This window comes from Hymenobacter mucosus (assembly GCF_900188255.1).
Taxonomy (GTDB): domain Bacteria; phylum Bacteroidota; class Bacteroidia; order Cytophagales; family Hymenobacteraceae; genus Hymenobacter; species Hymenobacter mucosus.
Map to the genome: position 1 here is coordinate 574,165 of NZ_FZNS01000001.1, position 115,343 is coordinate 689,507.

Here is a 115,343-nt window from a genome sequence, read left to right on the forward strand (position 1 = left end):
ATAGCCGCGAAACTACGCCACGATTCAGCAAGCGGCCACCCGAAATTGCGAAAAACAGGCCAAGCAGAACACTAATGGAGTTTCTCCCTACGCGAAGCAGCCGCGGGCAGCGGTGCCCCCAACCTGCTGGTGTGGGGAAGCACTGCCGCCCGCGGCTGCCTTGCATTGTGCCTAGGTACGGGGCCTGGTTACTAGGCCGGAACAGGGACCGAATCGGTGCAGGTTTGCAGAGAATCCAGCATGGCTTGCACTTCTTCTTCGGTATTCAACGTGTTGCATTCCATCAATCGGCCCCGGCAGTAGGTTACGAAGAATGGGGCCACTTTGGTGTCCATGAGCTTGCGAGCTACGGGGTTTTCGTCGGCATCTAAGCGCAGGAAAGCCGTGGTTTGGTACCGCGCATCGGCGGAAAACTTCTCGAAGGGCGGGGCCAGCAACTCGCAAATGGCACAGTTGGCGGAGGTAAACTTGGCGACAACACGGGGGTAATCATGAATCAGGGTGCGCAGTCCCGTGTCGTTGGTATCAATAACTCTCATGTGGTAAGTACTAGGTGGAAAATAGCCGGCTACTCCGCAACCCCGGCTTTCAACTTCTCCGGCAGACAAAAAATCCGCTGCGGAAGATTCCTTCCCACAACGGATTTTTATGTCCTAAAACGGCAAAATACCTTGGTTAGTTATTTTTCAGCATCATCTGCCGAATGTATTTCACGGGTGCACTGCCGTAGCTCAAGAACTGCTCGTGGAAGGTTTTGAGGTCGAATTTGCTGCCCTGTTCCTTCTTCAACTCCTCCCGCAAATCATAGATTTCGGTGGAGCCAGTGAAGTAGCTACTGAGCTGCACTTGGCTGAGCGTGGCGCGGCGCCACTTGTTGCGGGCCTCAGCTTCTTCTTGAAAACCATCACGTTGGAGCATAGCTACTGCCTCCGCCTCCGTAATGGTGCCGGTTTGCACGTCATGGTCGAGGATGGCATTCAGGGTTACGCGCATATTCCACTTATCCCACATCAGCCAGATTTCGTCGGTGTTGCCACCGTAGCCACTTTCCAGCATCATGCGCTCCGTGTACACGGCCCAGCCCTCAATCATCGCGCCGTTGCCAAAAATGGATTTCACCAGTGAAGGGCTCCGGTTGGCGTACACTAACTGAGTGTAGTGGCCAGGAATGGCTTCGTGAATGTTGAGAATCTGTAAGGTATACTGGTTGTACTCCCGCAGGTAGCTTTCCGCCTGAGCCGCCGATTGTCCAGTTAGGGGCTCCACATTATAATAAGTGTTAGCGGCCTTGTCGTACGGGCCGGGAGCCGAAATGCTGGCTCCGGCGCCACTGCCGCGCATGTATAAGGGCGTTTCGCGCACTACCAAGGGCTTGGTAGGGTCCTGCATTAGCAGCTTGTGGTCATCAACCCACCTTACCAGGGTAGGCATTTGGTCTTTTACCGCCTGCACAAAGCCGGCGGGCGTGGCATGCTTTTCCGATAACTTACTGATAACCTGCTTAATCAGGGCTACCGAATCGGCGGGCGGCGTTTGACCAGGAAAATACTTGGGCCAGAGGCGCGCGGCCCGGCGGCCCATGTCGCGGAGCAGTTCCTGCCGGTGCTGCTGTGCTTTGCGGTATACCTCGTCGGCGGAGTAGCTAGACTGAATATCCAAAGCAAATTTGCGGTTGAACAGGGGCTTGCCAATGCGGAAGGAACGGAACTTGCCCGCGGGCAGCACCTCCTGCTGCAGGAAGCGCACGTACCCTTCCATTACCAAGCGAGTAGTGGCAATACGGTCCGTCAGGTCTTTCTTCTCCCGCTCCGTGAGGCCCGATTTTGCCACCGAATCTTGCAGGGCCTTACCAAATACGGCCAGCCCGCCCTGGCTCTGCAGAATAGCCAGGTTGGTATGCTCGCGGGTAGGCTGCGCAATATTCTGCTTGGCGGCCTCATAATAGTCAGCGGCGCGGCTTATTTTGGTGCTAATGGCGCGCAAACGCCGGTCGAGGGGCCAGTAGCGGCCGTTGAGGATTTCTGCTACCGAGGAGCCTAGGTTATAGTTTGCCGGGTTCCACTGCCAGTCGCGCAGGGTATCGGCGTAGAAGTGCGCCGATTCCAGGTAGTTTTGCAGCAGGCGGAAGTCGGTCTGGTTGTTCACCGACAGGTCTTCTACCTTGAAAATTTCCATTTCCTTGCGGCGGCGCGCCAGGGCGGCGGCTTCCGTTTGGCGCCGGCCAGCCGTAGGAATCACCAGCAGCGAATCGTAGCGGTGGTAGCCCTGGGAGGAAGCCCACTCGGGGTTGTAGTACCACAACGAATCGATAAAGCGCTGCTTGTACCGGTCGAAGTCGGCATCTACGGTTTCGGGCGTACCAGAGGTAGGCTTGTTGTTGGAATTGCAGGCGCTAAACGTAGCGAGGCCAACTGCGGCGGCCGCCAGCACCAGCCGAAGCGGGTAGGGATTTGTCATACAGGAATGGATAAATTGCAATTGCCAAGGTAGCGGACAAGGACGCAGTTTGGGACGAAGCGTTGCGGCGCAAGGTACGCTTCCTCAGACCGAGCTCTGCTATTTCGCGGCAGGCTACGGTGGCGCTTGCACGGCTGAACGAGCACCCAGTGCTACGCGGGAGCAAGCCGGCGCTAGGCTCGAAGTATACTGCATGCGGCAACCTTTATAACCCAGTTTGTACGTTCCGTGGCGGGGGTCTGTATTTATATCCTCATTTTTAGGCAACCAATTGTTGCCTGCTTACGCCTTCTTTTCCCCCATTACCCATCCCGCCCCGTGACTCAGCCTACCCTCAGCCGCCGCCATTTCCTCCAAACGCTTAGCATTGGTCTTGCCGGCACTGCCCTACTTGGCTCCTGTGTTCGTACCGGCTTGCCTGCCGATGCCCAGTCATTTTTGGTATATGTGGGCTCGTACGGCCCCGCCGACCAGGATAATATTGTGCTTTATCGCTTAACGCCCAGCACAGGGGCACTTATCCGGGTGGCCGGGGCCAAGGGTGGGGCCAGCCCCTCCTACCTTACAGTAGATGCCCAGCATCGGCACCTGTATGCTGTAAATGAGGTCGACAACTTTCAAGGCACACCCAATGGAGGCGTCAGCGCCTTTGCCATCGACCAGCAAAGCGGGGAGCTCACGCTGTTAAACCAGCAAGCATCGGCCGGCACCATTCCTTGCTTTATCAGCCTCGATAAATCCGGCCGGCATGCCTTGGTGGCTAACTACGGTAATGGTACGGTGGGCGCCTTGCCTATTCGGCCAGATGGGCAGCTCCTCCCCGCCTCGTCCGCTGACCAGCACACGGGCCGCGGGCCTCATAAAAACCAGGCGAATGCCCGCGCCCACTGCATGCTGGCCGACCCCGCGGGCAAGTACTTTTTCGCCGTAGATTTGGGTACCGATACGGTGTACGGCTACACCCTCGACGCTACCTCGGGCAGCTTGCAGCGCCAACCTACCCCAGCTTTTCAAGCCAAGCCCGGGGCAGGCCCGCGTATTCTTACGTTTCATCCAACCAAGCCGCTAGCCTACCTCATCAACGAGCTAAACTCGACCATGACGGCGCTGGCCTACGATACCCGCCAGGGCCGCTTCACCGAAATCCAAACGCTGACCACCTTGCCCGCTGACTTTAGCGAGTGGAATGCCTGCGCCGATGTGCACGTATCTCCCAACGGGAAGTTTCTCTACGGCTCCAACCGGGGCCACAACAGCCTGGTCGTGTATGCTATTGACGGGAGCAGCGGCCGCCTGACACTGGTGGAGCACGTGGAGCTACCCGGCAAAACGCCCCGCAGCTTTGCCTTTGACCCCACGGGCCGGGTAGTGTTGGTAGCGCATCAGCAGTCCAATACCATCGTTACGTACTTCGCCGATGCGCGCACTGGCCGCCTCACGCCCACTAGCCACAGCGTGGAGTTGACCGCGCCAGTATGCGTGCAGGTTTACTCCGATTTTCTGCGCCGCTGAGCCGTAGCCACGTGCCCAACGGTACTGTTTCGGCTGGCCCGGCGTTTGCTACCTAGCGCGCACCCCGAGGCTAGCACCGGCGTTGGCGCGGAGACATTAGCTCCTTATCTAGTATGAAACGCTTTCGTGGCTTAGCCGTGCTAGCCCTACTCCCCTTTTCTCTCCACGCCCAGCAATCGGGCTCGGTGCGCCGCCTTGACGAAAGCAACGGGTTCCGGGGCTTACACTTTGGCGCGCCCCTAACCGGAGCCCTGCATCTAAAGCTCATTCAGGACCGCGGCGACGAGAAGATTTACGAGCGCACCGACGAGAACCTGCAGCTAGGCGCTTTCGTGGCAACCCGCATTCACTACAAGTTTTTCCGGGGGCAATTTGCGGCCGTTACAATCATTGTGAAGGGCGCTGAGCACGCTCAGCAGGTGCTCCCTACCTTCCAGAACGTGTACGGTCCTGGCAAAATGGAAGGCTTCAGCTGTAAGTGGCAAGGCCAGCAGGTAGCCTTGTCCTGCGCATCCTGGAGCGACGACAACGCCATTCTGGCCATGACGAGTGTAGCGCTGGCTGCCCAAATGAAGCAGGCCCAAGCGACTACAAAGCCCGCCAGCAAGTAAAAACTTTATCTGGGCTACCGGCGGTAGACTTGCATAGGAAATGCGGGGTCCTCATATGGCGAGAGTACAGGCTCTACTTGGCTGTTTGCCTTGAAGATCATCACTTCCTTGCGCGCTGGGGTGTAGGCCGGCCAGGTTGGGCCAGGCTGGCCGGTTTTGATGAAGTGAGCCCAATAGGCGTGCATGATGGCAGCCAAGGCCGGACTAGATGCTTTGGAACGGAGTGGAACCGCGAAGGCAGTGGTAGTGGTGGACGAACTGCCCACCGGTGCATTCCACACGAAGGATAGCTCTTGGGCGTGCATGGGCTGCGTGGTAGCATCGGCGTAGTCGAACCGGTAGAGCCAGGTGGGAATACCTTGCGCGGCGAGCTGGTTGGCCAAGCGGTAGCTGGCTAGGCGATAGAGGTAGTCCGTAAGCACGGTGTTCCAGGCAACCAGCTCAGGTTGGGTGCGGCGCACCTGCTGATAGGCGGCCCACACAAAGGGGCTGTTGCCGGGGCCGAATACCGCCTGTAGCGCTGCTTCGTTGGGCTCGTGGATGCTTGAGCCGGGCCCACTGAATAGCCGGGCTTCTTCCAGGTTGGTTCCTAGTAACACACGTATTGCTGGTCGAGCTTGGCGCAAGTACTCCAGGGGCGGCATCTTAATTGTCTTACCATCGAGCACCGGCCCGAACACTTGCAAGCCTCCGGCTCCACTGGCAAACCGCGCCTGCGCCCGCACCAGCGAATCGGCGGGGAGTGTGAGCAGGGCGTGGGCATCTGGCTGGTGCAACTCGCGTAGCAATTGCCGCGCAACGGCTCCGGCAGTGGCCGTATCGCGCACGGCCTGCACGGAGCCACTTTCCAAGATAGCTTGCTGAAATAACCCGCGCGCGGCCGGCGCCACGAGCAACCCGCCGACCATCTTTGCCCCCGCCGACTCGCCCATAATGGTTACCCGACTTGGGTCGCCCCCGAAGGCAGCTATGTTCTGGTGCACCCAGCGCAGTGCCGCTACCGCATCCAGCAGGCCACTGTTGCCAGCCTGTGCATACTTGGGCCCCAACTTGCTACCCAGTTCCAAGAATCCAAGGCTACCCAAGCGGTAGTTAATGGTCACGGCCACGAGGGTATCCTGCGCTGCGAAGGTCCAGGCATCATTGTCCTGCCCCGAGCCGCCCGTAAAGGCGCCGCCATGCACCCATACCACCACTGGGCGGGGCCGTTCGGCCGGCGCACTCGGGGCCCACACATTGAGGTATAAGCAGTCCTCCGAGCCTTGCACGCCCGTATCTCCACCCGTTTGCACAGCTTTTGCCCCAAACTGCACAGTTTGCAAGGTAGCTTTATGACGCTTCAGGGGCTGGGGCGGCTTGAAACGCAGCTTCCCTACCGGCGGCTGCGCGTACGGAACGCCCCGAAACACCTGCAACTGCCCCTCCCAAACGCCCTGAATACGCCCTTGTCTCGTTTTCACCACAGGTGGGGAGCCTTTGGCCTCGCTTTGCGCCATTACCGACGATAGATGTCCTGCCAGCAACAACAGTAGGATGGGCTTTATCAGGTAACTAGCTGGTTGGGCCATATGAAGAGGGTAGAAAAGCAGCGGCAGAATGTTCTTAGTCGCGAGTGTACTGAATGATACAGTGGTTGCGCACCAGGCTTAGCGTGCTAGCAATGTGGCACATTGGCTGGCAATTTCTAGCTCCTCGTTGGTTGGCACTACTAGTACTTTCACGCGGGCATTCGGCTGGCTGATTTCGCGGATACCGGGGCGGCGCTGCTTGTTTTCTTCCTCGTTTAGCTCAATGCCTAAAAAGCCCAGCCCTTCGCAGGCTTTACTGCGTACTAGGGCGTCGTTTTCTCCTACTCCCGCCGTAAATACTACCGCATCTAGCCCACCTAGTACAGCCGCGTAGGCCCCAATGTATTTGCGAATGCGGTAGGCGTATAAGTCGTAGGCTAGGGCGGCGCTGGCATTTCCCTGCTCTATTGCCTTGGTAATGTCGCGCATGTCGCTGAGGCCGGTTAGCCCGAGCATGCCGCTTTCCTTGTTTACCAGAGCACTAATTTGCTCGGCAGAGTACCCTAATTGCCCCATGAGGTGCAACACCACGGAGGGGTCAAGGTCGCCGGTGCGGGTGCCCATCACTAGGCCACTCAAGGGGCCAAAGCCCATGCTGGTATCTAGGCAGCGGCCATTGTGGACGGCTGCGGCGCTGCAGCCATTGCCCAAGTGCAGCGTAATCAGGCGCGTTTCGGGCTGGTCCAAGTAGGCGGTTGCCTGGGCGGCTACGTACTGGTGGCTTGTGCCGTGAAAACCATACACACGAATGCGCTCTTCCGTGTACAGCTTCTCCGGCAAAGCGTAGCGAAAGGCTTTTTCGGGTAGGGTTTGGTGAAAGGCCGTGTCGAACACAGCAATCTGTCGGGCCTGGGGGAAAATGCGCTCAGCCACCTCTATCCCCAGCAGGTTGGCCGGGTTGTGTAAGGGTGCCAGCGCAAACAGTCGGCGAATTTCCGCCTTCACTTCATCGTTTACTTCGGTAGTAGCGGCAAAGCTTTCCCCGCCGTGCACTACCCGGTGTCCTACTACCTGCACTTCTGCGGGGTCTTGCAGCACTCCCTGTTCGGCGTCCGTCAGCAGGGCTACTACTTCCCGCAAGCCGGCTTCATGGTCGGGTAGCGCCAGGGTTCGTTGAATTTCTTGAGGCGTGCCCGTAGTGAATACCTTGTGGGTGATAGTAGCATTTGAATACCCAATGCGTTCTACCAAACCACTGCATACGGGCTGCTGATTGGGCCACCGGAAAAGCTGGTATTTGATGGAGCTACTACCTGAGTTGACAACGAAAATATTCATGTGGTGCGGGTACCGAAGAAGAAATTAAATTGAAGGAAAAGCAGAATTACCCTTCCAAATAAGAAAGATGAGAAACAGACATCAGGCAGCTAGCTGTTTGCTGCCTGATGTCTGTTTCCCTTCCCAGTCAGACCTACTGACTCTGGATGGCGGTGATGATAACAGTGTTGTACACGTCCTCGACGGTGCAGCCACGGCTGAGGTCATTTACGGGCTTGTTCAGGCCTTGCAGCACCGGGCCGATAGCTAGAGCGCCGGTTTCGCGCTGCACGGCTTTATAGGTGTTGTTGCCCGTGTTCAAATCGGGAAAAATGAGGACGCTGGCCTGACCGGCTACTTCCGAATCGGGCAATTTCTGGCGTCCCACAATGGGGTCTACAGCCGCGTCGTACTGAATGGGACCATCTACCTTCAAATCGGGGCGCAACTGCCGAACCAGCTCCGTGGCTTGGCGCACCTTCTCCACATCAGCCCCCGCCCCCGACGTGCCGGAGGAGTACGAGAGCATGGCAATGCGCGGCTCAATGCCAAAAGCTTGGCTGCTTTCAGCCGAGGAAATGGCAATTTCGGCGAGCTGCTCGGCCGTGGGGTTGGGGTTCACGGCGCAGTCGCCGAACACGGCCACCCGGTCGGGCAGGCACATGAAGAACACCGACGACACTACCGATACACCGGGCTTGGTTTTGATGAACTGCAAGGCCGGCCGGATGGTGTGCTGGGTGGTGTGCACCGCCCCCGACACCATCCCGTCGGCGTGGCCCTGTTGCACCATCATACTACCAAAGTACGACACGTCGCGCATCATGTCGCGGGCCATATCCTCGTTCACGCCCTTGCTTTTGCGCAGCTCGTAGAAGGCCTGCACGTAGTCGGGGTAGTAATTAGAATGCACGGGGTCAATCACTTGCAGATGCTTGCCAATGGGCAGGTGCAAACCCAGGCGCTTGGCAGAAGCGGCCACCTCCTGGGGGTTGCCCAGAATAGTTAGGTCTACAATATCTTGATGCAGCAGCAAGTCGGCGGCCCGCAGAATACGGTCGTCGTTGCCTTCGGGAAGCACAATGTGCTTGCGTTTGCGCTTAGCCCATTGCAGCAGCCGGTACTGAAACATGTGGGGCGTAATACCTTCGGGTTGGTAGCTCACCATGCGTTCCTGCAAGGCCCGCACATCCACGTAGCGCTCAAACGTTTGGATGGCCAGCTGAATCCGCTGCGGATTATCGGGCGAAATGCGCGACTTAATGGCGCCTACCCGGGTACTGGTCTCGAAGGTGCCGGTGGGCACCGCCAAGATGGGTACTACCGTTTGCAGGCCTTCGATGAGGCGCCGTACGGGTTCTTCCGGCTCGGAGCCGGCCGTGAGAACAATGCCAGCCACGCGGGGGTAGCTGGCCGAAAGGTTAGCTTGCAAGGCGCCAATAATAATGTCGCCCCGGTCGCCGGGAGTTACAATAAGAACGTTTTCCTTGAGATAATTCAGGAAGTTGGGCAGTTGCATGGCCCCGATAACGTAGTTATCAACTTGGTTACCCAGTTCTGCTTCGCCGAGCAGTAGCTTGCCGCCCAAGGCTTCGTGGATTTCGCGCATGGTGGGTTGCAGCAGGTTGATATCCTCCGGAATAACGGCCAGCAGTACTTCCTCCGGCAGTTGGGTTCGGAGCAGTTCTCGTACGTCCTGCACCTGGGCGGCCGGAATGCGGTTGGCTACTGCCGCCAGCACTTGCACCTCCCGGGCCTCAAAACTGCGCAACACCGTGAGTACGGTGCTTACAATCTGGGCTGTGGTTTTTCCTTCCCCCGTTACCACCATCAGCACGGGCACACCCAAGTTTTTGGCGATGGATACATTGGCGTCGAACTCAAAGGCGGCACCAGGCCCTACAAAGTCGCTACCTTCTACTACGGTAAAATCGTAGCGCTCTTCCAGTTGCTTATACTTGTGAATGACGGTGTCAATCAGCTCGCCTTGGGCATCGGCCTCTAGCAGGCGCAGGGCTTCGGGGCGAGTGTAGGCGTAGGTATCTTCGTAGGCCAGCGGGAGCTTAAAGTGACTTAGGATAGTGGTGATATGCGGGTCCCGCGGCTGGTCGCCGGCAATGATGGGCTTGAAATAGCCCACTTTCTGCGCTTGGCCGAGGAGCAGATTCACCAGCCCCAGGGCCAGCACTGATTTGCCGCTATACGGCTCGGCGGAAGCAATGAAAACAGTTTTGGTCATACCGAAGCGGAGTAAAAAGCCTGGCTACAAGCAGTAGCTGGCACTTTCGGGGTGGAGTGGTGCTAGTGCCTACGCAGCCAGCCCCTGCAAGGATAGGGCTCTTTCGTGAAGGAGGCGCCACCACAGGCTTACTTAGCGGCCATTCCTGACAAGAATCAGCTAAAGCCCGGTTGGTCGGGCCAGCGGCAAGCTTGGGCCAGGGCACACTCGCGTCCAACTAGGTAAGGTTCTTGCCTACGTTGCTTCTACTACCTTCGTCGTAGATAAAAAGTACCTCCTATCGTATGCGCCGCCTCTCTCCCTTACTCTTCCCCGGTCTGCTACTCAGCCTCACTACACTGGGCTGCTCGCAAAACCAGCCCGAAACTACTCGCCCCCCAGCCCCCACCCACGATAGCCCACCGGCAATTCCAGTAACGACAAGTGGGGTAGTAGCGCAAACTGCCGGCCGCTTCCCCGAAACATTTGAAGCGGCCGAAAAAGGCGCCTACGCTACCGCCGACGAAACGCTAGGCTCAGGTTCTTGGCATTTTGAGGATGCCCTCATTGGGTCGGCCGACCAGGACCACAAGAACGGGCAGCACGCGGCCCGCCTGCGTGGGCAGGGCCGACTGCGCATGAATTTCGACGCCCCGGCTGGCGTGCAGACCATTCGTATTTCAAGTGCCGTGTATGGCACCGACCCCGCTAGTACCTGGGAGCTATGGGGCAGCCTTGACGCGGGGCGCACGTTCCGGCGAATTGGGCAGCCCGTGCGGGCCCAGGGCCCCCGCCTGGTGGTTACTACCTTCCAAGGAGGCTCCCCCGGCCCCATTCGCCTCGAAATCCGCAAGACCGACGGCGGGAAAGGCCGCCTGAACATCGACGATATTATCCTGGAAACGACCCGCGGCAGCGCAGTAGCGGGTGGTAGCCGAGTAAGTGGCTCCAGCGCTGGAACTGCCCCGGCAACTAGCCTCCCGCCCGCCACCACGGCCCAAGCGGAGGCGGTAGTTACGGGCCGCGACGACAACATGGCCCTGGGCAACCCAAGTGGGGCGACTGCCAACGTAGCAACTCCCACGAACTACTTGCTGGTAAAGCCTCAGTTCACCATTGGCTACAATGCGCAGCGCGGCACTCCTACCTGGGTGAGCTGGCACCTAAACCGCGCCTGGATGGGCACGGCCCCGCGCCAGGACGACTTCCGCCCCGACCCCGCGTTGCCTCGCCAGTTTTACCAGGTTACACGCAACTCCTACTCGGGCTCGGGCTTCGACAAAGGACACAATTGCCCCTCCGCCGACCGTACCACTGACCTCGACGATAACTCGGCCACGTTCCTGATGACGAACATGATTCCGCAGGCGGGCAATAATAACCAGCGCACCTGGAGCGGCTTAGAAGAATGGACCCGTGACCAAGTGCGGCAAGGCAAGGAAGTGTACGTCATCATGGGCAGCTATGGTAAGGGCGGCACTGGCCAAAACGGCCGCTTCACTACCATCGACCAGGGCCGCGTAACGGTGCCAGCCCGCGTTTGGAAAGTGCTGGTGATTCTTCCCGAAGGCTCCAACGACCTGCAACGAATTGCCACCGGTCAGGCCCGCATCCTCGCCGTTGATACTCCCAACGACCAATCGGTAAGCCCCGACTGGAGCCAATACCGGGTGAGCGTAGATGCCATTGAGGCCGCCTCCGGTCTGGATTTGCTGAGCAAAATTCCGCTGGCAGCGCAAGACCGCCTAGAGGCCCAGGTAGACACTGGCTCCACTCGGTAGAGTACACAGGCTACCTAACCGCTGGTTGCTGGCATTCTCCCAAGTAAGTTTGCTTAGTCTTGTGCGGGCGCAAAACAGAGGGCCTGCTTGCTGCTGAGCATAACGGGGTTTGGTTAGCCTTATCCCAACTGCCACGTCAACTGCCTACTGCATAGAACCTCGTCATAACACCAGACCTATAGACGCGTATATACGCGGCGTTGGTAGCCTTAGCATCCCAAATTTTACCGACCTTTGCGGAGCGCATTCCCACTGCGCCTCTTGCTAGTTTTCTCACGTTACCTCCCACCCATCATGCCCTAGCCGGGGTATGATGGGTCTTTTTTTGACCTTACTCGTTTAGTCGTGCTTTCTATGCTGACCTCAACCCTTTCTTCTCCCCTATTGCGACCTCGGCGCACCTACCGGATTGCCGTGAGTGCCACATTTCTGCTACAGGGCTTGTGCTTTTCTACCTGGGCGGCGCGCATTCCTACTATGCAGCAGCAACTTGGCCTTTCCGATACCGAATTAGGCGGCGTGCTGCTCGCGGTGCCCGTGGGCTCTATGGCCTCGCTGCCCCTATCGGGGTGGTTGGTGGCCCGCTACGGTAGTCGGCAGCTTACGGTGCTGGGTCTGCTCTTGTACGCAGCTTTTCTTCCGCTGCTGGGCTTAGCTACCACTACTCCGCAGCTTATGGGTGCCTTGGTGCTGTTTGGACTGGCTAGCAATATGGCTAACATCAGCGTGAATACCCAGGCAGTGGGCGTAGAAGCCATCTATGGCAAATCCATTATGGCTAGCTTTCATGGGCTATGGAGCCTAGCTGGCTTTGCGGGAGCGGCCATTGGCACGTTCATGATTGCTCACTCTATTGCGCCGCTGCCTCACTTCTTGCTGATGGCTGCGGTGGTTATTACGGGCGTGCTGCTAGCCCGCCCCTACCTGCTGCCGGCCGATGCCCCGCGCGAGGCTGATGCCCCCATCTTTGTACTACCAGACAAGTCCTTGCTTCTGCTGGGGGTACTGGCGTTCTGCTCCCTGCTCTGCGAGGGTACTATGTTCGATTGGAGCGGGGTATACTTCCGCAAGGTTATTCAGGCCGATCAGGACTTCGTAGGAGTTGGGTTTTCTGCTTTCATGAGTACCATGGCAGCGGGTCGCTTTGTAGCCGACTGGTTCACGGAGCGTTTCGGGCGGAAACGCACGCTAGTATATAGTGGGCTACTGGAAGCAACGGGCCTGCTACTGGCCGTCCTGCTTCCAACTCTGGTGCCAGCTACCGTTGGCTTCATGCTCGTGGGTATTGGCGTATCGTCGGTGGTGCCGCTGGTGTACGGAGCCGCCGGGCGCTCGAAAACTATGTCGCCGGGGGTGGCGTTGGCGGCGGTATCAACGGTAGGGTTTGCCGGTTTCTTACTGGGGCCGCCCGTTATTGGGCTCGTGGCAGGTGCTACTAGCCTGCGGGTTTCCTTTGCCCTGATAGCCCTTATGGGCCTGGCCGTAGCGGCCCTGGCCCGCCGTTCGGGCGTGGAATAAGCTAGGGTAGCAAACAACGCGGGGATGCTGAACCACGGTTCGGCATCCCCGTTTATATTCTCATAGCTCTATGTTTGTACTGTGCTGCCGGTTTATCTGTGCTCAGTCCCACGATGTAGTTTCCTAATCCACCGCCTATGCCTACTCCAGCCCAAGACATCGAGAATATTTACACTCCGCGCCAGCAATACATACTGCTGATAACGTGTCTAGTAGGGCTGGCCGCACTCATTTTTATGGGGTTGGGCGGCTACATTACGGCCTTTCTGGGAGCCGGAATCTTGTTTGTAGTTTTCCGGCCGTGGTTTGTAGGGCTTGTGCACCAGCGGGGCTGGAACCGTCAGGTAGTAACGATTGGACTGCTGGTATTTGCGTTTGTGGTCATCATCCTGCCGTTCACGGCTCTTAGCTTGATGTTGGTAGACCGCATTAGAATCTATGGGCAGGACACCACCCAGATTATGGCCGTGCTGCACAAAATAGAGCAGAAAACCGGCTACACCTTCACCAATGAGCAAAGCGTACGCACGTTGCTCCAGCAGGCCGTGGGTTGGCTCAGTCAACGTTTGCCCTCCCTGGCTACTGGTCTGCTGCATTTCACCGTCATCATTGGCCTAATGCTGTTCACCCTGTACTTCATGTTCACACAGGAAGAGGGGTTTCTGCGCGGCTTGCGGCGCTACCTACCGTTCCGCCCTAGCACTTTGCACGAGCTAGGCGACTCGCTAAAAAACAACGTGAATGCCAATGTGCTAGGCCAGGTACTCATTGCGCTGGTGCAGGCCGTCCTCACGGGTATTACCCTCCGCATTTTTGGCGTGCCTGACTCTACCTTTTGGGGCGTAGTGGCCTTCTTCATGGCCTTCATACCGGTACTGGGCACCCCATTGGTCTGGGGGCCGGCCGCCATTCTAAAACTGGCACAAAATCACACCGGTCAGGGCATTGGTATTCTTGTGGTAGGTTTGGTCGTTATCATGAATATCGATAACCTGTTGCGCATTTTGCTGGCGAGACGGTTGGGCAACATCCACCCTCTTATCACGCTAGCGGGAGTAGTGTTGGGCGTGAATATCTTCGGTATTTTAGGCCTGGTGCTGGGGCCACTGCTGCTCTCTTACTTTATCGTGCTCATCAAAGTATTTGAGCGGGAGAACCGGATTCGTCAACGCTCCCGGCTACATAAATCCAGCGCAGGTGGCCTACTCCCTCCTGCTACTTAGCCGCGCCCGGGTAGTGCTTAGCTGTGCCGTGAGCCCACAAGCCCCAGGCCCCACCTTGCATGCAAAGTGGGGCCTGGGGCTTGTGGGCTATCAGGACCACTATTGCTTAGGTTTCCGTCAACACGGTTTTGAAGCCGGCTAGCTTACCGCCCTCGCCTTCGCCCAACACTAGTACAGGAACCTGGGGGCCGGTACCTAGTCGGTACACCTGCACTCCGTTTAGCTCCTGCTTCAAATACATTTGCAGCGCCTTAAATCGGTTGGCTAGGGCAGGGTCACCCAGCACACCGTTGTCGGCGGTATGGTTGCGCAGGAAGTAAGTAAGCTCTTGTTTTTCAACGGCAGTACCAGCCGGCATACCAGCTAGTTCCGCTATTGTGGCATCGGTGAGGCCAGTGCCCGGAGCGGAGTAGCTCACGGCTTGCAGCGGCGCATCCGACTCACTCAAGTAGTGTAGTCCGCTGGTGAGTTCCTGCAGTTGTTGCAACGTGGCATCAGCCGCCCCACTGCTGGCGGTTACGTTGTTGGCTTCCGTAGTTTCCCGCCCCCCTTTCGTATCCTCGGCAGCTCTACCAGCCGCAACTGGCTGATCTGAGCCAGCGGGCACTTGGGCCCCAATGGCTGCAGCTAGCTGGTTCATACGCTGCTCAGCTACCTTGATCTTCGGGTTGGCAAAGTTCATGTCCGACACGTGATTCATCGGAATAAGATGAATGTGCGCGTGGGGCACTTCTAAGCCAATAACGGCTACTCCAATGCGCTTACACGTTACGGCTGCTTTCACCCCCTTTGCCACACGCTGAGCAAACTGGTGCAAGGCGGCCAGCTCGGCTGGTGGCAGGTCGAAGATATAGTCAACTTCCTTTTTGGGAATCACGAGTGTGTGGCCTTCCACAAGCGGCGTGATGTCCAGAAAAGCCAGGTGGTGCTCATCTTCGGCAACTTTATAGGCGGGCAACTCGCCAGCTACTATTCGGGAAAAAATAGAAGGCATTGGGCTGTGAAAAAAGGTAGTGGGTGAGGTAGAGAACTAGGACACGACGACGCACCGTTCGTCGGCGTCCCAAAGTACGTGGCAAAACGGAAAAGGGCGAAGCCCCTGGCTTCGCCCTTTTAAAAGCGCCTTAATAAGCACTTCGCGAGAATGGTACTACTACCGGCTGATTTCCAGAATCTGAAACTGTAGCTTTCCGGCGGGCACGGTAATTTCGGCCGTGTCGCCGGCCGACTTACCCAGCAGCCCCTTACCGATGGGCGACTTCACCGAGATTTTACCGGCGGCCAGGTTAGCTTCTTCCTCCGCTACCAAGGTGTAGTCGAGCACCATGTTATTTTTCAGGTTCTTCAGCTTCACTTTGCTCATGATGAGCACTTTGCTGGTGTCCAGATTCGACTCGTCGAGCAGACGAGCGTTGCCTACAATTTCTTCCAGCTTAGAGATTTTCAATTCCAGCAGACCCTGCGCTTCCTTGGCCGCGTCGTACTCGGCGTTTTCGCTCAGGTCGCCTTTGTCGCGGGCTTCGCGTAAGTCATCGGCAGCTTTGGCACGGCCCCGGATTTTGAGGTCCTGCAGCTCGTCCTTCAGCTTCTGAAGACCTTCCGGAGTATAATAGTTGATGGTAGCCATGGTAGGGTGATGTAAGCTCAAAAAACAAGGAGAACGGCCAGCATGGCTGGCCGTTCTCCCCGAACAGGTTTAGGCAAATATACGAAATACAAAGAAATAATGCGCGGACCAGGCCCGACGAGGTGCCGCTGTGGACTTACCCTTACCGGGCTAAAAACTCCCGTATCTTACGCGCCAGCACTTCATTAATACGCGCGTAACTCTGGAAGCTCCACCCGCCCACGTGAGGAGTGAGCACCACATTGGGCGCCGCCCGCAGGTAATCGAAACGAGCTTGCTGCTCAGGAAGTAGCGTGGCCAGTTTTTCGTTTTCAAGCACATCGAGGGCGGCCCCGCGCACCTGCCCGTTTTGTAAGCCTTCCACCAAAGCGGCGTGGTTGAGCACTTCGCCCCGGGCCGTATTTAAGAGCCATAAAGGATTACGAAAACCCGTCAGAAACTCGTGGTTGACGAAGTGGTGGTTGGCCGGCGAATACGGAATATGAATACTCAGCACCTCAGCCCGTGCTTGCAGCTCCGGTAAGCTCACTAGGGTAGCATGGTGGTTGCTCTCCACCCCCGAATCGTGGTCGTAGGCTAGCACCGTGCAGTCAAATGCTTGTAGGCGCTTGGCAAAAGCCTTGCCCATGTGCCCATACCCTAACAACCCAATGGTTTTACCGCCAATTTCCTCGCCCCGATTGGCTTCACGGTGCCATGCTTCGGCGCGTACTTCCCCATCGGCGCGCACGATGTTACGGAACAAGGCTAGGAGCAAGCCCACGGCAAACTCCCCTACCGCGTCGCGGTTGCCTTCGGGGGCGTTAAGTAGCGTCACCCCAGCCGCAGCCAAGGCTTCTTCGTCGATGTTATCAACGCCCGCGCCTGCCCGGCCCACATAGCGCAAGTGCGGTCCGTGGGCAAGCAGTTGGGTCGTAATCCGGAGTTTAGAACGCACAAGCAACCCCTCGTACGGATGGGCGGCCAAGGCGGCGGGCACTTCGGCCGCTTTCAGGTCGGGGCGGTAGTGAAGTTCGATTCCTAGCGGCTGCAAGTACTCCGGCAGGCTAGGGTGCATATCGTCGATGACGAGGCAGAGGGACATTTTTGCGGTTGATCGATGGAGGTTAGGTGAAAGGTTGAATCACCAAAGGGCCAATAAAGTTTTATGCCGTGTTCTTGTTGGGTCAGAGGGCTGCTGGTTACCGCTTGCGCTACGGCATTCTTTTGGCCGCGCAGTCAAGTAGAAATACTGACCCAATTCGGCCTTGTGTACCCAAAGGCATCTCTTGCGAAAGAATCAACAGGAGCAAGTGCGGGTTGAAGTAAACAAAGCCAGCATTCCACGAAACCTAACGTAGTGAAGCCTTCATAATCCGTTCTGATATAGTAACTCTCTGCATCAGCAAGTTGCTTCCAAAAACCGCGGTCAATGGCGCTACATTCAGCTGGTACATAAGAGCTACCGAGGGCAAGCCCCAAACACAAGCAGGACAACTAGTGACGGGCGCATTGCAAGTATTAGGCCTTTGCCTCTTGCACTCGGTTTGTCAAGCCCACAAAATCTTCCACGCTGAGCTGCTCGGCCCGTTTGTCGAAAATGGGGTCGGTGGTAGCTTCCGCTGGCATTCCGAAGGGCTTGAGGGCGTTGCGCAGGGTTTTGCGGCGGGTTTGGAAACCTTGCTTCACTACTTGGAAGAATAGTTTCTCGTCGCAGGCCAACTGCTCGGTTGTGTTGCGAGTGAGGCGAATGACAGCCGACTGTACCTTGGGCGGGGGGCTGAACACGTGCGGAGGCACCGTGAACAGGTAGTCAATAGTATAGAAAGCTTGCAACAGCACGCTCAGGATGCCATACGTCTTGGTGCCCGGACCTTCGGCTAGGCGATCAGCTACTTCCTTCTGAATCATACCCACGCACTCCCGTACCTGCTGGCGGTGGGCAAGCACCTGAAAGTATATCTGGCTGCTAATATTGTAGGGAAAGTTGCCGATGATGCTCAGCGGCTGTCCGTCGTAGAGCTTGCCCAGATCCATCTTCAAAAAGTCCTGGGAATAGATGCGTCCGTTCAGAGCTGGGAAGTGCTTTTCCAGATACTCCACCGACTCCCGGTCAATTTCTACTACCGATGTGCGGTACCCAGGGTGCTGAAGAAGCGTTTGGGTGAGTACTCCCATGCCCGGACCAATTTCCAGCACTTCCTGCACCCCATCGGGTAGGCGCAGGGCCTCCACAATGTTGCGGGCAATGTTGGGGTCGGTGAGAAAGTGCTGCCCGAGGTGTTTTTTGGCTTTGACGGAATCCATGTTGGCGAAGTAAGTGCGCGAGGTGAAAGCACGGCGTGAGGTGGCAGATACCGGCAGCCTTGGCTAGAAAACTGAAAAGCCGGACCTCCTTCGTGAAGCATTTGAACGTAGCTAGGAAGCGCTATCGGAAGAACATCCGTGGCGTTTCTCTGTACTCACTTCTTCAAAAGGCCTACCTTCACGCCCAAAGATACACCGGCGGCAGCCGTTTCCCCGCGCTTCCAGCCTGGAGCAAGGTTGCCATCCGCTTCACCCCGACGTTGCCCCATGCCTCTATCTCTTGCCTACGCCACGGATTTCCCATCCTTTGCGGATACTGTGTTCATCTTACCCGCCGGCACTACCGAGTTGCCCATTAGCGCCGCGGCCGACCTGCCCGAGCCCGCCCGCCAGTACGTAACGGATCAGCTGGCCGCGGGTGAAAAGCTCTTTGGCATCAACCAATACACCCACCGCCACTATTATATAGTAGCAGAAGAAAAGAAAACGGCCGACCTCACGGCTGAAGCGCTGCGCAAAGCAGGCCATCAGCTGCATGCTAAACTGAAAGCCGATAAAGTCCCCGAACTGTTCATCAACGACCTAACTGAAAACGGCGCTCTGGCGGTTGCCGAAGGTCTTGCTCTCACAGCCTACCAGTTCGAGGGCTACAAAACTGACGAGAAGTCGCGCAAGGCGCCCAATCTGCAACTCCTGACGCTCATCAGCCCCGCGCTTACGGCCGAAAAAGTGCAGGAGCTCGACTACTTGTTACAGAGCGTGTACCTGGCCCGCGACTTGGTCAACATGCCCTACAGCCACCTCAATGCCACTCAGCTGGCCCAGCGTTTTGAGCAGGCAGGGGAAGAAGCCGGTTTCCACGTAGAAGTGTTGGACCTAGTGCGCATCGAAGCGTTGCGCATGGGCGGTCTGCTGGCCGTAAACCAAGGTAGCCCCGAGCCGCCTACCTTCACTATAATGGAGTACAAGCCGGAAGGCGCTACCAATGCCAAGCCCATTATTCTGGTGGGCAAAGGTGTGGTGTATGACACGGGTGGGCTTAGCCTCAAGCCCACGCCCAACAGCATGGATTTGATGAAGTGCGATATGGCCGGCTCAGCAGTGGTAGTGGGGGTACTGTCGGCGCTGGCGAAGAACCAGGTGCCACTTCACGTTATTGGCCTAGTACCCGCTACCGACAACCGTCCGGGCGGTCCGGCCTTGGCTCCCGGCGACGTCATCACAATGTACAGTGGCCTCACGGTAGAGGTTATGAACACCGACGCCGAAGGGCGGCTCATCTTAGCCGATGCGCTGGCTTTTGCCAAGAAGTATGAGCCTGAGCTAGTTCTTGACTACGCTACTCTTACCGGCTCGGCCGTTCGGGCCATTGGCGTCGAAGGCATTGTATGCATGGGTACTGCCAGCGAAGAAGTGCTAGGACAGCTAAAGCAAGCCGGTAATGCCACGCACGAACGCCTAGTAGAGTTTCCGCTGTGGGATGAATACGCTGACCACATCAAAAGCAGCATTGCCGATATTTCGAACCTGGGCAAGGCAGAGGCAGGCGCCATTTCAGCCGGCAAGTTTTTGGAGCGCTTCACCGAAGGCTACCCATGGGTACACTTTGACATTGCTGGTCCCGCCTTTCTTACTGCCCCTGATTCCTACCGTGGCAAGGGCGGCACCGGCTCGGCGGTGCGCCTGACGTATGAGTTCCTGAAAAAGCAGGCCTAGCCTAAGCAGTTTACTGCTGGCGCGCCGCCCTGTCTAGGCGCGGTTGAGTAGGTTCCTCGGGGCTAACTTCCCGTCTTCTGCATTTCTCATTTCCCAAAGCACCCTTCATGCTTCCACGCATTGGTATTTCTGTCGGTGACTTAGCTGGCATTGGACCGGAAATAATTTATAAGACCTTTCTCGACCACCGTTTGCTTAAGCTATGCACCCCCGTGGTGTATGGTACGGCCACTGTGCTGTTCGATGACTTCCCTATTCCTGAAGGAGCAGAGCCACTAACCTTCCGCCAGGTACGGGAAGCGGCTGACATTGCTCCTGGCAAACACAACGCCGTGACCTGCTGGGACGACGACCACGCCCTCACACCCGGCCAGCCTAGCCAAGCCAGTGGCACCGCTGCCCGCCAGAGCCTGCTGGCCGCTGCTCGCGACCTGAAGGCAGGCTTGCTCGATGCACTTGTAACGGCCCCTATCAGCAAGGAAAACACCCAAGCCGACGACTTCCGTTACCCCGGCCATACGGAGTTTCTCACGTCGTTCTTCGACGCGAAGGAAAGCCTTATGCTACTGGCAACGGATAACCTGCGTGTTGCTACGGCCACGGGTCATATTCCGCTGAAAGACGTGGCTTCTCGGGTTACCAAGGAGCTGCTGACTACCAAGCTTCGCATCCTGTTTGCTTCGTTAAAGCAAGACTTCGGCATCGAAAAGCCACGCGTAGCAGTCCTTGGCCTCAACCCGCACGCTGGTGAGAATGGGCTGCTTGGCACGGAGGAAGCCGATGTAGTAACGCCGGTACTCCAGCAGTTTTTGCAGGAAGGCCATCTTGCCTACGGCCCTTTCCCCGCCGACGGATACTTTGGTACGGGTCAGTTTCGTCAGTTCGATGCCACCTTGTCTTTGTATCATGACCAAGGCCTGATTCCGTTCAAAACGCTGGCCTTCGAGAAAGGAGTCAACTTCACCGCAGGACTCTCCGTTATCCGTACCTCTCCCGACCATGGCACCGCGTACGGCTTAGCCGGCCAGTTCAAAGCTGATCCTACCTCCTTCCGCGAGGCGCTATACATGGCTTGCGACCTAGTGCGCCACCGCAAAGCCGAAGCTGAGATTGTGCCCTTAATTCCGGGGCCACCTTTGCGTGGTGGTCGTCATGAATAAGTTGTCTTAACGAAGTAGCACACCAGCTTCCTCCGAGTGCTCTGGCCACTATCTATCCTAGATGGTGGCCATTCTTTTTGCCCTACCCGTAACATACTGGTTTACAACTGTATAACAACTACTGTAATAACGCACAAACGAAACAATCTTTCCAAAAACGAAACTTACTTTGTGATAATAAAACTAATCTCTACATTTGCACCCTCAAAACTGTAATCAATCATTTATTCCCGATTTGCTTCTGTTTGCATGATGCTCCAGACCCCTGCCGACTACCGTACCGCCTTACGTCGCCTAGACGCATTGGCTGCTGCTGGGGTGGAAGGCAATGCAGCGCTGGAAACGGAATTTCGAGAACTGATTGCGGCACTGGATAACTATGAGGGTCAGTTGGGTCTGCTACCTATTCCAACCCTACCTACTTCCTTAGCCGAAATGATTGAGCTGAAACGCCAACAGATGCGGCTTAAACAAAAGGAATTGGCAGAGTTGTTAGAAGTACCAGCCGGGCGTCTCTCCCAGATCCTAAGTGGCAAACGTCGCGTCACGCTCGACCTAGCCAAACGCTTATATGAGCGCTTGGGCATTCCGCCCGATTTCATTCTTAAAAACGCCTAGGGTCGGCTCCAACAGCCGTTTCACTTTTACAAAACGGGGAAAACTTTCTACTTTTGCCCCCTGCTACAAATTCAGTTGTGAAGAAGGACTCCCAATACGACCTCAACATCGCCCGCCTGGCCGATAAAACGCATCACTTTGCGTTTGAGCTCGACCGCGCCTTCTTTGAGCAGTTTGACCAACAGCTCATTCCCGATGGCAAGGTGCACGCTGATGTGACCCTCACAAAAACCGAGCGTCTGCTGACCCTTGATTTCGACCTCCAGGGTACCGTTCGTCAAATCTGCGACCGGAGCCTGGATGAGTACGACCAGGAAGTAGAAGCGCACGAACAACTACTCGTCCGCTTCGGCGACCGGGTTGAGGAATTGGATGACAACGTGTTGCAAATCACGCCTGACACCCAGACTCTGCCTATCGCTCAGCACCTATTTGATTACATCGGGCTGGCTTTGCCAATGAAGAAGCTGCACCCGCGCTTCCAGAATGAGCCCGATGAAAACCCCGAGGCCGATGCCAAGCTCATCTTCACTACTCGCCAAGAGGGTGATGAGGATGATGATAACAACGATGACATCGACCCGCGCTGGAATGCGCTGCGCAATCTTAACTAGCGCCCCCGCCCCTGACTTCCGTTTGTATATTTTCTCTGCTTTTAATTAGCGTTTTCAACCATGGCACATCCTAAGCGCCGGACCTCCTCCGCTACCCGTGACAAGCGTCGTAGCCACCACAAATTGACTCCTAAGGCTATCAGCATCTGCTCGACTACCGGTGAGACCCACCTGCGTCATAAGGCGTATGTAGTAGACGGCGACCTGTACCTGAATGGTAAAGTAGCCATCAAGGACTACGCGCCCGTAGCTGCACCGGCTGCTGCTTCTGATACCGACGAAGAATAGTCAGCCCCGCCGCTTTTCTACCTTACGGTGAGTTCACATCCCCGGCTTGGCTACTTTCACTCAGGAGAAGCCAACCGGGGGTATTACTCCCATAAGGTTCTCCTCTCCGGACCTATTTGATACCTCGTTCATGAAGATAGCCCTGGACGCAATGGGGGGCGATTTCGCACCTCAGGCCGCCGTCGATGGGGCCATACTGGCCGCTAAGGAACTAGTCGGCAAGGCCCAGATTGTGCTCATTGGTCAGGAAGAACATGTGGCGCCGTTGCTCCAACAACACGGTGCCGACGCTGCTGACCTGCTCTTTATATCTGCTTCGCAGGTTATTGAGATGGGTGAGCACCCAGCGAAAGCCTACCAGCAGAAGCAGGACTCGAGTATTGCCGTGGGCTACCGCATGCTGCATGCTGGCGAAGTAGAAGCCTTCTGCTCAGCTGGCAATACTGGTGCTATGCTCGTAGGTGCTATGTTCTCCGTGAAACCAGTGCCCGGCGTGATGCGCCCAGCTATTGCCAACTTCGTTCCGAAGTTGCACGGTGGCCTTGGTATCCTTCTGGACGTGGGAGCTAACGCCGAGTGTAAACCTGAGATGCTTGAGCAGTTTGGGGAACTAGGTTCATTATATGCCCAGTACGTGCTTGGCATTAATGCTCCTAAGGTAGGACTAATGAACCTGGGCGAAGAAGAAGGCAAAGGTACTTCCATTACTCAGGCGGCGCACCAGCTCCTGAAAGTGAATCCCCACATTCAGTTCATTGGCAACATTGAAGGACGCGACCTGTTTAATGACAAGGCCGACGTAATTGTGTGTGATGGCTATACTGGAAATGTGATGCTGAAAATGGCAGAGTCCATTTACGACATCATCGCCTCCAAGCAGATTCATGACCCCTTCTTCGATAAGTTCAACTACGAAGCCGTAGGAGGCTCCCCTATTCTAGGTATCAACGACAACGCCATTATTGGGCACGGAGTAAGCACGCCATTGGCAATTTGCAACATGTTGCTGCAAGGCTACCAAATGGCTCACTCGGGCATCTCCGACCAAATAAAAAACACCTTCAAGTCCTAGCGACATAAGTCCGGCCACCAGCCGGACTTTTCCTTTGCCGCGTTTTTCCCTTCCCCAGTAATGAAGATTACCGCTGCCATCACCGGAGTAGGCGCCTACGTGCCCGACTACGTGCTCACCAATCAGGAACTCGAATCAATTGTGGATACAACGGACGAGTGGATTATGAGCCGAACGGGGATTAAGGAGCGACACATCCTAAAAGGCGACGACCAGGGCACCTCCGTCATGGGTATCAAGGCAGTAGAACAGCTACTGGCTAAGACAGGAACTGCCGCCGCAGACATCGACCTGATTATTTGCGCTACTACTACTCCTGACCTCGTATTTCCAGCCACTGCCAATATCATTTCGGCAGCAATTGGCGCTACGAAAGCGTTTAGCTTTGACATGCAGGCAGCCTGCTCGGGCTTTATGTACGCGCTAGCTACGGGCTCCCAATTTATTGCCACCGGGGCCTACAAGAAAGTGGTAGTCATTGGAGCCGATAAAATGTCGAGCATCATTGACTATACTGACCGCTCCACTTGCATTATTTTTGGTGATGGTGCTGGCGCAGTATTGCTAGAACCTAACACCGAAGGTCTGGGCCTGCTCGATCAAGAGCTGCACTCAGATGGCAACGGAGAGCAGTACCTCCACCAGAAAGCTGGTGGTTCACGTCGTCCTCCATCGGCTACTACGGTCGCTAACAGAGAGCATTTCGTATACCAAGAGGGAGCCGCAGTTTTCAAGTTTGCCGTCAAAAACATGGCCGATGTAGCGGCCCAGGTAGCCGACCGTAACGGTCTGACTCCTGATACCATTGACTGGCTGGTTCCGCATCAGGCCAACAAGCGCATAATTGATGCCACTGCGAACCGCGTGGGCATTGGCCCCGAGAAGGTAATGCTCAACATTCACAAGTACGGCAACACAACGAACGGCACTATCCCGTTGTGTTTAGCTGACTACGAGCAGCAGCTCCGCAAGGGCGACAACCTGATTGTTGCCGCCTTTGGTGGCGGCTTTACGTGGGGGTCCTTATACCTCAAATGGGCCTATGACCCGAAGCCCGGTCCTGCAGCTGTTTAACTCCAAGCGGCACAAAATCGGAAAACCTCCTATACTTGCACTCCCGACGTGCCGCCCCGCCATCTACCCGGGACGGCACTTCTGTTTAGAATTAGAAAGTAAAAGCCATAGAATACGACCAGTGGCGGGTCCCAGAAGGGCTTGTATCAAGTCGGTCAGCATTTTTTACTTTCTACTTCTCCCCTTTTAATACCCACTTCCTACCCATGGCCACCACCGCAGATTTTCGCAATGGGCTCGTGTTGAACTACAACGGCGAGCTGCACGTCATCACCGAATTCCAGCACGTAAAACCCGGCAAAGGCCCGGCTTTCGTACGCACCAAACTCCGTAACATCAAAACCGGCCGTGTCATTGACAACACGTTCAACGCTGGAGTGAAAGTAGAAACGGCACGTGTAGAGCAACGTCCTCACCAGTACCTATTTAAGGACGACTACGGCTACACCTTCATGGACAATGAGTCGTTTGAGCAGGTGGTGCTGCCAGAAGCCATGGTACCCTTTGCCGACCTGATGAAGGAAGGCCAAGTAGCTACTATTCTTTTCCACGCCGAAACCGAGCAGCCCCTCACAGCGGAACTGCCTACTACTGTGGAACTAGTAGTAACGTACACTGAGCCCGGTTTGAAGGGCGATACGGCGACGAACACGCTCAAGCCTGCCATCGTGGAAACGGGGGCGCGCATTCAAGTGCCACTGTTCATTGACCAAGACCAGAAAATCCGCGTGGATACGCGCGACTACTCCTATGTCGAAAGAGTCAAATAAACAGTCCTCCAGCAAGCCCTCTCCCGCTGCCATGAAAGCCAAAGAACTACAAGAACTTATCGACTTCATCGCCAAGTCGGGCCTGAACAAGGTTAACATTGAAACCGAAGAGTTCAAGATTTCGGTGCAGCGTGAGCCTAGCTACAAGCCCGTAGTAAGCGTAGGACCCGCCTCGGTACCGGCTCCAGCAGCGGCTCCTGCCGCCGCGCCGGCCCCAGCGGCGCCGGCCCCAGCAACTACCCCCGCGCCCGCTCCTGCGGCAGAAGCTGCTTCTACCGGCAACTACCTCCCCCTGAAAGCACCCATGATTGGTACTTTCTACCGGAGCAGCGGCCCCGACGCCCCGGCCTTCGTACAAGTAGGCGACTTAGTGGAGAAAGGCCAGGTTATCTGCATCATCGAAGCCATGAAGCTGTTCAACGAAATCGAGGCCGAACAGAGTGGCCGCGTAGTGAAAGCCCTGGTGGAGAATGCCTCTCCCGTGGAGTACGACCAGCCGCTCTTCCTGATTGAGCCAATGTAATTTGAGACCCGAGTAGCACGAAGTGAGAAGTGAGGCCGTAGAAGCAGTTTTTACTGTTCAGGTTTTACTTCTCACTTCGCTATTCTCACTTCTACAAAACGACCTGTGTTCAAGAAAATATTGATTGCCAACCGGGGCGAAATTGCCTTGCGCATTATTCGTACCTGCAAGGAAATGGGCATCAAGACGGTGGCCGTATATTCTACCGCCGACAAGGAAAGCCTGCACGTACGCTTTGCCGACGAAGCCGTGTGCATTGGCCCTCCCGCTTCTGCTCAAAGCTACCTGAGCATTCCTACCCTCATTGCAGCCGCTGAAATCACCAACGCCGATGCTATCCACCCCGGCTATGGCTTTCTAAGCGAAAACGCGGAATTCTCGCGCGTGTGCCAGGAAAATGGCATCAAGTTCATTGGAGCTACGCCCGAGATGATCAATCAGATGGGTGATAAGGCTTCGGCCAAAGCCACCATGATTGCAGCCGGTGTACCGTGCATTCCCGGTTCGGTGGGCTTGCTAGAATCGGTAGAACAAGGCAAGAAGGTAGCTGCCAAGATTAAGTATCCCGTTATCCTGAAGGCTACGGCCGGGGGCGGCGGACGTGGTATGCGTATCATTCCCTCGGAAGAGGACTTCGAGAAAGCCTGGAATGACGCCCGCACCGAAGCTAAGGCCGCCTTCGGCAACGACGGGGTGTACTTAGAGAAGTTTGTGGAGGAGCCACGCCACATTGAGATACAAGTATGCGGCGACCAATACGGCCGCGTGTGTCACCTCTCAGAGCGCGACTGCTCTATTCAGCGCCGTCACCAGAAACTAGTGGAGGAAGCCCCTTCTCCTTTCATGACCGAGGAGCTGCGCGAGCGGATGGGTAAGGCTGCCATTGCTGGCGCTTCGGCCATTAATTACGAAGGCGTGGGCACAATAGAATTCCTAGTTGACAAAAACCGGGATTTCTACTTCATGGAGATGAATACTCGTATTCAGGTAGAACATCCTGTGACGGAGGAAATCATCAACTACGACCTCATTAAGGAGCAGATTAAAGTAGCCGCAGGCATTCCTATCTCGGGTGATAACTACTTCCCCCGCATGCATGCCATGGAGTGCCGTATCAATGCGGAAGATCCCACTAAGGACTTCCGCCCCTCGCCTGGCAAAATCACGGTTCTGCACATCCCTGGCGGCCACGGCGTACGCGTAGACACGCACGTTTATGCTGGCTATCAAATTCCGCCAAACTATGATTCCATGATTGCGAAGCTTATCACCGTGGCCCAGACCCGCGAGGAGTGCATCGTGAAAATGAAGCGGGCTTTGAGCGAGTTCGTAGTAGAAGGTGTAAAAACAACTATTCCCTTCCACTTGGCCCTGATGGACAACGCCAGCTTCCAGCAAGGCGACTTTACCACTAAATTCCTAGAAACGTCGTTCGACTTCTCGACGCTCTAGCATCAAGTAGTCGCAAAGGCTCCACTAGCTCAGCTAATGGAGCCTTTGCATTCAGGCAGTGTATAGACACCACTGTAAGACATTATCAAGCTCCTGATGCCTGTTGCCAAAAAAGGCCGACTACGAAGTCGGCCTTTTTGGTAATTTATTTATTAGCTAATGGGCTGTTAGTCTCAATTTCCGTGACTAATTCTTGGTACCACTCCTCGCCGTACTTGCGCACCAGCGGCTCTTTGAGAAACTGGTAAATGCGCACCCCCAGATTGGCCCCGAAGGAGCAAGCAGGCGAGCAGATGTTCCACCGGTCATAGTTCAAGGCCTCGAAGTCCTCGTACTTTGTGATGCGGATGGGATACAAATGGCAGCTGATGGGCTTCTTGAAGCTGGTAGCACCGGCTAAGTACGCCTGCTCAATGCCGCATTTCAGGATGCCACGCTCATCATAGAGGGCATAGGCACACTCCCGGTCGTTGATGGTTGTGGTGCTGTAGTCGCCCTCCCAGTCCTTGATGTAAAGGCCCTGTTGCTCGATAGCCTGACGACCAGCTTCCGTCAGGAAGGGCTTGATGGCATCGTAGTCGTTGTGCAAAATCTGCAATTCGTTTTCTTCCAGCGGTGCGCCTAGGTCACCTTCTACGCAGCATGCACCTTTGCAGGCATCTAGATTGCAGACGAAGAAATTGTCCCGCACATCGTCGGAAATAACGGTATTCTGAATGATAATCATGGGAAGGCTTCTCGCGAGAATATGAGGCGGAAGAAAGACATTGATTTGGGGTCCACTGTTCCAGCCGGGTCACCAATCAATCCGCAAAGATACCCGAATTACGCCAGCGACCAGAGCACTTTCTCCGTCAGTTCGCATTGCCGCTGATGCGAATACGTGGCTAGAGCCTCAGCTTGTGCCGCTTGCCCTACACTGGCTGCCAGCGTGGGGGTTTGCAGCAAGCGGACAACAACAGCCGTAAAAGCAGCTACGTCGCGCAAAGGATACAACAGGCCCGTACGGCCGTCTTCTACTATTTCCAGCGTGCCCCCGGCAGCCGAAGCTACCACGGGCAATCCAGCAGCCATAGCTTCAATCGTGACCATGCCGTAGGTTTCATTGGTTGATGCAGTAATAGAGATATCAAGGGCACGATAAGCTACCTCAGGCTGAAGCGTAAACTCTCGTACGTGCACTGCCTCGGTCAACCCAAGCGTCTGCACGCGATTCAGCACCGCTTCTCGGTAGTCATTCCCCTCATTGCGCGTCGATTCGCCCACGAATAGCACCTGCACCTGCGGGTACTGCCGCCGTATTTCGGCCAGGGCCTCAACTACAAAGTCCTGGCCTTTGCCATCGTCAAAGCGGCCAATTAGCCCAAGCAAAACAGTGCTGTCGGGTAGGTGCAGGTTGAGGTGCTGCCGAGCCTGAGCTTGGGTTAGGCTGGCGTTAGCAAACTTTTCCAGTTCAATTCCTAGAGGCACTACGTGGAGTTTGTGGGGAGCCAGCCGGGTTTTTTCGAGCACTTGCCGGGCTAGGCCAGGTAGCGGCGAAAGCCACGCCGATAAGGCGCGGTACCGCAACGTGTGCACCAAGCCGCGTTTGGCTAGCCCCAACTGCATGTGCTGCTGGTATACTAGGTGCAGCCGTGGCAAACGCAAAGTTTTACATAGCACCGCCAAGCCCAGATCACCATTGCGGGTAACGAGTAGCACTTGGGTGCCAAAGCTGCGCACAAGTCCCGCAAGGCGGCCAGCCGCGGGTATATCAGCCGCTTTCCAAGGGTTTTGAAGCAGCGCAACGGATAACCCTATTTCTTGAGCCCGCGCCGCAATAGGCGAGTTGAGCACAGTAATAACTTGCACCGGCCACCCCCGCTGCTGCATCCAATTGGCAAAGCGCACTGTGTTCAGTTCCAACCCGCCCCAACTCTTGGAAAGGCAGAGCAGAGAAATGGAAAATTTGCTTTCAGCGGAGACAGATTCGGCAGGATTCACACCGCGAAGATACGGTCTGGTTTAGCAGCTTGCGCTTCAGCTCTGGGTAGCAACCGAACGACTCCCGGCCACGAGCCTACTCAGCTACTAGCAGTAAATGCAAGCCGTGTTAACCTGATTTCGCTGCTGTTGCCTGAAAACAAGCAAGCGGAAGGCCATTGCATTGGTTTTTGCTTTGTGAATAAATGCTAAGAGCAGCTACTTAACTACCCTTGCTCATTGCCAACACTTGGTGGGCGGTGCGCGCAACGAATCTAAGCAAGACGCGGTTATAACCTGGATAGCTACGGGCCTTGTATAGCTAGAGTTAATCAGGCTGTGGGCCTTGCTTGTGGGGGTGCCTAATGCTTGTGGAGTGTTGCTTGCTGTATTTCCATCCCCCACCCGAAAGCTGTACCTTTGCTAACAAGCCAAAAAGCTTAGTTTCTCGACTACCTGACGAATGGGACTGGATTATCTTTCTTTACTGAACCCCTCGCAGGCGGCCGCCGTGATGCAAATCGACGGGCCCTGCATGATTATAGCCGGTGCTGGCTCCGGCAAAACGCGCGTGCTTACCTACCGCATCGCCAATTTGCTAGAACAAGGTGTTGACCCGTTCAACATTCTTGCCCTCACCTTTACCAACAAGGCGGCCAAAGAAATGCGCGCGCGTATTGAGAAGGTAGTAGGTCCGGAGGCCAAAAACCTCTGGATGGGCACCTTCCACAGCATCTTCGCACGCATTTTGCGCTCTGAGGCCGATAAAATTGGCTTTCCGCGCTCCTTTACAATCTACGATACGCAGGACTCTAAAACGCTTATCGGGCAGATTTTGAAGGAGCTAGAGCTGGACGACAAGCTCTACAAGCCCAACATGGTGCTAGGCCGAATTTCGTCAGCTAAAAACAAGTTGATTTCGGTGCAGCAGTACCTCAACGACCCCGTAATTCGGCAGGATGATGAAGCTGCATTACGGCCTAAGTTGGGCGTGATTTATCAGCAGTACGCCAACCGTTGCTTCAAAGCGGGAGCTATGGACTTCGACGACCTGCTCTACCAAACCAACGTTCTCTTCAAAGACCACCCCGATGTGCTGAACAAATATCAGAACATCTTTAAGTATGTAATGGTCGACGAGTATCAGGACACGAACTACTCGCAGTACCTGATTGCGCGGAAGCTGGCAGCCAAAGAACGGAACATATGCGTGGTAGGCGACGATGCTCAGAGCATTTACGCCTTCCGAGGCGCCGACATTCAGAACATTCTCAACTTCGAGAAAGACTATCCTGAGCTGCAGGTTTTTAAGCTAGAGCAGAACTACCGCTCTACCAAGAACATTGTGTGGGCCGCCAATTCAGTTATTAAAAATAACCAGGCCCAACTGCGCAAAGACGTATTCTCGGATAATGAGGACGGCCCATTAATCGAAGTGTTCAAAGCTGCTTCTGATAACGAGGAAGGCAAATTGGTAGCGCAGAGCATCTACGAAGACAAGATGAATTTTCACTTGTCGTACGATGATTTTGCTATCCTTTACCGCACCAACGCCCAGAGCCGGGCCATGGAAGAATCCTTGCGGAAGCTGAACATCAAGTACAAAATCGTAGGTGGCCTATCCTTCTACCAGCGTAAGGAAATCAAGGACCTAGTGTCCTATCTGCGCCTCACGGTAAACCCCAATGATGAGCAAGCCCTTCGGCGCGTCATTAATTATCCTAAGCGCGGCATTGGCGATACTACTCTGGCGAAGCTCATCAACACGGCGGAGGAGACCAACCACACCATTTGGGAGGTAGTTAGCAATGCCGATAAGTTTTTACCTACCCGGGTGGCTAACCCAATCGTAGACTTTGCCGAGAAAATTAAGGCTTACACGGCCGTCGCGGCCAAAGAAGATGCGTTTGAGGCGGCTAAGTTCATTGCCAAGAACTCGGGCATGATTGAGGAGCTCTACGCCGATAAAAGCATTGAGGGTCTCTCCCGCTACGAGAACATCCAAGAACTTCTGAACGGTATCAAGGCCTATACTGAAGACCCCGAGCGGGAAGACAAGAGCCTAGGCTCCTTCTTGCAGGATATTGCCCTAGTGACTGACGCCGATACCAAAGATGCTCAGAGTGAGGGCGAGCAAGTAACCTTGATGACGATTCACTCGGCCAAGGGCTTGGAGTTCCGCAACGTCTACATTGTGGGTATGGAGGAAAATCTCTTCCCTTCCCAAATGATGATTACCTCCCGGGCCGATTTGGAGGAGGAGCGCCGCTTGTTTTACGTAGCCATCACCCGGGCCGAGAAAAAGCTCACGCTTAGCTACGCTACCTCCCGCTACCAGTGGGGAAACTTGCGCAGTTGCGAAAAAAGCCGATTCCTTGATGAAATAGACCCGCAATACGTGGACTTCAAGTTTTCGGCCGGGCCCGTTGGTGCCGCTGGTCCGGGGGAGTCGCCGTTTGGGCACGTGTTTGAGCGCCGCAGCAACTTGGTACCGCCAGCGCCTCGTAAAACGGTGGCGGCGAAGTACATCCCTCCGGCTGACTTTAAGCCATCTGACACGAGCAACCTTCAAACCGGACAGCGAGTAGAACACCCCAAATTTGGGTTCGGCACCGTTAGTAAGCTCGAAACGGTGCAAGGCTCTACCAAGGCAATTATCCACTTTGAAGAAGTGGGCGAAAAGACTCTGCTGCTAAGTTTCGCCAAGCTGCGCGTGCACTAGTCTGAGCCAACTTGCGCGGGCCATTTTGGGTAAACCCTCTGAATGGCCCGTCTTTCCTTTGCTTTTGGCTTGCGCATGTAGATAGCATTGTCGCCATAGCTACAGTATTACCGTATCCGTCTTACCTTGGTAGCAGCACACCCCGGCTACCGTGGTAGTTCATCCATGCTATCCGTATCCTATTTGGGCGCCCGCGCGCCGTGGGGTTAGGTTTGGCTATATTTGTCCGGCGGTATGTACTGCCTCATTTCTTTCTATGACTCTTCCTTCTCTTCATAAGCACGAACTCCTTCAGCGCGAGTACGGCCAAAGCACTTTCCAACTAGTGCAGCAGCTACGCGACGTAGAAGACCGGGCCGAGCGTACCCGCCGTGCCCAGCAGATTGTGCAGCTTATTTTCCGTATTCAGCCCGGCCTACGCGACCAACCCGACAGTCAACAGAAGGTGTGGAACCACATCTTTGAAATGGCCGATGGGGAACTGGACGTGGATGCCCCATACCCCCTGGCGGCGCAGGCCAATTTGCCCGCTCCTAGCCGGGTAGTATATCCTAGCAAGGGCCCTAAGCTGCGTGCCTATGGCCGGGCAGTGGAACAGCTTATTGACAAAGCGCTGGCTATTGAAGACCCGGCTGAGCGTGAGCAGGCGACCATTTTAATTGGCCGCACCATGAAGTTCCTGTACCGGTCCCACAATAAGGAAAATGCAAAGGATGTCACCATTCTTAAGCATCTGAAAGAATTGTCGGGAGGCAAGCTCACGCTAGACCCTGACCAGGTAGACGCTCAGAACCTCTTTGAATTTACCGCAAATGGCCGGCCAGCACCCTTTATTGTGCCCCAGCCTCGCCAGGAGCGCGACCCTCGTCGCCTTACAGGTGGCGGCAACAACAACCGGCGCGATAAGCAGCGCCGGGGTGGGAAGAAAGGCCGGCAAGAGCCACAGCAACCCCCTCAGTAATATATTTGCAGAAACTAGGAGCTAGCTACGTTGAGTTAGCAAAGCAAGCGGACGTCTCATGGAGGTCTCGCTACTTTGCTTGTAACTCAGAGTACCTAGCTCTTAGCTCGTAACTACTCTCTCCATGGCCTCTTTTGAAGTAATTGGCGGTAAACCGCTGAAGGGTGAAATCGTGCCGCAGGGCGCCAAAAATGAAGCACTGCAGATCCTGTGCGCAGTGCTACTTACCGACGAGCCCGTCACCATTTCCAACATTCCCGATATTCGCGACGTCAATAAGCTTATTGAGTTGCTACGCGACATGGGTGTAAAGGTGGGCAAGCTCTCCCCCGACACCTACCGTTTCCAGGCCGACGACGTTCACCTCGACTACCTAGACACCCCCGAATTTGCTGCGCAGGGCCGCGCCCTTCGTGGTTCCGTCATGATTCTTGGCCCCATGCTGGCGCGCTTTGGCAAGTGTCAGCTTCCAAAGCCTGGTGGCGACAAAATTGGACGACGCCCTCTGGACACGCACTTCTTGGGTCTTGAGAAATTAGGCGGCAAGCTCACGTTGGAAGGCACGGATTTTTACCGCATCAGCACCGAAGGTCGCTTGCACGGAGCCTACATGCTGCTCGATGAAGCTTCTGTAACGGGTACGGCCAACATTGTCATGGGGGCAGTGCTGGCCGAAGGAGTTACTACCATCTATAACGCTGCTTGCGAGCCCTACTTGCAACAGCTCTGCAAGATGCTGGTGCGCATGGGAGCCAAAATCAACGGTATTGGCTCTAACCTACTGACTATTGAAGGGGTAGAGCGTCTGGGCGGTACGGAACACCGCATGCTGCCCGACATGATTGAAATTGGTTCTTTCATTGGCCTGGCCGCCATGACGGGCTCCGAAATTACCATCAAGGACTGCCAGATTCCAGAGCTGGGCTTAATTCCGGATACCTTCCGTAAGCTGGGCATTCAGTTGGAATTCCGAGGTGATGATATCTTTGTGCCAGCCCAGGACAACTACGAAATTGCTACCTACCTCGACGGCAGCATCCTTACTATCTCCGACCATACATGGCCGGGCCTCACACCCGATTTGTTGAGCGTGCTTCTGGTGGTGGCTACGCAAGCGAAGGGCACCGTTCTTATCCACCAGAAGATGTTTGAGTCGCGGCTGTTTTTCGTGGATAAGCTTATTGATATGGGCGCGCAAATTATTCTTTGCGACCCGCACCGAGCTACCGTTATCGGACTGGATAAGCGTACCCGCCTGCACGGCATCACGATGACTTCGCCTGACATTCGGGCGGGGGTAGCCTTACTCATTGCAGCACTTTCTGCTAATGGCCGCAGCGTCATCGAAAATGTAGAGCAAATTGACCGTGGTTACCAGTACATCGACAAACGTCTCACGGCACTAGGCGCCCAACTGCGCCGCCTGTAAAGACATTGCATCTGCCTACATATAAAAGGCCCCGGCTACTGCAGTAGTAGCCGGGGCCTTTTATATGTAGGCGGTGTAGAATTGCTCTAGTTCACGACCATGTCTACAACAGCAGTAACTACTGATAGGGCAACGCTGAAGATTAAAGCGGCAATAAACCCGTCAATTTCGAAGCCGGAGAGTAATGCGCTTGCAATCATGACAATGGCAGCATTGATTACCAGTAAAAACAGGCCTAACGTCAGGATGGTAATGGGTAAGCCGATAATCTTTAGGATTGGCTTTAGCACAGCGTTTAAAATTGCTAGCACAACTACCAGAATCATTGCATCACCAAAGCCATCAATGTGGGCACCGGGGAGGTACGTAGCCAGCAGATAGGTAATGAGGGCCGTGAGCAGAAACTTGAGAATGAATCCCATGTGGTGTAAGGTTGAATGAGGGGAGAGAAATACTTCTAACGGAGCATACGCCACGATACGCATTTCTGCGCGCAGCGTTGGCCCCCTACCCTTACTTCTCTGTAGCCCGGGCTTTCAAGCGGCCTTGGGAGACGCCCATCCAATTGGCCATATGATAAAGCAAACGGGCACCCACAATGGCATTCCACTCTGTATCGCCAGGAGCTACTTCGTTTAGGTCGCAGCCAATAATGGTGCGACCCGAACGCACTACCATTCGAATCAGATAGAGTGCTTGTTCAAACTCAAGACCACCGGGTACGGGCGTGCCAGTGCCGGGGCAAAGTTTGGGGTCAAGCCCATCAATATCGAAGCTCAAGTACACTTTCTGGGGAAGCTGAGCAATAATCTTCTTGCATTCCTTCTTCCACGACTTGCCAGCTAGCATTTCAGCTTGCAGGAAACGGTCGGCAAACAGAGCCACGCGGCCATTGCTCTGGTCAATGAGTTCAGCTTCCTGCTGGCAGTAGTCACGAATACCTACTTGTACTAGCTTCTTTACTTGTGGCAGCTTCAGGGCATTATACATGATAGAAGCGTGCGAAAACTCGAAGCCTTCGTAAGCTGGTCGCAAGTCGCAATGGGCATCAATCTGCAGAATACCAAACTCCGTGTGACGCTCGGCTAGGGCGTGTAAATAGCCCAGCGGAGTGCTATGGTCGCCCCCTAAAACGACGACACCTTTGCCCGCGTCAAGCAGGACACCCGTTTTGGCCTTAAGCCACTCAAGCAGGGCCTGGCCGCGCTGGTTAAGTTGCGCCGGCACCCCCGAGTGTTGGCCGTGCGTGGCTTCGGGCTCGCCTTCCTCTAGCCAGCCAATGTACTGCTCTGCGGTGGGCCGCAACTGACGGCTCTCCGCCGCTATCTGTTCATCTGGTTCTTCCATGGCCAAGCCCATCTTCCAGGCGTCGGGCAGGTCGGGGTCATAGAGGTCTACTTGCAGAGAAGCATCTCGAATAGCCTCAGGACCATCCGCAGTACCTGCCCGGTAAGAAACAGTAACTTCCCAAGGAACAGGGACTACCACCACTTGGGCCTCCTCAGGGGTGAAGGGTAGTCCGTACAAGCCGCCGGCAGCATCGCCTAGGGCGTTTGGGTCAAAAGCAGCAATTTTATCTTCTAAAGAGGACGAAGCCATAGAAAACAAAAGATTAAGGTGAGAGAAAGTATGTTAACGACAGCGGCCCCCGCGCAGCGAAGCTGAACCTGATGGGTTCTGCTCCCGGCATCGGGGGCCACTACTAGGTGTCAACCAGACTGGTAGTAGAGCTTACAAATTGGGCTGCTGGCCACCCATAAAGTCGTAGGTACGAATGATTTCAAGGATTTTCTCGAACGTCTCCCGATCGAAGAAGATCATCAGTGGCAACTCAACCGAATTCTCTTTGTCGGAGAACTGCGTGATAACCGAGAAAATCAGCGGCTGCACCATGGGACGGTCTAGCAGCAAGTTTTGTAAGGCGTTGGCCATATCACCGCGGGGGTGAGCGGGCGGAGCACCATAAATATGAGCCTTTAGAATGTTGGCCAGCTGCGTCACCAAAGCACCGGTGATGATGTTACTAATTTCCAGTAACAACGACTCCTGCATTTCATCAATGTCGATGGAGTCGGACGTTTTCATGCGTAGACACACGCGTGAAAGCCGCTGCACATGCTGGCCGGAGAAGAACATGAGCGTAGTGCCGTTGAACTCGCCCCGAATATCAGACTGAATGATGACGTTCTTCTGCTGCAGTTCCCGCACCCGCTCGAGGATGCTTTTCCCCGACACGAGGTTCAGGTTAGGTACCTCCAGCAGCACCTTTTCCTGGGCAATTACCGCGAACGAATCGGCCGCACGGGCGAGGCCGATATTTAAGATTTCGCGGATAATATCCCGTTCCAGTTCCGTCATGTGCAAATCCATAAGAGTCAATCAATTGGAAGGCCTGCCGTCAAAACAAGCGGCAGAGGTCTGCATTACGTGAGTTTATGGTCGTTTGGCTAAGAACAGACGAGTTAGTGCTGGTACATCCAGTACCAGACATACCTGTCCGCTGCCTAGAAGCGTAACGCCACCAAACAAATCAATGGTATCCAGCGGCTTACTCATGGGTTTAATGACGATGTCCTGCTGGCGCAGAAAACGGTCGACAATAAGCCCGAGCTTGCGGTTGCTGTAGTTAACGATGATGATATCCTGTCGGCCGGTAAGCTCCCCTTTTACGGCGGGAGGCAATGGACCATCACCATTGTGGAGTAAGTTTCGCAACGGTACTACCGGCACGTTTTCGTCCTGTACCCGGCTCATTAGCAACCCACCTACCACGTGAAAGTCGGTAGGTTGCAAGGAAACCACAGAATCGGTGTGCATGAGCGGAATAGCATAGCTACGCGCATCCAACTCGAATAAAAGGGCTCCTTTTACGGCAATAGAAGTAGGAAGCACCAGGGTAAACGTAGTGCCCTCTCCTAATACTGAATCAACACGAAGCTGCCCACCAAGGGAGTCGATGGCAAGCTTCACCACGTCGAGACCTACGCCACGGCCGGAAATTTCAGTTACTTCCTTAGCCATAGAAAAACCGGGTTCGAACAGGAAGGCCCGCACCGCGTCATCGTCTAGATTGGCCGCTACCTCTTGGCTTACTAGTCCTCGTTCAATAGCTTTCCGACGAACGTTCCCTACGTTGATACCCCGCCCATCATCTACTACTTGCAGCAACACTTCATCGCGTTGCGTCTGAGCAGAAAGGGTAAGGTGTCCTTGCGCCGACTTACCAGCAGCTAAACGGTCAGCGGGGGTTTCCAGTCCGTGACCAACGGCGTTCCGAACTAAATGCAGAAGCGCATCAGTAATTATCTGAAGGATGTTCCGATCGATCTGGATGTCTTCACCTACAATAGTCAGCTCTACATCCTTCTTCTCAGCCGTGGCTACGTCACGAACGACCCGAGGGAACTTGTTCAGCAACGAGCCCACATTCACCAAGCGAGCGTCCATTACGCTGTACTGGAGCTCGTCGGCAATGCGTGAGAAATGAGCTGCGGCCGTAGCTAGTGCTGGATTGCCAATCTCTCGACTGAGTGTCAGCACCCGGTCCCGATCAATAATTAGCTCGCCAACTAGGTTGAGTAGGTGATCTAACTTTTTAATTTGGATGTAGACCAAGTCAGAAAGCTCCAACTTCCGGTTAGCATCCTCATCATCTTCGTCAGAATCATCCTCCAGTATAGGCTCCTCTCCCTGTACCAGTCGGTCAAGGTTAGTGATTAGCTGGCTAATATCTGGTAGTTCGGCGCCTTCTCCTACCGCCCGAATCATTTCGCCAATGGTATCGACCCCGCGAAAGAGAACAGGCACCACTAGGCCCGTGAACGTCATTTCCTTGCTTCGAATGAGCCCGAAAATGGTTTCCATGTGGTGGGCGGCTTCCCCAATCTGGGTATAGCCCATCGCCCGGGAGTTCGACTTGAGATTGTGCATCAAGCGAAACAGCTCGTTCAAAGCTGCCTCGTCGGTTGGATTGCGCTCTAGCTCACTGATATGGCGGCTCATTGCGTCGTAATACTCGAGCGCCTCAGCCATGAATATTTCGCGGTACTCTTGCTCTCTCGACTTCATCGTGGTAGTGAATGAGAAGAAGCAAACATACCAGCCCGCCGTGCTGGCACCTGGCTAACGTGACGTAACACATAAGCCGTGATTTCGCGCAGCGGCAGCACTGCAGTAGCTAGCCCGGCCATAATTACGGCTTTAGGCATGCCGAATACAGCGGACGAAGCCTCATCTTGCGCTATTACTACTCCGCCTTTCTGCCGGACATAGCTTGCACCCCGGGTCCCATCACTTCCGAGGCCAGAGAGAACTACCCCTAGTACTGAGCGCCCTGCAGCAGTTGCTACTGATTGCATCAATATATCAACAGAGGGCACATCTAGGCTGGTTTCGTTTACAAACTCAGTTTGCCAACCTTGCCAAGGAGAATTAGGTACGGGGCGAACTACCATATTGTACCCCCCAGGAGCTACCAACACGTGCCCCGCAACCAAGCGTGCTCCTTGTGTTGCAGCTTCTACGGGCAGCGAGGAGGCACGCTGCAGCCGATCTACTAGTGCATCGGTAAAGCCAGCCGGCAAGTGTACTGCTACCAGTACTGCCCAAGGGAAGTTGGTCGGCAGGTTGCGGACTATGGCCTCCACAGCGGTACTACCTCCCGTAGAGCCTCCAATAACCACAACCCCACCCGGTAGCAGGGGTGCCACTACTCGGCGCGCACTCATAGGTGAAGGCAAAGCTACAGCAGGCTTCGGACGCATAGCGCCCACTTTCCGTAGGACCTCTCGTCGCCAGACTAGCTGCTCAGAGCCGTTTACGGGTAGCGCCGACAAATAATCCTGCACCCCTAATTGCGCTACTTCCCGCAACATTCCTGATAAGGGTGGGCGGGTACTATAAAGCAATACGGGGCCAGCGTATTGGCGGCGTAATTGCTCTAATCCTAGTAATTGATCTTCTCCCACTATTATTCCCCCTGGCTGCAAGCGCCTAGCCAATCGTGCTAATTCTTCGGTACCCGAAGCCGTACCAACAACTCGCAGGGAGGCATCGGTATGCAGCAAGCGGGTCAGCTCCCCTACCACTAGGGTAGGAAGATTACCGAATACTATAGTGAAAGGAGTAGAAGAGTTGAGCACAGAGAAAATAGTGCGAGTAGAGGCAAACTGGGGTGGTACCCCTGTTGGCAGGTGATGGAAACGAGGTTATGCTTCGGTAGAATCTGAACCTTGCAAGGCGCTACCCACAATCTCAAGTACCTTCTCTTCCGAGAAAGGCTTCACGATGTAGGCAGTAGCACCGCTTTCCAACGCTTCGTTTACAATAACCTCCTGGCCTACAGCTGAACACATTACTACTTTAACGTCGGGCTGGTCCTGGCGAATACCTTTAAGAACATCAAGCCCCGTGTTATCAGGTAGGATGACGTCAAGGGTGATAAGGTCAGGAGTAGTTTGAGCTGCCATTTCCAGCGCCTGCTGCCCATTAGCAGCTTCTCCTACTACCTCATAGCCGGCGTCGGTGAGCATGTTCTTGAGCATCGTGCGCATGTAAAAAGAGTCGTCGACGATGAGGATGCGGTTTTTCATATTGGGTTGATCAAACAGAGAGAAAGAAGAGCAGCTGAACAGTTTATTAGCTTAGGCTTTTGTACGCGCGGCGGCGGCGGAAGATTCCCCTTTGGATTGCAACTGCATTATTTCGCCGGGGGTAAGCAATTTCAGCATGTCGAGTACCACGATAATTCGATCCTCGGTTTTGGCAATTCCTTCAATGTACTTGTCGTGAATATTCAGATCCTGAATGAATTCAGGAGCCTTCTCGATAATGGAGACCGGAATAGACAAAGGCTGCGGTACTTCCCGCACCATAATGCCAATGGTGTAATCCTTGGCTTCGATGGCGAGGGTATAAGTCACAGCAGGCAATTCCTCTCCTGCCGGCCGGAGCTGAAACCGCTCTTCCAGATCAATAACGGCAATGATGTCGCCGCGCAGGTTCGCAATGCCCTTCACGAAAGGAGGAGTTTTGGGCATACGCGCAATTTCAGGAGTAATAGTTACCTCCTTTACTTGTTCTATGCGAATGCCGTACTCCTCCTCTCCTAGCCGGAATACGATTAGCTGAATGACGGCTTCTTGTTTGCTGTATTTTTCGGACTCAGGCATACCTGAAACGGAAAGGGGGTAGTAGTAGCCAACCCATATTTAGCGAGTTGGCTCCACTATGCATCAGTAGAAAAATCAGAATTATTTCGCCTTGGCTTTGGTCTGCCGGGGCTTGGTGACAGGAGCTTCAGCCGCATCCGCAGGCTGAGGCGCTGCTTTTGCCGCACGGCGGGTGCTAGCCTTGCGGATGTTACCTCCGTTTGGATGCTCAGTGGCAGCCTTTTCCTCCGTAGGCGCTGCCGCCGGAACAGCCCGACGACCTGTTTTGCGCGCTGGAGCAGCAGTAATTACCTCTGGGGTAGCAACTGCTGAGGCCGCATTATGCCGGGTAGGACGCGTGGCTGGGGCAGCTGGAGCTGGAACTGCTGGGGCATTAGCACGCCGCGAAAGCAACCTATGACGCCGGATGGGCTCAGGCTCAGGCTCGGGTTCGGGCTCCAAATCCTCAATGAGTTGGAAGGCTGACAACCCAAGCTGAAGGTCATCGGCAATATCCGTGAGGTTTTGGCTGCTGGTGGTTAGCTCCTGCATGCTGGTTGAGAGCTGCTTGGCAGTGCTAGCCACTTGTTGCGTACCAGAAGCTGTTTGCTCAGCAATGGCTACTACCTCTTCCACGTATTTTACTACGTCGCCAATCGAGGTCTTCTGAATTTCAGTAGCCGTTAGGATATCGCGCGAGGTGCGTAGCGTTTCGCCACTGCTGGTAGCAATGTTTTTAAAGGCAGAGCTAGCTTCAAACGTAGCATTTTTGCCCTTGAGTACCCGGCCTTCCATGGTTGAAATTGCCGTAGCAGCAGAAGTTGTATCCTTACGCACATCTTCTACCAGGGTAGCAATTTCGTTGGCCGACTTGCGGGAGCCCTCTGCCAGCTTGCGAATCTCTTCCGCTACTACCGCGAAACCCCGACCCGCTTCACCAGCGCGGGCTGCTTCGATAGCCGCATTTAGCGCGAGTAGATTGGTTTGCGCAGCAATGTCAGAGATGACGCCAAGTGACTTGCTAATCTCTACCGAACGCGTGTTAAGTACTTCAATGGTTTTAGAAGTTTGAGCAGCAGCCGAGCTGATTTCCTCCATGTTCTTCACCACCTCAGCCACTGTCTTTAGACCAAGCTGAGAAGTTTGCTCACCCAGAATAGCTGCTTTAATGCCTACATCGGCCTTGCCAGCGGTTTCCTTGGTGGCCTGCATGATTTCTTCAATCAGCTTAAAGGCCTGGTCAGTTTTAAGGGCTTGGTTCTGGGCACCTTCGGCCATCTGCTGCATAGCAAGGGCCACATCTACCGTTACTCGGCTCATTTCCTGGCCTTTCACTACCATTTCCTCCGACGACGTTCCTACTACTTGTGACGAGTCGTTGATTTCAGCCAGCAGGTCGTTCAAATTGTCAACGGCAAGGTTCAGGGCCGCAGCCATTGATTGAATGTCGCCGGCCGTTGTTACCTCTACCTGTTGCGTAAGGTCACCCTCAGAAATAGCGCGCACTACACGGCTTACCTCCAGTACCGGAGAGGCAATGGATTCGAGCAGGTCGTTGAGCGTATCTACAATTTCCTTCCACGAACCACTCACGCCGCCTACCGTAGCTCGCTCCGTCAGTTTGCCTTCTACGCCAGCTACTTTAGCCACGCGGCTTACTTCCTGAGCGAGGCGGTTCAGGTCATCCACCATGCGGTTGATGGTATCCGCTAGGTCTGCTACCTCACCCTTAGCATCTAGCGTCAGCTTCTGTGTTAGGTCACCTTGCGATACGCCAGTTACTACTTTTACAATGCCTCGTACTTGCGTTGTGAGGTTGGCGGCGAGGATGTTTACGTTATCCGTCAAGTCCTTCCATACCCCCGTCACATTGGGCACATTGGCCTGGCCACCGAGTTTACCCTCGGTACCTACTTCCTGAGCCACACGGGTTACCTCACCCGCAAAGATGTTGAGCGAGTCCACCATCTGGTTGATGTTGTCCTTCAAGTCAAGCAGCTCACCTTTTACGTCTACGGATACCTTCTGACTCAAGTCGCCGCGGGCAACAGCCGTCGTCACGTTGGCGATGTCGCGTACCTGGCTAGTCAAGGAAGCCGCCATCGTGTTTACGTTGTCGGTCAAGTCCTTCCATGTACCCCGCACATTGGGCACAACCGCCTGGCCGCCGAGACGACCTTCGGTACCTACCTCGCGCGCTACACGGGTTACTTCGTCGCCGAACGTATTCAGCGAGTCCACCATCTGGTTTAGGTTGTCTTTAAGCTGTAGCAGCTCACCGCGTACATTTACCGTCACTTTCTGGCTCAAGTCGCCGCGGGCAACAGCCGTCGTTACGTTGGCGATGTCGCGTACCTGGCTAGTCAAGGAAGCCGCCATCGTGTTTACGTTGTCGGTCAAGTCCTTCCATGTGCCTGACACGCTAGGTACGTTGGCCTGGCCACCCAGGATACCCTCGGTGCCTACCTCCCGTGCTACACGGGTTACTTCGCCCGCAAAGATGTTGAGCGAGTCTACCATTTGATTGAGGATGTTTTTCAGGTCGAGAATTTCGCCTTTCACATCCACCGTCATCTTCTGGGTTAGGTCGCCTTTTGCTACGGCCGTGGCTACGTTGGCAATGTCTCGCACCTGAGAGGTCAGGTTCGAGGCCATCGTGTTTACGTTGTCGGTCAGCTCTTTCCAAGTTCCCCCTACCCGAGGTACAGAAGCTTGGCCACCCAAGCGACCTTCGGTGCCTACCTCCCGTGCTACACGAGTTACTTCATCGCCAAAGATGTTGAGCGAGTCCACCATTTGGTTGAGGATGTTTTTCAGCTCCAGGATTTCGCCTTTCACATCCACCGTCATCTTCTGGCTCAAGTCACCGCGGGCTACGGCCGTGGCTACGTTGGCAATGTCTCGCACCTGCAGCGTCAGGTTTGAGGCCATGTAGTTTACGTTGTCGGTCAACTCCTTCCACACCCCTGCTACATTGGGCACCGAGGCCTGGCCACCCAGCTTACCTTCCGTACCTACTTCGAGGGCTACGCGGGTTACTTCGCCCGCAAACAGGTTGAGCGAGTCCACCATCTGGTTCAGGTTCTGCTTCAACTGCAGCAGTTCTCCCTTCACATCTACCGTAATCTTCTGGGTCAGGTCGCCCTTGGCTACAGCGGTAGCTACGTTGGCAATGTCTCGTACCTGCAGTGTCAGGTTTGAGGCCATGTAGTTTACGTTGTCGGTCAACTCCTTCCACACCCCCGCCACATTGGGCACCGAGGCTTGGCCGCCTAGGCGGCCTTCCGTACCTACCTCTTGTGCCACGCGGGTTACTTCGCCCGCAAACAGGTTGAGCGAGTCCACCATCTGGTTCAGGTTCTGCTTCAACTGCAGCAGTTCTCCCTTCACATCTACCGTAATCTTCTGGGTCAGGTCGCCCTTGGCTACAGCGGTAGCTACGTTGGCAATGTCTCGTACCTGAGAGGTCAGGTTCGAGGCCATGTAGTTTACGTTGTCCGTCAGTTCTTTCCAAATACCACCTACGTTCGGTACCGAGGCTTGGCCACCCAGCTTACCTTCCGTACCTACCTCTTGTGCCACGCGGGTTACTTCGCCCGCAAATAGGTTGAGGTTGTCAATTGTCTTGTTGATGGTTTCGGCCATCACCTTGAAGTCACCCGACACGGGAATTTGGAAGGTCTCATCCAAATTGCCCTTGCTGATGTTCTTCAGTACTTTGCCTACTTCCAACACCGGTACGGCAATACTGTCTACCAAGCCGTTGATGTTATTAATCATATCGCGCCAGAAACCAGCGGCATTATCCGCAGAGGCACGTGCCTTCAGGTTGCCTTCTACTCCCGCTACTTTCGAGATGCGCGACACTTCTCCTCCTACTCCACCAATCATCTCCACCATGGAGTTGTAGGCTTCAGCTATTTCGGCAAAGATGTCATCGTTTTGCTTGGTCAGGCGCACTGATACGTCCCCCTTCTTAAAGGCGTCGAGGGCGTAGAGCACCCGGTTGAGCTGCTCGTTGACATACTCTGAATCAGCCGTGGCGCCCAAGTGGGAGCTGCTCCCCCGTTTTCGGGTAGAGTTGCCATTGCGGGTTCCGTTTGCACGGCCTGGTTCCTCCGAGCCATTGGCAAGCGCGGGGGTCAAGGCATTTAAAGATTCCGGGTTGGTGGTATCCGGTTGATTATTCCTGGGCGTCTTTGCTGAGGCCATAGACAAAGTAGAGTGGCGATGTCAGCAAAAGCTGACGGTGCACGAACGGAACGGTTGGTGGGCTGGTTCCTAGACTTACAAAGGTAGTAAATCAAGCATTGTAGCCACTATTCAGCTTGAAAACTTACTCCTTAATATTAACTGGCGGATGCTGAACCTCTTGCCTACGGGTTCATGTTCCTCAACTACCTTATAAAGCCTCGACCTGGGCTTTTCTACATCGTAATATTACTGGGCCGCAGTTGTCTACCGGATTATTCCAGCATCTTTGCGGCAAAATTCAACTTTACGCCGTGTGGACCGTTTTTAATACTCCACCCACGGCAACGCTCCTGTCGCCAGCATCCCCTGTATGGTAAAAAATCTAGTCATCGTCGAGTCTCCGGCCAAAGCCAAAACCATTGAAGGGTATTTGGGGAAGGACTTTATTGTCAAATCCAGCTTTGGCCACGTACGTGACTTGCCGAAGGACAACAATGCCATCGACATTGCGAATGGCTTCAAACCTACCTATGTTGTTTCGGCCGACAAGCGGGAGGTTATCAGCCAACTGAAGAAACTAGCGAAGGAGGCTGAAACGGTATGGCTAGCCAGTGACGACGACCGGGAGGGTGAAGCTATTTCTTGGCACTTAGCCGAAACCTTGAATCTGAGCGGTGGCGAAAAAACGCGCCGCATCGTGTTTCGTGAAATCACGAAGAACGCCATTCTCAATGCCATTGCTAGCCCTCGGGAAATCGACCTTAACTTGGTGAATGCTCAACAGGCCCGGCGGGTGCTTGACCGTTTGGTTGGCTTTGAGCTGAGCCCAGTGCTGTGGAAGAAAGTAAAGACTGGCCTTTCTGCTGGGCGCGTGCAATCGGTGGCAGTGCGTCTGGTAGTTGAGCGGGAGCGGGAAATCAATCAGTTTAAGGTTTCCTCGGCGTACCGCGTGGTTGCCAAGTTCGATGCAGGCCGCGGTGCCGTGCTAGAAGCCGAGCTTCCTACCCGCTTTAAAACCCGCGAAGAAGCTGAGGCATTCTTGTCGCGTTGCATTGGCGCTACCTATCGCATTGAGAACTTGGAGAAGAAACCTGGTAAGCGCAGCCCTGCGCCACCTTTTACTACTTCTACTCTGCAACAGGAGGCTTCGCGTAAGCTAGGCTTCTCAGTAGCGCAAACCATGAGTGTGGCCCAAAAGCTGTATGAAGGTGGCAAGATCAGCTATATGCGTACTGACTCCGTAAACTTATCGCAAGATGCGCTAGCAGCCGCTAAGGAAGCTATTTCGGCCGCCTATGGTCCAGAATATGCGCACAGCCGTCAGTTTAAGACCAAGTCGGCGTCGGCCCAGGAAGCTCACGAAGCTATTAGGCCTACTGATTTCGCTCTGGTAAAAGCTGGTGAGGACTCGCAAGAGCAGCGCCTATACGACCTGATTCGTAAGCGTGCCTTAGCTTCGCAAATGGCCGATGCCACAATTGAGCGCACGGTAGCCACCATTGGTATCAGCACGCAACCAGGTGTGTCCTTATCTGCTACGGGCGAGGTTATCACGTTTGAGGGCTTCCTCAAAGCCTATGCAGAATCAAAAGACGAGGATGAGCAAGACGGTGAGTCGTCGTTCTCGCGTGGCTTGCCGCCCCTCAATGTGGACCAGGAGTTACCCTTGCAGCAGTTGCGGGCTACGGAGCGCTACGCTCAGCCCCCAGCGCGCTACACGGAAGCATCACTGGTAAAGAAGTTGGAGGAAATGGGTATTGGCCGTCCTTCTACCTACGCGCCTACTATCAGCACCATTCAGAAGCGGGGCTACGTGGAGAAAGACTCCCGTGAAGGCAAGGAACGTAAATTCCACCTGCTCACGCTGGAAGGTGACACGGTAAAAACCGAAGTAAAAACTGAGACCTTCGGCGCCGATAAAGCTAAGCTGTTTCCCACCGACACGGCTATGGTGGTAAACGACTTCTTAGTGGAGCACTTCCCCGTAATCGTTGACTTCCAGTTCACCGCTAAGGTAGAAGACGAGTTCGACCGCATTGCAGATGGTCAAGAGCAGTGGACGGACATGCTGGCTGGCTTCTACGGAACCTTCCACGAGACTGTGGAGCGTGGTCAGGATATTGAACGTAGCACCCTGGGTAGCACCCGGGAGATTGGCGCTCACCCGGAAACGGGGCAAAAAATTACTGCTCGCCTAGGCCGCTTCGGTCCCTACGTGCAGATAGAGCCCAAAGAAGGCTCGGAAGAAAAGGCCGTGTATGCTAGCCTGCGCAAAGGGCAGTTTATCGAGAATATTACTTTAGAGGAGGCACTGGACCTGTTTAAACTCCCACGCATTGTAGGGCAGTTTGAAGAGAAGGATATGACGGCTGCTCTCGGCCGCTTTGGTCCCTACATCCGCCACGACAGCAAGTTCTACTCGATTGGCAAGGAGCAAGATCCGCACACCATTACAGCTCAGGAAGCAATTGGCTTGATTGAAGCCAAGCGCAAAGCAGATGCGGAACGCCTCATCAAGGAGTTTACGGAGCGCCCAGATGTGCAAATCCTGAACGGCCGCTTCGGACCATACATCGTAGTCGGCAAGAAAAATGTGAAGATTCCGAAGGGCGAAGAGCCCGCCGGACTCACCTTAGAGCGTTGCTTGGAACTAGCCGAAGCTACTCCCGACAGGCCAGCCAAGGGCGGACGCTTTGCTAAGAAGGCCGTTACCCCCGATGCAACGGAGAAGGTGGATACGCCTGCCAAGAAGCCTGCAGCGAAAAAAGCAGCAGCAAAGAAGCCCGCTGCCAAGAAAGCTACCGGCACAACCACTAAAAAGGCCACCAAAGCCAAATAGTCTTTCTAAAACTACTCGAAAGCCCTACCCTGTCTATATCAGGTAGGGCTTTTTTGTGCTCTGAGAATTGGCTTATTAATAATCAATCTTATAAGGTCATTCAGCAGTAGTTACTCTAATTTGCTTGGGCAGGTGCCGGTCTTTAGGCGCAGAAGTAGCAGCGTGGACTAAGTAACAGAAGATGATGAAAATGCGTCTTTAGTAGCGTTTGTCGTTCTATACTGTCAAAGATGAAGAAGATTGTAGCGCTAACAGGAGCAGGTATTTCGGCGGAAAGCGGATTGGCGACGTTTCGTGGCGCCGATGGGCTTTGGGAAGGACACCGAATAGAGGATGTGGCCTCTCCAGAAGGCTGGGCACGAAACCCTAGTCTTGTCCTGGATTTTTATAATCAACGACGCCGAGCAGCCCGTGAGGCTGAGCCCAACGCTGGTCACCGGGCCCTAGTGGAGCTAGCACAGGACTTTGAGGTCGTGATTATCACGCAAAACGTAGACAACCTTCACGAGCGGGCTGGTAGTCAGCAGGTAATTCATTTGCACGGGCAGCTATTTGAAGCCCGTAGCTCTTACTTCGACCAGTTGGTTTACCCCATGGAATCGGACCTCATAGAGCTTGGCGACCTGTGTGAAAAAGGCTACCAGCTTCGTCCAAACATTGTATGGTTTGGCGAGCAAGTACCCCTTATGGAACGGGCTATTGAAGAAGCCGCTACCGCCGATGCCTTCCTAGTTATCGGTACTTCCTTACAAGTGTACCCTGCAGCTAGCCTGGTGCATTATACTCGCCCGGATTGTCCTATCTATATTATTGACCCAAACCAACCTGCCGTTTCGGGCCGCCCTAGCCTGCACTTTGTGCCAGAGCCAGCCACTACCGGGGTACCACGGGTAGCGCGCGAGTTACGAGAGCAACTCGTTTGACGGCGTCCATCCCCAGTCAAGGCAGCGTAGTGCTCGTCCGTTTTGCGGAAACAGGCTCCCCATTAGCCAAGTGCATAGTTCCTTCCAAACAGTCAAAGATGGCATCCATTGTTGGGCACATGGTATTGGGTACAACCCTGGGCAAACTGCTGCTGCCGGCCAAGAGCAATTGGCGCTGGTGGTTACTGCCGCTGCCTGTGTATTTCTGCCCGATGCCGATGGTATTGGGTTTGCCTTTCGCGTGCCGTATGCGGGGTTGTGAGGCCACCACGGACTTACCCATCCCCTGTTGGCCGCCGTGGTGGTTACGGCAAGTATCGTAGCTGGTGTAGCCATCATTCGGCCGAAGCCAGCCCCACCTCTCTTGCGGGTTTGGATAGCACTCAGGCTGGCTACTGCTTCGCACGGGGTGCTAGATGCCATGACAACCGGTGGCCTCAGTGTGGCCTTCTTCAGCCCTTGAAACCCAGAACGCTATTTCTTTGATTTACGCCCCATGCAAGTTTCGCCGATTGGGGTGAAGAAGTTTATAGGTGAGTGGGTAGCGCGTGTTCCCCGTAGTGAAGCACAATGGATTGATACTACCCTGTTTGGTAGTGCTTGTAGTGCAGCGGTTTATGCACAGCATAGAAGCGAGGGCATAGCCGATTTAGCTTATTTTAGAGCAGAACGAGAAGTGAAGAAAACCTTAAAATTAAAATTAGGTTAAATCTGATCCGTTGCTTCTGCGTAGAACAGCCTTCTACAACTCCCCTTATGCCTCCACGCTACACTCGCGCGCTGCTTACTGGCCTTGGTTTAGCGGCCACTTTTCCCGCCTTTTCGCAGTCAGTTTCTCCTACTCATACTGTTTACTTACTCGGCAACACTGCTACTACCGATCTTCCCGTTCAACATGTACAGGCGCTGCGCCGGACTTTGGAGCAGCAAACTGGTACGTTCACGGTAGTTCATCTGGGCGATGTAGTAGGAAACGAAGGCCTGGGCAGTAAGAAGGACTCTGCTCAGGCTGCACAAACTGCCCGGGCCGATGCACTTATTGGCTTGGTTCAGGGACTACCGAATGGTAAGCTATACTTCATCCCCGGCGACAAGGATTGGGCGAACTCCGGGCCCGAAGGCCTAAAGCGGGTGCGGCGCCTCGAAAAGTACATCGAGGACAGGCTGCCCGGCCAAAACGCCTTCCTGCCTACCGGTGGATGCCCAGGCCCTGAAGTGGTAGATGTTGCCAGCAATGTGCGCCTTGTGGCCATCAACTCGCCGTGGTGGACCCATCCGTACGACCGGCCTGAAGCCCCCGACACGGAGTGCAAAACGCTTACGAAGGAAGAATTCCGAGAGCAGCTGCAAGATGTGCTGGACGACACCAAGGGCCGCAATGTGCTGCTGGTTGGTCACCAACCCATTTTCAGTACGGGCGTGTATGGTGGCCACATGCCCTTGAGCCGGCATTTGCTGCCTCCAGTGCTGGGCACCGTATACGCAGCTTACCGCCAAAACGTGGGGTCTCCGCGCGATTTAGCCAACCCAGCCTACCAGGAGTTCCAGAAGGACATGACGAACACCTTAAAGGATAATCCTGGGGTTGTGTACGCCTCCGCCCACGACTACAGCTTACAGCTGACCCCGTTTGCGGGCAACTACCAGGTGGTATCAGGCTCTTTTTCTGAGAAGCAGCACGTGGGCGCCAATGGCACGTCGCAGTTCAATATATCGGAGGAAGGATTTTCCAAGGTAGAGTACTACGCAGATGGCACTGTAAAAACCGCTTTTTACACGTTCACCGGAAGCGGTACCGACGTGAAGGAGGCGTATGCTACTACCCTGTTTCAGTCGGCTTGCCAGGAACCGCGCTTACCCAAAATTCCGGTCAATAGCTTTATTCCCGAGTGTCCTACGGCGCCCAAAGGAGTAGCTGAGGTCAAACCAGATGCCCCGTTTCAACCTACTCAAACCCTGGCCGCGGGCAAGCAGTACGGCGGCACCCGATCATCCCGGTTCTGGCTCGGCGACCTGTATCGGACTTCTTGGACCCAGCCGGTGCAAGTGCCTACTCTTAACCTAGCGACAGAAAAGGGTGGGCTGCGGCCGTTTGGTCGTGGGGGCGGACGCCAGACTACCTCCCTTAAGCTTATTGCTGCCGACTCTTCAGAGTACGTGTTTCGCTCGGTTGATAAGGATGTGACGCGCATCTTGCCACCCGAATTGCGCCGCTCTATTGCCGCCGACGTGCTGCGCGAAATCACGGCTACGGCCCACCCCTACTCGGCGCTGGTTACGGGGTCATTACTGGATAAAACGGATATTCTGCATGCCCGGCCGCGGTTGTTTGTGCTCCCCGACAACAACCAGCTGGGCCCCTACCGAGAAGAGTATGCCGGTCTGCTTGGCACGCTAGAGGACCGGCCTGTAGACCCCAAGCCAAACCTACCCGGCTTTGGAGGGGCCACCGATGTGCGCCGTTCGTTTAGCTTCTTCCGCCAGCTGTATAAAGACAACGATAACCGCATTGATGCCGTGGCGCTGGGCCGCGCCCGCGCCTTCGATATGCTGGTGGCCGATTTTGGCAAGCACGAAGACAACTGGAAGTGGGCCGGCTATAAAGACGGCAAGAAGACCGTGTACAAACCCATTCCGCGCGACCGGGACCAGTCGTTTACGCTGTGGAATGGGGCACTTACTTACCTTGCCAACCGGGAATGGGCTGTGCCCAGCATCGAAGACTTCCAATCAGAGTTTCATGACCTGAAGAGCCTAAACTGGCCGGCTCGCCACCTCGACCGTTTTTTGCTTCAAAGCCTAAGCCGGGAGCAATGGCAGGAAATAGGCAAGTACATGCAGGAACGCATTACGCCGGCCGCCATCGACGAGGCAACGGCTACGTTGCCTCAAGAGCTAAAACCCCTTTCAGGCGACCAACTAAATCGTAAGCTAAAAGCTCGCATTCAGGAGCTACCCCGGGCACTCGATGATTACTACCTGCTCCTGGCAAAACGGGTAGACATAGTAGGCTCCAACAAGGCGGAAGTATTCTTGGTAGACCGCCTCTCGAATGGTAGTGTGCGGGTGCAGATGTTTGATAAAGCCAAGGAAGGTGACGGGCCCAATGGCAGGCCGCTTTTTGACCGCACGTTCCACCCCAAGGAAACCAGTGAGGTGAGCCTCTACGGCCTCGATGGCAAAGATGTATTCACCGTCGCGGGAACGGCTAAGCGCAGTGTATTGGTACGCATCATAGGGGGCGACGGCAAAGACCAGATTGCCGACGACTCGCACGTGAGCGGCCTGCGCGCTAAAACCAAGGTGTACGATGTAATTGATACGGACTTGAAGGCCAGCTCCGAGACGGATAACCGCACCTCTACCCAACCAGAGGTAAACGCCTACGACCGGGAGCAGTTTGAATACGACACGTACAAGCCCCGTGCTACCTTAATCTATAATCAGAGCGACGGGTTTGGCGCAGGCGTAGGAGTAGACTTCGTGCACCAAGGGTTCCGCAAGCCGAACTACAAAAACCTGTATTCATTTGATATACGGGGGTCTAGCAACGGCAATTTTCAGGTAGCCTTGGCTTCGCGTTACCGGCATGCATTCGGGCAGTGGGATATAGGCGCCCGCACCGAGTATGGTAATTTTTTCCCTTTCTACAACTTCTTTGGCTTGGGGAACAACACTACCAAAGACGAAGGACTGTACGACGATAACTACTACAAGGCCCGCTACAAAGGCTACACGCTCAGCGCCTTCACGGAGCGGATGTTTTGGCAGCGTAGCGTGTTTCGCATCGGGCCAACGTATGAGCACTACACGTCGAATTACGCCACCAACAGCTACCTAGGGCAGCTATTCAACAGCCCGCAGTTCCCCGAAACAGGAGTTCCTAATGCTAGTTTCCAGCGTCTAATTGGCTTAAACGCTTTGCTAGACTTGGATTTGCGAGACCGACAGAGCTTTGCCCGACGTGGCGTGCGCCTGCGCGTACAGCACGACAGCTACCATCAGCTTAATCGCAGCAAGAGTAACTTTGGCCTCACCCAAGCCTTCGCTGAGTACTATGGCACGGCTCGGCTGGGTATTCCCGTAACGCTGGTTCTAAAGGGCGGAGGCGCCAAAAACTACGGCAACGACGAGGAGATTCCCTTCTACAAATTTACCAGCTTAGGACTCCGTGAAAACCTACGCGGCTACTACCGCAACCGCTTCACCGGCGACGCCAGCTTGTATCTGAATACAGAGCTACGCTTGGCGCTTGGGCGGGTGCAAACGGGCTTCTTGCCTTTCTCGTACGGTGTATTCGGCTTCTATGATAAAGGCCGAGTATACTTCCAAGGCTCCTCCCCTAGCGGCTGGCATGAAGGCTACGGCGGCGGCTTCTACATCGCCCCGGTGTCCGACCAACTGGCATTGTCCGTATCCTATCAAAAGTCGCCAGAAAATGGCCTGATTCAGTTCGGCCTGGGCTTCCGCATTGATAACTAAGTGCTTTGCTGCTGACTGATGCGCCCTGTTTCCGCGAAAACAGGGCGCATTGACTTTCTAACGTGCTTTTGACCGTGCCTTCCCCACTATGACCGGCTATATTTGGTCATATTCTTTCGCTCAACTCTCTACTGAATGGAATATCCGCTCCTGAAACTTGCTGCCATTGACATCGGCTCGAATGCCGTGCGGTGCCAGATTTCGGCCGTACTCCACTACGGCGACCGGTACCGCCTCAAGCGCGTAGAGTACGTGCGCTACCCACTGCGTCTAGGCGAAGATGTCTTCGCCACCGGCCGCATCTCAGACAAGAAACAGGAGAAGTTTGTCAAGTTTCTGCATGCGTTGCGCTTACTCATGGAAGTGCACGACGTAGCCCCCAACCATTACCTCATTTGCGCCACTTCCGCTATGCGCACCGCCACCAATGGCCAGGCTGTAGCACAACGAGTGCAGAAGGAACTGGGTATGACCATCCGCGTGATTGATGGCCAGGATGAGGCGGCCTACATCAACCGCGTAATTGAACAACTGCTCGAGGACAATAAGCACTACCTGCATATTGACGTGGGAGGTGGCAGCACTGAGTTCAACATCTACCACAACCGCCGCAAGGTAGCTTCCCAGTCGTTTGAGGTAGGCTCAATCCGCCGGATGCAGCAAGAAGAATCTGGCCTGGGTGCCGATGCGCTTAACGCTACCTGGAAGCGCATGGAGGAGTGGGTTACTGAGAATGCCCGCCGCTACCACGTATCGCGCGCCATTGGCACGGGCGGCAACATCAACAAGCTCTACAGCTTAGCCCAGCCCCAGCTTGATAAGCCCGTAACGCGGCGGCGTATTGCTACCATCCTCGAGCAGCTCACGGGCATGACCATGGATGAGCGCGTTAACGTAGCGCTACTTAACCCCGACCGGGCCGACGTGATTGTGCCGGCTGGTCACATCTACTTGTCGGCTATGGAGTGGGCCCACATTCACCAAATGATTGTACCCGACATTGGCCTTAAGGATGGTATGCTGCAAACGCTGTTTGAAGACCACTTTGACGAAATTCGGGCTAATGATGACCATTCTTTACAGAAGCCTATTCCCGCGGTGCAGAGTCGCCCAACCGAGGTAGAATAAGTAGCTGCGGATTCAACTCAAAGAAGCAAAAAGGCCGGTACCATGTGGTACCGGCCTTTTTGCTTCTCTTACTCTTGCGGATTGGCAACGCCTACTCTAACGCAGCCTCTTCATCTGGCTCTTGCCCGTCGTGGGCATCTACGGCAACGGGCTGCTCATTTTCTTCCTCCTCTACTTCTTGCGCATTGGGCTGATCGTAGGACGGGATGGAAGTGTGGTCATTGCCATTCGAATCAGCATTATCGTACAGTACATCGGCCCGGTTAAGCCATTCCTCGTACAGCGCGTTTTCACTCAGCAATGCGAAATTCTTGCTATAAAACTCCTTGTGCACGTTGAATACCGGCTCATCCGGCACTGGTTGGCGACGGATGTAGGCCCCATCCTCGCGCATGAGGTAGGTATTCTGATTATCCTTGAGGTTGAAGTACAGGATATTGATGGCTTCCCGTTTTAGCTGCGGATTCACAATCAAGAACAAGGCTTCAATGCGACGGTCGAAGGAGCGCACCATCAGGTCGGCAGAGCCAGCGTAGACTTTCGGGTGGCCGGCTTGATGGAAGTAGAACAAGCGTGAGTGCTCCAAGTAGTCGCCTACAATGCTGCGTACCTCAATGTTGTCGCTGAGGCTAGCGCGCCCAGGACGCAGGCAGCAGATACCCCGTACGATGAAACGAATGGGCACGCCGGCACGGCTGGCTTTATAGAACTCATCTATCATCTCCTTGTCCTCCAAGGAGTTCATCTTCATCACAATGCCACTAGGCAGCCCTTTTTTAGCGTTGCGCACTTCCTCCCGAATCAGAGAAATAAGCTGCTGACGCATGTCTTTAGGAGCCGTAATCAGGTACTCGTAGTCATCGGGCTGGGAATGGCCCGTGATAACGTTGAAAAACTCTGATACATCATGCCCATACACGTCGTTGGTTGTCAATAGGCTGACGTCGGTATAAATGCGCGACGTTTGCTCGTTGTAGTTACCTGACCCAATGTGCACGTAGCGCGTTACCTTCTCCCCTTCCTTGCGTATAATTTGGAGCATTTTGGTGTGCGTCTTGTACTTGCTCACCCCGTAGATAACAAAGCAGCCGGCCTTTTCCAGGCGTGCCCCCTCCCGGATGTTGCGCTCCTCATCGAAACGTGCTTTCACCTCAAACAGTACCGATACGTGCTTGCCGTTTTCAGCGGCTTTAAGCAAAGCGGCTGTCACGCGCGAATCATCGGCCAGGCGGTAAATGGTTTGCTTGATTCCCAGAACGTGGGGGTCTTCAGCAGCTTGCTCCAACAAGCGTACTACTGGCTCAATGCTGTTGTACGGGTGGTGGAGCAGCACATCATGCTGCTTTAAGTAGTCAAATAAGTTGTCTTCGGCCCCCTCTGGCAGGCTGAGGGGCGTAACAGCCGCAGGCTGCTTGAAACCCTTGCCTCGGAAGTTCGGATGCTTCAGGACCTGGAATAGCCCCTTCAAATCAATTAAAGAACTGATAACAAATACATTGCCGTTATCAATATTCCACCGCTCCTTCAGTACTTGCATGAGTAGCGCCGAGGCATTTGGCTCTACCTCCAAGCGCACTACCCGGCCCTTCTTGCGAGTTTTCAGGCCCAGCTGAATTTCCTTGATGAAGTCCACGTCAATGTCGTCAGACTCTTCCAAGGTAAAGTCGCCATTGCGCGTGATGCGAAACAAATCGGCCGATACAATTTCAACATTACGGAACAGCTTAGGCAGATTGGCCCGCACAATTTCCTCAATGGGCACAAAAATAACTTTGTCTTTGCGCGTTAGCTCAAAGAAGCGCGACAGGTTCTGGGGAATCTGCACGAAGGTGAGACGGTCTTGCCCGCGTTCCGCTTCCATGCTACCATCCAATCCACCGCCGGCTCGCGTCACAACCCCGTAGATGAGCATCTGATTCATCATCAGCGGGAACCCGTGGTAGGAGTCGTACACCATAGGCGTGAGCAGCGGAAAGATGGTGTTCTTGAAGTAGCCATCAGCCTTCTTGAGCTCCAGCTCCGTCAGTTCAGACATCTTCAGTATGTTGAAGCCGTTTCTCTCAAACAGCGGCTTCAGCTCGTTGAGGTACGTGAGCGACTGGTCGTTGACGAAACGGTGGGCAAAATCCAGCAGCTTGCGCCGGAATGGCAGCTCTCGCAGGCCAGAGTAATCAACCCGCTCTTTGCCATAATCCAGATAGTTATACAACGACCCCACCCGAATCATGAAGAATTCATCAAGGTTGCTGGAAGTAATGGCCATAAACCGCAGCCGATCAAATAAGGACCGACCGGCATCTTTCGCTTGGTCGAGCACGCGGTAATTAAACCGTAACCAGCTCAGGTCGCGGCTAATGTATTTACTCTTGCGGATTAAGTCCGCGGATTTAAACAGTTTCATAACAGCAAGGAAAGGCCGGACAAAATACGAGCAAACGGCCCTTTGTAGGTACGTTACGCAGGAATAATAGCTGTGGCCTCTATTTCAACCAATAACCGTGGATCAATTGGGGCCTGTCCGGCTAGCATGGTGCTAGCAGACTAGATCTTGCCAAACGCTTCTGCATGGGCCTTCCCCACAGCTTCCCAATCAGCAATGTTGCTAAGGAAAATGCGTGTGCGGACCACCTGCTCGCAGGTAGCTCCAGCTTCTCATAAGGCTTCCTTAATTTTCTCCAGAACGCGCTTTGTTTGTGCATACGCATCGCGACCCGTGGTAGGGGTACCATCTCGCGCGGTAGTGCCAGCCACTTCCACCATATTGCTTTCCTGCATTGCCCGGGGGTAGCCTACGATTGGTTCCGAGGGCGCACCTGAATTAATTAAAGTTCTTATACTAGTGAAAAGCTAGGGTGGCACACTTGTACTCGCGCTGGTCGGCGTTCCACTTGGTTGAATAGACAGCCATGTAGGACAACAAAAAGGCCCGCTATACGGCGGGCCTTTCCAATCTAGTGATTACACGTCCAATTTCGCGTATTTGGCGTTTTTCTCGATGAAGTCGCGGCGGGGTGCCACTTCGTCTCCCATAAGCATGGAGAACAAATGGTCGGCTTCCGCAGCCGAATCTACCGTTACTTGCTTGAGGGAGCGGGTGTCAGGCTGCATGGTGGTTTCCCACAGCTGTTCGGCGTTCATTTCCCCAAGGCCTTTATAACGCTGCACGTTCACCGTCTCAGGACGACCTTTGCCCATTTCTTCCTGGGCTTGCATACGCTCATCCTCAGTCCAGCAGTAGCGCTCTTCTTTGCCCCGCTTTACAAGGTAGAGCGGCGGCAGGGCGATGTAGATATAGCCACGATCTACCAGTTCACGCATGTAGCGGAAGAAGAACGTCAGAATCAGGGTACGGATGTGCGAACCGTCAATGTCAGCATCTGTCATGATGATGACTTTATGGTAGCGCAGCTTTGCGGTGTTCAGCGCTTTGGCATCTGCTTCAATACCTTTCTCTGGGTCGGCATTGACACCAAATGTAACTCCCAATGCCGTAATCATATTACGAATTTCTTCGTTCTCAAGGATGCGGTGCTCTTGCGCTTTCTCTACGTTCAGAATTTTACCCCGCAGGGGCAGAATGGCCTGAAATGCGCGGTTACGGCCCTGCTTGGCCGTCCCACCGGCCGAGTCACCTTCCACCAAGTAAAGCTCGCATACCTCCGGGTCTGATTCGGAGCAGTCGGCTAGCTTACCAGGTAGTGAGTTTGAACCTAACACCGTTTTGCGCTGCACCATTTCGCGGGCTTTGCGAGCAGCAATGCGGGCCTTGGCGGCCAGGATTACCTTCTCCACAATGATGCTAGCCTCTTTCGGGTTTTCTTCTAGGTACTGCGCCAGAATCTCACCCACAACGGTGTTCACTGCGCCGCTAACTTCACTGTTCCCCAGCTTTGTTTTGGTCTGCCCCTCAAATTGAGGCTCCGCTACTTTCACTGAAATAACTGCCGTGAGCCCTTCGCGAAAGTCTTCGCCCGAAATTTCCACCTTAGCCTTTTCCAGCTTGCCAGACTTATCGGCGTAGGCTTTGAGTGTGCGAGTAAGGGCAGAGCGGAAGCCAGCTACGTGCGTACCGCCTTCGTGGGTATTGATGTTGTTAACATACGAGAAGATATTCTCCTGGTAAGAGTCGTTGTACTGCAATGCAACCTCCACCGGCGTGTTGCCCTTCTCGCTTACCACGTGGATAGGCGTAGGCATCAGCGCATGACGCTCCGAGCCGTCGAGGTACTGTACAAACTCAGCCAGGCCACCTTCAGAGTGGAAGGTTTCTGTCAGGAAATCGGCTCCATCTTCTCCCTTCTCACGACGGTCGGTGAGGATAATGGTGATGCCCTTGTTCAAGTACGACAGCTCCCGCAGACGCGACGCGATAGTGGCGTACTTGTAGACCGACTCGGTAAAGATTGTATCGTCAGGCAGGAAGTCTACTTGCGTGCCGTGCTCTTCCGTTTCGCCAATCTCCCGTACTGGGTACTGAGGTGCCCCAATTTTGTACTCCTGCTCGTACATTTTACCGTTGCGGCGCACGGTTACTTTCAGGTCTTGGCTAAGCGCGTTCACGCAGCTTACCCCTACCCCGTGCAAACCACCGGATACTTTGTACGTGTCCTTATCAAATTTACCACCGGCGTGCAGCACAGTCATTACCACCTCTAGAGCCGAGCGGCCCTCTTTCTGGTGGAAGTCGACAGGAATGCCGCGACCATTGTCACGCACGGTGATGGAGTTGTTCTCGTTGATTGTTACTTGAATTGTATCGCAGTAGCCGGCCAAGGCTTCATCAATGGAGTTGTCCACTACTTCCCACACCAAGTGGTGCAGGCCCTTCACCCCAATATCCCCAATGTACATGGCCGGGCGCTTGCGCACAGCTTCGAGCCCTTCGAGTACTTGAATGCTGTTCGCGGAGTACTCGGCGGGGGCTTTTTTCTCTTTCGTTTCGCTCATGTTGCGGTAGGTTCAGCGCTAACTGCTTAAGTAGGCAAACATACCAAATTTATTCGGTTTTTGCCACTGTTTGCGCGGTTTTGGGTATTCTTGTCTTAACGCGCACTGACGCTTTATAGTGCCCTCAAACCGACTATTCTGCGCTACCAAACTATGCCAGAATCACGACCCATAAGCCCTCCCACTCGACCGACCAACGCTCTGCCTTCGATAGCCGAATTACTCCTCAAAGCTAGTGTGGCAAGCTGCTGACCAACCGTAAGCTTTAGCCTTTGTGGTAGGCGAAACAGCTATACATCAAAGTACCGAGCGAAAAGCATCTCAACTGTCCGTAGCTGGTCCTAGGTGCAAGTATGGATCTGGCACTCTCGCCTGGTGGTGGGTACTAGTACTCTGCCTGCTTTCACGCCGCTGCGGACGCACTATGTATGTAAAGTACTAATCATCAGCATCCCAATTAGGGAGAACACAGTGCGCCGAACCATAGTGGATACAGTCAAGAGGTTGAAACTTAGAAGAGGTTGCGGCCTACTACAACAACCAATTATCGTGGCACTATCATCCTGTGTTCCAAGGTAGCAACGTATTCACCGAAAAGCCATTCAATATAAAATACACAATTATCTTTGATTATTTACGTTGTACTGCTTCTTGTTTCCAAAGTGAGCACTAGTCGTGCAACTCAGCATTACCAATCTCCGGCATGTCCACAACTGTTTCGAAGCGAGAAGATCGTAATTATGCGCTTGATCTATTGCGCTTTATTGCGGCTTTCGCTGTAGTTATATTCCACTACACTTACCGTGGCTACATGGCCGACAACTTGAACCCTGTATCCTACCCTTGGTTAGGCTCTATCTGTAAATACGGATACCTGGGGGTTCACCTTTTTTTTGTAATCAGCGGCTACGTCGTACTCATGAGCGCCATGGGGAAAACGGTATGGCAGTTCTTCTTTTCCCGCTTTACTAGATTGTATCCTGCATTCTGGGTTGCCTGCACCCTTACGTTCTTAGCAATACGATTTCTGGGACCAGTAGCTGACTCCCCCTTTCGAACCCATCTTATGGATGCCTCTTTGACCCAGTACATTGTTAACATGACAATGCTACAGCAGTTCTTTGGTTTTCGAGATTTAGATGGGGTGTATTGGACCCTGACCGTTGAAATCAGTTTTTACTTTTTAATCTCCCTACTGATTGCATATAAGCTAGTTGATTATATGCAATGGATTCTGATGGGGTGGTTGTTTTACTCGTTGCTGGCAGGAAGTACGCCTGCCCCCTCTGTTTTCTCCTTTGCGTTCTTTCCTCAATTCGCTCCCCTCTTCATTGGGGGCATGCTTCTTTACTTGCGAAAGATCGGTTTTACTCAGCGGTGGAAGCTTCACATCCTGTTGTTGGTTGCTTTAGGGTTGGCCCTACGTAATGGAATAGCAGCAAGCGTAGGGTTAGGCGTAGCATTCCATGACCAGTTTTCGCCTGTCATAGTAGGCAGTATCATTGTGGCAATATTTGCCGTTTTACTGCTGATTACAGACGGCTACATCACGCTAAAGCGCTTCAACGCCCTCGGCACACTAGGGGCCCTTACCTACCCCGTTTATCTGCTACACCATAACATTGGCTACATCTTCTACCAGCGCCTGCATACTATATCCAATAAATATGTACTCCTAGTAGGGCTGACGATTGCCAGCTTCATAGCAGCCTACTTGGTGCATGTCTTAGTGGAAAAAAGATATGCCCGGGCACTAGGACAGCAAGTAGATGCTTTTCTTAAGAAGTTTACTCCTGCCTCATCAAAAGCGTAAGGAATACTGTATTTGAAAAGATTGATTAACGGAGGGCGTATTCTCAATACTTGACTAAGAGCTTTATAGTCACCTAATCAGAACTGACTAAAAGCAGCAAAATAAGATGGTTCAGTTAGGTGGAACAGATTAGGGAAATATTTATAAGTTGTTGTAAGTGAAATATTTGCGAGGTTAAGTAGGCAAGAGTTGAGTGGCTTCACTCGTAACTATAGTAGCCAAAATACGTGGCTACGCTGTGCTGGGTGTCAGCTACGTCGTGAAATACAGGCCACTCCCGTTGTTCGAATTGCTCGGTTTTGAGGCACAACCACAGGCATTCGGTATGGGCATTGTCGAGGCATTCCCACGCCGGCTTTAGTAGTATACAGTTCCGTGCTGATGGAGCAGCGCCCAGTAGGCGTTGACGCAGTATTACCCACTCCGGTCGGAATGCCTCCGAAACATATTGATAAAACCGAGCGGCTAGGCAATTATGCTGGCTACCACACAGCGCATAACTAGTGGGGGTTAGTGAACCCAATGTTGTGGCTTGCCTAAAAGAGACTATCGGGTAAGGACAGGCTACTGAGCATGCAGCAGCCAATAGAGAATATAACCAGACCCATTTCAATGTAGATATCGAAAGCGGCTACCTATTCCACATAGTTGTCATGCGATTTGTGAATCAAGAAGTAGTATCGCTTCCGATGATCTACGATTAAGAGCCACAGGATGGAGTTATGCACCAACAACTGTTGGCTACTATCAGCCACTAAATCTGCTGCATAGTAGCAGCCCTAATACTGGTTTTTCAGCCGATAGATATTGACGCGGTGAATAATATCACTCCTTGGATTGCGCTTATCACTTCCTTTTTACACCTATAGAGCCACTCGCATGAACCAACATGTAAACTATCAACAAAAAAGCCACTCAGCGCAAAAGCTAAGTGGCTTATTATCAGCGTGGCCCCGATGTGATTCGAACACATGACCGGCTGCTTAGAAGGCAGCTGCTCTATCCAGCTGAGCTACGGGGTCAAAAAAGAATAGCCGCCCGCCCCAAAGGCGGGCTGGCGGCTATAAAGTCGGGGTGGCAGGATTCGAACCTGCGGCCTCCTGCTCCCAAAGCAGGCGCGATACCGGGCTACGCTACACCCCGAGAACTGACTGAGTCAGCAATATTTCGTAAGAAGGCTTTCCACGTGGGAAAGTTTAGGCTCGCATTATAGAAAGCCTTCTTATGTGGAGAGGGGGGGATTCGAACCCCCGGTAACCTTTAGAGCTACGGCAGTTTAGCAAACTACTGGTTTAAGCCACTCACCCACCTCTCCAGTGGGACGTCTTTCCGTCCGAAAGCTGTGCAAATATACAAGCAGATTGGAGATTCAAACGTTTTTCAAAAAAAATATCTTCCATCTTGCCACTCTAACGCGGGTAGAAACTCACGTTGAAGGAGTTATTCGGCTACCTCTTTTTTCACCTTTTGCTAGTCTTGTATTTTGAACAATAAGCGGTTACCATCATGTTGAGTTGGGCTTATCCGCTGGGTTGGCCCGAGGCACTAGCGGCAATTTTATTTTTTCTTTTTTACCTCGGGTACGCTGTTCGGACGCGTCGACTGGCGGCTCCACTAGGACAGCGGGGTTGGTCTTTGGGCTGGAAGCTAACGTTACGCTTCACCTATCTAGCCTTGTTAGGTGTCGCCTTACTAGGCCCGGCCTATGGGCTCACCCAACGTCCAGTTCGCACGGCGGGTAAAGATGTATGGCTGTTAGTAGACCTTTCCCGGTCTATGAATGCGCCTGATGTATCGCCAACGCGGCTTCAAAAAGCGAAGGCAGAACTTGCGACTCTCGTAAGCCGCTTCCAAGCCGACCGCCTGGGTTTGATTGTATTTGCGAATGAGGCGTTCGTGCAGTGTCCGCTCACGTATGATCAGGCTGCTCTCCAACTATTTCTCAGTACGCTTCAAACGTCGCTAGTGCCAGCGGGCAGTACTGATCTGGTGCCGCCACTTGAGTTGGTGCTTACTCGATTGGAATCAAGCACCCCTACAACGAACAGTAATTTGCCGAGGGCTACGGCCGTGGTACTCGTGACTGATGGAGAGGACTTCGGGGAAAACTTAGAACCAACCGTACGAGTGCTGGCACGCACCGGAGCCCGCGTGTTTACGATGGGTGTAGGCACGACGGAAGGCAGCGCTATTCCGCAGCCAGGAGGCCGAGGCTACTTACGGGACGCACGCGGCAGAGAGGCTGTCAGCCGCCTGGTACCGGCACCGTTACGTAGACTTGCGGAGCAAACGGGCGGACAGTACTTCGAACTAACCGACCGACGCAACGAGTTTCCACTACTAGTGAATGCGCTCAACCGCATGGAAGGACAAGCGGAACAGGTACGCACTGTGTCGGTGGCAGATAACCGCTACCGGTACCCGCTGCTGCTAGCGTTGGCACTGATGATGCTGGATGTGCTAATAACTATCAAAGTGATAAAGCCATGAAAATTTCTCTGGTGAGCAGCCTCCTACTTCTTGGTCTATGGGGCGGCCTGACGAAAATTCACGACAGAAATTTGGCAATCCAGCAGGCTGGCCAGGCTTACTTTCACCACGATTTTACGTCGGCAGCGCAGGCTTATAAGGAGGCCACGTTCGAGTTGGGTGCTTCAGCCGAAGCTGTGTGGCTCAACTTAGCCCACGCAACTGCCCAGGATGGGCGGCCGCAGGAAGCACGCGCTTATTACGGACGTTTGCTTAGCAGTAAGACGCCCGCTGTTCGAAGTACAGCAGCCCAGCAACTGGCCGTGTTAGCGGCTGGCCAAGGTGACTATGCGCAAGCACTAGCCCTCTTGCGGCAAGCTTTACTAGCTGCTCCTGCTAACGCCGATGCCCGCTATAACTACGAAGTACTACATGACTTCTTAACTCGTAGAGCAGCTGACCCGCATATGCCGCCCCCCGGCACCGACGGCAACCCCACTGAGCCCACTAAAGGCCCATCGGAGCGGAACCCGACGAGGCAGCCTCAAGCGCAGCCGGGTACTATGCAGCAAGGTCAGCTCAACGATCCTACTCAGCCGCAGAACCCGCAGAATGCGTCGGAATCCCGGGAGAACTCCAACGGACAACGCGACCCCAACCGGCCATCTACAACGCCCGGTAATTCCGCCGCCGGTAGTTTCCAGCCGGGCAAGGGGGAACAACGAAACGTAGCACAAGGGTCTCAGCCTGGCTCGGTGCAGGGCCTTAGCAATGAGGAAACCGGACCTGAAGCAACGGGCGGGGTAAGCCGGCGCGCAGGCACTGAGCAAGCCGCTGCTGATGAAGCCCAGGTGCAAACTCAGCGTGCCCGCCTACAACAGATGAATCTCAGCTCAGGGCAGGCTCGTCAACTACTCGAGGCGCTTGGGGCAGCAGAGCAGCAGTATTTGCAACAACTACCCCACCAGCCTACCCGCAAAGCGGAGAAAGGCAAGCCCGGCTGGTAATGCTACGGGCAATACGAATAGAGTGGCAACTAGCAACCCAGTACTGCTCCTACCCTGCCAGCAGTCCTTCACAGTCCAAATACATACCTTTGCCTCCCACATCCAACCAATCCCACCCACTCATTTTATGCAAATCAAAGAAGTAGTCATCGTAGCTGCGGTGCGCACACCTATCGGCTCATTTGGCGGCAGTTTAGCATCGTTGTCGGCCACGGAGCTGGGAGCTATTGCTATGCGAGGTGCGCTAGAAAAAGCCGGCCTCGATGGCAAGGAAGTAGATCAAGTAATAATGGGCAATGTTATTTCTGCTAATCTAGGGCAGGCGCCCGCACGCCAAGCCGCGAAGAAGGCAGGCTTGCCCGATACCGTGGAGTGCACTACCGTGAACAAGGTATGCGCTTCCGGCACCAAGGCCATTATGTTCGGAGCCCAAGCCATCATGCTTGGGCAGTCGGAGGTAGTGCTGGCGGGCGGCATGGAAAGCATGTCGAATGTGCCCTACTACCTTGACAAAGCCCGTTTTGGTGCCAAATACGGTCACAGCCAGATGATTGATGGCTTGATGAAGGATGGCCTCTGGGACCCGTATAACGACTATGCCATGGGCAACGCCGCCGATGCTACGGCGGCGCACTATGGCATTACACGCGAAGAGCAAGATGCCTTTGCCCAGCAGAGCTACGAGCGGAGCGCCGCCGCTGCTAAGGCAGGCAAGAAAAAGGACGAAATTATTCCGGTAACCATTACGGTGCGTGGTAAGAATATAGTAGTGGAAGACGACGAGGAGTATACTAAAGCTGACTTCGCCAAATTCGCAACTCTTAAGCCAGCCTTCACCAAGGAGGGCTCTGTAACCGCCGCCAATGCATCTACGCTGAATGATGGTGCAGCGGCCGTGCTACTCATGAGTCGCGAAAAGGCCGAAGCGCTGGGCATCAAGCCTCTAGCACTTATCCGCGGTTTTGCCGATGCTGAGCAAGCACCAGAGTGGTTTACTACTACTCCTTCCTTGGCTATTCCGAAGGCCTTGAAGCATGCGGGAGTAGAAGCTTCTGAGGTTGATTTCTACGAAATAAACGAGGCTTTTTCGGTGGTTTCACTGGCGAACAACAAGCTTCTGAACCTGGAAGGCACTAAGGTAAACGTGTACGGGGGAGCTGTGTCGCTGGGCCACCCGCTAGGGGCGTCCGGGGCTCGCATTGTAACCACTCTTTTGAACGTGCTCCAAAATGAGGGCGGTAAGATTGGGGTGACGGGCATTTGTAACGGCGGCGGCGGCGCGAGCAGCCTCGTTCTTGAGAAGCTCTAATTCTTAGCTAGATCTAGCTAGTAATAGTGTTCTAATGCAGTAAAAAAGCCTGGTCCTTAGCGGCCAGGCTTTTTTTGTAGTTGCTGCTGATGGGCACGAAGGTTGCGCATGGTGCAGAGGTAGGCTGGCGCAGTACCCGCACTATCTACCGTAAAGTTTCGTTCTTGCTCTTATGAAACCACATCTTTTGTTGCTGCCTTTGGGGCTGCTGGCCGCTAGCACGGCCCATGCCCAGAAGCTACGGCGGCTTACTACCTTCTTCGATTCTACGAACACGCACAAGCGCGAACTATTCTCGGCAGTAGTGGGCGCCGATACGGTCATGCAAGGCCCTTATAAGCGGTTTTACTACTCGGGCAAGCTGGAAGCCCAAACCCGCTACACCGACGGCAAGCGCGACTCAGCATACGTGGAGTTTCACCCCAATGGTGGGCGGCGCCTGGAAGTAACGTACCAGCAAGGCGTCCGTCAGGGGCCCTTCAAAACATACTACGACTCAGGCAAAATTGCGCAGGAAGGCTCCTACGAAAACGACCAGCCCAGTGGTACGCTCCGCTATTACCATCCTAGTGGGGAAGTAAAGCTGGAAACAACACTCACCAACGGACAACCCGCCGGCACCATCCGGGAACTGTACCCATCGGGCAAGCCTAAGGTTGAAATTGCTTACCTAAATGGGCAAGCCAGTGGGCCCGTTAAGACCTACTACCCCAACGGGCAACTGCAGAGCGAAGGCACGTTTAACCGAGGACTGCTGGCGGGCCCTTACAAAACGTATTACGACAACGGCCAGCTGGAGGTAGATGTACAGGCCGACAAAAGCGGCAAGGGGTCTTACCGCAGCTATTACCGCTCCGGCAAACTACGCACGGAGGGCACCTATGCCCCGGCCAACTTGGTAGGGCGAGCCGTAAAAAACCCACTGGCTGATGACCTCACCAAGCAGGCCAAAAACCTGGCCGGCGGCACCAGCAACCTCGATGGACCGGCCAAATCCTACTACGAAAGCGGCGCCATTAAGAGCATCCAAACCTACCGCCAAGGTGTGCTAGTGGGTACCCAGCAGGATTATTACGAGTCGGGAAAGGTGGAGCAGAAGATAGACTATGCTAACCAGGGCCGAGACCGGAAAATCACGCTGTATTATGAGGATGGCTTCCCGCGGGAAGAGCAGCAGTATAAAAACAGCCAACCAGTAGGCCTCTGGCGTGCATTTCACCCAGGTGGTAAGCAAGTCCAGAAGCAGGAAACGTACGTGAACGGCAAACTGGCGGGCGAGCAAATCACCTACTACCCTACCGGAACTGTGCAAAGCAAATTGACCAACGAAAATGGCAAGCCAACTGGTGTAGGTCAGGAATTTTATCCATCGGGGAAGCTGAAGGCCGAGACTACCTATGTTAAGGGTTTAAAGATGGGCCCCTTCCGTCAGCTGCGCGAAGACGGCACAGCCGAAATAGCCGGCGCCTTCCGCAATGGAAAAGAAACTGGCGTGTGGAGCTACTTCGGCCCCGATGGCAAGACAGTTCAGGAAAAGAAGACGTTTCGCAATGGCCAAGTAGCCGCCCCCGGAGCTGCTCCATCTACCAAGCCCACCCCCGCCCGCAAGCCCACTACTGCGGCAAAGCGCAAGTAGCGAACAGAAGGTAAAACCAGAGCTGGCGCGAGTAGATACGCTGCTCCTACCAGCACTCAGCCTCCTCGTTTCCCAGCCCAAATAGCAAGCGTAGCTTCCCGTTGGTAGTACTGCCAACGGGAAGCTACGCTTGCTATTTGGGCTGGTTGGCGGAGCGAAGCACAAGCCAGCCTGGTTAGAACAGAATTGAAAATGCTGTACGGCCATTCTCCTGAGTTTCGAGTCGGAAAGTGAAATCGTGCTGCAGTAGAATGTCGCGGATAAGGGTAAGGCCGATGCCCTGACCATCGCGCTTGGTGCTGAAAAAGGGCGTAAACAGGCGTTGCTGCACCTCGGGTGCAATACCAGGTCCGTTGTTTTCGATGCACAGCCTGGCAGGCGTGTTGGTAGTACGCACCCAAACGGTACCATCCTCCCCAATGGCTTCGAGGGCGTTTTTGCAGATATTGAGCACAGCCTGCTCCAATTGTAAGGGGTCTAGCAGCACTACCAGCGGGGTAGGCGCTAGCTCCCACTGCCATTGAATGCGGCGACGCTCTGCTTGCACTTGCAGCAGGCGGGCAGTGGCGCGCAGCATTTCGTGCACATCAGTGGGCTGCCGTTGCGGCAATGGCAGGCGCACTAGGTTGGCGAAGCCAGCCATAAAGTTGGCCAAGTGAGTATTGCGGCCAATGGAAACGTCTAGGGCTTCCGTGAAATCAGGCTGGTCTTCTGCTTGCAGTTGGGGCGTGTAGTAATGGAAGCTCTGTAGGATAGAATTGATGGCGCCAATGGAGTTGTTGATTTCGTGCGACATCATGCGGATCAGCTTTTCGTAGGCTTGCTTTTCCTGCCGAATTAGATCCTGAGTTAACTCTTCCAGCAGAATAAACCGCCGCGTGAACCCCCGGTCTATGAAATGCGAACAGTGGGCCCGGTACGTTTGAATACCCGATAGCTGTACTACGTGGGGCGCTTGCTCCGAGAGGTTGGCGAGGGCTGTGCCCCAATGGCCTGGTAGCTGAGCGGGTTGCTGGCCTAGAATGGCGGTGGCTGAGAGACCAAGTATGCGCTCAGCGGCGGGGTTTGTGCCCTCAATTCGGCCATCGAAGGAAAGTAGGAGTACACCTGCCGGCGAGGCCTGAATAAGACTTTCGAGCAGAAAACTCTTTTCGTGCTGCGTAATCCGCTCCTTCCGCAATTCCTCAATCATGTGGTTGTACACGTGAATGAGCTGATCCATCTCGCGCTGGCCTACGGGCACAAATTTCATAGAGAAGTCTTTGGCCCGAATTGCCTCAGTACCGGCTGCTATCAGATGAAACGGCCGCACAAATCCCTTGTATAGCTGCACCGTCAGCAGGATGCTGATAAGCAGCAGCACCTCTAGACCCACAAACAGCGGCGCGTTGTGGCGCATCACTTGCGCCGCCAGTACAATGAGCACTGCGTGAATGATGACGGCAAACAGGATAAACTTAAGACGCAGGCTCATGTGAAGCAGGTAATCGAGTTACAGAGCCAAAAGCTACCTATTCTGCATCGAACGGAATGGCATACTTCTCCAATCGGCGGTAGAGGGCCCCACGGCTGAGGCCCAGGGCTTTTGCTACGCGGCTGATGTTGCCGCCGTAGTGCTCCAGAGTCCGCCGAATCATTTGGGCTTCAAGCTCATCGAGGGTCATGGTACCAGGCTCGGGTAGCTCGCCCGCCTCAGAGGCGCGCACGAGGGGCCGCTGGAATTGGGCTTGAAAGTCTTCGGGGCCGAGCTCGTCTTTGCCAGACACCAGCACGGCGCGCTCCACTAGGTTTTTTAGCTCTCGGATGTTGCCTGGCAGGGGCTGCTCCTGCAACCAGTGTTGGGCCCGCGTACCTACTTTCAGGGCGGGCCGGTTGTAAGTAGCACGCAACCCGTCCACGAAGTGCTGCACAAGCAGTGGAATGTCCTGGGGTCGCTCGCGCAGGGCGGGTAGGCGCACCGTAATCAGGTTGATGCGGTAAAACAAATCCTCGCGAAAACGGCCCTGCTGCACCATCTCGGCCAGGTTGCGGTTGGTGGCACAAATCACCCGAATGTCGAGGCGGCGGGGCTTGCTGTCGCCCAGCACCTCGTAGGTGCGGTCTTGCAGCACACGCAGCAGCTTCACTTGGCTACCCAGGTCCAGCTCCCCTATCTCATCCAGAAAAATGGTGCCGCCATTGGCTAGCTCAAAGCGCCCCACACGGTCGGTTTTCGCATCGGTGAAGGCGCCGCGGCGGTGCCCAAACATTTCACTCTCGAACAAGGAGGCTGAAATACCGCCTAGGTTTACTTTCACAAAGGGCTGCCGCCGACGCTGGCTGTTGTGGTGCACAGCCTCGGCAATTAGCTCCTTACCCGTTCCCGATTCGCCTTCAATGAGTACCGAAGCATCAGTAGCGGCTACCTGGCCCACGTTGCGCAGCACGTGCAGGAGGCGCGCATCCTGACCCACAATATCCCGGAAATTATACTGCTTATCTAGTTGGCGGCGACTGAGGGCGGCCGGGTCGGCGTCGGATTCTGCTTCGTGCAGGCTCAGGATAGTGCGGATAGTTTGGAGCAGGGCGTCGTTGTTCCAGGGCTTGGTAACAAACTCAGCTGCTCCCGCCTTCATGCCTTCTACGGCCAGCGTGATAGAGCCCCAGCCCGTAATCAGTACCACTGGCAAGGCCGGGCGCAACTGCTTTACCTGGCCCAGCAGGTCTAAGCCATCTCGGCCCGACGTATCCAGAGAATAGTTCATATCCATCAGCACGAGGCGGGGCTGCTTTTCACGCACGGCATGCAAGGCCTCGGCCGGGGTAGCTACTGCTTCTACCACGTAGCCGTGTTGCTTGAGAAGCAACCGCAAAGAAGTGCGAACGGCTACATCATCGTCAATAATCAGTATCATAGCGTGGGCGAAGGACGGAAATTGAACGCGAAGGACAATGCCTCCACCCTACTCTTCGCGCAAGGCTACGGCGGGCTGAATAGTCGAGGCCATACGGCTGGGATACAGGGCGCACAGGGCCGTGAGCACGTAGATCAGCATGGAGGCCAGAGCCATACCGGCCAGGTACACGGGTAGCTTAATGCTCATTACGCCCAGTAGCGGAAACTGCGCCGCTACCAGCAGCCCGAAAGCCAGTCCGAACGTGGTAACGACCATTACCTCACCCAGAAATTGCGCGCTGATGCGGCTGCCAGTGGCGCCAATGGCCCGGCGCAGCCCGATTTCGGCGCGGCGCTGGCTGATATTGTACCACAGTACCCCAAACAGCCCCAGGGCCACGTTGAAAATCAGGAAGCTGCATACCAGCACCATACCACCCATGGGGGCCAGCGCATACTTCATACGAGTGGTGCGCTGCTCACGCAGGGTAGTAACGGCAGATTTCCAGCCACCCGTCACGGCCGCTATTTCTTTGGTGATGCGCTGCTCTAGCTCGGCGGTGGCGGTAGGCTGCACCCGAATCAGCAACCGGGGCCGGTCGAAGTTGGTGGTGTCGTTAGGGTCTACTAAGGTTTTGCTGCGTTGAAAAACGGCCGGCTGTAGTTCCTGAAATTCGCCCCGGCCGCGGTAAGACGACGCCAATACGCCTATCACCTGGTATTCGTCGTTGTCTGAATCACGAATGATTTTGCCAACGGCCGACTCGTTGGGAAACAAGGCTTGGCGCATTTCTTTGGAGATGACGAGCGGTGAACGGGCAGCCGCTTCGTCGTGCCGGTTAAACCAGCGGCCTTCCGCCAGCTCTAGGCTCAGCACGTCCTGCATATCATCGCCAGCAGTGTAGAAGTCGCTGTTGGTTGACTTGGTACCGGCTTTAAAGTCGGTGCTACTGTCGCTGAATGAGAACGGCGTATTGGAGTAGGTAGACGCTACACTACGGACACCGGGCACGGATTTGAGGTGCTGAATCAGGCGCTGAAACGTGGCGTCCTGCCGGCTGATGGGCTGACCGTTGGGGTCCATATCTACCTGCCACACATACTCGTAGGTGTAGCCTAGCGGGGCCGTGTACTTACGGTAGTTGTCAACCAGTAGGCTGCCCAGCACGAACAGCACCACGAAGGCAAAGAATATTTCGGTAACCAGCAGGAAATTAGCCCGTTTGCGGTTCCAAATCAAAGTAAACAGGTGGCGTATCATGGGATTGGGAGAGCAAAAGTGAAAACTAGTTACGGCCGCCTTTCAGGGCTTGCACAGCCTGAAGCTTCGACATTTTGTAGGCCGGGTACACGCCCGACAGCACCCCGAACAGCAAGCTCAGTAGCAGCCCACCCGCGAAAATGCGGGGATTGAGCGTGAGCGTGGTGTAAGGGATGAAGCCGCTGCTATCAATTAGGTGCAGCACCACGCTGGCCAGCACCAGGCCTAACACCCCGCCCAGCAAGGTCAGAAACACATTCTCCACCAGAAACTGCCGGATGAGCGTGCCCGAAGTAGCCCCGAAGGCCTTCCGCACCCCGATTTCTGAGGAGCGCTCCAGAATACGGCTCACGTTGACGTTGATGAGGTTGAGTGCCGGCAGCAGCATGAACAACAACGTGACGAGGGCCACTTTGCCCATCAGATCGGCCACCCCGTCGTCGGGCTTGCTGTTGTTGTTGAACCAGCGCACCGTGGAGGACAGCAGCGTGCCGGCGTACACGTGCACTTTTGCATGCTTCTTGGGGTCGGGCACGGGCACCTGGTCTACTACTCGGTTGAACTCGGCCTGAATGGCGGGCAGGTCGGCAGGGGTGCGGGCTTGCAAAATGGCCATACAGTCGCCGAAGTAGCTGGGGTCTTTGGCATCTTGGGTGCTGGTGCTGATGGGCGCCCACATGTCGGCGTAGGAGTTGAAGCGTATGCCGGGCACATCCTTCACCACTCCTATCACCTGATAGCGTATCCGGTCGGTTTCAATGGTTTTGCCCAGCACGCTGCTGATCGTGCCGAAGTAAGCGCGGCAGGTTCGCTCGTTGATAACGGCCACGTGGGCTCCGCTTTGCACTTCGCTCAGGGTATAGGGGCGACCTTCTACAAAGTCGAAATCCAGCACTTGCCAAAACTGGCCGTCGGTGTATTTCAAATCCACATCCAGCTTCTGATTGCCCACATAGGCAGCGGTAGAACTGAAATACGTGCTGATGGAAACAACTTCCGGCGTTTTGAGTGGCCGCACATAGCGCTCCAGGAAGCTGTAGCTGATAGTGCCGTTATTGGTGCCGTTGTCGTTCTTGAAAGATATCGTTGCGCGGTTGACGAATAGCAGCCGGTCCACTTTCTTTTCGGGCGTGTGAGGGCCCACAGTGTGGTCGTAGAAAGCATACACCACCAGCAGAATCATCAGCGTGAAGCTGATACCAAACAGGCTGATGAAGGTGAAGAACTTGCGGCGCAGCAAGACTTTCCAGGCAATTTTTAGATAGCTAAGCAACATGAGCGTAGGTAGTAGAGGAAGAGGAGTAGGAATAGTGCAGGGCCATCACCCGCCGCTGAAGCACCGCGCGCGCCTTGCTGAGTTGCGACTTGCTGGTGCCTTCTGAAATCCCCAAGAGAGCCGCCACCTCGGGGTGAGTGTAGCCCTCCAGGGCGCAGAGGTTGAACACCACGCGGTAGCCAGCGGGCAACTCCTGCACGAGTTGTAGTAGGTCCGCGGCTTGCAGTTCCACGTCGGCCGTGGGCAAACTGGTGGCCAGGTAGCTAGTGGGGCAGTCGTCAATGCAGATTGTGAGCGACTCCCGGCGGCGCAGGCAGTTTAGGGCTTCGTGCACCATAATGCGGCGCACCCACCCTTCTAGGCTACCCTTGCCCTCAAACTGGTGGAGGCTGCGAAAAACCTTCACAAACCCACGGGCCAGCACATCTTCCGCTTCGAACTTATGCCGCACGTAGCGCAGGCATAGGGCCAACATTTTAGAAGCGAAGCGGGAGTACAACTGCTCCTGGGCGGCGGCATTTTGGCGGCGGCAAGCAGCTACCAATTCAGCGTCCGTAAGTGGGAGGGCAAGCGACTTCATAGGGGGAGCGTGTAGCGCGAAGCGCGGGTTACACATGGTGGTTGTAAGTCAACTGGGCGTTCGGCAAGCGGCAAGGGGAACTATTGCACTTGGCTGCCGTCGAAGAAGCGGATGAGGCGCTGCGTGCGGCGGCCTTGCTGCTCGTCGTGGGTTACCATCACAATGGTGGTGCCTTCCTCCCGGTTGAGGCTTAGCAACAACTCCATAATCTCCTCCCCCATCACCGAGTCGAGGTTGCCGGTGGGTTCGTCGGCCAGAATAATTTCGGGGCGACCGGCCAAGGCCCGGGCAATGGCTACCCGCTGGCGCTGCCCGCCCGATAGTTGGCTGGGGAAATGGTGGGTCCGAGCGCCCAGCCCTACTTTCTCGAGGGCGGCGTAGGCCCGCGCCCGCCGCTCCTTACCGCTTACCCCCGGCCGGTACAGGAGAGGTAGCTCCACGTTGTCGAGCACGGAGAGGTCGTTGATGAGGTGGTAGCTCTGAAAAACGAAGCCGATTTTGTGGTTGCGCAACGAAGCCAGCTCTTTATCGGAGTACGACTGCACTGGGCGGCCATCCAGCTCAATTACTCCGGCGGTAGGCTCATCCAGCAGGCCCATAATGCTGAGCAGTGTAGACTTGCCGCAGCCAGAAGGCCCCATAATCGACACGAACTCGCCTTTATTAATGGTGAGGTTCACGCGGTTCAGCGCTACGGTTTCAATCGTTTTGGTCTGGTAGACCTTCTCAATATCGCGCAGTTGAATAACAGGTTGGGGCTGGGCAGATGCAGTGACCGTAGCGGCGGTTACCTGGGGCCGCACCACCGATTGAGTGAGGATATTTTCCATGAGAGTATAGAGCAGGGATGGGAAGAGTGACGAAGAAGGGTGTCCGGTTTCGAGCAGCTGAGTACCGGGTTCTCTGTAGTATAGCCAAGCGCCATGCCATGTTTTTATCACATTGAATTACAGTATCTTATATCAATAATAAGATTTACACTAACTAGAAATATTGTCCAAAAATGGACACTGTGTTCGGTAATAAATGGTCGAGTGTACGCTTTTCATCTTTTGCAGACTTGTGGTATGTAGCCCAGGAATGGGTTTCGCACAACCATAAGTCCTAGCCAAACTTTCTGGCCCTCGTCGGGTTGCTCATGCTTTGAATTCTACAAGCCATTTGCTGCCATGACGACTACCGCGCTTACTACCCTTTATCAAGAGTTGGCTCCCTGTACCAGTCTCAGCTTAAGCACACTGCTACCCCAGGGCATTCAGCGCGAAGTAGGCCACTTCAATGCGTTTGATTTAGCCAACTTCTGGGATTCTACCCACCTACTACCGGCCACGTCTTACCCTTGCCGTTCCTTCTACAAAATCAGCTTGTTGCGCAGCCGCAGCCGCGCCGAATACGCCGACCAAACTATTACTATTGATCCCAATACTTTAGTATTTTCGTCGCCCAAGGTATCGTTTCAGTGGCAGCCTGTTGAGACGCAACAGGGGCATCTTTGCCTCTTCACGGCGGAGTTCTTGCTGCCAGTTCTCGGAGGCCTTACCCCCGACGAGCTGCCCCTATTCCAAGCCAACGGCTACCCTGTGTTTCAACTGACGTCAACCGAAGCCGCGCGGGCGGAGAGTATTTTCGCCAGGATGCACGAGGAACTAACCTCCGACTACACCCACAAGTACGACCTACTGCGGGCCTACGTACTGGAATTGTTGCATCTGGGCCAGAAACGGCAGCCGGCCACCATGCTACACCCCGCTCATTCGGCAGCGGCCCGGCTCTCGTCGCGCTTTATAGAGTTGCTGGAACGGCAGTTCCCGCTCACCACGCCCCAGCAGCGCGTACCGTTGCGCACCGCCAAAGACTTTGCCGACCACTTAGCGGTGCACGTCAACCACCTCAACAAGGTGCTCAAGGACAGTACCGGCCGCACCACCACTAACCTCATCGGGGGGCGGCTAGCACAGGAGGCTAAGGTGCTCCTACACCAAACGGACTGGACACTCTGGGAAATTGCCGACAGTCTGGGTTTCGTGGATGTGGCGCACTTCTCGCATTTCTTCCGCCGCTACGCCACCGTGAGCCCCGGCGCTTTCCGTACGCTGGAGGCCTTCCCGATTTGATTTCTACAATAAGTAGATTGGCGGGTACAACACCGCTGCTCGCAAGCCGAAGGACCTTTGCCGTGTTCCATTAACACTACAAACGCACTTCGCATGAGTACTTCCAAAATAGCCCTCGTAACCGGCAGCAGCCGGGGCCTGGGCAAAGACATGGCCTTGAAACTAGCCCAGCAGGGCATCGACGTTATCCTAACCTACCGCAGTCAGCAGACTGATGCCGCCGCCGTAGTAGCCGAAATCGAAGCCCTAGGACGCCGCGCCGTGGCTCTGCCCCTGAACGCCGCCGATATCAGTACGTTTGACACTTTCTTCGCGCAGGTCACTACGGCCTTAGCCGATACCTTTGGCACCGACCGGTTCGACTTTCTCATCAACAACGCCGGCACCAGCCTCACCGCTCCTATTGCCGAGAATACTGAGGCGCAGTTTGACGAGATGCTCAACATTCACTTCAAGGGCGTGTACTTCCTCACGCAAAAGGCGTTGCCGCTCCTACGCGACGGGGGTCGGATTATTAATATTTCCTCCGGTACCACGCGGGTTGCTTTCGCAGGAAGCTCGGCCTACGCCAGTATGAAAGGAGCGGTGGAAGTCTTCACGCGCTACCTGGCCCTGGAGCTAGGTAGCCGAGGCATTGCCGCCAATGTGGTAGCGCCTGGGGCAGTGTTCGGTGGCGGCGCCATGACGGATACGCCTGAAATTCGCGCCTACGTGGCCCAAATTACGGCCCTAGGCCGCGTGGCCGAGCCCGACGACATCGGTGGCATTGTCGCCTTCCTCTGCACCGATGCCGCACGGTGGCTCAACGGCCAGCGTCTTGAAGCAACGGGCGGAATGATGCTGTAAGACAGTAGCTAGGCAATAATTTGCCCATCTGCTTCGCAGACAACAAGCCTGCCGCTGCTGGAATTACCGGCAGCGGCAGGCTTGTTGTCTGTAATAGTGAGAATAAGCTGTATGAATAGTGAATGATGTACAAAAACTATAATCAAAAGGTCGTCATTCCTCGACAAGCTCAGAATGACGACCTTTATTGAACTGCTATCCACATAGCATAGGTATAATTTATTTATTATCAATCACTTACTAAATATATAATACTAAAATGCGTTTTATGAACTGTTAAGCCGGTTTACTTTGCTGCTAGGGGTAGTTGGCGTTCAAAGTCGTAGAGAGTGAGGGCCCGCAACCGGTAGTGCGCTACCCATGCTGCGCGCAGGGCCTGGATGTAGGCACGACGAGCTTGGTCTTTTTCAGCGGAAGCAATGGTGAGGTCGGTGAGGCTGATGCGGCCGACTTTGTAGGTAGCCTGGGCAATGGTGTAGCGCTGCAAGGCCAAGGAATCGGCGCGGGTGGCTAGGTCGAGTTGTTGGCTGAGGGTACCGAGTTGGGTGGCCTGGACTTGTACACTCTGTTCGAAGGCGGCTTCCTCCTGGGCCACATCGGTCTGAACTTGGCGGCGCGTTAGCTCCGCTGTTTTCACAATGGCCTTTTGCCGGCCCCAGTCTACTAGTGGCAAAGCAAACGTCAGCTGTACTTGCTGCTGATTTTGCAAGGCGGCATATGTGGCCCACAGGTTGCCCGCTTGGTTCACGTAGCCCAGGTTGGCCGACAGCGTTGCTTGAAACCCGGTAGTGCCCCGCGCTAGCGCCACCTCCCGCTCCGCCTGCAACAACCGGCGGCGGTAGGCCAGCACTACGCTTCTGTTTTGGCGGGCCTCCCCCAGCGCTTGCTCGGCGGGCACTACCAGCCGGGGCGCCGCCACTGGCACCAACAGGCGCAGGGCTTCGGCCCGCAACCCGGTATAGCTTTGCAGGCTCACGGCGGCATTCTGCGCATCTAGCTGGCCCTGCGCCATGGCCTGGCGGGCATTCAGCAGGTTGAGTTCCAAACGTAGCACGTCGCTCTGGGAGAGGCGGCCTAACTGGAAGCGCTCCTTGCCTATGCGTAGCAATTCCTCATTGGCTCGCACGTTTTGGCTTGCCACCTCGGCATTTACTTGTTGCTGCAACACGTCAAAAAACAACTCTGTGATGCGCTGTGCAATACTTTCGCGCTCCTCAACGTACAGCCGCTGGCTTTCCTGGTAGCGCAAGGGCTCAATACGCCGGTCCCACTTCAAGCTGTTAAACCGCCCGAGCGGCTGGGTAAGTCCAATGGCTACGGGCTGGTTATTATAGCGTTTTAGTTGGCCGTTGAAGTCATCGAAGCGCTGCACCTCCGAAGCCACGAATACTTGCCCACCCGTCAGGCCAATGTTCTGGCTCACGGCTAGGGCCAGGTTGGAGTTGTTGATGCGCACAGCCCGGAAGTCGGTAGTGCCATCGGGCTGCACCACGGGCGTGATGACGCGGCTGAACCCGGGCAATGTGCCCTGCAAGCCTAGCTGGGGCTTGTAATTAGCCTGGTAGGTGCGCCACTGCCAGTAGCTTTGGTCGCGGGAGGTTTGGGTTTGCTTTGCCACGGCCGACTGGTTCAGCGCTACCTCAATAACTTCTTGCAGCGTCAGGGGGGCCGACTGGTTTTGGGCTACTACTGGTCCGCCGGCCAGCAGCAACAGGAAAGCAAGTATCCGTTTCATGGTGCTAGCTAGTTTTGGATGAGTAGTTCGGGCGTGTCCGCGTAGTCCTTGGTATCCGACACAATGAGTTGCTCGCCGGGTTGTACACCACTTGTTATCTGCACGAAGTCGAGGTTGCTCTCGCCGAATTGCGCAATGCGCCGAATAGCCTTGCCATCCTTCACCACAAACACGGGCTGCTCCTTACCTCCCTGGTAGAAAGAGCCATTCTTTACCCGCACTACGTTGTGCAGAGCTTTCGTTATCACAAACACGTCGGCCCGGAGGTTGGAGCGCAGGGCCGAGTGGTGGTCTTGCGTGAGCATGGCGTAGAAGGTCACTACGCCCTTGTCAACGGCGGGACTCACGGTGCTGATGGAACCCCGCAAATCGGTGCCATTGACGCGGACTATAACGGGGTCGCCGAGGTGCAGCGCGTCGGCATAGGCATCGGAAATGGTGGCGCGCACCCGGAAGCGGCTCAAGTCGGCTATCCGGGCCAGGGGGTCGCCAGCCTGCACGGTAGAGCCCAGGTCCTCATTTACCCACGTGAGCACTCCCGGCTTCTGGCTGCTAATATTCGCTTGGGCTAGCTTGCCGGCCAACTCCCCAATGCTGCGGTCCTGAATCTGCATGGTGAAGCCCAGTTCCCGCACATCGGCCGCATTAGCCGCCCGCTGGTTGCGGATCTGCTCGCCTAAGCGGCGTAGCTCAAGCTGCGCTACCTTCAGACTCAACTCAGCTTGGCGCACGCTCTCAGACGTTCCCCCGCCTATCTTCAGAAGGTATTGCTCGTCGCGCAGTGCCGATTGCAGGCTGCGTACTTTCACTTGCTGCACCTGCTCTTGGGAGCGAAGGTCGTTCAGGGCTTTTTCCAGGGTGAGTTGCAACTGCCCGTTTTTGTTCCGGTTCTGCTGCTGCTCGTCTTGGAGCTTAGCTAAGGCGGAGGTAGTCAACTCCCGGTCCAGCTCCACAATGATTTGCCCCGGCTGCACCTTACTACCCACCGGTACCACTACCCGCCGGATAGTGCTCTGGATAGGGCTAGTAATAACTGCTTCGTGCGCCGGAATGATAACGCCAGCGGCAGTGAGCGAAGCCTCCATATCGCCAGTTTCGGTGGTAGCAGTGAGAATAGTACTGCGTTCCAATGTGGGCTGAAGGACGTTGCGGAAGGCTAATAGGGTAGCTGCTAGTGCCAGCAACAGGCCGGCTCCCACCAGCCAACGACGGCGCTGGCGGCGGTTTTGAGTAGAAGTAGATAAGGCTCTGTCCATTTTCGTACAGGAAGGAAAGGAGTTCCCTACCTATCAGCCAAGCCCCATGCCACTTTGTTATTTAACTTAATATCAATAACTTATATGATATACACTCAGAATCACTACTCAGAAACGTGTCCACTAATGGACAGCATGTTCGGAAATACAATACACCATGCGGTAGCCCCTAGCCAAACGGCCCCGACAGGTATCTACCTGTCGGGGCCGTTTGGCTAGGGGCTAGTTCGAATTCCCAGAACGCTCCGGAGTATTCCCTTAACGCTGGTTGCGAATAGCAAAATGGTTGAAGCCTATCGTCGCCAAGCTCGAACCTTGCGCCAGTAAGCCTACGCGTACGCCTCGGTCCCATGGGGGGAGGTACTCGCCGTTCAGCGCAAAGCTATCCAGGATGATAGGATGCCAGGTGCTGCCATCGGTGCTATAGGTGAAGCGGAACCGCTGACCGCCCCAGGCTTCCAAGCGCATATTCAGGGTTTGGCAGGTGGGCAGGTCCAGCTTAGCCAAGGCCTGGTGAGTACCACCTTTCACGTGCCACACCTGCAAGGTACCATTGCCAGCCATCAGAGCCAGGGCGTTATCGGGGTCGCCAATGGCGCATAGGCCCGCAAACACATCCTGCTCCAGGGAAGACGTAGCCAAGGAGGTAGTAGCCTTATAAGTAGCCGTGAACGTACGCTGGGCTACTACGGAGCCGATACCCGTGGGGCTGGCCGTCAGTAGCAACTGACCGTCGCTTACCCCTACTTCCGGCTGGCGGCCAATCGGCCACTGCCAAGTACCAGCCAGGCAGTTACCCGCAAAATTTTCCGTGACGTTGAGGACGCTCACATCTTTCAGCGGAGCCGCCTGGGGGCTGTTGCCTTCAAATTCGGGCCAGCCTTCTTCGTTGAAGGTGAACTCACTTAAAATGCCCTGACGCCCTACAAACTCATGGCTCTGGTTGTAGTACGCGTGGTGGAGCAAGAACCAGCGGCCTTCGTACTGGGCCACCGTACCATGACCAGGGCACTTCCAGGTGGCATTTTTCTTTAGAATCGGGTTCTGAGGGCACTTCTCCCAGGGCCCGAGCAAGCTCTTGGCCCGAGCTACTCCGGTAGCATAGGTGCAGCATTTGCCACAGCAGCCATTACCAGCGTAGAACATGTAGAAGTAGTCGTTGTGGCGAATGATGGCCGAACCTTCCACAAGGCATCCTTCCCAGGAGGCAGGGTCGTTGCGGAAGAGCTCTACTTTCTTTCCAACCAGCTTGGTATGGGTTTCATTGATGCGCTGGGCAAAAATGGGCGTGGGCTTCTTGTACGCATTGCCGTCTTCCTTCCATACCAAGTATAGCTTGCCGTGCTCGTCGCGCATGGGGAAACCATCAATGGAGCCATAACGCTGGGCCACCAAGGGGCCGTGGTCGGTGTAGGGCCCAGCAGGATTGTCGGCGCTAGCTACCCCAATAGCCAAGCGGCCCTTTTTGCCCTTCTGACGGGCCGTATAATAGAGGTAGGTCTTCCCATTTTCGTGGAAGATTTCGGGCGCCCAAAAGTTAGTACCCGCCCATTCTGGCATCGATTCCATAGTAGGGAATACATGACTTACCAATTCCCAATCCACCAAGTTGGTAGACTTGAAAAGCGGGAATACCGGCCCCCACTCTGCTGAGGTGGCACTAGCCCAATACGTATCGCCTATCTGGGCAATAGTTGGGTCGGGGAAGTCGCCGGGCAGAATAATGTTGGCGTACGAAGTGACGGGCGCCGACGTAACAGGGGGCGCTAGGTGTACTGCCGTGTTAGTAGCCTCGGCGGAACAGTTGGTGGGGGCGGGGGTGGCAGATTCCATCGTAATGGCCTGCGATTCTACTGTGAAAGACACAACAGAGAGAATTGAAAGAACAGGGAGAATGTAAACGTCAAAAGCAGAAGCTGGCCCTCTATGGAAGCAACTTCTTTGCTGAGGCAGAGCGAACAGCTCATTCTTCAGAAGTGGGAGCTTGCCTGGCTGGAATAGCATTCCGGCCAAACACGAAAACACATAGCTAAATTGAAGTATTTCTGCTTACACGCAGAGGACAACCACACTCTTCACAAGCCTGGTTCGAGTATAAAACGCAAACAAGGCAAAACGCAAAAAGTGTCATTGAGCGGTATAAATGAATTGTATTGCTCAATAACGCTCTTCCTACGTTATATGTACAAGAGCATAATTCGCGCCATTAGTAGCTATTTTGCAAGTACTTTACTAATAATAAATTATAATTTTTACAATATAATCCTCAAAAAGCGACTTCCCTATCCGTATTACTACTTATAACAGGGTTTCTCGATGGGTTGTAGGCTACACGACTCAAGGCAGGCCTTTTATCTCTTATTTCTGCTAGGCAACCGTAGTGCAGCGCCTACCATCTAGCTGAGTATGCTAAGGAGCATATTCTAACGGCCTCGTAAGCCACGAGTGTGGCCTCCCCCACTTTCCCTTTTCAAGTGACAAACATCGTTTATGAGGTTTATAAAATATTTAAGCGAAGGTACCTTGCGTTACATAGTACCTTTACATACATTTGTCACGGTGATTGATTGAACTCCGGCTTCGGTCACCTGCCTGCACTGCAGCAGGCTGCGACCGAAGCCCACCACCTCCTCCTTCGCCAGCCGGGCGTGGGGCTTCTGAGGCCGAGGCAGCACATATGCTGCCAGACCATAGGTAGCTGGCGGTGGGTAGGGCCCGTAGTGCGGCCCACTTTTCTACTTACGTTTCTGCAACGAGCATCCCGAGGAACCGCGGCCTCCGGACATGGCTTCGCTTTGCCCGAATATTCCACTTCTTCACTCTTCCCGATGACTTCCTTCCTGCCTTTCGGCCGGGCCCTCCAAGGCCTGGGGTTCCTCGCTATGCTCTCTCCGCTAGCCGCCACGGCACAGCAGCAGCCTACTGGCGCTGTAAGCGGAATCCTGCTCGATCAAGCTAATAATCAACCCGTTCCGTTTGCCAACGTGGTAGTACTCCGCGCTCAGGATTCTACCTTTGTAGCGGGTACCGCCACGGGCGAAAATGGAGGGTTTGCCCTGGAAAAGCTGGGCCTGGGCTCCTACTTAGTGAAGGCTTCGGCCATTGGCTACCAGGGCCTACGCCGCTCAGTTACGCTAACTACAGCGGCGCCCACTATGCAGTTGGGCAAGCTCAAACTCGCGCCTACCGCCACCCAACTTAGCGGCGTAACGGTGCAGGGCGAACGGGCTGCCGTGCAAGAAAGCCTTGATAAAAAGGTTATCAATGTAGAAAAAGACCTGAGCACCGTGGGCGGCACAGCAGTGAATGTGCTCCAGAATGTGCCCTCAGTAACCGTAGCCGCCGACGGAACCGTGAGCATGCGTGGTTCCTCGAACATTACTATTCTCATTGATGGCAAACCCAGCAACGCTGCCAACAGCGGTGCGGGTGGCAACCGATTAGAGCAAATCCCGGCCAGCGCCATTGAGCGGGTGGAGGTAGTCACCAACCCCTCGGCCCGCTATGATGCTGCTGGCGCGGGGGGCGTGCTCAACATCATTCTGAAAAAGCAGAAAAAGGATGGCTGGAACGGCCAAGCGGTGGCGAATGTGGGCACCCGCGACAAGTACAACACCAGTCTGAGCCTCAACCGCCGCACGGGCAAGCTAAACATGTTTGGCTCTCTTGACCTGCGCAACGACCAGTACCGGAGCCGCATGTGGAGTGACCAATACACAACCCTGGAAAACCAAGACCTACGCACGTACCAAACCGGCAATAACTTGCGCCACAGCAAGAACTACAGTGGGCGCTTTGGGTTCGACTACACCTTACCAGCCAACCAAAGCCTGACGCTGACAGTGGAGCCGAACATGAACCGCGGCTATAATACCGGAACCCAGCTGGCTACGCTTAGCGGGGCCACCAACGCCCGTATCGGCAGCACGTTTGGCGTAACGGAGGATGTTGACAACATCGACTCCTCCATCGACTACCGCCGCACCTGGGATGAGCACAAGGGCCGGGAACTGACGGCCAGCGCAAACTACACCTACCTGAATGCCGACCTTGTAATAGCCCAGCGCAACACCGAAGGCACCGCCGACCTAATGGAATGGCGCCAGCTGTTGCACGTTGACCTTGATGCGGTGAACGGACAGGTAGATTACGTGCACCCGCTGGGCGAAAAGGCCCGCTTCGATGTAGGCCTGAAAGGCCAGTACCAAACCAACAGCGGCACCGACGATTTCCTGCGCCAGCAGTCTGATGGGCCAGGGTTTGACCGCCTTCCCGACCGCTCCTACCAGTATACCTTCAAGGAGTACACCCAGGCAGGCTACGCTACCTACCAACACGAAATAGGAAAGTGGCGCATGCAAGGTGGCCTGCGGGCGGAGTACACCAACACAAGCGGAGAAGTGCTCAATGGCACCGGCCCTTTCCAACTTGAATACCTCAACCTGTTCCCTTCTGCTACGGTAGCCCGCACCCTACCCAGCGCCGACCAGCGGGTGCAAGTAAGCTACTCGCGGCGCCTCAACCGGCCCAACTTTATGCAGTTGCTGGCTTTCCCGCTCTACCAAGACCAACGCACCTACCGCATCGGCGACCCTACCCTACGGCCGGAATATGTGAATGCGTTTGAGCTTGGGCACCAAATCACGCTGGGGCAAGCCTCCATCACGTCCACGCTGTTTTACCGCCAAATCAATAACGCCATTCAGCGCCTGGTGCGGGTAGACACCACTGCTACTCGCCTTTACGGGGCCGGGGCTGTTATTACGGCCCAGTACAACGACAACTTCGGGCAGGCTACCAGCTACGGCGCCGAAATGTCGCTGAACCAGCCCCTGGCTAAATGGTGGCGCCTCACAGCGAGCGGCTCGCTTTTTCAGAACACCGTCACGGCTGCTACCGGCAACGAAGCTAACCGCCGGGTAGTGTCGGGCACGGCCCGCCTCATGAACTCCTTCACTCCTACGCCCAAGCTAGACCTGCAACTAACGGGTAACTACCGCGCCGCCGCCGTAACGGCTCAAGGTCGGATTGCCCCGGTGGGCTCCGTGGACGTGGCCCTGCGCCAGCGCCTGTTCAACGACCGCGCCGCCGTTACCCTGCGCGTATCGGATCTGTTCAACACCCAGCGCAATCGTACTGAGTCGTTCACCGAGAATTTCCGGGCTACGTATTATAACAAGTGGGAATCGCGCGTGGGCTACCTGGGCTTCTCTTGGTATCTGGGCTCCAACAAGCCTCCTAAGAAAATTGAGAACCAGCCCCAAGGTGGGGGCGGCGGGTTCGGCGGCTAGCCTGAATACTTAGTAGCCAATACAGATAATTGACGAAGGGGATGCCAGCAGGTTCTGGCATCCCCTTCGTCGCATTTGCAAGAGCGGGTTACCCCCGGCCTAGCACTAGTATCAACGGTATGGTCGGTGCCTTATGGCCACCCGTGTATGCCTCTTCAACCTCGCCACCTGTTTTTGCGCCTGTGTATGTCGGCTTTCGTGGCCCTAATCATGTTTTTGCTTACCGGAACGCTGGTGCCTGTAAACCGCAAGTTTCGACAAACGCCGGATGGGGTACCCGTGTTTGTAGTTTCCAACGGCTTTCATACCGACGTGGTGCTTCCCCTGCGCGAGCATCGCACCGGCACGTACTGGCTAACTGAGCTAAATCAACCCACCTTTAACACGCGGTTTGGCCGCCACCAGTACGTAGCATTTGGCTGGGGTAATGAGGGATTTTATTTGGGCTCAATGGGGGGCAAGTTTCCTGGCCCCAAAGCCGTGGTGGGGGCGCTGTTTCCCTCGCGCACCCTGATGCACGTGGGATTCTACCCAGCTGCGCCCGACTCTGGGGCCCGGGTAGTACCGCTCCGCATTTCCCCCGAGGAGTACCGCCACCTAGCCAGCTACGTGCGCCAGTCGTTTCAACTCGATACGCTCAAGCAGTACCAGCTCCGGCAGGCTACCGGCTACACCTCCCACGACTTTTTCTTCCGCAGTCAGGGCCGCTACCACGCCTTGCGCACCTGCAACGACTGGACCAACCACGCCCTGCGCCAAGCTGGCATTCGGGCGGCTCTTAAGGCTCCGCTTGCTGCTTCTGTCCTATTTCAAATTCGCCGTGCTCATTAACTATATCTAAAACTTCTTGTTCAGCTTACTTACAATTTTACCATATTCCTATCCTATTGCTTAGTATTAAATTATTCAACCTTGGCGCATAATCCTATTTTTTCTGCTTTTTCCGCAAAACATAATGATTTCTTTTACCGGTATTATACAGAACTTTACCCCCTCATACATACCGTTACGCTATGTTGGATGTGCACCGGGAAATGCTGCCTAATGGGTTCCTATTAATCTTGTCGCCAGACACGTCTTCTTCGGATGAGGTAAAGCTTACACGTGCCTTGCACCGCGCCAGTCGCAGTGAGAAAGGCGCCATCCTCGTAGACCTGAGTTTGGTGGACACGTTGTCGGACGAAGCTATCGACTTGTTACTGGCCTACGCGTTCATGCTGCATGCCCAGGACCGTCGCCTAATTCTGTGCCACGTCCCCCAGCCGGCTCAGCACCACTTCCTGTATTTAGACGCGGCCTCTCAACCCTTGTTGGTTCCTTCCTTGCTGGATGCTATCCAGGAAATAGACTTCAGCGAAAACCGTAATCGGGCGCGCTACTAGGTAGTACTTCCTTGAGCTAAGGGAAGTAGCAACGCCAATTTGGTGGTCATAGAAGATGCATTCCGGAAAATCCGTTGTAAACCGCGAATTTTGCGGCCGTATTACGCATCCTGACTTTCCGCAATGAGCGCACAGAGCCCCAGCATCCCACGCGGCACCCGCGACTTCGGCCCGGCCGTAGTGGCCCGCCGCAACTATATTTTTGGCGTCATCCGCCGCGTATTTGAGAAGTTCGGCTACGCTCCGCTCGAAACTCCTACTCTCGAAAACCTATCGGTACTGACAGGCAAGTACGGCGAAGAAGGAGACCAGCTTCTGTTCAAAGTGCTGAACTCCGGTGACTTTGCGAAGGACGTAACCGCCGATGACCTCAGCGCCGACAACCGCAGCAAACGCCTATTGCCCAAAGTAGCCGAGAAGGGCCTGCGCTACGACCTCACGGTGCCGTTTGCCCGTTACGTAGTGATGAACCGGAATACCCTGGTGTTCCCCTTCAAGCGCTACCAGATTCAGCCAGTGTGGCGCGCCGACCGCCCGCAGCGCGGCCGCTACCGAGAATTTTATCAGTGCGACGCCGACGTGGTAGGTACCAACTCGCTGCTGTGCGAGGCAGAAATTGTGCTGATGATGTCAGAAGTACTGACCACGCTGGGCCTCACTGACCACACCATCAAAATCAACCACCGGCGTGTGTTGGGCGCATTTTATCAAGCCCTGGGTGGAGAAGGAACCGAAGTAGACCTCTTTACGGCCATCGACAAGCTCGATAAAATTGGGCGCGAGGGCGTAGAGAAAGAACTACTTGGGCGGGGGTTCTCAGCGGAAGCTACCGAGCGCCTTTTCGACCTCCTAAGCGTGGGTGGCGACTTCGAAGAGAAGATAGAGCGCCTGCTGGCTGCCTTTGCTACGGCTGGTGTGGAGCCCGATAACGCTAGCGGCTACAAAGGCCTGCAGGATTTACGTCAGGTACTCGATTATCTGCGCAGCTTTGAGTTTGCTAAGTGGCAGAACCTGGAGTTTGACGTGACCCTGGCCCGCGGACTAAGCTACTACACTGGCTGCATCTTCGAAATCAAGATCAACAACGTGAACATGGGTAGCGTGAGCGGCGGCGGCCGCTACGACAACCTCACGGGCGCCTTCGGGTTGCCGGGCGTGTCGGGGGTAGGCTTCTCATTCGGGGTAGACCGGCTCTACGACTGCCTAGAAGAATTGAAGCTGTTCCCCGAGGCGGTGGCGACCACAACCCAGTGCCTGATTGCTAACTTCGATGCCGAAAGTGAGGTGGCCGTGCTGCCCGTGCTCCGGCAGCTACGCGCCGCGGGCATCCCGAGCGAGCTGTTCCCTGAAGCGGGCAAGCTCAAGAAGCAGTTTCAGTACGCCGATCAAAAAGGCATTCCCTACGTGTTGCTGCAGGGCTCAGAGGAACGCGTGGCTAGCCAGTTTAAGCTCAAGAAGTTGAGCACCGGCGAGGAACGCACCATGTCGCTGGAGGAGGTACTGGCGGAGCTAGCCCGCTAAGCAACTAAGAAATACTGAAGTACACGTCCTGCTACGCTGGTAGAGGCCACCTTTCATGCAGTAGCGCCAGCCTGCTTCCCACCGACTGAGCTACCGTTTGGCAAGGCTAGGGCTTTCTGCTAGGCTAGCAGGACGTTCTGTTTTCTGATTCGGGCAGAAAAGCTCACTTTTGCTTGTTCACCCGGCTCCACCCAGCCGCCCCACCCTCCTATTCTCCATGGCTGCTGACTTTGCTCTTACCCCTTCTACTCACTTAGACCTTACCACCCTCGACCACCTGGTACGCACTAAGGCCCGCGTGGTGCTGAGTGAAGAGGCCCGCCAGCGCATTAGCAGCTGTTACCAGTACCTGCACGCCCGACTGGCCACGTCCGACGCTCCGATATATGGTATCAATACGGGTTTCGGAGCCTTGTGCAACAAAACCGTTTCGGCCGCCGACCGGGGCCAGCTGCAAGCCAACTTGCTGATGTCGCACGCCTGCGGCACGGGTGAAGAGGTTCCTGGCGAGCTAGTGCGGCTGATGTTGCTTTTAAAAGCGCAGAGCTTGAGCTACGGCCACAGCGGCGTACAACTGCGCACCGTACAACGCCTGCTTGATTTTTATAACCGCGGTATGCTACCGGTAGTGTACCAGCAGGGGTCGTTGGGCGCTAGCGGCGACTTGGCCCCTTTGGCGCACCTGTGCTTGCCATTGCTAGGCTTGGGCGAAGTACTATATGAAGGATACCGCCTAGCCGCCGCCGACGCAATGAGCCTGTTTAGCTGGGAGCCCCTCACGCTGGAAGCCAAGGAAGGACTAGCCCTGCTGAACGGCACCCAGTTCATGCTGGCGTACGCCGTTCACAGCCTGCTGCGCGTGCGCCGCCTACTTGCCGCCGCCGATGTTATTGGCACCTTGTCCTTGGAAGCCTTTGACGGACGAGCTGAGCCGTTTGATGCGCGCCTGCACCGCATCCGACCCCACGCCGGGCAGCTGACGGTAGCGGCCCGGATTCGGGCGCTGCTAGAGGGTAGTGAATTGCAGCAGCAACCCAAGACCGCCGTGCAAGACCCCTATTCTTTCCGGTGCATGCCCCAGGTGCACGGTGCCTCCCGCGACGCCGTGGCCTACGTACAGCAGGTAGTAGAAACCGAGTGCAACGCCGTAACTGATAACCCCACTATCTTCTCCGACGAGGATATTATCCTGAGCGGAGGCAACTTCCATGGGCAGCCGTTGGCGCTAGCACTCGATATGCTGGCCATTGCAACGGCCGAAATTGGTAGTATCTCTCAGCAGCGCACCACCCAGCTCATTGGGGGGCAACGGGGCTTGCCGCCCTTCCTGGTAGCTGAGCCGGGCTTGCACTCTGGACTCATGATTCCACAGTACACGGCCGCCGGTATTGTCAGCCAAAACAAGCAGCTTTGTACGCCCGCATCCGTCGATAGTGTAGTCAGCAGCAACGGCCAAGAAGACCACGTGAGCATGGGCGCCAATGCGGCAACAAAGGCCCTGCGGGTAGTACAAAACGTGGAGCAGCTACTGGGTATTGAACTCCTAAACGCGGTGCAGGCCCTCGATTTTCGCCGGCCAGCCCGCCCCTCGGCGACCTTGGAGCAAGTGGCAACAGCCTTCCGCGAGAAAATACCGTTCCTGCACCAAGACCGCGTATTATACCCGGATCTGCACGCAGCGGCAGCATTCGTACGCGACCACCATTGGGAAGAAATCTAGTCACATTGCTGGTACACTCCTAGGTGCTTCGCCACGTCTGCACGTTGGTGATCGGGGCGCATAGCTGCATTGCCTGCTATTTTAAGGGTTTCGCAAACGCAACTGACTACGGCTTTCGTTCTATAGGTATGTTGAAGAACTTTTTACTGGTGCTGCTACCCCTACTGGTCTTGTTGCCGGGCGTAGGATCAGTAGCGCAGGCCCAAATTTGCTTTGCTACCCCAAATTCTGGTGCCGACTTTCAGGTGTATGAGCCTGGCGGCCGAGAACCCCTGCAAGTGCTCTGCGTGGGTAAAACGGTACGCCTTAAGGACGCCAGTGGCCGCCGCCTTAACCCAGCCCAGGTGTACTACCAAAAGGGGGCTACTATTGTGTGCAGTGGTTTTACGGATACTACTACCTTCTACACGCCTACTACCCCGGGTCAAGTAGTCATCACGCAGAACACTCAGAACCCGCAGCCTGGTCAGTCAGGGCTTATTTTTGCGCGCACCTACGAGGTAAAAGCGGCTCCCCAGCCCACTTTTACCGTGGCTGTGTGCACACCCGGACTGGTGCAAGTGATAATCACGGACACCAATTACGATCAGTACACCGTGCAGATTGGCTCCGGTACGCCGGTGTCAGCCGTGCGCAACACACCCGCCACCTACCCCGCAGCTAACCCGGCTACCGTTACTGTAACGGGCCGTTACACCGGCGCCGCCTGTGTGGCTGCTAGCACCCAGAATTTCACGCCCAAATCTGCTCCGCAGGTACCTATCCTGCAACGCCTTACGGTGCAGGGCAGCAGCCTAGAGGCGCAGTTCGCCGCGTTATCGGCCGAGTATCAGTACAGCCTGCAAGTAGCCGACGCGGCGGCCACGGGTGGTTACCGCACCGTAGCGGCGGTGCCAGTTGGCACAACAAGCTTTACGCTACCGAACGCGCCCCTCCCGGGTTGTTACCGCCTGCTCTTGCAAGACATCTGCCAGCCAGCCAGCGTGGCTCTTCCCTCCCAGTCAGTGTGCACCCTGGCCTTGGCAGTGACTTCGGGCAATGGACGCAATCAATTATCTTGGGTAACTAGCCAACCGGGCAGCTTTAGCATTAGCCGCAACGGTAGCGTGCTTGCTCAATTACCACCCGGCACTACGCAATACCAGGATACTGCCGTAGTATGTGGCACTAGCTATAGCTACCGTGTAGCCGCTGCTACGGGCAGCACAATCTCCGTATCGAATGAGGCTGGGGCAACTACAGTTTCTAATGTGGCGCCCCCCGCTCCCCGTTTGCTGGCCTCCTTCAACCTTCGCAATCAGGTAGAGCTAACTGCCCAGGTGCCTCGTGCTCCTACCGGGGGGCAGCTTAGCTACGCGCGCAATGGCTCCCCCATCGGCAGCAGTAGCACCCGTACCTTCCGGGATTCACTGAGTACGCCTACCCCCAGCGCCGCCCAGTGCTATACTGCGCAGTTCCTGGATGCCTGCGGCAACCGCTCGGCCACCAGCACCCCAGTTTGCCCCGTGGTGCTGACGGCCACGGCTACCAATGAAGAGGGCACCAACATCCAGCTCAATTGGACGGCTTTCCAAAGTGGGGCGACTTCTACCCTCTCCTACCGCGTCATTAGCCTTTCAGCAAGCAATGCCGTGCTGAGCAGTACGGCCGTATCCTCCGGGCTCACCTTTTTTGATACGAGCCCACCCCAGAATCAGCAGGTGGTACGCTACCGCATTGAGGCAACGGGCCAGGGCTTAAATGCCCCCACCTACTCCAACGTTGCTACCGTAGCGCGGCAAGTAAAGCTGTTTGTTCCCACGGCCTTCTCTCCCAATGGCGACGGCCTGAATGATGTGCTGGAACTGAAGGGCCGCTACCTCGACAACTTCCGTTTCACCATCATCGACCGCAACGGCCAGCAGGTATTTCAGAGCACCTCACGTACTCAATCTTGGGATGGCCGCATTGGCACTGCCTCCCCCGTACCTGGTACCTACGCGTGGCGCTACGAGTCCACTGACCAGGCTGGCCGGCGCGTGGTTCAGCACGGTAGCGTTACCATTGTGCGCTAGTTGGTTAGCCTACCTTAGTCTGCGGCGGGGCCTCATGAGGCCTCAATCTAGCAGGCCTTCTTTTGCGGAGAAGGAAGCTAATTTTGGATATTTGCGCAACCCAGAGCTGGAATAGCGTATGCTAGGCGTGGCTAATGGGCGGGGGCAGCTACTTCAGCACTCCCACAAACTTTTTTCACCGTTTACTTTTGACGCTGCCGCGCAGCACCCCGCTATATGTTTGATATGATGGGCATGATGGGCAAAATGAAAGAGCTTCAGGAAAAGATGAAGCAGGCCCAAAACGAACTCCAACACATTACTGCTACTGCCGAGTCGGGTGGTGGTTTGGTGCGGGCTACTGCTAATGGTCACCGCCGCTTGCTTAAGCTGGAAATAGACGAAACCCTGCTGCAGCCCCAGGATCGCGACATGCTAGCTGATTTGGTAGTAGCAGCCGTAAATAAAGTGATGGAAGAAGCCGGTGATAAGGCCAAGGAAGAACTGAAAAACAAAACATCCGGCCTCATTCCCAACATTCCTGGCCTCGATCTTGGTGGCTTTGGCCTCTGATACCAGCGCTGGTATTTGCCAAGACGTTGCCGTTGTAATTCTGAACTGGAACGGCCGGGCTTTTTTGCAGAAGTTTCTGCCATCAGTACTAGCCTATTCCGACGGTGCGCAGGTTATCGTGGCCGATAATGCTTCTACCGACGATTCCGTAGCCTTCCTAGGTCGAGAATTTCCGCAGGTGCAGCTTGTTCAGAACAGCAGCAATCTGGGTTTTTGCGAGGGCTACAACCAGGCCCTCGCAACAGTGCAAGCCACTAGTCTGGGCCGCTTCCGCTACTACGTGCTGCTGAACTCCGACGTGGAAGTAACGGCGGGCTGGCTGCGGCCCCAACGTGAGCTATTAGAGCGGAACCCACGTATTGCGGCCTGTCAGCCCAAAATTTGTCAGTACGAGGAAAACCCGAAGCGCCGACAGGCATTTGAATATGCTGGGGCCGGTGGTGGCTACCTCGACCGCCTAGGCTATCCTTTCTGCCGGGGTCGCCTCTTCGACACGCTCGAACCCGATGCCCACCAATACGACGACGCACGTCCGGTAGCTTGGGCTACCGGGGCCTGCATGTTGGTACGGGCCAGAGTCTGGCACGAGTTGGGTGGACTAGAACCCGCCTTCTTCGCCCACATGGAAGAAATTGACCTGTGCTGGCGGCTTTGGAACGCAGGATTTGAGGTATGGTATTATGGTGGCGCTATGGTATACCACGTAGGTGGTGGCACCTTACACAAGTCAAACCCACGCAAAACCTACCTCAACTTTCGCAATGGGTTGGCGCTGGTGTTCATGAATACGCCGGCCGGAGAGTTAGCCAGCGTGTTACCTACCCGGATTATTCTCGACTGGGTAGCGGCGGCGCGCCTGCTTATGCAAGGCTCCCTGGCCGACTTTCAGGCTATTGCCCGGGCTCACTGGCATTTCTTTTTAAAGCTGGCTTATTGGCGCAAGCGCCGTCGAACGCACCCTCCCCGTTTGCGCACTGCGCAGCGCCCCGGGGTATACCAAGGAAGCCTTGTGTGGGCCTATTTCGGGCAAGGCAAGCACCGGTTCACTGACTTACCCCAGAGGCAACTAACATAGGTTGCTACAAGAGGCCTGCTTTATGTTCTGCGCTGTGCACCCTGCCGAAAGCGATTACAATGGCACTCATTAATAAGAAAGCCCTGGCTCAGCCAGGGCTTTTCTAGCGACCATAAAGACCGTTGATACTGCGTGAGAAGAACCACAATGCGCGTCAATCACTAGTCGTGACTGCATCTTTAATTACTTTACAAGTCCCATACGGTGCTACGCTGCCGACGCATAGCCCGGCGCACGTTCATCCAGAAGGCTAAGGCAAAATATAGCACGATGGGTGAGCCAAACGTGAAAAACGACGCATACACAAATGATAGCCGTACACTGCTGCTGGAGAAGCCCAAGCGGTTGCCCACAGCGTTGCAGACACCGAAGCTCTGCTTTTCGATAAAGTCGGTTAGTCGTTTCATATCTGCTGAAGTTGAAGCTGCCCGGGTTGGCTAACCTGTGTTCAAAATACGATAAATCGTGGCGTGCATCAAGCACTTACGATAGAAACGCACCGCAAGATACGTCGGTGCAGCAGAGTTTTCCGTTTGTAGTCCGAAATTCCGCCCCGCGTATTCCATTCGTGCATGAGAAATCTGTTGTCCCGCTGTTCTTTCTTAGGTGTTCTTATCGGCGTAGCCGGGGGGCTGCCTGCGTGTTCGCCCCTATCCAAAGTACTGAAATCGGCGCAAGCTGGGCAGCAGCTACTGGTGGAACCAGCTGTGCTGGAAAGCAACGGCGAAAACGTACTGTTTGAGGTAACAGCTAAGGTTCCTGCCAACCACGTGAAAAAGGGAGCTGCGTACAACATAGGCCTCACCTACCGGTACGACAATGGCTTGCGAGAAGACACAGTAGGCCGGCTCACGTTTGTCTCGGGTGAATACGTGTACGACGAGGAAAAAAAGAACCAACTGGTTATCAAGCGGCAGTTCTCCTTCCCTTATTCCTCTCGCAAAAGTCCGGGCGAGTTGCTGGCACTGCCCGACGCCCGGGAAACCAAGCCCAACGGTAAGCGTGTGAAGGGGAAGGAAATTGTACTGGCCCGCGGCATTGTAACCACCAGTCGTTTAGTGGTGCGGCAGGATACGGTGCTCACCCTACTCCCGGAAACTGCCGATAATAACATGAGCGGCACGCGGGTGCTACCCTTCTTTTTTGACGCAGGCAAGGCCGAAATTCGCAACTACCTGGGCACCAACGTGGCGGCCTTAGAAGACTTTATTGAAGCCAACCAACACACCGAGAAGGTAATGATTGTGGCTGGGCACTCCCCGGACTCCCTCGACCGCCATGATGCCCGCTTGGCTGATAAGCGAGTACAAGCCCTGCTTACGTACTACAAAAAGCGCGTTGACACCTACTCCTACCTCAACAAAGTCGGTCAGATTGATTTTGAGACGGAGGCCTATCATCGTCGCTGGGATTTATTTCTCAACAAGGTGCAGCAGTCGGCCCTGAAGCCCGCCCAGCAAGACTCGGTGCTCCTGCTGATTAATGACACGCCGGGCACGTTTGCGCAGAAGGAGAAAAGCCTGCATGCCCTCACCTTCTACGATTATCTGGAGCAGTACATTTATCCGGTTATGCGTTTTGGCACGGTGGCCGTGCGCTATACTGCTCCCAAGCGCTACGATTCGGAAATCTATATGCTATCTAAAAAGATAGTTGAGAAACAGACCGAAACGGACGCCCTCACGCCGGAAGAGTTGCGCTACTCGGCTACTCTCACGCCGCTGCTGGCGGAAAAGCAGCGCATTTACGAAACATCCGTTGCCACTACGGGCATGTGGCAGGCCTACCACAACTTGGCGGTAGTATTGTTGCTGCGTTCTGAAAAAGAAGTAAATCCCAAGGTGCAAAAGGCCTACGTGCGTCGTGCTGCCGTTAACTTTACCTTAGCGGCCCATCGCAACCCTACTGCCGAGCTGTTTTACCGGGTAGGCAGTGCCTACCATCGTGCTGGCGATAAGCTGGAGGCCCTACAGAATTATGATTACGCCATTAAGCTTGGCGGCCCCCAAGCTGTCCTCAACAAGATATTTGCGGACAAGGCGGCCCTGGAAATTGAAATTGGTCAGCTAGACGACGCTTTGCGCAGCCTGAGCTACAGTGGCAAGAGCTATCAAAACATCATGAATCGGGCCCTGATTTACGTGCTCAAAGGCAACTACCAGGGCGCGGCTGATATTTACCACGAGGCCATAGCCCTCCGCCCCGACGACCCATTATTGGCTTACTGCTTAGCTGTAGTAGCAGCACGCCAGCAAAACGAGCCGGCCGTGGCTATGCACCTACGCCGTGCCGTGCAGCTAGACCGCACGTTTGCAAACCGAGCGGTGGAAGACCTTGAATTCCGAGATTTCTCCAAGGGTAAGCCGTTCCTAGAAGCCCTACGCTAACAGCTCTTTTGCTCAGACCTATGCCCCCCCTACTTCTACATAGTGAGTAACTACGTAGAAGTAGGGGGTTTCTACGGAAGGTAACGCTGGATGTCCTTCCTTCTCAATGGTGCACAAGCAGAGGTGAAACCGTAGCAGAAACAGAAGCACGTTTTCTAGTTTCTAGTTGGCATAAGTGTAGATTTCTAGATAGGTAAGTATATTTGTAAGTACTTACGTAAATAGAGCTATGAACTTTTTTGAGCAGGTAGGTAGCGCGGCATTAGGCAGCCGCCTACGTCGACTTAGTGAACAAATGACAGCTCAGGCCGCCGACGTGTATGCGTTGTACCACGTTCCTTGTGAGCCCCGCTGGTTTCCGGTTTTTTATTTGGTTGCCACAAAACCAGGCCTCCACGTTGGCGAAATAGCAGAGTCTATTGGGCAAACGCACGCCGCCGTAAGCCAAGTAATTAAGGAATTAGCTAAGCACGGATTGGTGGACGTACAGCGTGGGGAAGCCGATTTGCGCCGCAGTGTGGTAACGCTCACCACACAAGGAGCTGCACTCTGGCCTACCCTGCAACAACAGGCTGCCGATGTGCGTCAAGCAACCGAGGAGCTTCTGGCAGAAACTCGCCATAACCTATGGCTAGCTATGGGAGAGATGGAGTATGCCCTGTCGCGCAATAGCCTGACCAACCGAGTGAAAGCCATTCGAGACCAACGGACTGCAGCCGAGGTTCAGATAATAGACTACGCGCCGCAGTACCAACCCGCCTTCAAACACCTCAACGTAGAGTGGATTGAGCACTACTTTCGGCTGGAACCTACCGACTTAAAAGCCTTGGACCACCCCGATGAATACATTATACAGCGGGGCGGCCACATTCTACTAGCCTCCTACCAAGGCAGTATTGTGGGCACTTGCGCCCTTATTCCCATGGATACTACCACCTACGAGCTTGCCAAGATGGCCGTATCGCCTGTGGCTCAGGGGTTGGGCATCGGGTGGCGGCTGGGAGAGGCGGCCATTGCCAAAGCACAAGTCTTAGGAGCCAGCCGTTTGTATTTGGAGAGCAACACAAAACTAGGTCCAGCACTAAATCTGTATCACAAGCTTGGCTTCCGCAAAACGGTGGCGGGCCCTCCCTCCCCCTACGAGCGGTGCGACATTCAAATGGAACTCCTGATTTCTGCGTAGCCAGCGCCCCCCTGCGAGTTGTGCCGGTGCTGCCTACTATAGCTAAAAATGTTTGGAGGCAGAGTAAGAGTTGCCCCAATGCCTAGTGGCGGTATCCTACAGGTGCATTATCGTAGCACAATCGTTTACGAGAGGCTAGCACCCGAGGCAGGCAGGAAGTAATAGCACCGCCTTGCGAAAGGTTAGCGGTTCCTAGTTTGCCCATCCGCCCTGCTCGTCGTAGCTTTACGCGCCGGATAGCCTCCGGCTTTTTGTTTCTGAACAGATCTTTTCGACATTCCTACCGATTATGCGGACCATCCAATTCCGGGAAGCCCTGCGTGAAGCCATGTCTGAGGAAATGCGCCGCGACCCGCGCGTATTTCTGATGGGCGAAGAAGTAGCCGAGTACAACGGCGCCTACAAAGTTAGCCAGGGCATGCTCGACGAATTCGGCCCGGAGCGCGTGATTGACACGCCGATTGCCGAGCTGGGTTTCGCCGGTATCGGCGTAGGGGCAGCCGCCAATGGCTTGCTACCCATCATCGAGTTCATGACCTTCAACTTCTCGTTGGTGGCTATTGACCAGGTGATTAACTCAGCGGCTAAAATCTACTCCATGTCGGGTGGACAGTACTCCTGCCCCATTGTATTTCGCGGCCCTACCGGCAACGCCGGCATGCTGTCCTCGCAGCACTCTCAAAACTTTGAGAACTGGTACGCCAATACGCCCGGCCTGAAGGTAGTAGTGCCTTCTACCCCGTACGATGCCAAAGGCCTACTTAAGTCTGCCATCCGCGATGCTGACCCCGTTATCTTCATGGAGTCGGAGCTGATGTATGGTGATAAGGGCGAAGTGCCTGAGGAAGAGTACCTGATTCCGATTGGCAAAGCCAACGTGGTGCGCCAAGGCGACGCCGTAACTATCGTAAGCTTCGGCAAAATGATGAAGGTAGCTCTAGCGGCTGCCGACGAGCTGGCCAAAGAGGGCATCAACGCCGAAGTTATTGACTTGCGTTCCGTGCGTCCTATCGACTACGATACCCTGGTGGAATCGGTGAAGAAGACAAACCGCATGGTAGTGGTCGAGGAAGCTTGGCCGCTGGCAAGCATCAGCTCGGAGCTTTCGTACATGGTGCAACGCCGTGCCTTCGATTACCTCGACGCTCCCGTACTCCGCATCACCAACATGGACGTGCCACTGCCCTATGCCCCTACCCTCATTGATGCTGCTCTGCCCAACGTAGAGCGCACGGTGAAAGCAGTGAAAGAAGTACTGTACGTGCAGAAGTAAGCGTAGCCTAGCGCACGTAGCACGCAAGAAAAGCCCCCGGGACTACATTGGTCCGGGGGCTTTTCTTGTGTAGTGCTCTTAGGTAGTCGCCTTCCTACTAGTAGAGCACGCTTTTTGCATATCTTCTACTCGACACTAACTCCCGCATTTTCCCACCTGCCCCACCCATGAATAACCGCTTGCACCTTCGCCTCGAGCAACTGGAACACGCCACAGAACGCCTGCTAGCATCGGCAGCTGCCCTCGGCGACAAAGCGCACCAAGCGCCGGGGCCGGGGCAGTGGTCGGCCGCTCAAGTAGTGCAGCACTTGGTACTATCAGAAACGGGGATTGGGCAGTACATTGAGAAGAAGGTACTGCAGGAAGAAGGGTTGCAAAAGGCTGGCATTGCTGCCTTCTTGAAGTCCAAGTTGTTGCGAGTATTGCTGCGGCTACCCTTCACACGGTTTAAAGCCCCGTCTTATTTGGCGATGATGATGCCCGAGCAGGCGCCACCCATCTCGGAGCTACGGGCTGAATGGGAAGCGGTACGCCGCCGTTTGGAGCGTTTGCTGAATGAGTACCCGAGCCGATTGACCAACCGGGCCATTTTCAAGCACCCTCGCACCGGCATGCTCACGATATATCAGACCCTAGATTTTATGCTAGACCACGTATTGCACCACCAGAAACAACTAGAACGCATTACAAGGGCATTGAAGTAGCGTCATACCGAAAAGGGACAACATAGGAAAGGCCACACTACCTAAGGCAGTGTGGCCTTTCCTTATGGAAAAGACTACCGCCTACCCAGCATTCCGCACAATATCAGCGTAGGATTCGTGGCGCGGTAGCTGACGCATAACTTCCGTAATTTCGGCGGGCGGCACCATGAGCTTCCGGGCCCGTAGGTCCAGCCAAGCCCCATCGACGGTAACTGTAGCGGAAGGCCGGCCGTCGGCCTTGAACAGGGTGTGCACAATTCGCCAACGAGAACCGTCTTCGCTCAAACCAGCTAGCTCCCCATTCACCCGCAAGGCTTCATTTATGTGCATCTCCTTAAGGAACCGAGTATCCTCGCGGAACAGAATAGGGCCGATGCTAAGCTGGGCAAACTTTTGCAACGTGAATCCTTGCGCCGACAGATACTCGATGCGCAACTGCGCAGCATAATCGGTGTAGGCTGAGTGGCGCATATGGCCATTGGGGTCCATATCGGCCCAACGTACGGTGTAGGTTCTCTCGTAAGGATTCATACAAACTAGGTGGAAGGATGCAGCCCTCGGGGCCACTGCCAATGAATGATGGGGAGGTAGTACGCAGGCTGTATCAGCCCGAGAAATGGTAGCAGCCCTAGCCGTTACCGCCTACTTATTGCACCGTGAGGCGCACTAGGTATTGTTGCTGGTCGTCTTCGCCCAAAAACTCTACTTGGTAGCCAGCTGCTTCCGCGTAGTCTTGCAGGATACTAGCGTCGGCAAAAATCCAGTGAAACGTGTGGCCTTCCTGCTGGCCGTACTGCATGGTATACTCTACCTCGCCGTAGTAGGGGCCGTTTAAGTCGAACAGCAAAGACCCATCCTCGTCTTCGTACAGGTAGCTAATGTCGGAAGAGGTGGCTAAAATTTGGCCGCCGGGGGCAAGTAAGGTGCGTGCATGAGCAAGAAACCGCTCTAGCCCTTCGAGAGTACCGGCAAGGCCAATACCGTTCATCAGCAGGAGCAAAGTATCGTACTTTTCAGCACCTAGTGCATCCTCAAAGATATCGTGGCAGGCTACTTCTTGCACGCCCCGCTCCTGCATTACCTGCACTGCGCCGGCCGAAATATCCACGGCTTTCACTTGAAAACCGCGGCTCTGTAGCTCCAATGAATGACAGCCAGCCCCGGCTCCTAGGTCGAGCACCCGGCCGCGGCATTCATCCAAGGCGGTACGCTCTAACTCAGGCATTTCCCATAAGGAGCGAAAGAAATAAGCAGCGGGCAGCGGTTCTTCGTCCGCTACATTGCTGTGCACAGTGATAGTAGCACTATGGTGGCCACGCTGGTAATCTTGCAGCGCCTGGCCCAGTGGATCGGAGGAGAAGGAAGTAGTTCGAGACATAGCGCAAAGATACACGCGAGCCGCTTGGAGCGAAGTTCAGCAACCTAACATGCACAGCAAGGGTACACAGTCTAATATATTCTGGCCTCCGCTCCCTCATGCCAAATTCTACTTCACCCAATCTCGGTCGCCTAGGTAAGGGAAACTTGCCCACTAAGGTTTGTCTTACGTGCGGGCGGCCCTTCGAGTACCGAAAAAAATGGCGCAACTCCTGGGAGGAGGTAAAATACTGTGGGGAGAAGTGCCAGCGCAATAAGCCTCGCCCCACGGCTGAGTAAGTACACTTGCTTATTTTGCCCGTATGCGAAGTAGTGGCCTTGTATCCTTCCAGGCCGGAGCTGCGTTCTGCAACAGAACTGTTTCCTCATCTCTCCCTGCATATGGCTAGCAACTTAAACTACCTCGATCCTACTCTGCAACCGCTTGAAGAAAAACTCAAGGCCTATCTAGCCACAGAGAAGGAAATACAACAGGCGACAACAGCAGCTACTTTGCACACGCACCCTAATGCGCAGCCCCACCCTGCTCCAACCCAACCCACCGCTACCGCCGGACTGACGCCTGAGCCCACTGGTACGCCTGGGTCTGCACCAGCAACCGACTCTAGCAGCCACAACCAAGAGAGAGATGATGCGTTTCAACGCCTCCACAATTTGCAGGATGAATTGCGCACGCTACGCCATGATATTCTAGGTCTCCTACCAGTGCGCAACGAGTGGGTAAAGGTAAACCTAGGGTACGGCCCCAGTCGAGCAGGTGTCTTTACCACCGATGATGCGCAGGCAGAGGATGAAATCCAGTTGCGGATTGTCATCTAGCTACCCTACACTCCTGTTAGCAGGGCTTTTCTTCGCACCTAAACAGAGTGCGCTTGCTTATGTTTCGCAAGCTAACGGCTACTGAAATTAGCTGTTAAGTCATTCACTAGTACTGCTACTATCGACATGCTTTGATTGTACTGTACCCCTAGTTAGGTGCCTAAACTCCAACGTAGGCTAAACGACGCCGCGTGCCTTTATGGATAAACTGGCTAAGAAAAGTCCTTCTACAGGGAGAAGCGCATAAAAAAAGGGCGTCGAACCGACGCCCCCTTTTCCACAACCAAAACACCTAAAAAACTATTCTTTCAGAACTAGGCCTTGCAACTATTGGGCCAAAAAGCTGGCCCTTAGGACCAAAGCCGTTCCAATTGAACAGTTCAAAGTGTCTACACTACTAAGAGGCGGGGTAGGCACCTAAAGGTTGCAGGGCAGATAAAAAAAATCTGTTGTTACCCCAAAATGCCACCCACTCCCGTAGTGTATAAGACAATATAAGCTATTCCCTATTTTAATCAAAGCTACAGATCAGGTTATCTGTGCCGTAACAGTATTTATGTTTTGCTGTATTGCCTGCTTTCTGGCGTCAAGAACTTGTTTGGTTGGTAATTAGGCCGAATACATAGCTACAGTTGTAGCAGAATACGAGTCCGTGACAAGGATTTTTTCAGCCTGATTTCTGAGTCCCTGGATCGAGGTCGTACTTTGCGGAGTATTTGCCCAATCTGCACTGCCCCGATTGGGCCACTTAGCTTCACTCTACCTTCTTACCCGATATGGATGCTCCTAACCCTGATTTCATGCGCGAAGCTATTCGCCTTTCTATTGACAAAATGCAAGCTGGCCATGGTGGTCCTTTTGGCGCCGTAGTGGTTAGAAACGGGGAAATAATTGCGCGGGGCTTCAATCAAGTTACCAGCACCAACGACCCGACCTGCCACGCCGAAGTCGACGCCATCCGGAAAGCGTGTGCCACGCTTGGCACTTTCCAACTAGAAGACTGCGACCTGTATACCAGCTGCGAACCGTGCCCCATGTGCTTAGGTGCCATCTATTGGGCCCGCCCCCGGCGTGTTTTCTATGGTAACACCAAGCAAGATGCAGCAGCAATAGGCTTTGATGATGAGTTCATCTACAAAGAGCTGGAAAAGCCACTAGCAGAACGACAGATTCCGATGATTGAACTTCTCCGAGACGAATCTGCAGCAGGATTCAAAGCGTGGGAGCAGCATACAGCTCGCACCAAGTACTAAAGAATAATTAATAAAATATCATATAATCAATTTAATAAAACTCGATGCTACACCTAAGTAGCATCGAGTTTTGTTTTTTTTAACTAAAAATCATTTATCTGCGTACGATGAAACTCTTTGTTACAATTTACTAGTTGAACCGTATCAGAAAGAGCAGAGGGTAATTTTTAGTATAATTCTAATATTAAGTTTTGCGGCAGCTACGTTTACTTTTGTTAGCATTGGTGTGGTTCATGGGCGCCAACTGCTTTGCACAATCTGGTGACTGGAATCCAAGTGGAGCAAATACCTCCCACCCTCGCACATTACTACGGCAGACTGATCTTGCAGCAGTAAGGGCTTCCCTAGTTGCTACGGGTAGTGCTTACACGTTGTATAGCGGGCTGTTTGCAAGCGTGAGTGGTACGCTGCCTGCTGGTAATGCAACGTCTGATGAGCGACGAGCCCGCGCCACTTTTGCAAAAAATGCAGCTTTTGTGTTGCTACTGAACCGCAAACCTGAAGGTGTAGGATCAGTAACGCCCCTCTCCGAAGCGGAGCAAACTGCACTACTTCAGCATGCTCAAACGGCGCTAGAGACGTGCAATACTGCCGTAGAGGCCTTTGCAAGCTTTTCGGGTGCTACTTACACCCAATGGCAGTGGCGCTCAAAAGAACTGTTAGATTACTTGATTGCCTACGACTTGCTCAGGGGGGCTGGAGTACCCGTAACTACTCTAGGAGCTGCTACGGGGCGGCTGCAGGAATTCGCGGGCAACCTATATGCTCAGTCGAACCGACCATTTTTGGGTGTTGGGTTCTATGCCAACGTCAAGAACAACCACACGCTGATGACGGCAGCGGCGTTAGGTATGGCGGCTATAGTGCTCAACGACGTCGTAAGTACCGACCCCAACCGACAGCCCAGTAACTGGATCAACGCAGGTATGTATCACATCGATAACGTGCTGTGGGAGGATGCCAAACGGCAGTCGGACCCTGCTACGGTGGCTGGATACGCGGAGGGCCCCTATTACTTTAAGTATGCCTTCCTGAACTGCCTACCGTTTTTCCGGGCCATGGGCAACTTTCTACCTGCCGGCTCCTTACCCTATACGTACGGAAACACTACGCGCAGCATTCCAAACCCGTACTACGACGCTCGCTATAACCGGCTGTATGAGTGGATAACCGCCATTCTGATGCCTGATGGTCGGTTTCCGGCGTTGGAAGACTCCTACATAGACATGGGAATGCCGGAGTTAGCTTTGACGGGGAACCCTCGCTACGTTCGTCCGCTAGCCCTCAGCCATCTGTCTACCTCTCAGCTGACCACACTCACCGCCCAATTGCGCGACGTGACCGTGGACATGCGGGCAGCCTACCTGGCCGCCAATGTTGTGCCTACGGCTTCGGCGGCACCAGCTCTTACAGCCTTACCCCAAAGCGGAAACCTGATTTTTCGCTCGGGGGCTGATACTCTGGCCACGTATCTGCATGTTTATGGTAAGAATGGTGCGGCACTAGAAAATTCTGGGGGACATAACCAAGGCGATGCCAGCAGCTTCATTCTGCATGCTTACGGCCAGTTACTAGCCCTAGATGCTGGCTACCTGAGCTATAACCGACGCAACGAGGTAGGTAATGCCACCAACCACAACTTGCTCTTGGTGGACGGTGCGGGTCCGCTCATTGGCACTACCGGTGCGGCCAACGATGCCCCAGCGTCCATCCAGAACACTTTTCAAACGCCCCAGCTTGCATATGGCGAAGTGCAAACCACGTACCGGCAAGCTACTATCATCCGTAAGACGCTGTTTGTTCGGAACACGTATTTTCTGCTGACCGACGCTATAACGGCACCCAGTGAGCACACGTATACCTGGCAGCTTCACGGCTACGGTCTGGAAAACGGCACGGCTGCCACGGGTACTTTCAGCGGAAACCTAGCTGCAGGAGAAGGAACATGGCTAAAGAATGGGGTGCACTTGCAGGCGCACGTCACGGCTACGGGAAACGCCACTACCTACGATACCGCCACGGGCAGCCATGAGCTGACCTACGAGACTCCTGAAAGTCATACTACCTTGCTGGCACGAAAAAGTGGAGCCAACACCACTCAATTTTTGGCTGCTCTTTACCCCTATACCACTACAGCGCCACGTATTAGCACAACCAGCACGGCCACCACAGCCGGCTTGGTTACTCAATCAGGGTTTACGGATGTGGCGTTTGCACAAGCTGATACGGTACTTACTTCCACTACCTCGGCCCTACCAGAGTCCGTCCAAGCTGATGGCTTGGTTAATTTTTATTCAGTAGATGCGACTGGTGGTTTCGCGCAGCTCTTTTTGCAGGAAGGTACTACCCTCCTCTATGGCGCAGCTACCGTAGTGCAGGCCAGCCGCCGTGCCACTATTAGCTGGGAAAAGACGGGACTGGCTCGCTACCAGGGCTACGCCAGCAAACCTACCACGCTGCTACTTACGCTAGCGCAGTCCCCGCGCACGGTGGAGGGCGAAGGCGTCGAGCAATTTGCCTACAACACAACTAGCCACCAACTCAGTGTTACCCTAAGCCAAGCCTCTACGTTTTCAGTAGTAACCGGTGCTAGCCAGCCTTTGCCCGTTACCCTAACTCGGTTTGTGGCCCAACGGCAGCCAACTGGCAACGTTCAACTCACGTGGCGCACGGCCTCTGAGCACAGCAACTCCCGCTTTCATGTGCAGCGGCAGGTAGGAGCAGAAAGCTTCCGCACACTAGACGCCATAACTGGCCGCGGCACTACCACTACTGCCACCGACTATTCCTTTCTTGATGGGGCTGCACCGGCCACGCAACTGTACTACCGTTTGCAGCAGGAAGATCAAGATGGCACCATCACCTATAGTAGCGTAGTGGCGGTGGAGCCCATGCTGGCAGACACGCGCTTGCACATAGCGCCCGTTCCCGCCCAGGACTATCTTACTATATCCTGGGCTAACCCTGCCCAAAAAGTGCGCGTGCGGCTACTAAATAACTTGGGCCAGACGGTTCTGCAACAGGCCTTTCAGCATTCTACTACCTTGAACATCAGCACCTTGTCACCGGGCATCTACTACGCGGTGTTGGTCGACGAGGCTGGGCACATGTTGACCACCAGCGAAAAGGTAGTCGTCAGCCGGTAGTTACTCGCTCTGTGCTACCTGGAAAGCAACAGGGGCTGGTTTCGATCTGTCGAATCCAGCCCTTGTTAGTAAGGTACAAACTTTGAAATGCTGCTCAGATTAACGCAGAGGGCCTTTCATACCCATCATACGAGCCATTTGCTGCATGCCGCCTTTCGTCTGGCTCATTTTATTCATGGTACGCATCACTTTGCGCATGTCCTCAAACTGCTTCATCAGATTGTTTACCTGCTGAATATCGGTACCGGAGCCCTTAGCTAGACGACGACGGCGCGAGCCGTTGAGCAGTTCTGGCTGAGCCCGCTCCTTGGGAGTCATACTCTTGATGATGGCCTCAATGGGTTTGAAAGCGTCATCGTCAATTTCAACGTCTTTGAGGGCCTTGCCCATGCCGGGAATCATACCCACCAGATCCTTCAGATTGCCCATCTTCTTGATCTGATCTAACTGGGACAGGAAGTCATCGAAGTTGAACTGGTTTTTGCGAATCTTCTGGTTGATGCGCTTGGCCTCTTCCTCGTCGAACTGCTGCTGGGCGCGCTCTACCAACGAAATTACGTCGCCCATGCCCAGAATACGCTGGGCCATACGGTCGGGGTAGAACAGGTCGAGGGCCTCCATTTTCTCGCCCGTCGAGATGAACTTGATGGGCTTCTCTACCACAGCCCGGATGCTGAGTGCCGCCCCACCGCGCGAGTCACCGTCGAGCTTGGTTAGCACCACACCATCAAAGTTCAGACGGTCGTTGAAGGTCTTTGCCGTATTTACGGCGTCCTGACCCGTCATGGAGTCCACCACGAACAGGGTTTCGGCGGGGTTAATGGCCCGCTTCACCTGCTCAATTTCGGCCATCATCTGCTCATCTACAGCCAAACGGCCAGCGGTGTCAATGATGACTACCTTCTTGTTGTTTTTGCGGGCGTACTCAATGGCGCTCTGCGAAATCTGCACCGGATTCTTGTTTTCCGGCTCCGAGTACACTTCCACGTCAATTTGCTCGCCCAGCACTTTCAACTGGTCAATAGCGGCGGGGCGGTACACGTCGCACGCCACTAGTAGCACGTTGCGGCCCTGCTTTTTCATGTGGGCCGCCAGCTTGCCGGCAAAAGTAGTCTTACCCGAACCCTGCAAACCCGACAGCAGTACTACCGCCGGCTCGCCTTTGATGACGATATCCTGCTTCTCACCGCCCATCAGTTCGGTGAGTTCGTCATACACAATCTTGGTCATCAGCTGGCCCGGCGATACGCTAATGAGCACGTCGCGGCCCATGGCCTCGTCCTTGATTTTGTCAGTTACCTCCTTGGCTACTTTATAGTTTACGTCGGCATCCACAAGAGCCCGACGAATTTCCTTTACAGTGGCGGCAACGTTGATTTCGGTGATACTGCCTTGGCCTTTAAGGGTCTTAAAAGCGCGGTCGAGTTTGGTACTAAGGTTATCGAACATCGGTAGATGTGCTGATTAGTAATGGAATGATGTGCGACTCTGGAAGAGCGTCATAAAGAAAGCCTATCGGCAGCCCGCCCAATGTGGTTCAGACATACGACCGGTGGCACTGCGGCAAGAGCGGCTAGTTCAGCCTTCAAAAGTAACCAGAAAACCTCGAAAGGCCGCATCTGCTTACCTTCGCGCCTTGTCTGTTCTCTTCCTCTGCTACCTGTGTCTGCCGTTCGTCCGCTTCGCCTGCTTGTCATTACGTATTACTGGCCGCCATCGGGCGGGGCCGGAGTGCAGCGCAGCCTTAAGTTTGTCAAGCACCTACCTCAGGTTGGGGTAGAGCCCACCGTCATTACCGTTGATCCTCACCAGGGAGCTTATCCCGTATTAGATGAGTCGCTGGCGGCCGACGTGCCGGCCGGCGTCCGCGTAATACGCACGAGTACCTTTGAGCCCTTCGACAGCTATAAAAAACTAACGGGCAAGCAGGTGCCTTACGGAGGCTTTGTGGGTGAAAGCAAGACCAGCCTGGTTGGTCGTCTTTTCAAATTTGTGCGGGGCAACCTGTTTATACCAGATGCACGCCGGGGCTGGAACCGCTATGCGCTGCGGGCAGTAGCCCAGCTGCTAGAAGCTGGGGAACAGTTCGACGCCGTACTAACTAGCTCGCCCCCCCACTCTACCCAACTGATTGGGCTGGAATTGAAGCGCCGCTATGGCCTACGGTGGCTAGCCGACATGCGCGACCCGTGGACGGATATTTACTATTATAAGGAGCTAAACCATACGCCCGTGGCTCGCTGGCTGGATGCGCGCTACGAGCGGCACGTACTGGAACAGGCCGACGCCATCTTGGTGACGAGCCCGAACACTAAGCGCCTATTCCAGCACAAATCGGCGCAGATTGGGGCTGAAGCTATCCACGTGCTGCCAAACGGCTACGACGAAGATGACTTCCGGCTGCCCAGCCAGCCTCCGCACAATGCCTTGCTCATCACCCACACGGGCACTATCTCGGAAACCTACCACATTGAGCAGTTGCTACGCGCCTGCGCCGAATGCCTACGTCGCCACCCCGCGGTGCCGCTGCGCCTGCGCTTCGTGGGTAAAGTGTCGGAGGGAGTGCAGCGCCAAGTGCAGGCAGCCGGGCTAGCCCAGCAAACCGAGTTTGTGCCCTTCGTCCCTCACGACGAATCAGTGGGGTACCTGCTCCGCGCTACCGTACTACTCATGGCCATTCCCGACGTAGCTAACAACCTCGGCATTCTGCCAGGGAAAGTATTTGAGTACTTAGCTGCCAACAAGCCCATTCTGTGCGTAGGCCCCACCGGCTCCGACGCCGACACGCTGCTGCAAGCGTGTGGTGCCGGCCATGCCCTTCCCTACGACAACTACGACATGATGCTGACTCGCTTAGAAGCACTAGCGGTCCAGTGGCAGCGCAACCCAAACCTAGACTTGCCAGCGGGCCGGGCTACTGCCTACTCCCGTCGCGCCCTAACACGGCAATTGGCCGCCCTCATAAAGCCGTAACACAGCCCGTCATTAAGGACTTGATACCAGGCAGCTTACTTGAACAACCCGCGCAGCTTGCTAGGCACCAAACTAGTAGCGCGTGCCTTCAAGTCGGTCCAAGCGGAGTGGTTTAGGTGGCTGCCGCGCCACTCCCCGATGGCCGTTGCCAGGCGCTGGGCCAAAGTCCGGTAGTGCTGGCGCTGGTAGTGGCGCAGGTTATTGGTTACGTCGGTGGGCGTGCGAATGAATTCCCGCACATCTACCACGTAGCAATTGGCCGCGGAGGCCACAAAGTCCAGTAAGGCTTGGTTGAGGAGAGCATGGCGCTGCACTGCGCCCACTTCGCCAGAACTGGGTACCTCTATTTCGGTACCGTTGAGGAAGAAAATAGGCACCTGAGCGGGTACTTGAGCGCGCAGCCATTCCAGATTTTCGAGGAAGCGGGCGGGTGGTAGCTGGCCCACTAGTTCAAACTCCCGCTGAAAACGAAGCAGGAAGGCTTCGTCCATACCCTGAAACCGGCGCTGGGCATACTTCGCAGCTTGCGCGGCCGGGTCTAGAGCCAGCAGGTTTTGGTAGCCCCCAAAGGGTACTTCGCGGCCAGTGGCTTTTTCGCAGTAGATCTCCTGCGTGTAATCCATCAGCGGGCTATACACCAGCACGTCGTACTGCCCATTCCAGAGCTTCGTATCGAAGGCTTCTTGGCCCAGAAAAGGTAGTGCCGCAGCCAAGCGCCGCTGCTCGGCCACGGGCCACTCGCGCCCAGCCCGCAGCAAAACGGTGTGCTCTAGGTGCACTGGTATCTGGTGCTCGTTGTTGTAGTTGAACTCTTCTTCCACCGTCAAGTCGAAGGCTTGCAGGAAAGGCGTGAGCTGCCCAAGGTCGCAGCCGCCTTTCAGCAATACCCGCAAATGGCTGGCAATAGGGCTGATGGTGGCAGGAGACTGACTTCCCCTAGCGGCAATAGCAATCCAGTCAGGCTTTTCCGTTGCGTTCAGCTCAGTGGCTACCTCACCCTGCACCGCAAGGCTAGGAAAGCCCAAATGCGCATACGTAAACTGCTCGATACCTAAGTGCAGAATACGGCAAGAAAACACAAACTGCTCCAACCGATTTTCTGCTGTCTGCACGCAGTACACCCCTACCAAACCGTAGTCGCCGAAGCGGTCCTGCACGCGCACGGTGCCCCAGCGCCGGGTGGGGTCCTCCAGACTGCGCTGCAAGGCTTCCCGCGTGACGCGCTGCTTGGTGAAGTTGAGCTGATTAGACCGATTGATTAGCTCCTCGATACGAGCTAGGTCGGGGAACACTGCCTCCGCCTCTCGGAACTCAATATGCACCTGCGCATCGCGCAGGAAGGCCAAGTTATCATCGTACTGGGTGCGCGCCTGCTGTTGGCGCTCCAGCAGCTTGTACTGCTCCAAGCGCGAAAAGCCCGGATCAGGTTTGCCACTGGCGCGCAGTTGAGGAGCAAGCTGAGGTAGGTCGGCCGGGTCGGCTACTTGTAGCGTGGGATTGTAGTAGTGCGCCTCGGCTCGGTTGGCAGGGTTATCATCCAGAAATAGCGCGTTGGGTGCCCGCAACTGCATTTGCTCTAGCAGCTGCTTGATAATAGGTCCCTTCGGCTGCCAACTTATTTGGGGAAACACGAATAAGTCGCGAATGCCCAGTTCTACAAGCTTGGCTTCGGCGGGAGCAAAGTCGTTTTTACTTACAATGGTGTGCACGATGCCCCGAGCTGCCGTATCGCGCACTAGCTGTAGATTTTCTTCCAGTGCCTCCACGGCCCCTTCCGAGAGCGTGCCACGCCAGAAAGTATCATCTAAGTCCCAAATAATGACTTTTATGGGCGAATCGGCTGCTAGTTCCATCGAGTGCAGAGTGTATAGTGTCGGCGGCCAGCAAGCAATTGTCAAAGCGTTTCATTACCTGAATGAACAACCGACAACCGGAAACTGGCCACTGAACACAGGCAAAGCTACGGAAGCTCCCGCCGGAATGCCTACTTTTGCTGCCCTTACTCCGGCCGGCATAGTTGCTGGCTTTGTTTCTGCATCATGGCCCTCGACCTCAATCATAAATCCATTCTGGTAACTGGCGGTACCGGTTCGTTCGGTAAGCAGTTCGTGCAAACCGTCTTCGAAAAATTTCCGCAGGTAAAGCGCTTGGTTGTGTATTCGCGCGATGAACTGAAGCAGTTCGAGATGTCGCAGATATTTCCGCACTCCAAGTATCCCGCTATTCGCTATTTCATTGGCGACGTACGCGACCCCGAGCGCATGAAGCGCGCCTGCGAGGGCGTTGATATCATTGTACACGCTGCGGCCCTTAAGCAAGTGCCCGCCGCCGAGTACAATCCTATGGAATGCATCAAAACTAACATCTTTGGGGCCGAAAACGTTATCAACGCGGCCCTCGATTGCGGGGTGCAGGACGTAGTAGCCCTAAGCACTGATAAGGCGGCAGCACCCATCAATCTGTATGGTGCTACCAAGCTATGCTCGGATAAGCTGTTTGTGGCGGCTAACAACATGAAAGGCGCCCGCGACCTGCGTTTCTCGGTGGTGCGGTACGGCAACGTAATTGGCTCCCGGGGCTCAGTAGTTCCCTTCTTCCTGCAGCGGCGGGAGTCAGGGGTGCTACCCATCACTCACCCCGACATGACGCGCTTCAACATCTCCCTGGAAGAAGGCGTTGACCTAGTACTATATGCCTTGGAGCATAGCTGGGGCGGCGAAATCTTCGTTCCTAAGATTCCGAGCTACAAAATTACGGAAGTAGCCAAAGCCATTGGTCCCGAATGCCGCCAGGAAATTGTAGGTATTCGACCAGGTGAGAAGCTGCACGAAGAAATGATTACCGAAACGGATGCGCTCAGCACCGTGGAGTTGGACAAGTACTACGTTATCCTGCCCTTCACTCCGCGCTGGGACGTAGACGAGTTTGTGCGCCATTTCCACGGTCGTCGTGTGGAGCCAGGCTTCTACTACGATTCGGCTAATAACACGGAATGGTTGTCGGCCGAGCAGATTCGGGAGGAGATTCGCCTGCACGTAGATCCGAGCTTCACTGCTTAGTCTAATATTCTACAACTCCAACGGCCCGCTGCTCTAGTAGAGCGGCGGGCCGTTGGAGTTTTTGGCCGTAAGCGAAGCCTAGCGCGCTACCTGCACCCACCCCCGGTAGAGCTGTCCGGTAGTGGCATTTTTGAGCATGTAGTAATAAACGCCATCTGGGTGACCATCAGCGTTCCAGCCATTGTCGTAGCTAGTGGTTTCGTACACCTGACGGCCCCAACGGTTGTAGACAACCAAGCTCCATGCCTTCGGATTCAGGCCTTTCAGCACGAAGGTTTCGTTGTTCTGGTCCTTATTGGGGGTGATGATGTTGGGGATTTCAAAAGGACACTCGGCTGCCATTACTACGCGCTCGTCGCGGCTTACGCACCCATTCGCCGAGGTCACTTCCACGGAGTACGTGCCACCCACAGTAGCGGAGTAGGTGGCAGCGGTAGAGCCATCTTGCCAGCGGTATGTGCTACCAGCCGGCTGGCGGCCTACCGTCAGCACCAAAGGCTGCTGCAAGCATAAGGTGGTATCTTGGCCTAGATTTACGGTTGGCAGGGGTACTGCCTCTACTTGCGTGCTGGCTTGTGCCGTGCAGCCCGGGGGCAGCGTCACGACCACGGAGTACGTGCCGGAAGTACGCACAACAAACGTGGCGCCGGTGGAGCCATCTTGCCAGCGGTAGGTAGCTCCCGCTGGCTGCACCCCGGCCGACAGCGTTAGGGTTTGTCCTTGGCACAGGCGTTGCAGGGCTGGGCCCAAGGTAAGCACTGGCGGTGCTACTACTTGTACGGTGGCACTGCCACGAGTAGTGCAACCTTGGGCATTAGTCACATCTACGTAGTACTGGCCAGATGTAGTAGCGGTAAAGCTTGCGTTGGTAGAGCCATCCTGCCACCGGAAAGTGGTACCCGTTGGCTGCGAACCCGCCGTAAGCGTCACGGGTTGCCCCTGGCACACTTGCTGCACCGATGGGCCTAGATTTACAGTTGGCACTGGCGACACCGTTACTGTGCTGCTAACTGTGATGGGCGCAGCCATACCCGGCTCTGTTACGGATAGGGTCACAGTGTACGTACCTGGCGCAGAAAACGTATGCGTTGGCGTAAGGCCTGTTGCTGTGTTGGCAGTGCCTGATGTGGCATCCCCAAAGTTCCACGTAGCTACGGCCACGCCACTTCCTCCTCCAATAGTTGCCGCAAACGGTGTAGCTGTCCCAAAACAAACCGTGTTACTGGTGAATGCAGCCGTGAGAGGACGCACAGGTAAACTACGGTTGTTCGGTAGTCCAATTTGGCAGACCCGGTTACCAAGATTAACCCCTGAGGACTGAAAGTCACAAGCGCTACCGAGTCTATCCGGTTCATTAATGACACCCACAAAGTTCGACTCATATTGAGCAACGTAGATTTTACCATTTGGCCCTAGCTGTAAGGCACCAGCGTAGCCAGACGTATAGCCTACTATCATGCCTGAGGCCGCAATAGCGGCACTAGAACCTGCTTGCAGGTTGAATTGCATCAAGCTGTTCCCGTCCAGATTGGTACCGTATAGCTTAGTACCATCGGGCGAAAATTCTACACCGTAGCTGCGGTAAAATTGCCGCAGTGGCACGTAATTACTAAGCCGGCCAGTAAAATTATTGAAGTCGAACAACTCAAAACTACCATCTCGAATACCAACGGCTAACTTATTCCCGGCTGGGGAAGCTTTCATATAGCCTACTGCATTGGCATTTTGATAGTTCCCCCCGCCTCCTGTGTGCACTGACCCAACGCTTGAAATGATTGGTGTCGTGGTCAATCCATTGCGCGTTAGCAAGTACGCTAGAAACTGATTGGACTGCCACTGGTGGACAAGAATCCAACTATCCGTACCGTTAGCATGCGGTACTACTGTCAGCTTTTCTGTCACGCTGCCACTGGCTACTTGCACAGCTTTATTTACCACAGCACCTAGCCCACTTTGCTGCGTCATATCTATCAGTGAATACTTCAGCCCACCCTGCAGGTAGTTGTCACATCCATCCACCACAAACAGGTAGTACTGATTACTATTAGCTGGACTTTGCACAATAGCAGCCCCCTGGCTTGCCGATTCATGCCCACCTAGCACCTGACCATTTTGCATAAGCGCGTGGTTCCGATTCCACACATTGACGCTATTAGTATAAAACAGCAAGTTCCCAGCACCATCCGATACTGAGGCACATGCTTCATACGTGCTCATGGCGCTAGTTGTCAACGCTACCGGAGTTGCTCCTGCGAAGCTTATACCAGCATTGCGTCCAAATAGCCAGTTATTATTTTCCTTCTGCGCAAACAGGCAATGCTGAGTGGCAAGAAGTATTATCAGCGTAAATATTTTTTTCATGTAGCTCAGTTACATTTCAATTGCATTGCTCTAGCACTCAATATGTTAAAGTGATAATCCGCCTTAATACTTAGTGAAGTAGCTCCACAAAGCTAGAAAACACTCTGTGGATCCTGAATGTATCTGCGCCATTAATTTTCCCACACTCAGACCTTCCTATTCGTACAGGACAGCCTACCGTACCTACCACACAAATACCACATGGAAAAGGTGGGCACGTATCTTTGTTCAAAGAGCTAACCAAACCTGCTCTTATAAGCTTGTTTCTGCGCTTCCACCAGTTAGTACTGGCTCATTTATCCTTTCCAATGTCATTTCAGCCCGGTCAGCCTATTCCTTACGGTCGCCAGCACATCACATCTGAAGATGTACAAGCCGTAACCGAAACCTTGTATTCTGACTATCTTACTCAAGGTCCTAAAGTAGCAGAGTTCGAAGCGAAGTTTGCCACCTATATAGGAGCCAGATATGCAGTGGCCGTTAGCAATGGTACGGCTGCTCTCCACCTATGCGCCCTAGCCTTAGGCGTTCAACCAGGGCAGCGTGTTATTACCACGCCCATCACTTTTTCGGCCTCCGCTAACTGTGTGCGCTATTGCGGCGGAGAGGTTTACTTTGCAGATATTGATCTAGGAACAGGTTTACTGGATTTACATGCCGTACGACGCCTGTTAGAAAGCCACCCCAAGGGATATTTTCAAGGGTTAATTCCAGTAGATTTTGCTGGCCTAGCAATAAACCTAGAAGCTGCCCGTCTGCTAGCCGATGAGTTCGGCTTGTGGATCATTGAAGATGCGTGCCACGCTCCTGGCGGGTTCTTTACTGATTCTACTGGAAAGGTGCAACGCTGCGGCAATGGCGCCTTTGCCGATCTGGCTATTTTCAGCTTTCATCCTGTGAAACATATTGCCACTGGTGAAGGCGGTATGATTACAACCAATAACCCTGCGCTTTACGAGCATCTACTCCGCCTGCGCACTCATGGCATTACAAAAGATCCTATTCAAATGGAGCGTCATGATGGTGGCTGGTACATGGAGATGCAGGAATTAGGCTACAATTACCGAATGCCTGACATGCTATGTGCTCTAGGTATCAGCCAACTCACTCGTGCTGAAGAAGGCCTAGCTCGTCGTCACATGCTAGCCACGCGTTATGACGCAGCTTTTGCATCTGTACTAGCCGTGCAGCCGCTAGCTGGAGCAGCGGGCCATGCCTATCATCTGTACGTTATTAAAGTACCTGATCGTAAAGGGTTGTATGACTTTCTGCGGGACCGACATGTCTTTGCCCAAGTGCATTACATTCCGGTTCACACAATGCCATATTATCAAAGTCTTGGCTGGCAAACTGGAGATTTTCCTCTGGCTGAAGAGTATTATGCACATTGCCTTAGCATTCCGTTGTACCCGAGCCTTACCGATGCTGAACAAGACTATGTAATAGAGTCCATAAAAGAGTACGTAAACAAATGAAGATTTCTCCTCCCAACCCGTCAGGCGTCGGTATTGTGTCGCAAGCACGTATGGGCAGTACCCGTTTACCGGGCAAAATATTGCGTACAGCACGCGGGATTTCTATGCTGGAGTTTCATGTACGCCGCCTACAGGCTAGTGGCCTGCCCGTATACATTGCCACGACTACATTACCAGAAGATGATGTTACTGAACTGCATGCTCGCCAGTTAGGTATTCCATGTTTTCGGGGTAGCTCCGATGATGTACTCAGCCGGTATCATGGCGCCGCCACTGAATTCGGACTTGACACTATTGTTCGTGTTACTTCTGATTGCCCACTTATTGATGGAGTACTGGTTCGACAAGGAGTAGAACAGTATCAAATAGCCGCTAATCCTCATCTCTATTTATCAAACGGCATTATTCGCACTTTTCCTAGGGGGTTTGATTTTGAAGTATTTTCTGCTGGCCTACTTGCCGAAGCCCAGCGTCTTGCTA

Annotated in this window: 89 protein-coding genes, 3 tRNA genes and 1 pseudogene (2 of these 93 only partly in view); 52 read left to right on the top strand and 41 right to left on the bottom strand. The window is 54.8% G+C overall.

The window, feature by feature from the left end; all coding sequences use genetic code 11:
• The 3 genes from CHB83_RS02470 to CHB83_RS02480 form a co-directional block, all read right to left on the bottom strand.
• Positions 1-2, bottom strand: a 2-nt sliver of a protein-coding gene (locus CHB83_RS02470; RefSeq protein ID WP_089331547.1) for a YdcF family protein. 769 nt of this gene lie to the left of the window's left edge; just 2 of its 771 coding nucleotides fall inside the window; only part of the start codon is in view: it crosses the left edge, with 2 bases visible at positions 1-2; the stop codon falls past the left edge of the window.
• 189 nt (positions 3-191) lie between these two features.
• Positions 192-539 (bottom strand): thioredoxin family protein, encoded by a 348-nt coding sequence (locus CHB83_RS02475; protein WP_045688546.1) that lies wholly within the window; start codon positions 537-539, stop codon positions 192-194.
• 136 nt (positions 540-675) lie between these two features.
• Positions 676-2,457, bottom strand: coding sequence for a DUF885 domain-containing protein (locus CHB83_RS02480; RefSeq protein WP_089331548.1), 1,782 nt, complete (start codon positions 2,455-2,457; stop codon positions 676-678).
• A 318-nt stretch (positions 2,458-2,775) separates the two neighbouring features.
• Here CHB83_RS02480 and CHB83_RS02485 point away from each other — a divergent pair, with 318 nt between their 5' ends.
• Both CHB83_RS02485 and CHB83_RS02490 read left to right on the top strand, forming a co-directional pair.
• On the top strand, positions 2,776-3,969 hold the full coding sequence (locus CHB83_RS02485; RefSeq protein WP_179225437.1) for a lactonase family protein: 1,194 nt from the start codon (positions 2,776-2,778) through the stop codon (positions 3,967-3,969).
• A 113-nt stretch (positions 3,970-4,082) separates the two neighbouring features.
• The gene (locus CHB83_RS02490) at positions 4,083-4,580 is read left to right on the top strand and encodes a hypothetical protein (protein WP_089331550.1); all 498 of its coding nucleotides are present in this window, start codon (positions 4,083-4,085) and stop codon (positions 4,578-4,580) included.
• A 14-nt stretch (positions 4,581-4,594) separates the two neighbouring features.
• On the opposite strand, the gene CHB83_RS02495 is transcribed toward CHB83_RS02490, so the two are convergent.
• The 3 genes from CHB83_RS02495 to pta form a co-directional block, all read right to left on the bottom strand.
• Positions 4,595-6,148 (bottom strand): carboxylesterase/lipase family protein, encoded by a 1,554-nt coding sequence (locus tag CHB83_RS02495; RefSeq protein WP_089331551.1) that lies wholly within the window; start codon positions 6,146-6,148, stop codon positions 4,595-4,597.
• Positions 6,149-6,226: 78 nt separating this feature from the next.
• Entirely contained in the window at positions 6,227-7,426 is a 1,200-nt protein-coding gene (locus tag CHB83_RS02500; RefSeq protein WP_089331552.1) for an acetate/propionate family kinase, read from the bottom strand.
• 133 nt (positions 7,427-7,559) lie between these two features.
• The gene (pta, locus tag CHB83_RS02505) at positions 7,560-9,644 is read right to left on the bottom strand and encodes a phosphate acetyltransferase (RefSeq protein WP_045688542.1); all 2,085 of its coding nucleotides are present in this window, start codon (positions 9,642-9,644) and stop codon (positions 7,560-7,562) included.
• A gap of 284 nt (positions 9,645-9,928) precedes the next feature.
• On the opposite strand from pta, the gene CHB83_RS24035 reads away from it, so the two are divergent.
• From CHB83_RS24035 to CHB83_RS02520, 3 genes are all read left to right on the top strand, one after another.
• The gene (locus CHB83_RS24035; RefSeq protein WP_089331553.1) at positions 9,929-11,404 is read left to right on the top strand and encodes a DNA/RNA non-specific endonuclease; all 1,476 of its coding nucleotides are present in this window, start codon (positions 9,929-9,931) and stop codon (positions 11,402-11,404) included.
• Between the two features lie 354 nt (positions 11,405-11,758).
• Positions 11,759-12,922, top strand: a complete 1,164-nt coding sequence (locus CHB83_RS02515; RefSeq protein WP_089331554.1) for an MFS transporter — start codon at positions 11,759-11,761, stop codon at positions 12,920-12,922.
• 137 nt (positions 12,923-13,059) lie between these two features.
• Positions 13,060-14,145: an AI-2E family transporter gene (locus CHB83_RS02520; RefSeq protein ID WP_245855256.1), complete on the top strand. Its 1,086-nt coding sequence runs from the start codon at positions 13,060-13,062 to the stop codon at positions 14,143-14,145.
• 106 nt (positions 14,146-14,251) lie between these two features.
• On the opposite strand, the gene CHB83_RS24280 is transcribed toward CHB83_RS02520, so the two are convergent.
• From CHB83_RS24280 to rsmA, 4 genes are all read right to left on the bottom strand, one after another.
• A complete protein-coding gene (locus tag CHB83_RS24280) occupies positions 14,252-15,139 on the bottom strand; it encodes a nuclease A inhibitor family protein (RefSeq protein WP_089331555.1) in 888 nt (295 codons plus the stop codon).
• A gap of 159 nt (positions 15,140-15,298) precedes the next feature.
• Positions 15,299-15,772, bottom strand: coding sequence for a transcription elongation factor GreA (greA, locus tag CHB83_RS02530; RefSeq protein WP_045688540.1), 474 nt, complete (start codon positions 15,770-15,772; stop codon positions 15,299-15,301).
• Between the two features lie 142 nt (positions 15,773-15,914).
• Positions 15,915-16,856 (bottom strand): NAD(P)-dependent oxidoreductase, encoded by a 942-nt coding sequence (locus tag CHB83_RS02535; protein ID WP_045688539.1) that lies wholly within the window; start codon positions 16,854-16,856, stop codon positions 15,915-15,917.
• Positions 16,857-17,272: 416 nt separating this feature from the next.
• On the bottom strand, positions 17,273-18,058 hold the full coding sequence (rsmA, locus tag CHB83_RS02540) for a 16S rRNA (adenine(1518)-N(6)/adenine(1519)-N(6))-dimethyltransferase RsmA (RefSeq protein WP_045688538.1): 786 nt from the start codon (positions 18,056-18,058) through the stop codon (positions 17,273-17,275).
• 267 nt (positions 18,059-18,325) lie between these two features.
• On the opposite strand from rsmA, the gene CHB83_RS02545 reads away from it, so the two are divergent.
• The 10 genes from CHB83_RS02545 (at position 18,326) to accC (ending at position 27,345) form a co-directional block, all read left to right on the top strand.
• Entirely contained in the window at positions 18,326-19,774 is a 1,449-nt protein-coding gene (locus tag CHB83_RS02545) for a leucyl aminopeptidase family protein (RefSeq protein ID WP_089331556.1), read from the top strand.
• Positions 19,775-19,881: 107 nt separating this feature from the next.
• Entirely contained in the window at positions 19,882-20,934 is a 1,053-nt protein-coding gene (gene pdxA, locus CHB83_RS02550) for a 4-hydroxythreonine-4-phosphate dehydrogenase PdxA (RefSeq protein ID WP_045688536.1), read from the top strand.
• A 249-nt stretch (positions 20,935-21,183) separates the two neighbouring features.
• Positions 21,184-21,552 (top strand): helix-turn-helix domain-containing protein, encoded by a 369-nt coding sequence (locus tag CHB83_RS02555; protein WP_045688535.1) that lies wholly within the window; start codon positions 21,184-21,186, stop codon positions 21,550-21,552.
• A 77-nt stretch (positions 21,553-21,629) separates the two neighbouring features.
• Positions 21,630-22,166: a YceD family protein gene (locus CHB83_RS02560; RefSeq protein ID WP_045688534.1), complete on the top strand. Its 537-nt coding sequence runs from the start codon at positions 21,630-21,632 to the stop codon at positions 22,164-22,166.
• A 60-nt stretch (positions 22,167-22,226) separates the two neighbouring features.
• Positions 22,227-22,454, top strand: coding sequence for a 50S ribosomal protein L32 (gene rpmF, locus CHB83_RS02565; protein WP_045688533.1), 228 nt, complete (start codon positions 22,227-22,229; stop codon positions 22,452-22,454).
• Between the two features lie 130 nt (positions 22,455-22,584).
• Positions 22,585-23,526: a phosphate acyltransferase PlsX gene (plsX, locus tag CHB83_RS02570; protein WP_089331747.1), complete on the top strand. Its 942-nt coding sequence runs from the start codon at positions 22,585-22,587 to the stop codon at positions 23,524-23,526.
• A gap of 60 nt (positions 23,527-23,586) precedes the next feature.
• The gene (locus CHB83_RS02575; RefSeq protein ID WP_045688532.1) at positions 23,587-24,600 is read left to right on the top strand and encodes a beta-ketoacyl-ACP synthase III; all 1,014 of its coding nucleotides are present in this window, start codon (positions 23,587-23,589) and stop codon (positions 24,598-24,600) included.
• A 206-nt stretch (positions 24,601-24,806) separates the two neighbouring features.
• Positions 24,807-25,370, top strand: coding sequence for an elongation factor P (gene efp / locus CHB83_RS02580; protein ID WP_045688531.1), 564 nt, complete (start codon positions 24,807-24,809; stop codon positions 25,368-25,370).
• 31 nt (positions 25,371-25,401) lie between these two features.
• Positions 25,402-25,893, top strand: coding sequence for an acetyl-CoA carboxylase biotin carboxyl carrier protein (accB, locus tag CHB83_RS02585; RefSeq protein WP_089331557.1), 492 nt, complete (start codon positions 25,402-25,404; stop codon positions 25,891-25,893).
• Between the two features lie 105 nt (positions 25,894-25,998).
• Positions 25,999-27,345, top strand: coding sequence for an acetyl-CoA carboxylase biotin carboxylase subunit (accC, locus tag CHB83_RS02590; RefSeq protein WP_055562331.1), 1,347 nt, complete (start codon positions 25,999-26,001; stop codon positions 27,343-27,345).
• A 145-nt stretch (positions 27,346-27,490) separates the two neighbouring features.
• Here the strand turns inward: accC and CHB83_RS02595 are convergent, their stop codons facing one another.
• Both CHB83_RS02595 and CHB83_RS02600 read right to left on the bottom strand, forming a co-directional pair.
• Entirely contained in the window at positions 27,491-28,072 is a 582-nt protein-coding gene (locus CHB83_RS02595; protein ID WP_045687329.1) for a DUF3109 family protein, read from the bottom strand.
• A 98-nt stretch (positions 28,073-28,170) separates the two neighbouring features.
• Positions 28,171-29,328 carry a glycosyltransferase family 4 protein gene (locus CHB83_RS02600; protein WP_143436971.1) on the bottom strand — a complete coding sequence of 386 codons (1,158 nt, stop codon included), beginning with the start codon at positions 29,326-29,328 and terminating at the stop codon, positions 28,171-28,173.
• Positions 29,329-29,776: 448 nt separating this feature from the next.
• Between CHB83_RS02600 and CHB83_RS02605 the strand changes: the two genes are divergently transcribed.
• From CHB83_RS02605 to murA, 3 genes are all read left to right on the top strand, one after another.
• On the top strand, positions 29,777-32,029 hold the full coding sequence (locus CHB83_RS02605) for an ATP-dependent helicase (protein WP_089331748.1): 2,253 nt from the start codon (positions 29,777-29,779) through the stop codon (positions 32,027-32,029).
• Between the two features lie 256 nt (positions 32,030-32,285).
• Entirely contained in the window at positions 32,286-32,990 is a 705-nt protein-coding gene (locus CHB83_RS02610) for a DUF4290 domain-containing protein (protein WP_045687326.1), read from the top strand.
• Positions 32,991-33,114: 124 nt separating this feature from the next.
• Positions 33,115-34,419, top strand: a complete 1,305-nt coding sequence (gene murA / locus CHB83_RS02615; RefSeq protein ID WP_045687325.1) for a UDP-N-acetylglucosamine 1-carboxyvinyltransferase — start codon at positions 33,115-33,117, stop codon at positions 34,417-34,419.
• An 86-nt stretch (positions 34,420-34,505) separates the two neighbouring features.
• On the opposite strand, the gene CHB83_RS02620 is transcribed toward murA, so the two are convergent.
• From CHB83_RS02620 to CHB83_RS02655, 8 genes are all read right to left on the bottom strand, one after another.
• Positions 34,506-34,841, bottom strand: coding sequence for a phage holin family protein (locus CHB83_RS02620; protein WP_045687324.1), 336 nt, complete (start codon positions 34,839-34,841; stop codon positions 34,506-34,508).
• A 91-nt stretch (positions 34,842-34,932) separates the two neighbouring features.
• Positions 34,933-36,018, bottom strand: coding sequence for an agmatinase family protein (locus tag CHB83_RS02625; protein WP_089331559.1), 1,086 nt, complete (start codon positions 36,016-36,018; stop codon positions 34,933-34,935).
• 132 nt (positions 36,019-36,150) lie between these two features.
• Positions 36,151-36,789 (bottom strand): chemotaxis protein CheC, encoded by a 639-nt coding sequence (locus tag CHB83_RS02630; protein WP_245855258.1) that lies wholly within the window; start codon positions 36,787-36,789, stop codon positions 36,151-36,153.
• Positions 36,790-36,852: 63 nt separating this feature from the next.
• The gene (locus CHB83_RS02635) at positions 36,853-38,487 is read right to left on the bottom strand and encodes a chemotaxis protein CheA (protein ID WP_045687323.1); all 1,635 of its coding nucleotides are present in this window, start codon (positions 38,485-38,487) and stop codon (positions 36,853-36,855) included.
• Entirely contained in the window at positions 38,484-39,560 is a 1,077-nt protein-coding gene (locus tag CHB83_RS02640; RefSeq protein WP_143436972.1) for a chemotaxis protein CheB, read from the bottom strand. Before CHB83_RS02640 ends, CHB83_RS02635 begins: the two co-directional genes overlap by 4 nt.
• Positions 39,561-39,626: 66 nt before the next feature.
• On the bottom strand, positions 39,627-40,010 hold the full coding sequence (locus tag CHB83_RS02645) for a response regulator (protein WP_045687322.1): 384 nt from the start codon (positions 40,008-40,010) through the stop codon (positions 39,627-39,629).
• 51 nt (positions 40,011-40,061) lie between these two features.
• A complete protein-coding gene (locus CHB83_RS02650; RefSeq protein ID WP_089331561.1) occupies positions 40,062-40,589 on the bottom strand; it encodes a chemotaxis protein CheW in 528 nt (175 codons plus the stop codon).
• Between the two features lie 81 nt (positions 40,590-40,670).
• Positions 40,671-44,780, bottom strand: coding sequence for a methyl-accepting chemotaxis protein (locus tag CHB83_RS02655; RefSeq protein WP_245855259.1), 4,110 nt, complete (start codon positions 44,778-44,780; stop codon positions 40,671-40,673).
• A 352-nt stretch (positions 44,781-45,132) separates the two neighbouring features.
• Between CHB83_RS02655 and topA the strand changes: the two genes are divergently transcribed.
• The 7 genes and pseudogenes from topA to CHB83_RS02680 all read left to right on the top strand — a co-directional run bounded on the left by topA (position 45,133) and on the right by CHB83_RS02680 (position 54,134).
• Positions 45,133-47,601, top strand: coding sequence for a type I DNA topoisomerase (gene topA, locus CHB83_RS02660; RefSeq protein ID WP_089331562.1), 2,469 nt, complete (start codon positions 45,133-45,135; stop codon positions 47,599-47,601).
• Positions 47,602-47,831: 230 nt separating this feature from the next.
• The gene (locus CHB83_RS02665; RefSeq protein WP_089331563.1) at positions 47,832-48,524 is read left to right on the top strand and encodes an SIR2 family NAD-dependent protein deacylase; all 693 of its coding nucleotides are present in this window, start codon (positions 47,832-47,834) and stop codon (positions 48,522-48,524) included.
• A gap of 70 nt (positions 48,525-48,594) precedes the next feature.
• Positions 48,595-48,786, top strand: a complete 192-nt coding sequence (locus CHB83_RS02670; RefSeq protein ID WP_089331564.1) for a hypothetical protein — start codon at positions 48,595-48,597, stop codon at positions 48,784-48,786.
• Positions 48,787-48,798: 12 nt separating this feature from the next.
• Positions 48,799-48,987: pseudogene (locus CHB83_RS24355) on the top strand (hypothetical protein); the annotation flags it as partial.
• Between the two features lie 33 nt (positions 48,988-49,020).
• On the top strand, positions 49,021-49,233 hold the full coding sequence (locus CHB83_RS23465; protein ID WP_143436973.1) for a hypothetical protein: 213 nt from the start codon (positions 49,021-49,023) through the stop codon (positions 49,231-49,233).
• A gap of 47 nt (positions 49,234-49,280) precedes the next feature.
• On the top strand, positions 49,281-53,006 hold the full coding sequence (locus CHB83_RS02675; RefSeq protein WP_089331565.1) for a hypothetical protein: 3,726 nt from the start codon (positions 49,281-49,283) through the stop codon (positions 53,004-53,006).
• Between the two features lie 135 nt (positions 53,007-53,141).
• Positions 53,142-54,134 carry a Ppx/GppA phosphatase family protein gene (locus CHB83_RS02680; RefSeq protein WP_052695256.1) on the top strand — a complete coding sequence of 331 codons (993 nt, stop codon included), beginning with the start codon at positions 53,142-53,144 and terminating at the stop codon, positions 54,132-54,134.
• 91 nt (positions 54,135-54,225) lie between these two features.
• Here the strand turns inward: CHB83_RS02680 and ppk1 are convergent, their stop codons facing one another.
• The 3 genes from ppk1 to gyrB all read right to left on the bottom strand — a co-directional run bounded on the left by ppk1 (position 54,226) and on the right by gyrB (position 59,081).
• On the bottom strand, positions 54,226-56,535 hold the full coding sequence (gene ppk1, locus CHB83_RS02685) for a polyphosphate kinase 1 (RefSeq protein ID WP_045688836.1): 2,310 nt from the start codon (positions 56,533-56,535) through the stop codon (positions 54,226-54,228).
• 251 nt (positions 56,536-56,786) lie between these two features.
• Complete coding sequence (locus CHB83_RS24185) at positions 56,787-56,909, bottom strand: RidA family protein (RefSeq protein ID WP_262489918.1); 123 nt, start codon at positions 56,907-56,909, stop codon at positions 56,787-56,789.
• 183 nt (positions 56,910-57,092) lie between these two features.
• The gene (gene gyrB / locus CHB83_RS02695) at positions 57,093-59,081 is read right to left on the bottom strand and encodes a DNA topoisomerase (ATP-hydrolyzing) subunit B (RefSeq protein ID WP_089331566.1); all 1,989 of its coding nucleotides are present in this window, start codon (positions 59,079-59,081) and stop codon (positions 57,093-57,095) included.
• 703 nt (positions 59,082-59,784) lie between these two features.
• Here gyrB and CHB83_RS02700 point away from each other — a divergent pair.
• Positions 59,785-60,894: an acyltransferase family protein gene (locus CHB83_RS02700; protein WP_089331567.1), complete on the top strand. Its 1,110-nt coding sequence runs from the start codon at positions 59,785-59,787 to the stop codon at positions 60,892-60,894.
• A gap of 948 nt (positions 60,895-61,842) precedes the next feature.
• Here CHB83_RS02700 and CHB83_RS02705 read toward each other — a convergent pair.
• From CHB83_RS02705 to CHB83_RS02715, 3 genes are all read right to left on the bottom strand, one after another.
• Positions 61,843-61,916, bottom strand: a tRNA-Arg gene (locus tag CHB83_RS02705).
• A 47-nt stretch (positions 61,917-61,963) separates the two neighbouring features.
• Positions 61,964-62,037: transfer RNA gene (locus CHB83_RS02710), tRNA-Pro, on the bottom strand.
• An 84-nt stretch (positions 62,038-62,121) separates the two neighbouring features.
• Positions 62,122-62,209: transfer RNA gene (locus tag CHB83_RS02715), tRNA-Ser, on the bottom strand.
• Between the two features lie 191 nt (positions 62,210-62,400).
• On the opposite strand from CHB83_RS02715, the gene CHB83_RS02720 reads away from it, so the two are divergent.
• The 4 genes from CHB83_RS02720 to CHB83_RS02735 all read left to right on the top strand — a co-directional run bounded on the left by CHB83_RS02720 (position 62,401) and on the right by CHB83_RS02735 (position 67,315).
• Positions 62,401-63,384 (top strand): VWA domain-containing protein, encoded by a 984-nt coding sequence (locus CHB83_RS02720; RefSeq protein WP_045688813.1) that lies wholly within the window; start codon positions 62,401-62,403, stop codon positions 63,382-63,384.
• Positions 63,381-64,370, top strand: coding sequence for a hypothetical protein (locus CHB83_RS02725; protein WP_089331568.1), 990 nt, complete (start codon positions 63,381-63,383; stop codon positions 64,368-64,370). The genes CHB83_RS02720 and CHB83_RS02725 overlap by 4 nt, the downstream gene beginning before the upstream one ends.
• A gap of 127 nt (positions 64,371-64,497) precedes the next feature.
• A complete protein-coding gene (locus CHB83_RS02730; protein ID WP_089331569.1) occupies positions 64,498-65,679 on the top strand; it encodes an acetyl-CoA C-acyltransferase in 1,182 nt (393 codons plus the stop codon).
• A 172-nt stretch (positions 65,680-65,851) separates the two neighbouring features.
• Positions 65,852-67,315 carry a toxin-antitoxin system YwqK family antitoxin gene (locus CHB83_RS02735; protein ID WP_089331570.1) on the top strand — a complete coding sequence of 488 codons (1,464 nt, stop codon included), beginning with the start codon at positions 65,852-65,854 and terminating at the stop codon, positions 67,313-67,315.
• Positions 67,316-67,490: 175 nt separating this feature from the next.
• Here the strand turns inward: CHB83_RS02735 and CHB83_RS02740 are convergent, their stop codons facing one another.
• The 6 genes from CHB83_RS02740 to CHB83_RS02765 all read right to left on the bottom strand — a co-directional run bounded on the left by CHB83_RS02740 (position 67,491) and on the right by CHB83_RS02765 (position 74,137).
• Positions 67,491-68,789 carry a sensor histidine kinase gene (locus tag CHB83_RS02740; RefSeq protein WP_089331571.1) on the bottom strand — a complete coding sequence of 433 codons (1,299 nt, stop codon included), beginning with the start codon at positions 68,787-68,789 and terminating at the stop codon, positions 67,491-67,493.
• A gap of 37 nt (positions 68,790-68,826) precedes the next feature.
• A complete protein-coding gene (locus CHB83_RS02745; RefSeq protein ID WP_089331572.1) occupies positions 68,827-70,209 on the bottom strand; it encodes a sigma-54-dependent transcriptional regulator in 1,383 nt (460 codons plus the stop codon).
• A 48-nt stretch (positions 70,210-70,257) separates the two neighbouring features.
• Positions 70,258-71,451 carry an ABC transporter permease gene (locus CHB83_RS02750; protein ID WP_089331573.1) on the bottom strand — a complete coding sequence of 398 codons (1,194 nt, stop codon included), beginning with the start codon at positions 71,449-71,451 and terminating at the stop codon, positions 70,258-70,260.
• Positions 71,452-71,476: 25 nt separating this feature from the next.
• Complete coding sequence (locus CHB83_RS02755; RefSeq protein WP_089331574.1) at positions 71,477-72,727, bottom strand: ABC transporter permease; 1,251 nt, start codon at positions 72,725-72,727, stop codon at positions 71,477-71,479.
• On the bottom strand, positions 72,717-73,307 hold the full coding sequence (locus tag CHB83_RS02760) for an RNA polymerase sigma factor (protein WP_045689716.1): 591 nt from the start codon (positions 73,305-73,307) through the stop codon (positions 72,717-72,719). The genes CHB83_RS02755 and CHB83_RS02760 overlap by 11 nt, the downstream gene beginning before the upstream one ends.
• An 80-nt stretch (positions 73,308-73,387) precedes the next feature.
• Positions 73,388-74,137 (bottom strand): ABC transporter ATP-binding protein, encoded by a 750-nt coding sequence (locus CHB83_RS02765; protein WP_082455407.1) that lies wholly within the window; start codon positions 74,135-74,137, stop codon positions 73,388-73,390.
• Between the two features lie 339 nt (positions 74,138-74,476).
• Here CHB83_RS02765 and CHB83_RS02770 point away from each other — a divergent pair, with 339 nt between their 5' ends.
• Both CHB83_RS02770 and CHB83_RS02775 read left to right on the top strand, forming a co-directional pair.
• Positions 74,477-75,421 carry a helix-turn-helix domain-containing protein gene (locus CHB83_RS02770; RefSeq protein ID WP_089331575.1) on the top strand — a complete coding sequence of 315 codons (945 nt, stop codon included), beginning with the start codon at positions 74,477-74,479 and terminating at the stop codon, positions 75,419-75,421.
• 93 nt (positions 75,422-75,514) lie between these two features.
• Positions 75,515-76,267 (top strand): SDR family NAD(P)-dependent oxidoreductase, encoded by a 753-nt coding sequence (locus CHB83_RS02775; RefSeq protein ID WP_089331576.1) that lies wholly within the window; start codon positions 75,515-75,517, stop codon positions 76,265-76,267.
• Positions 76,268-76,553: 286 nt separating this feature from the next.
• Here the strand turns inward: CHB83_RS02775 and CHB83_RS02780 are convergent, their stop codons facing one another.
• From CHB83_RS02780 to CHB83_RS02790, 3 genes are all read right to left on the bottom strand, one after another.
• Positions 76,554-78,002 carry a TolC family protein gene (locus CHB83_RS02780; RefSeq protein ID WP_089331577.1) on the bottom strand — a complete coding sequence of 483 codons (1,449 nt, stop codon included), beginning with the start codon at positions 78,000-78,002 and terminating at the stop codon, positions 76,554-76,556.
• Positions 78,003-78,010: 8 nt separating this feature from the next.
• Complete coding sequence (locus tag CHB83_RS02785; protein ID WP_089331578.1) at positions 78,011-79,258, bottom strand: efflux RND transporter periplasmic adaptor subunit; 1,248 nt, start codon at positions 79,256-79,258, stop codon at positions 78,011-78,013.
• A 258-nt stretch (positions 79,259-79,516) separates the two neighbouring features.
• Complete coding sequence (locus CHB83_RS02790) at positions 79,517-81,124, bottom strand: family 43 glycosylhydrolase (RefSeq protein ID WP_236704899.1); 1,608 nt, start codon at positions 81,122-81,124, stop codon at positions 79,517-79,519.
• Positions 81,125-82,086: 962 nt separating this feature from the next.
• Here CHB83_RS02790 and CHB83_RS02795 point away from each other — a divergent pair.
• From CHB83_RS02795 to CHB83_RS02830, 8 genes are all read left to right on the top strand, one after another.
• On the top strand, positions 82,087-84,549 hold the full coding sequence (locus tag CHB83_RS02795; protein ID WP_089331579.1) for an outer membrane beta-barrel family protein: 2,463 nt from the start codon (positions 82,087-82,089) through the stop codon (positions 84,547-84,549).
• 147 nt (positions 84,550-84,696) lie between these two features.
• Positions 84,697-85,380, top strand: coding sequence for a TIGR02117 family protein (locus tag CHB83_RS02800; protein WP_089331580.1), 684 nt, complete (start codon positions 84,697-84,699; stop codon positions 85,378-85,380).
• A gap of 182 nt (positions 85,381-85,562) precedes the next feature.
• Positions 85,563-85,931, top strand: a complete 369-nt coding sequence (locus CHB83_RS02805; protein ID WP_045689070.1) for a hypothetical protein — start codon at positions 85,563-85,565, stop codon at positions 85,929-85,931.
• A gap of 123 nt (positions 85,932-86,054) precedes the next feature.
• On the top strand, positions 86,055-87,452 hold the full coding sequence (hisS, locus tag CHB83_RS02810; protein WP_089331581.1) for a histidine--tRNA ligase: 1,398 nt from the start codon (positions 86,055-86,057) through the stop codon (positions 87,450-87,452).
• A 217-nt stretch (positions 87,453-87,669) separates the two neighbouring features.
• Positions 87,670-89,172, top strand: a complete 1,503-nt coding sequence (gene hutH / locus CHB83_RS02815) for a histidine ammonia-lyase (protein ID WP_089331582.1) — start codon at positions 87,670-87,672, stop codon at positions 89,170-89,172.
• 128 nt (positions 89,173-89,300) lie between these two features.
• Positions 89,301-91,226 (top strand): T9SS type B sorting domain-containing protein, encoded by a 1,926-nt coding sequence (locus tag CHB83_RS02820; RefSeq protein ID WP_089331583.1) that lies wholly within the window; start codon positions 89,301-89,303, stop codon positions 91,224-91,226.
• A gap of 216 nt (positions 91,227-91,442) precedes the next feature.
• A complete protein-coding gene (locus tag CHB83_RS02825; RefSeq protein ID WP_045689066.1) occupies positions 91,443-91,778 on the top strand; it encodes a YbaB/EbfC family nucleoid-associated protein in 336 nt (111 codons plus the stop codon).
• Positions 91,762-92,853 carry a glycosyltransferase family 2 protein gene (locus tag CHB83_RS02830; RefSeq protein ID WP_245855260.1) on the top strand — a complete coding sequence of 364 codons (1,092 nt, stop codon included), beginning with the start codon at positions 91,762-91,764 and terminating at the stop codon, positions 92,851-92,853. Before CHB83_RS02825 ends, CHB83_RS02830 begins: the two co-directional genes overlap by 17 nt.
• 188 nt (positions 92,854-93,041) lie before the next feature.
• Here CHB83_RS02830 and CHB83_RS02835 read toward each other — a convergent pair whose 3' ends face one another.
• Positions 93,042-93,260 carry a PspC domain-containing protein gene (locus CHB83_RS02835; protein ID WP_089331584.1) on the bottom strand — a complete coding sequence of 73 codons (219 nt, stop codon included), beginning with the start codon at positions 93,258-93,260 and terminating at the stop codon, positions 93,042-93,044.
• Positions 93,261-93,425: 165 nt separating this feature from the next.
• Between CHB83_RS02835 and CHB83_RS02840 the strand changes: the two genes are divergently transcribed.
• The 4 genes from CHB83_RS02840 to CHB83_RS02855 all read left to right on the top strand — a co-directional run bounded on the left by CHB83_RS02840 (position 93,426) and on the right by CHB83_RS02855 (position 98,400).
• The gene (locus CHB83_RS02840; RefSeq protein WP_143436974.1) at positions 93,426-95,240 is read left to right on the top strand and encodes a tetratricopeptide repeat protein; all 1,815 of its coding nucleotides are present in this window, start codon (positions 93,426-93,428) and stop codon (positions 95,238-95,240) included.
• Positions 95,241-95,469: 229 nt separating this feature from the next.
• A complete protein-coding gene (locus CHB83_RS02845; RefSeq protein ID WP_089331586.1) occupies positions 95,470-96,423 on the top strand; it encodes a bifunctional helix-turn-helix transcriptional regulator/GNAT family N-acetyltransferase in 954 nt (317 codons plus the stop codon).
• A 289-nt stretch (positions 96,424-96,712) separates the two neighbouring features.
• Entirely contained in the window at positions 96,713-97,696 is a 984-nt protein-coding gene (locus tag CHB83_RS02850) for a pyruvate dehydrogenase complex E1 component subunit beta (RefSeq protein ID WP_089331587.1), read from the top strand.
• A gap of 167 nt (positions 97,697-97,863) precedes the next feature.
• The gene (locus CHB83_RS02855; RefSeq protein WP_089331588.1) at positions 97,864-98,400 is read left to right on the top strand and encodes a DinB family protein; all 537 of its coding nucleotides are present in this window, start codon (positions 97,864-97,866) and stop codon (positions 98,398-98,400) included.
• An 81-nt stretch (positions 98,401-98,481) separates the two neighbouring features.
• On the opposite strand, the gene CHB83_RS02860 is transcribed toward CHB83_RS02855, so the two are convergent.
• A complete protein-coding gene (locus CHB83_RS02860) occupies positions 98,482-98,931 on the bottom strand; it encodes an acyl-CoA thioesterase (RefSeq protein ID WP_045689062.1) in 450 nt (149 codons plus the stop codon).
• A gap of 115 nt (positions 98,932-99,046) precedes the next feature.
• Positions 99,047-99,778 carry a class I SAM-dependent methyltransferase gene (locus tag CHB83_RS02865; RefSeq protein ID WP_089331589.1) on the bottom strand — a complete coding sequence of 244 codons (732 nt, stop codon included), beginning with the start codon at positions 99,776-99,778 and terminating at the stop codon, positions 99,047-99,049.
• 98 nt (positions 99,779-99,876) lie between these two features.
• Between CHB83_RS02865 and CHB83_RS02870 the strand changes: the two genes are divergently transcribed.
• The 4 genes from CHB83_RS02870 to CHB83_RS02885 all read left to right on the top strand — a co-directional run bounded on the left by CHB83_RS02870 (position 99,877) and on the right by CHB83_RS02885 (position 104,995).
• Positions 99,877-100,056: a DUF2256 domain-containing protein gene (locus tag CHB83_RS02870; RefSeq protein ID WP_072144756.1), complete on the top strand. Its 180-nt coding sequence runs from the start codon at positions 99,877-99,879 to the stop codon at positions 100,054-100,056.
• A 102-nt stretch (positions 100,057-100,158) separates the two neighbouring features.
• On the top strand, positions 100,159-100,596 hold the full coding sequence (locus tag CHB83_RS02875; protein WP_089331590.1) for a hypothetical protein: 438 nt from the start codon (positions 100,159-100,161) through the stop codon (positions 100,594-100,596).
• Positions 100,597-101,372: 776 nt separating this feature from the next.
• The gene (locus CHB83_RS02880) at positions 101,373-101,849 is read left to right on the top strand and encodes a nucleoside deaminase (protein WP_045688173.1); all 477 of its coding nucleotides are present in this window, start codon (positions 101,373-101,375) and stop codon (positions 101,847-101,849) included.
• A gap of 395 nt (positions 101,850-102,244) precedes the next feature.
• A complete protein-coding gene (locus tag CHB83_RS02885) occupies positions 102,245-104,995 on the top strand; it encodes a heparinase II/III domain-containing protein (RefSeq protein ID WP_179225438.1) in 2,751 nt (916 codons plus the stop codon).
• Positions 104,996-105,094: 99 nt separating this feature from the next.
• Here the strand turns inward: CHB83_RS02885 and ffh are convergent, their stop codons facing one another.
• Positions 105,095-106,444: a signal recognition particle protein gene (ffh, locus tag CHB83_RS02890; RefSeq protein ID WP_045688175.1), complete on the bottom strand. Its 1,350-nt coding sequence runs from the start codon at positions 106,442-106,444 to the stop codon at positions 105,095-105,097.
• A gap of 213 nt (positions 106,445-106,657) precedes the next feature.
• Between ffh and CHB83_RS02895 the strand changes: the two genes are divergently transcribed.
• Positions 106,658-107,968, top strand: coding sequence for a glycosyltransferase family 4 protein (locus tag CHB83_RS02895; protein WP_245855261.1), 1,311 nt, complete (start codon positions 106,658-106,660; stop codon positions 107,966-107,968).
• 35 nt (positions 107,969-108,003) lie between these two features.
• On the opposite strand, the gene CHB83_RS02900 is transcribed toward CHB83_RS02895, so the two are convergent.
• Complete coding sequence (locus CHB83_RS02900) at positions 108,004-109,821, bottom strand: hypothetical protein (protein ID WP_089331592.1); 1,818 nt, start codon at positions 109,819-109,821, stop codon at positions 108,004-108,006.
• Positions 109,822-110,007: 186 nt separating this feature from the next.
• Between CHB83_RS02900 and pseB the strand changes: the two genes are divergently transcribed.
• Positions 110,008-111,027 carry a UDP-N-acetylglucosamine 4,6-dehydratase (inverting) gene (pseB, locus tag CHB83_RS02905; protein ID WP_045688176.1) on the top strand — a complete coding sequence of 340 codons (1,020 nt, stop codon included), beginning with the start codon at positions 110,008-110,010 and terminating at the stop codon, positions 111,025-111,027.
• A gap of 78 nt (positions 111,028-111,105) precedes the next feature.
• On the opposite strand, the gene CHB83_RS02910 is transcribed toward pseB, so the two are convergent.
• Positions 111,106-113,388: a T9SS type B sorting domain-containing protein gene (locus CHB83_RS02910; protein WP_089331593.1), complete on the bottom strand. Its 2,283-nt coding sequence runs from the start codon at positions 113,386-113,388 to the stop codon at positions 111,106-111,108.
• Positions 113,389-113,696: 308 nt separating this feature from the next.
• On the opposite strand from CHB83_RS02910, the gene pseC reads away from it, so the two are divergent.
• Positions 113,697-114,863 (top strand): UDP-4-amino-4,6-dideoxy-N-acetyl-beta-L-altrosamine transaminase, encoded by a 1,167-nt coding sequence (gene pseC, locus CHB83_RS02915; RefSeq protein WP_089331594.1) that lies wholly within the window; start codon positions 113,697-113,699, stop codon positions 114,861-114,863.
• A gap of 50 nt (positions 114,864-114,913) precedes the next feature.
• A protein-coding gene (locus CHB83_RS02920) for a glycosyltransferase family protein (protein WP_245855277.1) crosses the window boundary here: on the top strand, positions 114,914-115,343 show its 5' portion. Its footprint extends 275 nt past the window's final position; 430 of the gene's 705 nt are visible here — the first part of the coding sequence; its start codon is at positions 114,914-114,916; its stop codon lies off the right edge, out of view.

Bases quoted from the DNA above. Each gene is read 5' to 3' on its own strand.
- ffh (WP_045688175.1), bottom strand. From the start codon at position 106,444: ATGTTCGATAACCTTAGTACCAAACTCGACCGCGCTTTTAAGACCCTT.
- CHB83_RS23465 (WP_143436973.1), top strand. From the start codon at position 49,021: ATGCAAGTTTCGCCGATTGGGGTGAAGAAGTTTATAGGTGAGTGGGTA.
- CHB83_RS02740 (WP_089331571.1), bottom strand. From the start codon at position 68,789: ATGAGCCTGCGTCTTAAGTTTATCCTGTTTGCCGTCATCATTCACGCA.
- CHB83_RS02610 (WP_045687326.1), top strand. From the start codon at position 32,286: ATGACTCTTCCTTCTCTTCATAAGCACGAACTCCTTCAGCGCGAGTAC.
- CHB83_RS02735 (WP_089331570.1), top strand. From the start codon at position 65,852: ATGAAACCACATCTTTTGTTGCTGCCTTTGGGGCTGCTGGCCGCTAGC.
- CHB83_RS02725 (WP_089331568.1), top strand. From the start codon at position 63,381: ATGAAAATTTCTCTGGTGAGCAGCCTCCTACTTCTTGGTCTATGGGGC.
- CHB83_RS02765 (WP_082455407.1), bottom strand. From the start codon at position 74,137: ATGGAAAATATCCTCACTCAATCGGTGGTGCGGCCCCAGGTAACCGCC.
- murA (WP_045687325.1), top strand. From the start codon at position 33,115: ATGGCCTCTTTTGAAGTAATTGGCGGTAAACCGCTGAAGGGTGAAATC.
- CHB83_RS02500 (WP_089331552.1), bottom strand. From the start codon at position 7,426: ATGAATATTTTCGTTGTCAACTCAGGTAGTAGCTCCATCAAATACCAG.
- hutH (WP_089331582.1), top strand. From the start codon at position 87,670: ATGGCTGCTGACTTTGCTCTTACCCCTTCTACTCACTTAGACCTTACC.
- CHB83_RS02495 (WP_089331551.1), bottom strand. From the start codon at position 6,148: ATGGCCCAACCAGCTAGTTACCTGATAAAGCCCATCCTACTGTTGTTG.
- CHB83_RS02865 (WP_089331589.1), bottom strand. From the start codon at position 99,778: ATGTCTCGAACTACTTCCTTCTCCTCCGATCCACTGGGCCAGGCGCTG.
- CHB83_RS02630 (WP_245855258.1), bottom strand. From the start codon at position 36,789: ATGGATTTGCACATGACGGAACTGGAACGGGATATTATCCGCGAAATC.
- CHB83_RS02860 (WP_045689062.1), bottom strand. From the start codon at position 98,931: ATGAATCCTTACGAGAGAACCTACACCGTACGTTGGGCCGATATGGAC.
- CHB83_RS02730 (WP_089331569.1), top strand. From the start codon at position 64,498: ATGCAAATCAAAGAAGTAGTCATCGTAGCTGCGGTGCGCACACCTATC.
- CHB83_RS02820 (WP_089331583.1), top strand. From the start codon at position 89,301: ATGTTGAAGAACTTTTTACTGGTGCTGCTACCCCTACTGGTCTTGTTG.
- greA (WP_045688540.1), bottom strand. From the start codon at position 15,772: ATGGCTACCATCAACTATTATACTCCGGAAGGTCTTCAGAAGCTGAAG.
- CHB83_RS02675 (WP_089331565.1), top strand. From the start codon at position 49,281: ATGCCTCCACGCTACACTCGCGCGCTGCTTACTGGCCTTGGTTTAGCG.
- CHB83_RS02480 (WP_089331548.1), bottom strand. From the start codon at position 2,457: ATGACAAATCCCTACCCGCTTCGGCTGGTGCTGGCGGCCGCCGCAGTT.
- CHB83_RS02785 (WP_089331578.1), bottom strand. From the start codon at position 79,258: ATGGACAGAGCCTTATCTACTTCTACTCAAAACCGCCGCCAGCGCCGT.
- CHB83_RS02745 (WP_089331572.1), bottom strand. From the start codon at position 70,209: ATGATACTGATTATTGACGATGATGTAGCCGTTCGCACTTCTTTGCGG.
- CHB83_RS02840 (WP_143436974.1), top strand. From the start codon at position 93,426: ATGAGAAATCTGTTGTCCCGCTGTTCTTTCTTAGGTGTTCTTATCGGC.
- CHB83_RS02780 (WP_089331577.1), bottom strand. From the start codon at position 78,002: ATGAAACGGATACTTGCTTTCCTGTTGCTGCTGGCCGGCGGACCAGTA.
- CHB83_RS02855 (WP_089331588.1), top strand. From the start codon at position 97,864: ATGAATAACCGCTTGCACCTTCGCCTCGAGCAACTGGAACACGCCACA.
- hisS (WP_089331581.1), top strand. From the start codon at position 86,055: ATGAGCGCACAGAGCCCCAGCATCCCACGCGGCACCCGCGACTTCGGC.
- CHB83_RS02845 (WP_089331586.1), top strand. From the start codon at position 95,470: ATGAACTTTTTTGAGCAGGTAGGTAGCGCGGCATTAGGCAGCCGCCTA.
- CHB83_RS02555 (WP_045688535.1), top strand. From the start codon at position 21,184: ATGATGCTCCAGACCCCTGCCGACTACCGTACCGCCTTACGTCGCCTA.
- CHB83_RS24280 (WP_089331555.1), bottom strand. From the start codon at position 15,139: ATGCCTTCTATTTTTTCCCGAATAGTAGCTGGCGAGTTGCCCGCCTAT.
- CHB83_RS02805 (WP_045689070.1), top strand. From the start codon at position 85,563: ATGTTGGATGTGCACCGGGAAATGCTGCCTAATGGGTTCCTATTAATC.
- CHB83_RS02545 (WP_089331556.1), top strand. From the start codon at position 18,326: ATGCCTCTATCTCTTGCCTACGCCACGGATTTCCCATCCTTTGCGGAT.
- CHB83_RS02490 (WP_089331550.1), top strand. From the start codon at position 4,083: ATGAAACGCTTTCGTGGCTTAGCCGTGCTAGCCCTACTCCCCTTTTCT.
- CHB83_RS02520 (WP_245855256.1), top strand. From the start codon at position 13,060: ATGCCTACTCCAGCCCAAGACATCGAGAATATTTACACTCCGCGCCAG.
- pdxA (WP_045688536.1), top strand. From the start codon at position 19,882: ATGCTTCCACGCATTGGTATTTCTGTCGGTGACTTAGCTGGCATTGGA.
- CHB83_RS02595 (WP_045687329.1), bottom strand. From the start codon at position 28,072: ATGATTATCATTCAGAATACCGTTATTTCCGACGATGTGCGGGACAAT.
- gyrB (WP_089331566.1), bottom strand. From the start codon at position 59,081: ATGAGCGAAACGAAAGAGAAAAAAGCCCCCGCCGAGTACTCCGCGAAC.
- CHB83_RS02880 (WP_045688173.1), top strand. From the start codon at position 101,373: ATGGATGCTCCTAACCCTGATTTCATGCGCGAAGCTATTCGCCTTTCT.
- pta (WP_045688542.1), bottom strand. From the start codon at position 9,644: ATGACCAAAACTGTTTTCATTGCTTCCGCCGAGCCGTATAGCGGCAAA.
- pseC (WP_089331594.1), top strand. From the start codon at position 113,697: ATGTCATTTCAGCCCGGTCAGCCTATTCCTTACGGTCGCCAGCACATC.
- CHB83_RS02850 (WP_089331587.1), top strand. From the start codon at position 96,713: ATGCGGACCATCCAATTCCGGGAAGCCCTGCGTGAAGCCATGTCTGAG.
- CHB83_RS02825 (WP_045689066.1), top strand. From the start codon at position 91,443: ATGTTTGATATGATGGGCATGATGGGCAAAATGAAAGAGCTTCAGGAA.
- CHB83_RS02770 (WP_089331575.1), top strand. From the start codon at position 74,477: ATGACGACTACCGCGCTTACTACCCTTTATCAAGAGTTGGCTCCCTGT.
- CHB83_RS02910 (WP_089331593.1), bottom strand. From the start codon at position 113,388: ATGAAAAAAATATTTACGCTGATAATACTTCTTGCCACTCAGCATTGC.
- rsmA (WP_045688538.1), bottom strand. From the start codon at position 18,058: ATGGATTCCGTCAAAGCCAAAAAACACCTCGGGCAGCACTTTCTCACC.
- CHB83_RS02515 (WP_089331554.1), top strand. From the start codon at position 11,759: ATGCTGACCTCAACCCTTTCTTCTCCCCTATTGCGACCTCGGCGCACC.
- CHB83_RS02680 (WP_052695256.1), top strand. From the start codon at position 53,142: ATGGAATATCCGCTCCTGAAACTTGCTGCCATTGACATCGGCTCGAAT.
- CHB83_RS02900 (WP_089331592.1), bottom strand. From the start codon at position 109,821: ATGGAACTAGCAGCCGATTCGCCCATAAAAGTCATTATTTGGGACTTA.
- CHB83_RS02665 (WP_089331563.1), top strand. From the start codon at position 47,832: ATGAAGAAGATTGTAGCGCTAACAGGAGCAGGTATTTCGGCGGAAAGC.
- CHB83_RS24185 (WP_262489918.1), bottom strand. From the start codon at position 56,909: ATGCAGGAAAGCAATATGGTGGAAGTGGCTGGCACTACCGCGCGAGAT.
- CHB83_RS02620 (WP_045687324.1), bottom strand. From the start codon at position 34,841: ATGGGATTCATTCTCAAGTTTCTGCTCACGGCCCTCATTACCTATCTG.
- CHB83_RS02870 (WP_072144756.1), top strand. From the start codon at position 99,877: ATGCCAAATTCTACTTCACCCAATCTCGGTCGCCTAGGTAAGGGAAAC.
- pseB (WP_045688176.1), top strand. From the start codon at position 110,008: ATGGCCCTCGACCTCAATCATAAATCCATTCTGGTAACTGGCGGTACC.
- CHB83_RS02645 (WP_045687322.1), bottom strand. From the start codon at position 40,010: ATGAAAAACCGCATCCTCATCGTCGACGACTCTTTTTACATGCGCACG.
- CHB83_RS02535 (WP_045688539.1), bottom strand. From the start codon at position 16,856: ATGTCCCTCTGCCTCGTCATCGACGATATGCACCCTAGCCTGCCGGAG.
- CHB83_RS02875 (WP_089331590.1), top strand. From the start codon at position 100,159: ATGGCTAGCAACTTAAACTACCTCGATCCTACTCTGCAACCGCTTGAA.
- topA (WP_089331562.1), top strand. From the start codon at position 45,133: ATGGTAAAAAATCTAGTCATCGTCGAGTCTCCGGCCAAAGCCAAAACC.
- CHB83_RS02575 (WP_045688532.1), top strand. From the start codon at position 23,587: ATGAAGATTACCGCTGCCATCACCGGAGTAGGCGCCTACGTGCCCGAC.
- CHB83_RS24035 (WP_089331553.1), top strand. From the start codon at position 9,929: ATGCGCCGCCTCTCTCCCTTACTCTTCCCCGGTCTGCTACTCAGCCTC.
- CHB83_RS02775 (WP_089331576.1), top strand. From the start codon at position 75,515: ATGAGTACTTCCAAAATAGCCCTCGTAACCGGCAGCAGCCGGGGCCTG.
- ppk1 (WP_045688836.1), bottom strand. From the start codon at position 56,535: ATGAAACTGTTTAAATCCGCGGACTTAATCCGCAAGAGTAAATACATT.
- accB (WP_089331557.1), top strand. From the start codon at position 25,402: ATGAAAGCCAAAGAACTACAAGAACTTATCGACTTCATCGCCAAGTCG.
- CHB83_RS02625 (WP_089331559.1), bottom strand. From the start codon at position 36,018: ATGGCTTCGTCCTCTTTAGAAGATAAAATTGCTGCTTTTGACCCAAAC.
- CHB83_RS02700 (WP_089331567.1), top strand. From the start codon at position 59,785: ATGTCCACAACTGTTTCGAAGCGAGAAGATCGTAATTATGCGCTTGAT.
- CHB83_RS02655 (WP_245855259.1), bottom strand. From the start codon at position 44,780: ATGGCCTCAGCAAAGACGCCCAGGAATAATCAACCGGATACCACCAAC.
- plsX (WP_089331747.1), top strand. From the start codon at position 22,585: ATGAAGATAGCCCTGGACGCAATGGGGGGCGATTTCGCACCTCAGGCC.
- CHB83_RS02795 (WP_089331579.1), top strand. From the start codon at position 82,087: ATGACTTCCTTCCTGCCTTTCGGCCGGGCCCTCCAAGGCCTGGGGTTC.
- CHB83_RS02835 (WP_089331584.1), bottom strand. From the start codon at position 93,260: ATGAAACGACTAACCGACTTTATCGAAAAGCAGAGCTTCGGTGTCTGC.
- CHB83_RS02475 (WP_045688546.1), bottom strand. From the start codon at position 539: ATGAGAGTTATTGATACCAACGACACGGGACTGCGCACCCTGATTCAT.
- CHB83_RS02635 (WP_045687323.1), bottom strand. From the start codon at position 38,487: ATGAAGTCGAGAGAGCAAGAGTACCGCGAAATATTCATGGCTGAGGCG.
- CHB83_RS02755 (WP_089331574.1), bottom strand. From the start codon at position 72,727: ATGTTGCTTAGCTATCTAAAAATTGCCTGGAAAGTCTTGCTGCGCCGC.
- rpmF (WP_045688533.1), top strand. From the start codon at position 22,227: ATGGCACATCCTAAGCGCCGGACCTCCTCCGCTACCCGTGACAAGCGT.
- CHB83_RS02800 (WP_089331580.1), top strand. From the start codon at position 84,697: ATGCCTCTTCAACCTCGCCACCTGTTTTTGCGCCTGTGTATGTCGGCT.
- CHB83_RS02650 (WP_089331561.1), bottom strand. From the start codon at position 40,589: ATGCCTGAGTCCGAAAAATACAGCAAACAAGAAGCCGTCATTCAGCTA.
- efp (WP_045688531.1), top strand. From the start codon at position 24,807: ATGGCCACCACCGCAGATTTTCGCAATGGGCTCGTGTTGAACTACAAC.
- CHB83_RS02720 (WP_045688813.1), top strand. From the start codon at position 62,401: ATGTTGAGTTGGGCTTATCCGCTGGGTTGGCCCGAGGCACTAGCGGCA.
- CHB83_RS02760 (WP_045689716.1), bottom strand. From the start codon at position 73,307: ATGAAGTCGCTTGCCCTCCCACTTACGGACGCTGAATTGGTAGCTGCT.
- CHB83_RS02750 (WP_089331573.1), bottom strand. From the start codon at position 71,451: ATGATACGCCACCTGTTTACTTTGATTTGGAACCGCAAACGGGCTAAT.